This window comes from Micromonospora sp. NPDC000663 (genome assembly GCF_042898105.1).
In the GTDB taxonomy this organism is placed as follows: Bacteria; Actinomycetota; Actinomycetes; order Mycobacteriales; family Micromonosporaceae; genus Micromonospora.
The window spans coordinates 1,302,661-1,415,380 of sequence record NZ_JBIAYR010000001.1; the positions used below are offsets into that span (position 1 = coordinate 1,302,661).

At 69.6% G+C, this 112,720-nt stretch carries 105 protein-coding genes, 1 tRNA gene and 6 pseudogenes (2 of these 112 running past the window's edge); 67 read left to right on the top strand and 45 right to left on the bottom strand.

What is annotated here, in order from left to right:
* Positions 1-1,312: the 3' end of a TIM-barrel domain-containing protein gene (locus tag ACFY1S_RS06230; protein WP_387113336.1), read on the top strand. Its footprint begins 1,463 nt before the window's first position; 1,312 of the gene's 2,775 nt are visible here — the last part of the coding sequence; its start codon lies beyond the left edge, outside the window; the stop codon is at positions 1,310-1,312.
* Positions 1,313-1,386: 74 nt separating this feature from the next.
* On the opposite strand, the gene ACFY1S_RS06235 is transcribed toward ACFY1S_RS06230, so the two are convergent.
* From ACFY1S_RS06235 to ACFY1S_RS06245, 3 genes are read right to left on the bottom strand one after another with little or no spacing between them, the layout of a single operon-like run.
* The gene (locus ACFY1S_RS06235) at positions 1,387-1,533 is read right to left on the bottom strand and encodes a hypothetical protein (RefSeq protein WP_387113338.1); all 147 of its coding nucleotides are present in this window, start codon (positions 1,531-1,533) and stop codon (positions 1,387-1,389) included.
* The gene (locus tag ACFY1S_RS06240; protein ID WP_387113340.1) at positions 1,530-3,881 is read right to left on the bottom strand and encodes a family 20 glycosylhydrolase; all 2,352 of its coding nucleotides are present in this window, start codon (positions 3,879-3,881) and stop codon (positions 1,530-1,532) included. The genes ACFY1S_RS06235 and ACFY1S_RS06240 overlap by 4 nt, the downstream gene beginning before the upstream one ends.
* 20 nt (positions 3,882-3,901) lie before the next feature.
* Positions 3,902-4,882 carry a right-handed parallel beta-helix repeat-containing protein gene (locus tag ACFY1S_RS06245; RefSeq protein ID WP_387113342.1) on the bottom strand — a complete coding sequence of 327 codons (981 nt, stop codon included), beginning with the start codon at positions 4,880-4,882 and terminating at the stop codon, positions 3,902-3,904.
* 403 nt (positions 4,883-5,285) lie between these two features.
* Between ACFY1S_RS06245 and ACFY1S_RS06250 the strand changes: the two genes are divergently transcribed.
* The 3 genes from ACFY1S_RS06250 to ACFY1S_RS06260 are packed head-to-tail and all read left to right on the top strand — an operon-like array spanning position 5,286 to position 8,038.
* On the top strand, positions 5,286-6,314 hold the full coding sequence (locus ACFY1S_RS06250) for a 1-phosphofructokinase family hexose kinase (RefSeq protein ID WP_387113344.1): 1,029 nt from the start codon (positions 5,286-5,288) through the stop codon (positions 6,312-6,314).
* Positions 6,290-7,186, top strand: coding sequence for an SIS domain-containing protein (locus tag ACFY1S_RS06255; protein WP_387113346.1), 897 nt, complete (start codon positions 6,290-6,292; stop codon positions 7,184-7,186). Before ACFY1S_RS06250 ends, ACFY1S_RS06255 begins: the two co-directional genes overlap by 25 nt.
* 9 nt (positions 7,187-7,195) lie before the next feature.
* Positions 7,196-8,038: a ketose-bisphosphate aldolase gene (locus ACFY1S_RS06260; protein ID WP_387113348.1), complete on the top strand. Its 843-nt coding sequence runs from the start codon at positions 7,196-7,198 to the stop codon at positions 8,036-8,038.
* 95 nt (positions 8,039-8,133) lie between these two features.
* On the opposite strand, the gene ACFY1S_RS06265 is transcribed toward ACFY1S_RS06260, so the two are convergent.
* Positions 8,134-9,321: an ROK family protein gene (locus ACFY1S_RS06265; RefSeq protein ID WP_387113350.1), complete on the bottom strand. Its 1,188-nt coding sequence runs from the start codon at positions 9,319-9,321 to the stop codon at positions 8,134-8,136.
* 101 nt (positions 9,322-9,422) lie between these two features.
* Positions 9,423-11,840 (bottom strand): family 20 glycosylhydrolase, encoded by a 2,418-nt coding sequence (locus ACFY1S_RS06270; RefSeq protein WP_387113352.1) that lies wholly within the window; start codon positions 11,838-11,840, stop codon positions 9,423-9,425.
* Positions 11,841-12,172: 332 nt separating this feature from the next.
* Here ACFY1S_RS06270 and ACFY1S_RS06275 point away from each other — a divergent pair, with 332 nt between their 5' ends.
* Genes ACFY1S_RS06275 through ACFY1S_RS06300 form a run of 6 tightly spaced genes read left to right on the top strand, consistent with a single transcriptional unit; the run spans position 12,173 to position 16,923 of the window.
* Positions 12,173-12,988, top strand: a complete 816-nt coding sequence (locus tag ACFY1S_RS06275; RefSeq protein ID WP_387113354.1) for an ABC transporter permease — start codon at positions 12,173-12,175, stop codon at positions 12,986-12,988.
* The gene (locus ACFY1S_RS06280; protein ID WP_387113356.1) at positions 12,985-13,767 is read left to right on the top strand and encodes an ABC transporter ATP-binding protein; all 783 of its coding nucleotides are present in this window, start codon (positions 12,985-12,987) and stop codon (positions 13,765-13,767) included. Before ACFY1S_RS06275 ends, ACFY1S_RS06280 begins: the two co-directional genes overlap by 4 nt.
* Entirely contained in the window at positions 13,764-14,765 is a 1,002-nt protein-coding gene (locus ACFY1S_RS06285) for an aliphatic sulfonate ABC transporter substrate-binding protein (RefSeq protein ID WP_387113358.1), read from the top strand. Before ACFY1S_RS06280 ends, ACFY1S_RS06285 begins: the two co-directional genes overlap by 4 nt.
* 23 nt (positions 14,766-14,788) lie before the next feature.
* A complete protein-coding gene (locus ACFY1S_RS06290; protein WP_387113360.1) occupies positions 14,789-16,201 on the top strand; it encodes a sulfatase in 1,413 nt (470 codons plus the stop codon).
* Positions 16,171-16,566 (top strand): YidH family protein, encoded by a 396-nt coding sequence (locus ACFY1S_RS06295; RefSeq protein WP_387113362.1) that lies wholly within the window; start codon positions 16,171-16,173, stop codon positions 16,564-16,566. The genes ACFY1S_RS06290 and ACFY1S_RS06295 overlap by 31 nt, the downstream gene beginning before the upstream one ends.
* 33 nt (positions 16,567-16,599) lie before the next feature.
* Entirely contained in the window at positions 16,600-16,923 is a 324-nt protein-coding gene (locus ACFY1S_RS06300) for a DUF202 domain-containing protein (RefSeq protein WP_387113364.1), read from the top strand.
* A gap of 59 nt (positions 16,924-16,982) precedes the next feature.
* Here ACFY1S_RS06300 and ACFY1S_RS06305 read toward each other — a convergent pair whose 3' ends face one another.
* The 4 genes from ACFY1S_RS06305 to ACFY1S_RS06320 are packed head-to-tail and all read right to left on the bottom strand — an operon-like array spanning position 16,983 to position 27,622.
* The gene (locus ACFY1S_RS06305) at positions 16,983-19,673 is read right to left on the bottom strand and encodes a discoidin domain-containing protein (protein ID WP_387113366.1); all 2,691 of its coding nucleotides are present in this window, start codon (positions 19,671-19,673) and stop codon (positions 16,983-16,985) included.
* A gap of 18 nt (positions 19,674-19,691) precedes the next feature.
* Positions 19,692-21,965 carry a family 20 glycosylhydrolase gene (locus tag ACFY1S_RS06310; protein WP_387113368.1) on the bottom strand — a complete coding sequence of 758 codons (2,274 nt, stop codon included), beginning with the start codon at positions 21,963-21,965 and terminating at the stop codon, positions 19,692-19,694.
* A 30-nt stretch (positions 21,966-21,995) separates the two neighbouring features.
* Entirely contained in the window at positions 21,996-24,782 is a 2,787-nt protein-coding gene (locus tag ACFY1S_RS06315; RefSeq protein ID WP_387113370.1) for an alpha-L-fucosidase, read from the bottom strand.
* A gap of 56 nt (positions 24,783-24,838) precedes the next feature.
* Positions 24,839-27,622 carry a glycoside hydrolase N-terminal domain-containing protein gene (locus ACFY1S_RS06320; RefSeq protein WP_387113372.1) on the bottom strand — a complete coding sequence of 928 codons (2,784 nt, stop codon included), beginning with the start codon at positions 27,620-27,622 and terminating at the stop codon, positions 24,839-24,841.
* Positions 27,623-27,996: 374 nt separating this feature from the next.
* On the opposite strand from ACFY1S_RS06320, the gene ACFY1S_RS06325 reads away from it, so the two are divergent.
* Positions 27,997-28,149, top strand: a complete 153-nt coding sequence (locus ACFY1S_RS06325) for an amidohydrolase family protein (protein ID WP_387113374.1) — start codon at positions 27,997-27,999, stop codon at positions 28,147-28,149.
* Between the two features lie 140 nt (positions 28,150-28,289).
* Here the strand turns inward: ACFY1S_RS06325 and ACFY1S_RS06330 are convergent, their stop codons facing one another.
* Positions 28,290-29,021, bottom strand: coding sequence for a FadR/GntR family transcriptional regulator (locus tag ACFY1S_RS06330; protein WP_387113376.1), 732 nt, complete (start codon positions 29,019-29,021; stop codon positions 28,290-28,292).
* Between the two features lie 138 nt (positions 29,022-29,159).
* Here ACFY1S_RS06330 and ACFY1S_RS06335 point away from each other — a divergent pair, with 138 nt between their 5' ends.
* The 8 genes from ACFY1S_RS06335 (at position 29,160) to ACFY1S_RS06370 (ending at position 38,440) form a co-directional block, all read left to right on the top strand.
* Positions 29,160-30,788: an ABC transporter substrate-binding protein gene (locus tag ACFY1S_RS06335; protein WP_387113378.1), complete on the top strand. Its 1,629-nt coding sequence runs from the start codon at positions 29,160-29,162 to the stop codon at positions 30,786-30,788.
* Positions 30,789-30,891: 103 nt separating this feature from the next.
* Positions 30,892-31,848 (top strand): ABC transporter permease, encoded by a 957-nt coding sequence (locus ACFY1S_RS06340; protein WP_387113380.1) that lies wholly within the window; start codon positions 30,892-30,894, stop codon positions 31,846-31,848.
* Entirely contained in the window at positions 31,848-33,806 is a 1,959-nt protein-coding gene (locus ACFY1S_RS06345) for a dipeptide/oligopeptide/nickel ABC transporter permease/ATP-binding protein (protein WP_387113382.1), read from the top strand. Before ACFY1S_RS06340 ends, ACFY1S_RS06345 begins: the two co-directional genes overlap by 1 nt.
* Entirely contained in the window at positions 33,803-34,876 is a 1,074-nt protein-coding gene (locus ACFY1S_RS06350) for an oligopeptide/dipeptide ABC transporter ATP-binding protein (RefSeq protein WP_387113384.1), read from the top strand. Before ACFY1S_RS06345 ends, ACFY1S_RS06350 begins: the two co-directional genes overlap by 4 nt.
* Positions 34,873-35,811 (top strand): dihydrodipicolinate synthase family protein, encoded by a 939-nt coding sequence (locus ACFY1S_RS06355; protein ID WP_364374613.1) that lies wholly within the window; start codon positions 34,873-34,875, stop codon positions 35,809-35,811. Before ACFY1S_RS06350 ends, ACFY1S_RS06355 begins: the two co-directional genes overlap by 4 nt.
* 2 nt (positions 35,812-35,813) lie before the next feature.
* Entirely contained in the window at positions 35,814-36,749 is a 936-nt protein-coding gene (locus ACFY1S_RS06360) for an ROK family protein (protein WP_387113386.1), read from the top strand.
* Entirely contained in the window at positions 36,746-37,426 is a 681-nt protein-coding gene (locus ACFY1S_RS06365; RefSeq protein WP_387113388.1) for an N-acetylmannosamine-6-phosphate 2-epimerase, read from the top strand. Before ACFY1S_RS06360 ends, ACFY1S_RS06365 begins: the two co-directional genes overlap by 4 nt.
* A 48-nt stretch (positions 37,427-37,474) precedes the next feature.
* Positions 37,475-38,440 (top strand): acetylxylan esterase, encoded by a 966-nt coding sequence (locus ACFY1S_RS06370; RefSeq protein ID WP_387113390.1) that lies wholly within the window; start codon positions 37,475-37,477, stop codon positions 38,438-38,440.
* 15 nt (positions 38,441-38,455) lie between these two features.
* Here ACFY1S_RS06370 and ACFY1S_RS06375 read toward each other — a convergent pair whose 3' ends face one another.
* Positions 38,456-38,911, bottom strand: a complete 456-nt coding sequence (locus ACFY1S_RS06375; RefSeq protein ID WP_030333674.1) for an Rrf2 family transcriptional regulator — start codon at positions 38,909-38,911, stop codon at positions 38,456-38,458.
* A 7-nt stretch (positions 38,912-38,918) separates the two neighbouring features.
* Positions 38,919-39,911 carry a helix-turn-helix domain-containing protein gene (locus tag ACFY1S_RS06380; RefSeq protein WP_387114350.1) on the bottom strand — a complete coding sequence of 331 codons (993 nt, stop codon included), beginning with the start codon at positions 39,909-39,911 and terminating at the stop codon, positions 38,919-38,921.
* 200 nt (positions 39,912-40,111) lie between these two features.
* Between ACFY1S_RS06380 and ACFY1S_RS06385 the strand changes: the two genes are divergently transcribed.
* Complete coding sequence (locus ACFY1S_RS06385) at positions 40,112-40,888, top strand: glucose 1-dehydrogenase (protein WP_387113392.1); 777 nt, start codon at positions 40,112-40,114, stop codon at positions 40,886-40,888.
* Positions 40,889-41,003: 115 nt separating this feature from the next.
* Here ACFY1S_RS06385 and ACFY1S_RS06390 read toward each other — a convergent pair whose 3' ends face one another.
* Complete coding sequence (locus tag ACFY1S_RS06390) at positions 41,004-41,435, bottom strand: SsgA family sporulation/cell division regulator (protein ID WP_007457244.1); 432 nt, start codon at positions 41,433-41,435, stop codon at positions 41,004-41,006.
* Between the two features lie 294 nt (positions 41,436-41,729).
* Here ACFY1S_RS06390 and ACFY1S_RS06395 point away from each other — a divergent pair, with 294 nt between their 5' ends.
* The 5 genes from ACFY1S_RS06395 (at position 41,730) to ACFY1S_RS06415 (ending at position 45,489) form a co-directional block, all read left to right on the top strand.
* Complete coding sequence (locus tag ACFY1S_RS06395) at positions 41,730-42,287, top strand: TIGR02611 family protein (RefSeq protein ID WP_387113394.1); 558 nt, start codon at positions 41,730-41,732, stop codon at positions 42,285-42,287.
* A gap of 50 nt (positions 42,288-42,337) precedes the next feature.
* A tRNA-Val gene (locus ACFY1S_RS06400) sits at positions 42,338-42,409 on the top strand.
* 560 nt (positions 42,410-42,969) lie between these two features.
* A complete protein-coding gene (locus ACFY1S_RS06405) occupies positions 42,970-44,718 on the top strand; it encodes a hypothetical protein (RefSeq protein WP_387113396.1) in 1,749 nt (582 codons plus the stop codon).
* Positions 44,682-45,083: a VOC family protein gene (locus ACFY1S_RS06410; RefSeq protein WP_387113398.1), complete on the top strand. Its 402-nt coding sequence runs from the start codon at positions 44,682-44,684 to the stop codon at positions 45,081-45,083. The genes ACFY1S_RS06405 and ACFY1S_RS06410 overlap by 37 nt, the downstream gene beginning before the upstream one ends.
* Before the next feature lie 214 nt (positions 45,084-45,297).
* Entirely contained in the window at positions 45,298-45,489 is a 192-nt protein-coding gene (locus ACFY1S_RS06415; protein ID WP_387113400.1) for a hypothetical protein, read from the top strand.
* A 357-nt stretch (positions 45,490-45,846) separates the two neighbouring features.
* Here ACFY1S_RS06415 and hflX read toward each other — a convergent pair whose 3' ends face one another.
* Entirely contained in the window at positions 45,847-46,995 is a 1,149-nt protein-coding gene (gene hflX / locus ACFY1S_RS06420; RefSeq protein ID WP_387113402.1) for a GTPase HflX, read from the bottom strand.
* Between the two features lie 940 nt (positions 46,996-47,935).
* Here hflX and ACFY1S_RS06425 point away from each other — a divergent pair.
* The 5 genes and pseudogenes from ACFY1S_RS06425 to ACFY1S_RS06445 all read left to right on the top strand — a co-directional run bounded on the left by ACFY1S_RS06425 (position 47,936) and on the right by ACFY1S_RS06445 (position 50,969).
* On the top strand, positions 47,936-48,178 hold the full coding sequence (locus ACFY1S_RS06425; protein ID WP_387113404.1) for a hypothetical protein: 243 nt from the start codon (positions 47,936-47,938) through the stop codon (positions 48,176-48,178).
* 717 nt (positions 48,179-48,895) lie between these two features.
* Complete coding sequence (locus ACFY1S_RS06430) at positions 48,896-49,438, top strand: alpha-ketoglutarate-dependent dioxygenase AlkB (protein ID WP_387113406.1); 543 nt, start codon at positions 48,896-48,898, stop codon at positions 49,436-49,438.
* A 25-nt stretch (positions 49,439-49,463) separates the two neighbouring features.
* Positions 49,464-50,479 (top strand): annotated as a pseudogene (locus tag ACFY1S_RS06435) (hypothetical protein).
* Between the two features lie 108 nt (positions 50,480-50,587).
* A pseudogene (locus tag ACFY1S_RS06440) lies at positions 50,588-50,725 on the top strand (manganese catalase family protein); the annotation flags it as partial.
* A gap of 61 nt (positions 50,726-50,786) precedes the next feature.
* On the top strand, positions 50,787-50,969 hold the full coding sequence (locus ACFY1S_RS06445; protein WP_387114406.1) for a hypothetical protein: 183 nt from the start codon (positions 50,787-50,789) through the stop codon (positions 50,967-50,969).
* A gap of 379 nt (positions 50,970-51,348) precedes the next feature.
* On the opposite strand, the gene ACFY1S_RS06450 is transcribed toward ACFY1S_RS06445, so the two are convergent.
* On the bottom strand, positions 51,349-51,585 hold the full coding sequence (locus ACFY1S_RS06450) for a hypothetical protein (RefSeq protein WP_387114409.1): 237 nt from the start codon (positions 51,583-51,585) through the stop codon (positions 51,349-51,351).
* Between ACFY1S_RS06450 and ACFY1S_RS06455 the strand changes: the two genes are divergently transcribed.
* Together ACFY1S_RS06455 and ACFY1S_RS06460 are read left to right on the top strand one after the other, a co-directional pair.
* Positions 51,470-51,922 carry an FUSC family protein gene (locus ACFY1S_RS06455; protein ID WP_387114353.1) on the top strand — a complete coding sequence of 151 codons (453 nt, stop codon included), beginning with the start codon at positions 51,470-51,472 and terminating at the stop codon, positions 51,920-51,922. The genes ACFY1S_RS06450 and ACFY1S_RS06455 overlap by 116 nt on opposite strands.
* The gene (locus ACFY1S_RS06460) at positions 51,807-52,442 is read left to right on the top strand and encodes a hypothetical protein (protein ID WP_387113408.1); all 636 of its coding nucleotides are present in this window, start codon (positions 51,807-51,809) and stop codon (positions 52,440-52,442) included. The genes ACFY1S_RS06455 and ACFY1S_RS06460 overlap by 116 nt, the downstream gene beginning before the upstream one ends.
* 224 nt (positions 52,443-52,666) lie before the next feature.
* Here ACFY1S_RS06460 and ctaD read toward each other — a convergent pair whose 3' ends face one another.
* Positions 52,667-54,637, bottom strand: a complete 1,971-nt coding sequence (ctaD, locus tag ACFY1S_RS06465) for a cytochrome c oxidase subunit I (RefSeq protein ID WP_387113410.1) — start codon at positions 54,635-54,637, stop codon at positions 52,667-52,669.
* A 422-nt stretch (positions 54,638-55,059) separates the two neighbouring features.
* Here ctaD and ACFY1S_RS06470 point away from each other — a divergent pair, with 422 nt between their 5' ends.
* On the top strand, positions 55,060-56,148 hold the full coding sequence (locus ACFY1S_RS06470) for a glycosyltransferase family 4 protein (protein ID WP_387113412.1): 1,089 nt from the start codon (positions 55,060-55,062) through the stop codon (positions 56,146-56,148).
* Positions 56,149-56,777: 629 nt separating this feature from the next.
* Here the strand turns inward: ACFY1S_RS06470 and ACFY1S_RS06475 are convergent.
* From ACFY1S_RS06475 to ACFY1S_RS06500, 6 genes and pseudogenes are all read right to left on the bottom strand, one after another.
* Positions 56,778-56,906, bottom strand: a pseudogene (locus tag ACFY1S_RS06475) (DNA-binding protein); the annotation flags it as partial.
* A gap of 182 nt (positions 56,907-57,088) precedes the next feature.
* Positions 57,089-57,346, bottom strand: a complete 258-nt coding sequence (locus ACFY1S_RS06480; RefSeq protein WP_387113414.1) for a hypothetical protein — start codon at positions 57,344-57,346, stop codon at positions 57,089-57,091.
* Between the two features lie 22 nt (positions 57,347-57,368).
* Complete coding sequence (locus ACFY1S_RS06485) at positions 57,369-57,989, bottom strand: EndoU domain-containing protein (protein ID WP_387113416.1); 621 nt, start codon at positions 57,987-57,989, stop codon at positions 57,369-57,371.
* A 10-nt stretch (positions 57,990-57,999) separates the two neighbouring features.
* Positions 58,000-58,725 carry a WXG100 family type VII secretion target gene (locus ACFY1S_RS06490; protein WP_387113418.1) on the bottom strand — a complete coding sequence of 242 codons (726 nt, stop codon included), beginning with the start codon at positions 58,723-58,725 and terminating at the stop codon, positions 58,000-58,002.
* Positions 58,726-58,744: 19 nt separating this feature from the next.
* Complete coding sequence (locus tag ACFY1S_RS06495; RefSeq protein WP_387113420.1) at positions 58,745-59,059, bottom strand: hypothetical protein; 315 nt, start codon at positions 59,057-59,059, stop codon at positions 58,745-58,747.
* Positions 59,059-59,451 carry a YbaB/EbfC family nucleoid-associated protein gene (locus ACFY1S_RS06500; RefSeq protein WP_387113421.1) on the bottom strand — a complete coding sequence of 131 codons (393 nt, stop codon included), beginning with the start codon at positions 59,449-59,451 and terminating at the stop codon, positions 59,059-59,061. The genes ACFY1S_RS06495 and ACFY1S_RS06500 overlap by 1 nt, the downstream gene beginning before the upstream one ends.
* Positions 59,452-59,763: 312 nt before the next feature.
* Between ACFY1S_RS06500 and ACFY1S_RS06505 the strand changes: the two genes are divergently transcribed.
* A complete protein-coding gene (locus tag ACFY1S_RS06505) occupies positions 59,764-60,795 on the top strand; it encodes an aminoglycoside phosphotransferase (protein ID WP_387113423.1) in 1,032 nt (343 codons plus the stop codon).
* A 94-nt stretch (positions 60,796-60,889) separates the two neighbouring features.
* On the opposite strand, the gene ACFY1S_RS06510 is transcribed toward ACFY1S_RS06505, so the two are convergent.
* Positions 60,890-61,210: a hypothetical protein gene (locus ACFY1S_RS06510; protein WP_387113425.1), complete on the bottom strand. Its 321-nt coding sequence runs from the start codon at positions 61,208-61,210 to the stop codon at positions 60,890-60,892.
* 102 nt (positions 61,211-61,312) lie between these two features.
* Between ACFY1S_RS06510 and ACFY1S_RS06515 the strand changes: the two genes are divergently transcribed.
* The 4 genes from ACFY1S_RS06515 to mltG all read left to right on the top strand — a co-directional run bounded on the left by ACFY1S_RS06515 (position 61,313) and on the right by mltG (position 64,836).
* Entirely contained in the window at positions 61,313-62,278 is a 966-nt protein-coding gene (locus tag ACFY1S_RS06515; protein WP_387113427.1) for an SDR family NAD(P)-dependent oxidoreductase, read from the top strand.
* Positions 62,275-62,859 (top strand): TetR/AcrR family transcriptional regulator, encoded by a 585-nt coding sequence (locus ACFY1S_RS06520; RefSeq protein ID WP_387113429.1) that lies wholly within the window; start codon positions 62,275-62,277, stop codon positions 62,857-62,859. Before ACFY1S_RS06515 ends, ACFY1S_RS06520 begins: the two co-directional genes overlap by 4 nt.
* Before the next feature lie 132 nt (positions 62,860-62,991).
* Entirely contained in the window at positions 62,992-63,468 is a 477-nt protein-coding gene (locus tag ACFY1S_RS06525; protein ID WP_387113431.1) for a hypothetical protein, read from the top strand.
* A gap of 300 nt (positions 63,469-63,768) precedes the next feature.
* Positions 63,769-64,836 carry an endolytic transglycosylase MltG gene (mltG, locus tag ACFY1S_RS06530; RefSeq protein ID WP_387113433.1) on the top strand — a complete coding sequence of 356 codons (1,068 nt, stop codon included), beginning with the start codon at positions 63,769-63,771 and terminating at the stop codon, positions 64,834-64,836.
* A 480-nt stretch (positions 64,837-65,316) separates the two neighbouring features.
* Here the strand turns inward: mltG and ACFY1S_RS06535 are convergent.
* Both ACFY1S_RS06535 and ACFY1S_RS06540 read right to left on the bottom strand, forming a co-directional pair.
* Positions 65,317-65,409: pseudogene (locus ACFY1S_RS06535) on the bottom strand (hypothetical protein); the annotation flags it as partial.
* 15 nt (positions 65,410-65,424) lie between these two features.
* Complete coding sequence (locus ACFY1S_RS06540; protein WP_387113435.1) at positions 65,425-66,528, bottom strand: FUSC family protein; 1,104 nt, start codon at positions 66,526-66,528, stop codon at positions 65,425-65,427.
* Between the two features lie 615 nt (positions 66,529-67,143).
* Between ACFY1S_RS06540 and ACFY1S_RS06545 the strand changes: the two genes are divergently transcribed.
* From ACFY1S_RS06545 to ACFY1S_RS06560, 4 genes are all read left to right on the top strand, one after another.
* Entirely contained in the window at positions 67,144-67,752 is a 609-nt protein-coding gene (locus tag ACFY1S_RS06545) for a hypothetical protein (RefSeq protein WP_387113437.1), read from the top strand.
* Between the two features lie 378 nt (positions 67,753-68,130).
* Complete coding sequence (locus ACFY1S_RS06550) at positions 68,131-68,625, top strand: DinB family protein (RefSeq protein WP_387113439.1); 495 nt, start codon at positions 68,131-68,133, stop codon at positions 68,623-68,625.
* A gap of 439 nt (positions 68,626-69,064) precedes the next feature.
* The gene (locus ACFY1S_RS06555) at positions 69,065-69,637 is read left to right on the top strand and encodes an RNA polymerase sigma factor (RefSeq protein WP_387113441.1); all 573 of its coding nucleotides are present in this window, start codon (positions 69,065-69,067) and stop codon (positions 69,635-69,637) included.
* On the top strand, positions 69,634-70,779 hold the full coding sequence (locus ACFY1S_RS06560; protein ID WP_387113443.1) for a hypothetical protein: 1,146 nt from the start codon (positions 69,634-69,636) through the stop codon (positions 70,777-70,779). Before ACFY1S_RS06555 ends, ACFY1S_RS06560 begins: the two co-directional genes overlap by 4 nt.
* Positions 70,780-70,961: 182 nt before the next feature.
* Here the strand turns inward: ACFY1S_RS06560 and ACFY1S_RS06565 are convergent, their stop codons facing one another.
* Positions 70,962-71,669 carry a DUF899 family protein gene (locus ACFY1S_RS06565; RefSeq protein ID WP_387113445.1) on the bottom strand — a complete coding sequence of 236 codons (708 nt, stop codon included), beginning with the start codon at positions 71,667-71,669 and terminating at the stop codon, positions 70,962-70,964.
* Positions 71,670-71,805: 136 nt separating this feature from the next.
* Between ACFY1S_RS06565 and ACFY1S_RS06570 the strand changes: the two genes are divergently transcribed.
* The 3 genes and pseudogenes from ACFY1S_RS06570 (at position 71,806) to ACFY1S_RS06580 (ending at position 73,293) form a co-directional block, all read left to right on the top strand.
* Positions 71,806-72,726, top strand: a complete 921-nt coding sequence (locus tag ACFY1S_RS06570; protein ID WP_387113447.1) for an RNA polymerase subunit sigma-70 — start codon at positions 71,806-71,808, stop codon at positions 72,724-72,726.
* 156 nt (positions 72,727-72,882) lie between these two features.
* Entirely contained in the window at positions 72,883-73,062 is a 180-nt protein-coding gene (locus ACFY1S_RS06575; protein WP_387113449.1) for a hypothetical protein, read from the top strand.
* Positions 73,059-73,293: pseudogene (locus ACFY1S_RS06580) on the top strand (hypothetical protein). Before ACFY1S_RS06575 ends, ACFY1S_RS06580 begins: the two are co-directional and overlap by 4 nt.
* On the opposite strand, the gene ACFY1S_RS06585 reads toward ACFY1S_RS06580, so the two are convergent.
* Both ACFY1S_RS06585 and ACFY1S_RS06590 read right to left on the bottom strand, forming a co-directional pair.
* Positions 73,280-74,539, bottom strand: coding sequence for a glycoside hydrolase domain-containing protein (locus ACFY1S_RS06585; protein WP_387113451.1), 1,260 nt, complete (start codon positions 74,537-74,539; stop codon positions 73,280-73,282). The pseudogene ACFY1S_RS06580 and the gene ACFY1S_RS06585 overlap by 14 nt on opposite strands.
* Positions 74,540-74,760: 221 nt before the next feature.
* A complete protein-coding gene (locus ACFY1S_RS06590) occupies positions 74,761-74,889 on the bottom strand; it encodes a hypothetical protein (RefSeq protein WP_387113453.1) in 129 nt (42 codons plus the stop codon).
* A 72-nt stretch (positions 74,890-74,961) separates the two neighbouring features.
* Between ACFY1S_RS06590 and ACFY1S_RS06595 the strand changes: the two genes are divergently transcribed.
* Entirely contained in the window at positions 74,962-76,146 is a 1,185-nt protein-coding gene (locus tag ACFY1S_RS06595) for a peptidase M23 (RefSeq protein WP_387113455.1), read from the top strand.
* Between the two features lie 427 nt (positions 76,147-76,573).
* Here ACFY1S_RS06595 and ACFY1S_RS06600 read toward each other — a convergent pair whose 3' ends face one another.
* Positions 76,574-77,410 (bottom strand): SDR family NAD(P)-dependent oxidoreductase, encoded by an 837-nt coding sequence (locus tag ACFY1S_RS06600; RefSeq protein WP_387113457.1) that lies wholly within the window; start codon positions 77,408-77,410, stop codon positions 76,574-76,576.
* Positions 77,411-77,414: 4 nt separating this feature from the next.
* Here ACFY1S_RS06600 and ACFY1S_RS06605 point away from each other — a divergent pair, with 4 nt between their 5' ends.
* Positions 77,415-77,885 (top strand): winged helix-turn-helix transcriptional regulator, encoded by a 471-nt coding sequence (locus tag ACFY1S_RS06605; RefSeq protein WP_387113459.1) that lies wholly within the window; start codon positions 77,415-77,417, stop codon positions 77,883-77,885.
* A gap of 111 nt (positions 77,886-77,996) precedes the next feature.
* Here ACFY1S_RS06605 and ACFY1S_RS06610 read toward each other — a convergent pair whose 3' ends face one another.
* Entirely contained in the window at positions 77,997-79,085 is a 1,089-nt protein-coding gene (locus tag ACFY1S_RS06610; protein WP_387113461.1) for an epoxide hydrolase family protein, read from the bottom strand.
* Positions 79,086-79,279: 194 nt separating this feature from the next.
* On the opposite strand from ACFY1S_RS06610, the gene ACFY1S_RS06615 reads away from it, so the two are divergent.
* Entirely contained in the window at positions 79,280-79,864 is a 585-nt protein-coding gene (locus ACFY1S_RS06615; RefSeq protein WP_387113463.1) for a dihydrofolate reductase family protein, read from the top strand.
* Positions 79,865-80,029: 165 nt separating this feature from the next.
* On the opposite strand, the gene ACFY1S_RS06620 is transcribed toward ACFY1S_RS06615, so the two are convergent.
* The 3 genes from ACFY1S_RS06620 to ACFY1S_RS06630 form a co-directional block, all read right to left on the bottom strand.
* Positions 80,030-81,043, bottom strand: coding sequence for an RNA polymerase subunit sigma-70 (locus ACFY1S_RS06620; protein WP_387113465.1), 1,014 nt, complete (start codon positions 81,041-81,043; stop codon positions 80,030-80,032).
* A 186-nt stretch (positions 81,044-81,229) separates the two neighbouring features.
* Entirely contained in the window at positions 81,230-81,691 is a 462-nt protein-coding gene (locus ACFY1S_RS06625) for a nitroreductase/quinone reductase family protein (RefSeq protein ID WP_387113467.1), read from the bottom strand.
* Positions 81,688-82,467 carry an SDR family NAD(P)-dependent oxidoreductase gene (locus ACFY1S_RS06630; RefSeq protein ID WP_387113469.1) on the bottom strand — a complete coding sequence of 260 codons (780 nt, stop codon included), beginning with the start codon at positions 82,465-82,467 and terminating at the stop codon, positions 81,688-81,690. Before ACFY1S_RS06630 ends, ACFY1S_RS06625 begins: the two co-directional genes overlap by 4 nt.
* 125 nt (positions 82,468-82,592) lie before the next feature.
* On the opposite strand from ACFY1S_RS06630, the gene ACFY1S_RS06635 reads away from it, so the two are divergent.
* From ACFY1S_RS06635 to ACFY1S_RS06645, 3 genes are all read left to right on the top strand, one after another.
* Entirely contained in the window at positions 82,593-83,246 is a 654-nt protein-coding gene (locus tag ACFY1S_RS06635; protein ID WP_387113471.1) for a TetR/AcrR family transcriptional regulator, read from the top strand.
* 338 nt (positions 83,247-83,584) lie between these two features.
* On the top strand, positions 83,585-84,814 hold the full coding sequence (locus ACFY1S_RS06640) for a cytochrome P450 (protein WP_387113473.1): 1,230 nt from the start codon (positions 83,585-83,587) through the stop codon (positions 84,812-84,814).
* Entirely contained in the window at positions 84,811-85,038 is a 228-nt protein-coding gene (locus tag ACFY1S_RS06645) for a ferredoxin (protein WP_387113475.1), read from the top strand. Before ACFY1S_RS06640 ends, ACFY1S_RS06645 begins: the two co-directional genes overlap by 4 nt.
* Before the next feature lie 81 nt (positions 85,039-85,119).
* On the opposite strand, the gene ACFY1S_RS06650 is transcribed toward ACFY1S_RS06645, so the two are convergent.
* Together ACFY1S_RS06650 and ACFY1S_RS06655 are read right to left on the bottom strand one after the other, a co-directional pair.
* Positions 85,120-85,701: a dihydrofolate reductase family protein gene (locus ACFY1S_RS06650; protein ID WP_387113477.1), complete on the bottom strand. Its 582-nt coding sequence runs from the start codon at positions 85,699-85,701 to the stop codon at positions 85,120-85,122.
* A 32-nt stretch (positions 85,702-85,733) separates the two neighbouring features.
* Positions 85,734-86,600 (bottom strand): DUF6597 domain-containing transcriptional factor, encoded by an 867-nt coding sequence (locus tag ACFY1S_RS06655; RefSeq protein WP_387113479.1) that lies wholly within the window; start codon positions 86,598-86,600, stop codon positions 85,734-85,736.
* 234 nt (positions 86,601-86,834) lie between these two features.
* On the opposite strand from ACFY1S_RS06655, the gene ACFY1S_RS06660 reads away from it, so the two are divergent.
* Entirely contained in the window at positions 86,835-87,488 is a 654-nt protein-coding gene (locus tag ACFY1S_RS06660) for a Type 1 glutamine amidotransferase-like domain-containing protein (RefSeq protein WP_387113481.1), read from the top strand.
* 29 nt (positions 87,489-87,517) lie between these two features.
* Positions 87,518-87,763, top strand: a complete 246-nt coding sequence (locus tag ACFY1S_RS06665; protein WP_387113483.1) for a hypothetical protein — start codon at positions 87,518-87,520, stop codon at positions 87,761-87,763.
* Positions 87,764-87,954: 191 nt separating this feature from the next.
* Here ACFY1S_RS06665 and ACFY1S_RS06670 read toward each other — a convergent pair whose 3' ends face one another.
* The 5 genes from ACFY1S_RS06670 to ACFY1S_RS06690 form a co-directional block, all read right to left on the bottom strand.
* Positions 87,955-89,220 carry a prolyl oligopeptidase family serine peptidase gene (locus ACFY1S_RS06670; RefSeq protein WP_387113485.1) on the bottom strand — a complete coding sequence of 422 codons (1,266 nt, stop codon included), beginning with the start codon at positions 89,218-89,220 and terminating at the stop codon, positions 87,955-87,957.
* Positions 89,221-89,461: 241 nt separating this feature from the next.
* Positions 89,462-90,724 (bottom strand): Gfo/Idh/MocA family protein, encoded by a 1,263-nt coding sequence (locus ACFY1S_RS06675; RefSeq protein ID WP_387113487.1) that lies wholly within the window; start codon positions 90,722-90,724, stop codon positions 89,462-89,464.
* Positions 90,725-90,734: 10 nt separating this feature from the next.
* Positions 90,735-91,541 carry a carbohydrate ABC transporter permease gene (locus ACFY1S_RS06680; RefSeq protein ID WP_387113489.1) on the bottom strand — a complete coding sequence of 269 codons (807 nt, stop codon included), beginning with the start codon at positions 91,539-91,541 and terminating at the stop codon, positions 90,735-90,737.
* Positions 91,538-92,479, bottom strand: a complete 942-nt coding sequence (locus ACFY1S_RS06685) for a carbohydrate ABC transporter permease (RefSeq protein WP_387113491.1) — start codon at positions 92,477-92,479, stop codon at positions 91,538-91,540. The genes ACFY1S_RS06680 and ACFY1S_RS06685 overlap by 4 nt, the downstream gene beginning before the upstream one ends.
* Entirely contained in the window at positions 92,472-93,779 is a 1,308-nt protein-coding gene (locus ACFY1S_RS06690; protein ID WP_387113493.1) for an ABC transporter substrate-binding protein, read from the bottom strand. The genes ACFY1S_RS06685 and ACFY1S_RS06690 overlap by 8 nt, the downstream gene beginning before the upstream one ends.
* Before the next feature lie 95 nt (positions 93,780-93,874).
* On the opposite strand from ACFY1S_RS06690, the gene ACFY1S_RS06695 reads away from it, so the two are divergent.
* From ACFY1S_RS06695 to ACFY1S_RS06710, 4 genes and pseudogenes are all read left to right on the top strand, one after another.
* Positions 93,875-94,999, top strand: coding sequence for an ROK family protein (locus ACFY1S_RS06695; RefSeq protein ID WP_387113495.1), 1,125 nt, complete (start codon positions 93,875-93,877; stop codon positions 94,997-94,999).
* A gap of 61 nt (positions 95,000-95,060) precedes the next feature.
* Entirely contained in the window at positions 95,061-96,347 is a 1,287-nt protein-coding gene (locus tag ACFY1S_RS06700; protein ID WP_387113497.1) for a family 16 glycosylhydrolase, read from the top strand.
* A 148-nt stretch (positions 96,348-96,495) separates the two neighbouring features.
* Positions 96,496-97,647, top strand: a complete 1,152-nt coding sequence (locus tag ACFY1S_RS06705; RefSeq protein WP_387113499.1) for a cellulose binding domain-containing protein — start codon at positions 96,496-96,498, stop codon at positions 97,645-97,647.
* A gap of 49 nt (positions 97,648-97,696) precedes the next feature.
* Positions 97,697-97,982: pseudogene (locus ACFY1S_RS06710) on the top strand (glycosyl hydrolase 53 family protein); the annotation flags it as partial.
* Positions 97,983-98,140: 158 nt separating this feature from the next.
* On the opposite strand, the gene ACFY1S_RS06715 reads toward ACFY1S_RS06710, so the two are convergent.
* The 3 genes from ACFY1S_RS06715 to ACFY1S_RS06725 form a co-directional block, all read right to left on the bottom strand.
* A complete protein-coding gene (locus ACFY1S_RS06715) occupies positions 98,141-99,004 on the bottom strand; it encodes a TIGR03620 family F420-dependent LLM class oxidoreductase (RefSeq protein ID WP_387113501.1) in 864 nt (287 codons plus the stop codon).
* Positions 99,005-99,078: 74 nt separating this feature from the next.
* Positions 99,079-99,726 (bottom strand): response regulator, encoded by a 648-nt coding sequence (locus ACFY1S_RS06720; RefSeq protein ID WP_387113503.1) that lies wholly within the window; start codon positions 99,724-99,726, stop codon positions 99,079-99,081.
* Positions 99,723-100,892 carry a sensor histidine kinase gene (locus tag ACFY1S_RS06725; RefSeq protein WP_387113505.1) on the bottom strand — a complete coding sequence of 390 codons (1,170 nt, stop codon included), beginning with the start codon at positions 100,890-100,892 and terminating at the stop codon, positions 99,723-99,725. Before ACFY1S_RS06725 ends, ACFY1S_RS06720 begins: the two co-directional genes overlap by 4 nt.
* Before the next feature lie 75 nt (positions 100,893-100,967).
* Between ACFY1S_RS06725 and ACFY1S_RS06730 the strand changes: the two genes are divergently transcribed.
* From ACFY1S_RS06730 to ACFY1S_RS06745, 4 genes are all read left to right on the top strand, one after another.
* Complete coding sequence (locus ACFY1S_RS06730) at positions 100,968-101,561, top strand: CDP-alcohol phosphatidyltransferase family protein (protein WP_387113507.1); 594 nt, start codon at positions 100,968-100,970, stop codon at positions 101,559-101,561.
* Positions 101,558-102,028 carry a VTT domain-containing protein gene (locus tag ACFY1S_RS06735; protein ID WP_387113509.1) on the top strand — a complete coding sequence of 157 codons (471 nt, stop codon included), beginning with the start codon at positions 101,558-101,560 and terminating at the stop codon, positions 102,026-102,028. Before ACFY1S_RS06730 ends, ACFY1S_RS06735 begins: the two co-directional genes overlap by 4 nt.
* Before the next feature lie 69 nt (positions 102,029-102,097).
* On the top strand, positions 102,098-102,859 hold the full coding sequence (locus ACFY1S_RS06740) for a cyclase family protein (protein WP_387113511.1): 762 nt from the start codon (positions 102,098-102,100) through the stop codon (positions 102,857-102,859).
* Between the two features lie 13 nt (positions 102,860-102,872).
* Positions 102,873-104,504, top strand: a complete 1,632-nt coding sequence (locus tag ACFY1S_RS06745) for a thiamine pyrophosphate-binding protein (protein ID WP_387113513.1) — start codon at positions 102,873-102,875, stop codon at positions 104,502-104,504.
* An 18-nt stretch (positions 104,505-104,522) separates the two neighbouring features.
* On the opposite strand, the gene ACFY1S_RS06750 is transcribed toward ACFY1S_RS06745, so the two are convergent.
* On the bottom strand, positions 104,523-105,341 hold the full coding sequence (locus ACFY1S_RS06750) for a transglutaminase domain-containing protein (RefSeq protein WP_387113515.1): 819 nt from the start codon (positions 105,339-105,341) through the stop codon (positions 104,523-104,525).
* Between the two features lie 222 nt (positions 105,342-105,563).
* Between ACFY1S_RS06750 and ACFY1S_RS06755 the strand changes: the two genes are divergently transcribed.
* Both ACFY1S_RS06755 and ACFY1S_RS06760 read left to right on the top strand, forming a co-directional pair.
* The gene (locus ACFY1S_RS06755) at positions 105,564-107,003 is read left to right on the top strand and encodes a glycoside hydrolase family 43 protein (protein WP_387113517.1); all 1,440 of its coding nucleotides are present in this window, start codon (positions 105,564-105,566) and stop codon (positions 107,001-107,003) included.
* 29 nt (positions 107,004-107,032) lie between these two features.
* Positions 107,033-108,508, top strand: a complete 1,476-nt coding sequence (locus tag ACFY1S_RS06760; RefSeq protein WP_387113519.1) for an RICIN domain-containing protein — start codon at positions 107,033-107,035, stop codon at positions 108,506-108,508.
* Between the two features lie 55 nt (positions 108,509-108,563).
* Here the strand turns inward: ACFY1S_RS06760 and ACFY1S_RS06765 are convergent, their stop codons facing one another.
* On the bottom strand, positions 108,564-109,802 hold the full coding sequence (locus ACFY1S_RS06765; RefSeq protein WP_387113521.1) for an MFS transporter: 1,239 nt from the start codon (positions 109,800-109,802) through the stop codon (positions 108,564-108,566).
* Between the two features lie 153 nt (positions 109,803-109,955).
* Here ACFY1S_RS06765 and ACFY1S_RS06770 point away from each other — a divergent pair, with 153 nt between their 5' ends.
* From ACFY1S_RS06770 to ACFY1S_RS06785, 4 genes are all read left to right on the top strand, one after another.
* The gene (locus tag ACFY1S_RS06770) at positions 109,956-110,390 is read left to right on the top strand and encodes a glutaredoxin domain-containing protein (RefSeq protein ID WP_387113523.1); all 435 of its coding nucleotides are present in this window, start codon (positions 109,956-109,958) and stop codon (positions 110,388-110,390) included.
* A 295-nt stretch (positions 110,391-110,685) separates the two neighbouring features.
* Complete coding sequence (locus ACFY1S_RS06775; protein WP_387113525.1) at positions 110,686-111,897, top strand: cellulose-binding domain-containing protein; 1,212 nt, start codon at positions 110,686-110,688, stop codon at positions 111,895-111,897.
* Between the two features lie 32 nt (positions 111,898-111,929).
* On the top strand, positions 111,930-112,412 hold the full coding sequence (locus ACFY1S_RS06780; RefSeq protein ID WP_387113527.1) for a hypothetical protein: 483 nt from the start codon (positions 111,930-111,932) through the stop codon (positions 112,410-112,412).
* 167 nt (positions 112,413-112,579) lie between these two features.
* Positions 112,580-112,720 carry the 5' end (the start) of a YcxB family protein gene (locus ACFY1S_RS06785; protein ID WP_387113529.1) on the top strand. The gene runs 357 nt beyond the window's last position, so the window shows 141 of its 498 coding nt (coding positions 1-141); it begins with the start codon at positions 112,580-112,582; its stop codon lies beyond the right edge, outside the window.

Consider the following 112,720-nt stretch of genomic DNA (forward strand, 5'->3'; position numbering starts at 1 on the left):
CAAGCAGCCCTGGCGCTACGCCGAGCCGTACCTGTCGATCAACCGCCGGTACCTGCAACTCAAGATGCGACTGATGCCCTACCACTACACGATGAGCCGGGTGGCGAGCGTGACAGGCGTGCCGGCGACGCGGGCCCTCGTGCTGGAGTACCCGAACGACCCGGTCGCCCGGGGCAACGCCACGTCTGGTGAGTTCATGGCGGGCGACGCCTTCCTCGTGGCGCCTGTGGTCTCCGACACCGAGTTGCGCGACGGCATCTACCTGCCGGCCGGCACCTGGACCGACTACTGGACCGGGCGGGTGTACCAGGGACCGCTCACGCTGAACGGGTACGCGGCACCGCTCGACCGGCTGCCCCTGTTCGTCAAGGGCGGGTCGATCGTGCCGATGTGGCCGCAGATGAACTACACAGGTGAGAAGCCGGTCTCCACGCTCACCTACGACCTGTACCCGCGCGGCTCGTCGAGCTTCACGCTCTACGAGGACGACGGGATCACCCGCGCCTACCAGGGCGGGGCCTACGCCACCCAGCAGGTCCGGATGGCCGCGCCGACGGCCGGCACCGGAACGGTCACCGTCGACGTGGGTGCCTCCACCGGCACATACGCCGGCAAGCCGTCGACGCGCTCCTACGAGTTCACTGTGCACCTGGCGGCCGCGCCGCGCGCGGTCACCGTGGCCGGCCAGGCGCTGCCGGCCCTCGCCACGCGCGCCGCGTACGACTCGGCGGGCAGCGGCTGGTTCTACGCGGACGGAGTGCTGTCGGTAAAGGCCGGGTCGCGGAGCAGCGCGTTCCAGACCCGGATCGAAGGCGCGGTGCTGCCGGTCGCCGGCACCAGTACGACGCCGCCGCCGATCCCGCGCGACAACTGGCGGCTCGTGTCCGTCGACAGCGAGGAGACGAGCGCGGAGAACGGCAGGGCCACCAACGCGTTCGACGCAGACCCCGGCACTTTCTGGCACACCGCCTGGTCGTCCACGCCCGCGCCCCTGCCGCACGAGATCCAGATCGACCTGGGCGCCACGTACCAGGTCGACGGACTGCGGTATCTGCCACGGCAGGACGGGGGAGTGAACGGCCGGATCGGCCGCTACGAGGTGTACGTGTCGGACAGCCCGAGCGCCTGGGGCACGGCCGTGGCGTCCGGGACGTTCGCCGACACGGCGACCCAGCAGGTGGTGCCGTTCAGCGCCGCCCGCAGCGGCAGGTACCTGCGCCTGCGGGCCCTGAGCGAGGCCGGTGACCGGGGGCCGTGGACGACGGTGGCCGATCTGGCGCTCACCGGCCGGGCGGGGGCGTCGGGGAGCTGAGCCCGGACAGCGGCGGGCCGTCGGCCCGGGCGTCACCCCGGGCCGACGGACCACGAGCCGGATCCACGTGCCGACTAGGACAGCGACCACTGCTGGCGGGCTGCCGTGGCCTGCGCGGCGGATGCCGGCATCAGCAGGCTCAGCAGAAGCGTCAACGCGACTGCGGCGGCGGTTCCGGCCCGGGCCGCCAGGCCCGGACGAGCCCTCGAACTGTCCTTCATCGGGTGATGGTCCATTGCTGTTCGGTACCTCCGCGGTAGGTCGACTGGACGACGGCGGCACCGTCGTCGGTCGCGGCGTTCGCCACGGTGAGCGCCCTGCCGGAATTCCTGTTGATGATCTTGTAATGCGTTCCGACCGGAATAACGCTCCACAGCTGGTTCGCGCCGCCGTGGCTCGTCCACTGGACGATGCTCGCTCCGTCGGCGGTGGATGAGCCGGACACGTCCAGCACCTTGCCGCTGCTGCGGTTGACGATGCGGTGGTAGCCGCCGCCGGCCTCGACGAGAGTCCACCGTTGGTGCGCCGCACCGTTGCTCGACCACTGGATGGCGTTCGCGCCGTCTCCGCTGCCCGCCGGCACCTCGAGCACCTTGGTGCTGTTGCGGTTGACGACCCGGTACTCGGTCGACGGGTCGAACGCCGCGACCGGGGTCGCCGCCCGGGACACCTCGACCTTGTCCGCGGTGACCGCAGTGCCGGACGAACTGGCGTTCCTGCTGTTCAACACCCGCACCCGCAGGACGTGCGAGCCCTGCGCCAGCGGTCCACTGGTGAAGACCATCGCCTGGTCCACACGCGTGGGGGAGTACAGGTCGACCACCGTCTCCGGGCCGCCGTCGATCGAGACGCCGGCACGCCCGTGATTCGCCGCCCGGGCGGCGAAGAGCTTGATCTTGTTTCCGGTGAACCGGACCTGGTACGCGCTGTCGAGCGTGCTGCTGTAGTGGTCGTCGCCCTCGAACTGCTGACTGCCGCCGGTCCCGTAGGACCAGGTGCCCGAGTAGCTGAACTGGTTGTCTCCGCTCCCCGTGGTGTTGTCGTTGACTTGGACCACGCTCGGCACGCCCGGGGCGTCCCCGATCGCGTCCACCCGGGCGAAGAACGCCTCAACGGTGCCCGAACGCGGGCCACCCCACAGACGCTCCGCCACGACCTCGGTCGGCCGCTTGGCGTACTGGTCGAACCACCCGTCGCTCTGGTACTCCACAGCGTCCGACCAGCGGGCCATCTGGTAGCCATTGACCTTGGCGTTCTGGTCCGGCGTCCAGATCTCGTACACGTTCTTCGTGTTGACGTAGAGATTGAGCCCGGGAGTCACGTACAACGTGCTCTCCGGTACGCCGACCACCCTGTAGCCCAGGTTGTAGAAGTAGCTCAACGACCCGGTGTACGGCGTGAGGACGATGCTCGTCGACGGCTTGATGCTTGTCTGCTGACCGTTCGTCTCCCACCAGTTCCACAGCTGGGCCGTCTTGCCGAACGACCGCACCTTGTCGTTCATCAGGTTCATGAACTCGGTGAAGACGTCACCGGTGTACGGGAAACCCCGCGCCTGTGCGTAGCTGACCAGCTCGGGGCAGCTGTTCTTGGCGGCGTCGTTCTGGTACTCGTCGCCGCCGATGTGGAAATAGGGGCCGTCGAACAGCGGCACGAACTCCGACAGCAGGTTCATGGCGAACGTCCGGGCGGAGTCCTTCGTCAGGTTGAGCGTCCAGCCACCGTTCGAACCACCGGGCCAGGGCGCGTAGTCCATCGACGGGCAGGAGAACCTCATCGACGGGTCGTACGTCGTCATCGCGGTCGCGTGCCCGGGCAGGTCGATCTCGGGAACGATGGTGATGTGGTACCGCTTGGCGACGTCCTGCATCCGGCGCAGGTCGGCCTTGCTGTAGGACTGGGTGGAGGCCAGACCGGGGTACCTGTCGCTGCGCAGACGGAACCCGTTCCACTCGGTGAAGTGCATGCGCAGTGTGTTCAGACGCAGCCACGCCATGCGGCGCAGCAGGTGCTCCAGGTAGTCCATCTCGTAGAAGTGCCGGCCGACGTCGAGCATCACCCCGCGCTCGCGGTACTGCGGGTAGTCCCGGATGGTCCCCGCCGGCACCGTCGTCCTCGTCGCGCTCTGTTTGATCACTTGCAGCAGGGTCTGCGTGCCGTAGTAGGCGCCGGCCGCCGCGTTCGCGCGGACCACGACGGCCGATCCGGCGGTCAGCAGGTAACCCTGGTCGCCGATGCCGGGGTCGCCGGCGTTCAGGGTGAGCAGGATGTCGCCGGTTCCCGGTGTCGCCGACGAGACCACGGGTACGTCGCCGCCGCTTATCGCGCCGAGGTCGACGCGCAGCGACGTCGCTGCCGACGACAGTTGGCTGGCGTGCGCGGGGTCCACCAGGATGCGGGAGGTCGCGGCGAGCGTCCAGACGCCGGTGCCGCCGGTCCACTCCCGGACGCTCGGCGCGACCTGGGGCGTCGGGTTGGCCGCCTGGGCCGCCGACGGGACGCTGAGCCCCCCGCCGACCAGCAGGGAGGTGAGGACGAGAGGAAGGAGCCGCTTGCGGGACGAGAACACGGTCGTGTACCCCCGATCGATCAGAGCGGTAGGAGATCCTTGACGTTGCCCTGCAACAGGGGCGCGGTGCCGCTGTTGGACTGTGTGCCGACGAGGTGCACCGGGACGCTGCCGGCGCAGGTGACGGCGAGGTTGGAGAGCGTGCACCCGGAGAGCAGCCACCGGGTGCCCAGCAGGTTCGTGGCGCGGACGTCGCTGTACCAGAGGGTGTTGCCGGTGAAGGTCGGCGGCAGGACGCCGTCGACGACCACGCCGGGGCCCGGGTCGCGGACCGTCGCGCCGATCGGGAACGGCAGCGCGGTGCTCCACCGCACCGGGACGCCGCCGTTGGAGTGGTTGAGGGTGTTGCCGGTCAGGCTGCCGTGCCCCCAGTTGTCACTGGCGAGCGCGCCGTACGGGCTGGTCTGGGCGAACGAGTAGTACGCGCCGTAGCAGCCGACGACGAGGTTGTCGTTTACCGTCCAGTTCCCCGACGAGTTCCAGATCGCGAGTCGGCACGAGGTGAAGCTGTTCGCTGTCAACTGCGAGTACTCACTGCGGTCGGTAAGCGAGACACCGAAGTAGCAGCGGTGAAAGGCGTTGCCGCTGACCTTGAGCCGGTAGCCGAAGTAGTCGTCGGCCGCGGAGCCGGTGATCGCCACGCCGGCGCCGCGCCAGTTGGTGAAGTCGCAGTCCAGGATGCGGACGCCTGTGCTGCGGCTGATCCGGACGGCGACGTGCGCGAACTGTGGTGCGGTGCCGACCGGGCTGGCCTGGCGTCCGAGGAAATTGACGCCGCTGATGGTGACGCCGGTGCGGCCCACGATGGACAGTGCGCCGGTCTGGTCGGTGGCGACGGTGACTGTGGCGCCGTTTCCGACGATGAGGCAACGGTCGGGCAGGGCGACGGGGGCGGTGAGGGTGTAGGTGGCGCCGGGGACGAGCTGCACCTGAGGTGTACGGGCGAGGACGGCGTTCCAGTCGTCGGAAACGCCGAGCACCGGCAGGGACGTCGCGGTCACCGCTGCGTCGGCGCGCCCGGGAGGTACGACGGCGGCGAGGGCACCGGCGGCGCCCGCGAGGGCGCGAGCGGCGGGGGAGTCGTGTGGTCATGGGATCCTTCGGACAGAGGGGGGCGGTTGTCCTACGTCAGATGTCGGACGAATCTACGAGTCTTATCGACGGACGTCAAGGGATCGATTCAACGTCGCCGCTGGTGCAACATGCTGCAAGCTTCCGCAACACCGGATCGCCGTCCCGATCCCTTGACCGGACACCGATGACGTGCGTGAAGGCGTAGGGCCGACCTTGACGCCGCCGGGGAGCAGCTCCTAAGGTCTGCAATATCTTGATTGATTCCGTCGCGTGGATGTCACGAAAGATCATGCGTGCTCGTGTGGCTGGCATCTTCCGGGAGGGGCGGACATGAGACGAGACCGGAACGGCGATCCGCCGGAGTCCCGGGTCCGGGCCGACCTGATCATCTCGGTGGCGCTCAATCCGGCCGTGGACATCACCTACACCGTCCCCGACCTGGTACCGGACACCTCCCACCGGGTGACGGGCGTGGTGTCCCGTGCCGGCGGCAAGGGCTTGAACGTCGCCCGGGTACTCCGGCAGTTGGGTGCCGAGACGATGGTCCTCGGCCTGGCCGGCGGTGCGGCCGGCGACCAGATCGAGGCGGAACTGGCGGCCGCCGGCGTACCGGCGTGGTTCACCCGCCTCGACGCCGAGACCCGCCGCACCGTCACCATCCTCGGACGGGACACGGCGACAGTCCTCAACGAACCAGGCCCACCGGTCAGCGCCGACCAGTGGGAGTCGTTCCGGGACGTGTTCGCGCAGCGGGTCCGCGCAGCCCGGGTGGTGGTGCTGTCCGGCAGCCGGCCACCGGGCGTCCCCGAGACGGCGTACGCCGACCTCGTCACCATCGCACGGGCCGGTGGGACCGAGACCATCGTGGACACCAGCGGACCCGCGCTCCGTCACGCGCTGCGGGCAGCGCCGACACTTGGCAAACCCAACGCGCACGAGGCGGCGGACCTGCTCGGCCGCCCGGTACGCACCCGCGACGACGCCGTGGAGGTGGCGCACCGGCTGGTCCGGCTAGGCGCCGGCGCCGGTGTCGTGTCCCGTGGCGCGGACGGTTTCGTGGCTGTGACCGGCGGAGCCGCCTACAGTGCCCGCGCGCCCGAACGGGTGGCCGGCAACCCGACAGGAGCCGGCGACGCCCTCGCGGCCGTGCTCGCGTACGGGCTGCTCACCCGTGCGCCCTGGCGGGACGTCCTGGCCCGGGGCGCGGCCGTCTCGGCGGCGGCCGTCGCCTGCCCGTGGGCGGGCGGATACGACGACTCCGTGGCCTCCCGACTGCTACCCGGAACCACAGTGGAAGAACTCACCGAGCACCGCACCGACAGAGAGCAGGAACCGTGTCGCACGTCGCCTCCGAGATAGCCACCCAACCCGAGACGTGGCGTCGCGCCGCGGAACTGGTCACTCGACCCGAGGTGTTGCGGGCCCTGCCCAAGCCCGGCGAACGGGTAGCCGTCGTCGGCTGCGGAACGTCGTACTTCATGGCGCAGAGCTTCGCCGCGCTGCGGGAGTCGACCGGTCAGGGCGAGACCGACGCCTTCGCCGCGTCGGAGTTCCCCACCGGGCGACGGTACGACCGGATCGTCGCCATCACCCGTTCCGGCACCACCACCGAGGTGATCCGACTCCTCGAGCAGTTGCCGCCCGGCAGCCGCTCGACGGTGCTCACCACCGACGCCGACCGGCCGGTGACCCGGCTCGTGAGCGACTGTGTGGTCCTCGACTTCGCCGACGAGCAGTCGGTGGTGCAGACCCGCTTCGCCACGACCGCGCTCGCCCTCTGGCGTGCCGGTCTCGGCGAGGACCTGACCGAGGCCGTCGACCAGGCGCGGACCCACCTGGCCACGCCACTGGATCCGGCCGTCGTCGGTCGGGACCAGTTCACCTTCCTCGGCACCGGCTGGACGGTGGGCGTGGCGCACGAGGCGGCCCTCAAACTGCGCGAGGCGGCGCAGATGTGGGCCGAGTCGTACCCGGCGATGGAGTTCCGGCACGGTCCGATAAGCGTTGTGGACCACAGGTCGGTGGTCTGGATCTTCGGGCCGGTGGTGCCCGGCCTCCTCGACGACCTGGCCGCCACCGGGGCGATAGTGGTGCACGAGGACGTCGACGCTATGGCGCACCTCACGACCGCGCAGCGCCTCGCCGTCGAACTCGCCGTGCGTCGCGGCCTGCAGCCGGATCAGCCCCGGCTGCTCACCCGGTCCGTCGTCCTGACCGCGCCGGTCGCCTGAGGACCCACGATGACCCTCGTTCCCACCGCCGACCTGGTAGCGGCGGCCCGGGCGGCCGGTACCGGCGTGCTCGCGTTCAATGTGATCACTATCGAGTACGCCCAGGCCATCGCCGCCGCGGCGGAGCGTGCCGGCCGGCCGGCGATCCTGCAGATCAGTCAGAACGCCGCCCGCTACCACTCCGGCGTCTCGGCGATCGCGGCGGCGACGGCCGAGGTCGCCTGGCGGTCCAGCGCCACCCTGTCGCTGCATCTGGACCACGTCGATGACACCACACTGCTGGAACAGGCACCCGACGCCGGGTTCAGCTCGGTGATGGTCGACGCGTCCACGCTGCCGTACGCCGCGAACGTGGCCACCACCCGTAAGGCGACCGAGTGGGCGCACGACCACCGGCTGTGGGTGGAGGCAGAACTCGGCTACGTCGGCGGCAAACCGGACGCCCCGGCGAGCGCCCACACCGCCGGGGTCCGCACCGACCCGGCCGAGGCCGCCCGCTACGTGGCCGAGACGGGTGTCGACGCATTGGCGGTCGCGGTGGGCAGCTCCCACGCGATGGCCGACCGGACCGCCTCGCTGGATCTCGACCTGGTGGCCGCGATCCGCGACGCTGTACCCGTGCCCCTGGTCCTGCACGGCTCCTCCGGGGTGCCGCTGGAGCAGATCCGCGCCGCGGTCGCCGAGGGCATGGTGAAGATCAACGTCGGTACGGCGCTCAACGTGGCGTTCACCGACGCGGTCCGGGCCGCCGTGCCCCACTCCCGCGATCCACGCCGTTACCTCGCGGCCGGCCGGGACGCGGTGACCGATGGCGTCGAACGGCTGCTCACGCTCCTTCCCTCGGCGGCGTAGGCGCCGTTCCGGGGCGGGTGCCAAAGCCCCTGGACCGCGGCGGGCCCACCGCCTGGACTGCGCCTCGGCTCGACCGAGGGCTTTGCCACACGCCCCTAGGCGGGGAAGGCGGCTGCGGGCTCGGACAGGTTGAGCCGCAGGGCGGCCGCGACGGCGCCGAGTGCACCGCCCTCGTCGCCGAACTGGGCGGGCACGACGTCCGGGCGGCGGGTGTGACGGGGCATCGCCAGCCCGGCGATCGCCGCGCGGACCGGCCCGAGCACCACCTCGCCGGCGTGGGCCAGGGTGCCGCCGATGGCCACCGTGCCCGGGTCCACCTGCACCACCATGCCCGCCAGCACGCGACCGAGCAGCGTCGCGGCGTGCCGCACCACCTCCTCGACTGTCGGCTCGCCGGCGCGGGCCCGCGCCACCAGGTCGGCCGGGTCGCTGACTGTCACGCCCCGGGCCGCGCAGCGCTCGATGAGCGTCGACGGACGGATCAGCAGTTCCAGGCAGCCGCGACCACCGCACGGACACGGGTCCCCGTCGGGATCGACGCTGACGTGGCCGATCTCGCCAGCCGCGCCGTTGGCACCCCGGGCGAGCCGGCCGTCGACGATGAGGCCGCCACCGACGCCGTCGCTCCACCTGACGTAGATGGCGTCCCGCACGTCGCGGGCCGCTCCCCAGGTGCCCTCGGCGAGCGCGGCCAGCCGCGAGTTGTTGTCGGTGACGACGGCGACGCCGTAGCGGTCCTGGATCCGCGCGCGGACCTGCTTGGCGGCCGCCGAAGGGCTGGCAGCACCCGATGGACGACCCCGGCCATCCACCAGGCCGGGCAGGCCTAGGCCGATCGCCTCCAGCGCGCGCAGGTCGATGTCGTGCTCCTGCACGAGGTCGTCGATCAGTTTGATCGCGGCGTTGGCCCGCCGGGCCGGCCCGGCGGCAAGCGTGACGGGGCGGCTGCCCCGGGCCAAAATGTCGTGCCCCAGGGTGGCGACGATGACGGTTAGCGTCGCCCGGCCGAGGTCGATGCCGACGATGCGGCCGGCGGACGGGTTGAGGCTGACGGTCGTGGACGGCCGTCCCCGGCCCCGGTGGCCGGACAGCGAGGGTTCCCGCTCGACGACCACACCGCGGGCGATGAGGTCGCCGATGATGTCGAACAGGGTGGTGCGCGACAGCCCGGTCAGCCGGATGAGGTCGGCCCGACTGAGCGGGCCGGCGCTGCGGAGCTGGGCCAGCAGGGCCTCCGTGTGTGCCAGCCGCACGCGTTGCATGGCATCCGGGCGTTCGATCACGGCACCATCATGACCGACGCGTGCCCCCGTGTGTCGTCGCGGCAACGTACGGCGCGGTGGCCGGCGCCACCACGTGGCGAGGTGGTGGCGCCGGCCGGCGGTCAGCTGACGCGGACGGTGACGCTCAGCGCCGCCTGGACCGGGGTCAGCCCGGCCGAGCGCACGGACAACGTCCCGGTGTACGTCCCCGCCGCGTCGAACGTGCGCCGGGACACCAGTGTGAACGCACTGTTGATCTGCATCGCCGGGATACTCGGCTCGCGCGTCGCGGTGGGCGTCAACGCCTCCACCCGCCCGTCGCTCCAGGTGATCGTGGCGGCCAGGTCGGTGCTGCGGAGCCCGGGGGCGGTGACCGTCCAGGTGGCGCCAGCCGGTGCGCCGACGACGACGGCGGCGGGCCTGCCGATCGCCTGGTAGCGCCACGGCACGTCGGCGGTGGGGAAGAAGTTGACGCCCTCGACTGTCAACCGCCCCCCGGCCACCGACAGGCGTGTGGTGAAGTCGGCGTAGTCGCGCTGCGCCTGCGGCGTCCACCCCACCTCGGCGGTGGCGATGAGGCGCGGGAAGCTGTAGTACTGCGCCTGGCCGACGCGGCGGATGAACTCGCCCCACAGGGCCGATTCGACACCGAGCACGCTTGTCTCGGCGATGTTCGGGATGAAGGTGCCCGGGTCCCAGTTGTAGTGCCGGTCCAGCCCGCACGGCCCACCGCACGCCCAGGTGCCGCCGAGGGGCTGGCGGGAGTCCTGCTTCTGCGGCACGTACGTGTGTGCGGCGGGGGAGAGGACGACCCGGGCGCCGCGGCCGGTCACCGCGTTGGCCACCGCCGTGCGGTCGCCGTTCCAGTACTGCACCACGGCGTTGTTTTGGGGCAGCGTCGTGCCGGCGTACTCGTTCCAACCGACAACTGCCTTGCCGAGCGACGCGACAGTGGCGGTGAAGGCGTCGACCATCGTGGTGTAGTTCGCGTGGCTTGTCACGTGCGCCTCGTCGCCGCCGATGTGCAGGTAGGGCCCCGGCGTCATGGCGGCGATCTGGGTCAGGACCTGCGTGGCGAACTCGTACGTCGTCGCGCTGGCGGAGTCGAGCGTCGAGTAGCCGACGTTGCCGGTGCCGTTGGCCGGCGCGGTCTGCTGCCCGGGTGCCGGCTTGGGCTGGGCGCCTGCCGTGTTCAGCTGGGGGATGGCGTGCAGCGCCGCGTTGGTGTGCCCCGGCATGTCGATCTCCGGGATGACTGTCATGCCGTTCACGCCGGCGTAGCGCACGATCTCGGCGTAGTCGGCCCGGGTGTAGAAGCCCGTGACACCCAGCTCGGTGCCCATCAGTTGACCGCTGTCGTTGTAGGTCATAGCGGTGCGTCCGCTGACCGAGGTGAGCCGGCCGTAGTCGATGCCCGCCGGGTTGCTCGCCGGGTTGTCGATGGCGATCCGCCAGCCCTGGTCGTCGGTCAAGTGCAGGTGCAGACGATTGATCTTGTATTGCGCCGCGCTGTCGATGTACGCCTTGATCTCGTTCATCGGGTAGAAGCTGCGGGCGACGTCGAGCATCATCGCGCGGTGGGCGAAGCGCGGGTAGTCGGAGATGGTCACCGCCGGCACCGTCCACGCGGCGCTCACGACCGTGTCGGACTCCACCCACTGGGGGAGGAGTTGTCGCAGCGTCTGCACCCCGTTGAGCGCCCCGTTCGCCGTGTCGGCGCTGATCCGGACCGTGCCGCTGGTGACAACGAGCCGGTACCCCTCGGCGGCGTGGCCGGCCGGACCCTTGCCGGCCCCCACCTCCACGACGATGGGCGCGGGCGCGGTGCTCTGGGTGACCACCGGCAGGGCGTACCCGGTGGCGGGGCGGAGTAGGCCGGCGAGGTAGGTGGCGGGCGCTGTGGCAGGCGACCCGACCGCGACGATCGGGGTGTTCGGGCTCAGGGTGTACGGCGTGCCGCCGTTCTCCGCGAGCGACACCGGTTTGGGCAGCAGGCCCAGCGAGGGCGCCGGTGCCGGCGCGGTGCTGTCCCAGATCTCGAACTCGGAGATCGAGTAGCCGTAACCCGCCCACCGCCTGTGGCCCTGCATCCGTACGTAGGACACCGGCTGGGACGAGTTGACAGCTATGACGTCGGTGCGGGGGCAGGTGTCGCGCTGGAGGCGGGTCACAGTGGTCCACGCGACACCGTCGGTCGAGGTGAGCAGGCTGAAGTCACGGGCGCACGCGTTGGGCCAGGTCAGCGTCACGTGGTCGACCCGGGCGGCGCTCGCCAGCCGTACCTGAACCCAGTTGTCGTCCTGGTACTTCGACGACCAGCGGGTGCCGCGGTCGCCGTCGTTGACGTGTGCGGCGACGAAGTCGGCGCGGTCGAGTTCGACGCTCGACGCGGTGGCGGTGCCGGTACGGGCCAGGTTCACCGGCGCGGCAGTGGCCGGCGAGCCGGACGCGAGCGGCGCGAGCAGCGACGCGGCGACCACGACGGCGAGCGTCGCGCTGAGGCGGCGTCGGGATCCGGTGGTGTGGGGGGAGCGCGGCATCGACATGGGACTCCTTCGTCCGTCGCCCGGTTCGCCGGGGGACTGGTGGCTCGGGTAGCCGCAGTCTGGTCAAGCCGTTGAATTGTGTCAATGCCCCGGATAATAACCGGGTTGCCGGCCGGCTGCGGGTTGGGCGTTTGTCGCGCGGCGCGGCCAGCCCTAGGCTGCGGGGCCAGAGATCTGACATCTTATGAACCACTGCACCGCTCCCAGCTCGGGCTTTTTAGTCCGAAGGGTTGACAAGATTCGCCGGGTCGCCAAAGATTCGCTTACCTGCAATGCCGCCGACCGGAGAGGGGCCCCATGTCCGAGCTGGGCTACGGAGCACCACCGTGGCGATAGACGTACAACCGTCCCCACCCCGAGGGTCGGAAACCCCCACCGCGGCGCCGCGGCCGCACCGCGCCGTACCGCTGTTGGTGTGGAACGGGATCGCCGTCGTGCTGGGCATCGGCATCTGGACCGTGCTGGCACGGATCGGCGTCTCGGGCCTCCCCGGCCCGCAGGAGGTCGCCGTCCGCGCCGGTGAGCTGGCGATGGACGGCACCCTGCTCGACGACAGCCTCGCCAGCCTGCGTCGGGTGCTCATCGGTTTCGCGCTCGGCAGCGCCCTCGCGATCCCGGTCGGCTTCCTCATGGGCTGGTACGGGACGGCCCGCGGCCTGATCGAGCCCTACGTGCAGTTCTTCCGCACGATTCCGCCCCTGGCCGTCATCCCGCTGGCCATCCTGCTCATGGGCATCGGGGAGACCCCGAAGATCTTCGTCATCTTCCTCGCCGCGTTCCTGTCCTGCGTCGTGTCGACGTTCCAGGGCGTGGTGAACGTCGACAAGACCATGATCAACGCTGCTCGGGTGCTCGGCGCCAACGACGCCGTGGTGTTCCGCCGGGTGGTCGTCCCCGCGTCCACCCCGTTCATCCTGGTCGGCATGCGCGTCGGCCTGGGCGCGGCGTGGGCGACAGTGGTCGCCGCCGAGTTGATCGCCGCCCAGGAGGGTCTCGGCTACCGAATGCAGCAGGCGCAGATCTACTACGACCTGCCGAGCATCTTCGTCGGCCTGATCACCATCGGTGTGCTCGGCCTGGTCATGGATCGGCTCCTGCTCGCCGCCGAGAAGCGCCTCACCGGATGGCAGGAACGCCGATGACCGAGAAGATCTCCTTCCGCTCCACCAGCCGGACGTTCGAGGTGGGCGGCAAGCCGTTCCACGCGTTGCGCGACGTCGACCTGGACATCGCCGACCGGGAGTTCGTCACAGTGGTCGGGCCGTCCGGCTGCGGCAAGTCGACACTGATGAACATCGCCGCCGGCCTGGTCGAACCCACAGGTGGTGAGGTGCTCGTCGACGCACGACCGGTGCGGGGTCCCGGCCCGGAACGCGGCGTCATCTTCCAGCAGTACGCGCTGTTCCCCTGGCTGACCGTGCGCCAGAACGTCGAGTTCGGCCTCCAGATCGCCAAGGTCGGGCGGGCCGAACGGCGACGGAAGGCGCAGCACTTCATCGACCTGGTGGGCCTCACCGATTTCGCGGACGCGCTGCCTCGGATGCTGTCCGGCGGGATGCGGCAGCGGTGCGCCATCGCCCGCGCGTACGCCGTCGACCCCGGCGTCCTGCTCATGGACGAACCCTTCGGCGCCCTCGACGCCCTCACCCGGGTGCAGATGCAGGACCAGTTGCTCGACACCTGGGGCACCGAGCGGCGGACCGTCATGTTCATCACCCACGACGTCGACGAGGCCGTCTACCTCGCCAACCGGGTCGTCGTCATGGCGGCCAGGCCGGGCCGGGTGCACGAGATCATCGACGTCGATCTGCCCTACCCGCGGACCGAAGCGGTCCGCCTCTCCCCGGAATTCTCCCGGATCCGCAATCGGGTCTGGCGCGCTGTCTACCACCAGACCCCCCAGGAAGGTGCATCCCGATGAGCCCTCTCTCCCGTCGCGCCCTGCTGGCCGGCATCGCCGGCCTCGGCGCCACCGCGGCCCTCGCCGCCTGCGGCGACGACGACCAGTCCGGATCGGGCGGCTCCGCCACCGAACCGGTGAAGCTGGGCTACATCGCCGACTTCACCGGCGCGAGCCTCATGGCGATCGCCGACGACAAGAAGCTCTGGGCCCAGCACGGTCTGAAGCCGGACCTCAAGGTCTTCACCAACGGGCCGCTCCAGGTGCAGGCGCTCGGCGCGGGTGACCTCGACTTCGGCTACCTGGGCCCGGGCGCGATGTGGCTGCCGGCCTCCGGCAAGGCGCGGGTCGTCGCCATCAACTCGCTCGGCTTCGCCGACCGGGTCATCGCCCAGCCGGGCATCACCTCCATGGCCGCGCTCAAGGGCAAGAAGGTAGGCGTGCCCGAGGGCACCTCCGGCGACATGATCGTGCGGCTGGCCCTCAAGCGCGCGGGGCTCTCCATCGACGACGTCCAGAAGGTGACGATGGACCCGAGCACTGTCGTCACCGCGTTCGGGTCCGGCCAGATCGACGCCGCCGGCATCTGGTACCCGCTCATCGGCACCATCAAGAAGCGGGTCCCGAACCTCACCGAGCTGGCCAAGAACGAGGACTTCTACCCGGACGTCAGCTTCCCGTCCGCCTACGTCGGGCGCAACGACGTGGTGACCGGCAAGCCGGAACTGGTCAAGAAGGTGCTCGCGGTGCTGCGCGCCGCCAACGACGAGCGGGTCGCCAACGTGGACCGCGCCGTCGAGATCACCGCGAAGTTCCTCAAGTCGGCGCCGGTCGAGCAACTCCGCGCCGAGGCCACCAACGCCCGGTTCCTGCCGTCGGCGGAACTCGCCGCCAAGTCCACCGACGGCACCGTCGCCGGCTGGCTCACGGGCCTCAACGGCCTGTTCAAGGACCTCGGCAAACTGCCGGAGTCGGTCGACCCGAGCACCTACTACGACGCCGCCGCGTACGCGTCCTGAATCCGGTGAGAAGGGATAAACCCGTGCGGCCCAACATCGTCTTCATCATGGCCGACGACCACGCCGCGCACGCGGTGGGCGCCTACGGAAGCAAGATCAACGAGACGCCGCACATCGACCGCATCGCGGCCGGTGGCGCCCTGCTGGAGAACTGCTTCTGCACCAACTCGCTGTGCGCGCCCAGCCGGGCCACCATCCTCACCGGCACCTACAACCACGTCAACGGCGTGCAGACGCTGTCGACCGAGTTCGACAACCGGCAGATGGTCTTCCCGGAGCTGCTGCGCCGCGCCGGCTACCAGACGGCCCTGGTCGGCAAGTGGCATCTCGGGCACGGTCCGGAGCACGACCCCCGCGGGTTCGACTACTGGGAGGTCGTGCCCGGCCAGGGCCGCTACCGCGACCCGGTGTTCATCGGCATGGACGGCACCGAACAGGTCCGCGCCGGCTACTGCACGAACATCATCACCGACCTGGCCGTCGACTGGCTCGACAAGCGCGACCAGCAGCGCCCCTTCTGCCTGCTCGTGCACCACAAGGCCCCGCACCGCAACTGGGAACCCGACGAGAAGCACCGCGACATGTACGTCGAGGACGTGGCCGTACCGGGCTCGTTCGACGACGACCACTCGGGGCACGCCGCCGCCGCCCGAGCCGCCCGGATGCGGGTGGACCGGGACCTGACGGCCAACGACATCAAGGAGATGCTGCCGCCGCACCTGGACCCCGACGAGGCAGCGCTCTGGACCTACCAGCGCTACATCAAGGACTACCTGCGGTGCGTCGCCAGCGTCGACGACAACGTCGGCCGCCTGCTCGACTACCTCGACGAGCACGGCCTGACCGATGACACCATCGTCGTCTACACGTCCGACCAGGGCTTCTTCCTCGGCGACCACGGCTGGTACGACAAGCGGTTCATGTACGAGGAGTCGCTGCGGATGCCGTTCCTCATCCGCTACCCGGCGGAGATACCCGCCGGTTCCACCACGGGCGCGCTCGCCATGAACGTCGACTTCGCCCAGACGTTCCTCGACTACGCAGGCGTGCCGGCCGACAGCCGCATGCAGGGGCGCTCCCTGCGCCAGCTGCTGCGCGGCGAGGACGTCGACGACTGGCGGCAGTCGGTGTACTACCGCTACTGGGAGCACGACGACGACGAGCACCACGTGTGGGCCCACTACGGCGTACGCACCCACGACCACAAGCTCGTCTACTACTACGCCGACGGGCTGGGCCTGCCCGGCACCTCCGCCACGGCGCAGGAGCCGGAGTGGGAGCTGTTCGACCTGCGGGCCGACCCGTGGGAGATGCGCAGCGTCTACGACGACCCGGCGTACGCGCAGGTCCGGGCGGCACTCACCGACGAACTGGCCCGGGTCCAGCGGGAGTGTGGTGACGTCCCGTGGCAGCCGTCGGCACCGGTCACCGGGTGACGGAGGAGTCGACGGGACGATCCGACCGTCGCTGGCCACGCCGCGTCTACGGGGTGGGCACCGAGCCGGACCCACGGTTCTCCCTCGCCAACGAGCGCACCTTCCTCGCGTGGCTGCGGACCTCGCTGGGTCTCATGGTGGCCGCGGCGGCGGTGAAGGCCTTCGGCACGGAAGGCTCGCAGTGGGCGGCCGCCGTGCTGGCGGTGCTCGCCGTCGGGGTGGCCGTCGAGGCGTTCCCCAGGTGGAGCCGCAACGAACGGGCACTGCGGCTCCAGCTGCCGTTGCCGTCCACCCCCGTCGCGGTCGTGTCGGCGGCGGGGGTGGTCGTGGCCGGCCTGACCATCCTCGTCGTGGTGCTGGTCTGATGTGTGGTGCTGATCTGGCGTCGTGGTGCTGAGGTGACGGAGCCACCGCGCCTCGACGACCGGGGGGCGCAGGCCGAACGCACCCTGCTCGCGTGGCTGCGCACGGCGCTGGCGACGGCCGCCGTGCTGCTGGCCGTCGGGCGGGAGCTGGTGCCCCGTCATCCGATCGCCGCGGGGATCGTGCTGGCCTGCGCACCGTTCGCCGTCGTGGTGGCTGTGCTGGCTCGACGCCGGTATCGCACCGTGCGGCTGCCCACGCACCTGGGCCGCCCGGAGGGCGCCGGCCTGCTGGCCGTCGGCAACGTGCTGGTGGTGGCGGGGGGCGTGGCGGTCCTCGCCCATGTCCTCGCCAGGTGAGGTGGGGATGCGGCCGTCCCGGGGCGACGATAGGGGTGCCCCGGGACGGCCGGTACCGGTCAGGCCGTCGAGCCGTACAGGCTGATCTCGGCGGCGGAGGCGTACCCGGCGCCGTTCGCGGCGCGCGTGGTGCGCAGGCGGACGTGCCGGGCGGTGGTGGGCGTGAAGACCGCCGTCTTGAGGGTGCTGCCGGCGCCGAAGGTGCCGGCGGCGATCTGGGTCCAGGTGGTGCCGTCGGTACTGACCTGGACCTGGTAGTCGGCGATTGTGCCGTTGGTGCCGCCGTCCTGGCGGGGCAGGTAGTCGAGTCTGTCGATCCGGTAGCTGCCGCCGAGGTCGATGCTGAGCTGGTGCGGCATGGGAGCGACACCCCCTACGTAGCGGGTGTGCCAGATGGTGGCGGGGTTGCCGTCGATGGCGTTGGCGGCGGCGCCGTTCTCCCCGACGGTCTCCACGCTGTCCGCCGTCGCGGTCCAGCCGGTACGGGGCAGTTGGGGGCTGCTGCCGCCGCCGATCGGTTCGTCCGTAGGCGTGGCCTGGAAGATGGCGACCTCGAACGGTGCGAGGGTGATGCTCACCGGTGCGGCCGGACCGGACACGAAGCCGGCGCGCCGCCCGTCGCGTTCGGTGAACCGGTACCGCTGGTGCGTCCCGCCGGGCAGCTCGAAGACCGTCTGCGGGTTGACAGTGAAACTCTGCGCGGACGCCGACGGGTTGCGCAGCATCAGCATCCCCTTCGACGCGCCCGCCGAGGAGTTCCAGGCGGCAGTGCCGTAGACCGCGCCGACGGCCGGGTCACCGCCCACCCAGTGCACGTCGCTGAGCAACCCCTGGTTCACGCGCGCCCACCTGGCGTTGGCCGCCACGGTGTCCCAGAACCACGCCGCGCCCGGCCGACCCGCGTCGACGAGCGTGTTGCGGACGTACAGCTCCTGAAGGCTCAGCCCGAGCGCGAAGTAGGCGCGGATGTCCTGCGACACCTCGGCCTGGACACTGGGCTTGGTCAGGTCGTAGTCGGCCGTGAACTGGGGTGTGCGGTCGGAGAAGATGATCCCGTGGTTCATCAGGCTCGGGATCGGGAACAGCGGGTTCTGCCTGGTGTTGTTGCGGAACGTCTCCGAGTCGCGGTAGTTGACGTAGCGCTGCTGTGCGCTGCCGGCGCCGACCAGACCCGCGTCGTGCCCGTCGCGCCAGATGGAGTCGGTGTACCACAGCCAGTACGGCGACCCCCAGGTGCCGACCGTCGCGTTGACGAACACGTCCTTCTGGTGCGCGCGCAGGTCGCCGGTCAACCCGAGCAGGGCCTCGTAGTCGGCGATGTAGCTGGCGTTCGGGCCGGACTGGTAGAGCCCACCGCCGATGCCGTCCAGCTTGAACCCGCGTACCCCCTGGTTGTCCATCATGTCGAAGGCGACCGACCGGAACCGGTCGTGGTAGCGGGAGCCGCCGAGCTTGAACTGGCCGCCGCTGTGCGTCTCCAACCGCTGGTCAGTCGGTTTGCTCGCGTTGATGGCCTGGCGGGTGGCGGCGCTGGTGCCGTACCCGCCGAACGGTGACATCCAGACCGACATCGAGGCCCCGTACTGTGCGGCGGCGGCCTTCTGCGGTGCGAAGCCGGTGGGGAACTGGGTCGGGTCGAACGACCAGACGTGCAGGTTCGTCTCGTCGACCGGGGGTGTGCGCAGGTAGTCCCAGCCGTCGTCGACCCAGAAACTGTCGATGGTGGCACCACGGTTGCGCAACTGGGTGCCGAACAGGTTGATGGCCCGGGTCAGCTCCGTACTGTTGATGACCTCGCCCGGCGGCTTGAGGTCCAGCCAGCTCTGGTAGTGCAGGAACGTGCGCCGGTCGTGGGCCCGTTCGCGTTGCAGGTAGTACTGGAACGAGCGGCGGAGCTGCCCGGCGGGTGAGACACCGGTGGAGGCCGTGTAGACCCACGACGTGCCGGCGGTGAGGTCACCGGCGCGGGGCACCGCGATGTCGACGGCGGACCCGTTCACACTGGCCTTCGCCATCGGGTTCTCGACGCCGACGAACACCGTCTCGGCGCCCGCCGCGCCGTGCACCACCGGGCTGCCGTCGTCGGCACCGAGGACCCGCGCGTTCGTCAGGCCCAGTTCGACAAGGCGCAGCGAGGTCACGTCGAACGTTCCGGCCACCGAGCGCACGGTGAAGCTGTGCTGCACCGAGTTGGCCCCGCCGCGCAGCCGTACCTGCCACTGCACGTCGAGCGTGCGGGAACCGGCGCCGTACCGGAAGGTGGTGGTGACCGCCTTGCCGGCGAAGCGTTCCGCGAGCCGGGCCGACCCGGCGTTCGCCGGCAGGTCGCTGAGCACCGGCCCGGCCGAGACGCTCGTGTTCGCCGTCGTGATGGTGCTGCCGTCGGCGAGGGTGAGGGTGAAGAGCCTCCGCATGCTCATCGGCACCGAGGTGTTCGCGGCCCGGTTGTCGAACCGGGTCAGCGACACTGTGCTGCCGGCCACGCTCCAGGTGGCCGACAGCGCCGCGTTGGCAAGTGTGAAGCTGCCGCCGGAGAGCGACGCGGTAGCCGCGCCCGGCGCGACGCCGGGGAAGACCAGACCGGCGGCGTCGGCGTAGGTCGGGTCCGCCGGGACCGCCGCGCCGGCCGGGGCCGGATGGCTCCCGACCGTGGCGACGGCACCGGCGACCAGAGTCAGGACGATGGTGGGCACGACGAGCCGCCGTGGCCGTGGTCGGGATGCGGGTGGCAGTGGCGTGTCGTGCTGCATCGTGCCTCCATCGGTGGTTCAGAGGGTGGTGGGCGTGCTCCAGCGCTGGTTGGCGCCGTTCGTGCACGGCCAGAGGATGAGGCGGGTGCCATTCGCGGTCGCGCCGCCGTTGGCGTCCAGGCACTTGCCGCCGGTGCGGTAGCTGCTCGTGGCGGCGTCGTAGGTCCAGCGCTGGTACGCGGCTGTCGAACAGGTGCGGATCACGATCGAGGTGCCATCGGTGAGGCTTCCGTTCGCCGGCTCCAGGCACTTGCCCAGGGCGGTGAGGGTGCCGTCGTTGCGGTGGGTCCACGTCTGGTTGCCGCCGCCGTTGCAGTCCCAGAGGTTCACCGCGGTGCCGTCGGTGGTGTTGCTACCGGGAATGTCGATGCAACGCCCGCTGGAAACACCGGTGATGGCACCCCGCTTCGGCCCGTACACCTCGAACTCCTGCAGCGAGTAGCCGTAGGTGGTGGCCCGCTGGGTGCCCTGCACGCGCACGTACCTGGCGGTGGTGTTGAGGACGTGCTCGTCAGTGCCGCCGTCACCGGCGGTGACGGTCACCGCGGTGGTCCAGGTGGTGCCGTTGGTGGAGGTCTGGATCTGGTACGCCCTGGCGTACGCGGCCTCCCAGCGCAGTGCCACGCGTGACAACTCCTGGCTGCTGCCGAGGTCGACCTGGATCCAGCTCGGATCGGTGTAGGCCGACGACCAGCGGGTGCTCAGGTCGCCGTCCACGGCCGCCGACGCCGGGAAGGCCGCCGTCTCGGTGGACGACGCGGTCGCCGGACGGTTCAGCGCCAGGTTGCCTGTCGCCACGGCCGGGCCGCCGGGAGCCCGCCCGATGCGGTCGATGATGGTGCTGAAGGCGGTGTACGTGGCCGCCGGCTTCGGCGATCCCCAGGTCTGTTGGGCGACGACGCGCAGGATCGTCCGGATGCCGGCGGCGATCTGGTCCTCGGTCTCCGCGTCCGGGTAGTCGCACCAGACGTGCACCACGGTGCCCAGGTTGCGCGAGGGATCGTTCACCGTGTTGTTGCCCTGGAACCGTTCCGGGGTCCAGGTCTCGTAGGCCCACGTCACGCTCGGCTTGCTGATGGCGGGGACGTAGTAGGTGGGATCCCACGCCTGGTTGGAGATGGTGTGCCCCCGGTCCACCAGGGCCTGCGGGGTGATGCCGTAGTTGTACCAGACCTCGACGTGGATGTTCGAGGCCGGCCGGATGGTGCCGTCGGTGCCGATCCCGTCGTTCCACATGCGCGTCGTCTTGCCACCGGCGCGCACGATGTCGTTGGCCCAGTTGATGAAGCCGTAGTAGGCGTCCTTCGCGATGGCGTTCGGCCCGTACGTGGCGCGGGCGTACGTCAGCAGCTGCGGGTAGGCGGCGTAGTTGCCGACGTACTCGTCCGCGCCGATGTGCCAGTACCGGCCGGGGAAGAGCGGCAGGAACTCGGTGATGAGGTCCCGGGTGAGGGTGTACGCGCCCGGCTTGGACAGGTCGAGGTAGTAGGGGTTGCGGTTGCCGTTGGTGTCGGCGAGTTGGAGTTCCGGATGGTTGGCCAGGATGACGTTCATGTGGCCCGGCATGTCGATCTCGGGGATCACCTCGATGTGGTACCTGGCGGCGAGGGCGATCAGGTCGCGGATCTCCTGCTTGGTGTAGTACTGCTGCGACATCACCTCCGGGTGGGTGGTGCTCTCCAGCCGGAATCCGAACGTGTCGGACAGGTGCAGGTGCAACCGGTTCATCTTCAGGTAGGCGAGTTCCTTGACGTGCCGGCGGAGCCAGTCGACTGTGAAGTACTTGCGGCCCACGTCCACCATCAGACCGCGTTCGGACTTGGTGGGAGCGTCGGTGGTGGTGCCGGCGGGCACGCTCGTGGACTGCTTGAGCAGTTGCAGCACCGTCCTGGTCCCGTAGAAGGCGCCCGCGTCGGTGGAGCCCTGGATGGAGATGCTCGATCCGACAGTCATGGTGTAGCCCTCGGCGGGCTGGCTGCCACCCAGGGTCAACCGGATGTCGCCGGCAGCCGCGCTCCCGGTGGCGACCGGCACCGTGCGTCCGGTCAGGTCCCGCAGGTCGGCCGCGAAGGTGGCCGCGTCGTCGTTGAGCTGGGTGGTGTACGTGGGGTCGACGACGATGCGGGTCGCGGCACCGAACGTGTAGCTGCCGGTGCCCGCCGTCCACTGCCTGAGCGCCGGGATCACCTGTAGGTCACCCGGCACGGCAGAGGCCGGCGTGGCGGGCACGGTCAGCAGTGCGGCGGCAAGTGCTCCCACCGCTCCGGTGACGCTGATACCTCGAAGACGCATGAACCGTTCCTCTCGGGAAGGGGCTGGAGATCAGCAGGACGCCGGGTTGGCGGTGCTGTCGGTCGCGTACGCGGTGAGCGTCGCGACCTGCGGTACGCCGCGCGCGGCGGTGACCCGCAGCCGCAGCCGGTCGCTGGTCACGGCGGTGGAGAGCGGAACGATCCGCTTGTAGCCGACCGTCCCGGCGGAGGCGACCTGTTGCCAGCCGCCGTTGATCCAGGCGTCCACGGCGAACGCCTCGACGCGCTGGCCGTTGCCGACCGACTCCTGCACCAGGACCCGGTCGAACGTGCGGGCCCGGCAGGCGGTCAGCTCGACCGCGCCGGTGGTGGCCCCGTTCGCCGGCGACCAGTAGGTGCCCAGGGCCGCGTCGGTGAGGGCGGCGTGGGTGCCTGTCGCTCCCGCCTTGGCGAACAACTCCCGGCCGTACCTGGCGCGTTGCGCGGTGCCGAACCCGTCGAGGGCTGTGACGTCCGGCGCGTCGATCACGCCGGCGCGGTTGGGCGGCACGTTGAGCAGCAGGTTGGCGTTGCGGCCCACCGCGTTCTCGTAGAGCTGCATGAGCGCGGCCGGTTGTTTGACCGAGCCGTTCTGGCCGGAGTGCCAGAACCAGCCGGGCCGGATCGAGACGTCCGCCTCGGCCGGATACCACGACAGGTAGGTGATCGTCCCCAGGTTGCGGCCGATCAGCGCACCGGAACCCAGGTCGCCGGAACCGGCACCGGCGAGCATGTCGTCGTCGCGGTTCAGCGCGCCGGGATCGGTGCCCTTGAACGGCAGCGCGCTCCACTCGTCGGCCCGGAACGCCCCGGACTCCGAGCCGACCCAGCGCACGTCCGGTCCGTTGATCGCGATAGTGGCGTTCGGTTGCAGCGCCCGGATCAGCCGGTACCAGTCACCGACCTGGTACGGCTGCGGGTACGCGGTGTACGGGTTCGCGCCGTCGAACCACACCTCGGCCATCGGCCCGTACTCGGTGAGCAGTTCGTAGAGCTGGTTGAGGAAGTAGGCGTTGTAGTCGTCGGCCTGGTACGCGTACGTCTGGGTCGGGGTGCGGGTGTCACCGGCGACGAGCGTCGGGATGGTCACCGCCCGCTTGGCGCTGCCGTTGCCGAACCGGTCGCCTCCGCGCCGGCCGGGGATCTCCGCGCCGTCGGCGGGGGAGAGGTAGAAGCCGACGGCCAGGCCTGCGGCGCGGGCGGCGTCGACAGTGGCCCGCAGGATGTCGCCCTGGCTGGTCCGACCCCACCAGGGGCTGCTGCGGACCGAGTGGGTGCTGTAGCGCGACGGGTAGAGCAGGAACCCGTCGTGGTGCTTGACGGTGAGGATGACCTGCTTGAACCCGTTGCGCTTGAGGACGTCCATCCACTGCGCGGGGTTGACTGTCGTCGGGTTGAACAGGGCCGGATCCTCGTTCCCGCTGCCCCACTCGACGTCGGTGAAGGTGTTCATGCCGTAGTGCAGGAACGCCGTCAGCTCCCGCTGTTGCCAGGCGAGTTGGGCGGCTGACGGCACGACCTGCGCGGCCTTCTGCCGGATCCGGTCGACCGTGTCGCACCTGTCGACGGTGATGACGGTGGCCGGGGTGACCGGGCCGCTGGTGCCGGGGTTGCCCGCGCAGCCCGGCGGCGGTGGGGTGCCCCCGCAGACCGGCGCGTCGAGTTGGAAGTCGGCCGGACCGGCGGCGCCGGTCATCGTCGCCAGGGCGATGGCGTCCACAGTGCCGTGCCAGCCCCGGTTCCGGGTGCCGGCGTCGTTGCCGAAGGTCAGCAGACCCTGCGACGCGTTGGCCGCGGCGACGGGTGTGGTGACCGTGGTGCCCACCTGGCAGCCGTTGACGTACGCGACGAGCCGGGCCGCCGAGTCGCTCACGTATTCGTAGGCCAACGCCACGTGGGTGTCCTGCGTGGCGGGCAGGTCCGGTCCGCCCTGGCGGGTGTCGTGGTACGGCGCGTCCGGCCCGTACATGCCGAACTCGGTGGTGGTCTGCGAGCCGTTGGCGTAGCGGTAGTAGCCGCCGCCGGCGAGGCTGAGCACGGTGTCGAAGCTCAGGGTGGCGCCGCTCTGGCGGCGTACCACCGCCTCGGCCAGCAGGCTCCGGTTGACGTACTTGGTGCCTGTCACCGGGATCCGCGGGGTGAACCCGATGCCGGTGCCCCCGCCGGTGAGCGTGATCGATGTACCGCCGATCGTCTCGCTGCCGGCCAGCCGGGTGAGCTGCCCGTCCACCAGTTCGCCGGTAGACGGCGTGTAGCCGGTGGTGGAGGTGAAGGTGCCGCTGAAGCCGACGTCGAGCAGCGGTTGGTAGTCGGCGGCGGAGACCCGCCACTGCTGGTTGGTGGCGGTGGTGCAGGGCCAGAGGATGAGTGCGGTGTTGTTGGCGGTGCCGCCGCCGTTGGCGTCGAGGCAGGTGCCTGTTGCCTGGTTGCGCAGTGTTTTCGTGGTGGTGTCGTAGGTCCAGCGTTGGTTGGTGGCGGTGCCGCAGGTGGCGATGGTGGCGGCGGCGCCGTTGGCGGTGCTGGCGGCGGTGAGGCACTTGCCCCGGTTGCGGATGGTGGTGTCGGCCTCGCGGGTCCAGATCTGGTTGGCCGCTGCGGTGCAGTCCCAGAGGATCAGGGCGGTGCCGTCGGTGGTGGCACCGCCGGGCACGTCGACGCAGCGGCCACTGGCCACGCCAGTGATCGTGCCGTCCCCCGGTGCCGCGCTGGCCGGCGCTGCCGGTGGGGTGAGTTGGATCAGGCAGTTGGCGAGCAGGGCCAGGGCGGCCAGTGCGGCCCCGCTCGCGCGCGGGCGGGGGCGGCGCAGGGTGGGGGGCATGGGTGTCCTCTCCGAGAGCGGGGCAGGGAGGGGCGGTGCGGTGGCGTGAACGGGTGCTACATCAGCCACTGCTGGTTGGTGGCTGTGGTGCAGGGCCAGAGGATGAGTGCGGTGTTGTTGGCGGTGCCGCCGCCGTTGGCGTCGAGGCAGGTGCCTGTTGCCTGGTTGCGCAGTGTTTTCGCGGTGGTGTCGTAGGTCCAGCGTTGGTTGGTGGCGGTGCCGCAGGTGGCGATGGTGGCGGCGGCGCCGTTGGCGGTGCTGGCGGCGGTGAGGCACTTGCCCCGGTTGCGGATGGGGGTGTCGGCCTCGCGGGTCCAGATCTGGTTGGCCGCTGCGGTGCAGTCCCAGAGGATCAGGGCGGTGCCGTCGGCGGTGGCCGCCCCCGGTACGTCGACACAGCGCCCACTCGCGACTCCGGCGATCGTGCCTGTCGCGGCCGTGGAGACGGCCTGGTAGCGGTGCCCGGCCTCGGCCGTGAACGTCACCCGGTCACCAGTGCGCGTCACCGGCACGGTCTGGTTGGTGGTCAGGTCCACAAGCGACGCGGTGGCCAGCATCGGGTTCCGGACGGTGAGGGTGCCGCTGCTGCCGGCGGTGAGCGTGATCCGGCTGGCAAGCCGGTTGCGCCACTCGGCGTCCACTGTCACGTTGCCGCGTGCCCGCAGGCCGCTGACCGAGCCGGTGGGCCAGGCCGCCGGTACGGCGGGCAGGACGTCCACGACGCCGGTCTGGCTCTGCAACAGCATCTCCGCGACGCCGGCGGTGGCTCCGAAGTTGCCGTCGATCTGGAACGGCGGGTGGGTGTCGAACAGGTTGGCGAGGGTGCTGCTCTTGAGCTGCTCGGCGAGCATCTTGTGGGCGTGGTCGCCGTCGAGCAGCCGGGCCCAGAAATTGATCTTCCAGGCCTTGCTCCAGCCGGTGCCACCGTCGCCGCGTGCCGTGAGGGACACCTTGGCGGCGTCGGCGAGGGCAGGGGTGGTCGACGGTGCTATCTGCCGGCCCGGGTGCAGGGCGTACAGGTGCGAGACGTGCCGGTGGTCGTTCGTCGGGCTGTCCCAGTCCGCCTTCCACTCCTGCAACTGGCCCCAGGAGCCGACCCGCAGACCGGTGTCGAGTTTGCTCAGCGTGGTCTGCCACTGGGCGCGCAGGGTGGCGTCGACGCCGAGCGTGGTGCTCGCCTCGATGGTGCTGGTCAGCAGATCCCACACGATCTGCTCGCTCATCGACGCGCCGGCCGAGAAGTCACCCTGCTCGGGTGAGTAGCTGGGCGAGACGACCAGCTTGCCGTCGCGCGGGTCGACGTGCAGGTTGGCCCGCCAGAACTCGGCGGCCTCCTTCATCGCCGGGTACGCCTGGTCGCGCAGGAACGTCGTGTCACGGGTGAAGCGGTAGTGCTCGTAGAGGTGCTGGCACAGCCAGGCGGCCGCCTCCGGGAACCAGAAGGCGGTGGCCCAGTCCTGGACGCCGGTGAAGCCGTACGGGTTGGTGCTGAGGTGGGTGACCCAGCCGGTCGTACCGTAGATGCTCTGCGCGGTGGCCCGGCCGGGCGCCCGCAGGGCCTCGATGAAGTCGAACAGCGGCGTGGCCGTCTCGGACAGGTTCGTGATCTCCGCCGGCCAGTAGTTCATCTGGACGTTGACGTTCGTGTGGTAGTCGGCCTGCCAGGGCGGGCTGTTGGAGTTGTTCCAGACGCCCTGGAGGTTGGCCGGCAGCGACCCGCCGCGTGACGACGCGATGAGCAGGTACCTGCCGAAGGAGAAGTACAGCGACTCCAGCGCGCGGTCCTGGGCCCGTCCGGCGGCGCCGGTGTAGGCCGACCGCAGGTCGTCGGTGGGGATGTTCGGCATCTGCCCGCCCACGTCGAGCCGGACGCGGTCGAAGAGCTTCTGGTAGTCGGCCAGGTGTGCCGCCCGCAGGGCCGCCCACGTCTTGGTCGCCGCGCCGTCGACCGCCTGGGTCACCCGGGCGTGGGGGTCGGCGCCGCGATAGGTGGGGTAGGTGTCGGCGTACGACGTCGCGGCGGACAGCACGACGAGAGCCGAGTCGGCGCCGGCGACGGTGATCCGGTCGGTGCCGTCGGTCCGGGTGCCACCGGTGGTCACCACCCGGTACTGGGTCTCGTGGATCAGCCCGTTGCCGGGCAGCGTGCCCCGTACGGTGATCCGGCCGTTCGCCACGGTGACGGTGCTGCCGGGCTGGGCCGGGACGGCGCGCAGGACGAAGGAGATCTTCCCGGTCTGGCTTGCCGACAGCCGGGCGACGATCACGTTGCCGGGGTGGCTGGCGACGTACTCGCGCTGGTAGGTCACCCCGCCGTGGGCGTACCCGACGCGGGCGGTGGCCTCGGCGAGGTCCAGTTCACGTCGGTAGCCGCTCACCGTGGCGGGTGTGCCGGACATGTCGAGGTACATGTCGGCCAGGTTCTGGTACGAGCCGAATCCGGTCGCCGGCTGGCCGAGCGCGGTGGCGACCGCGCCGGGTGCCATCCGGGTGTCCCGGTCGATCTGCGCCCGCACCCCGGCGAGGGCTCCGGGCCGTGGCGCTGTCCAGTTGCCGTGGTGGTATCCGGTCGTGCCGGGCCCGCCCGTCCACAGCGTCTTCTCGTTGAGCTGGAGGTGTTCGGTCTGGATGCCACCGAAGACCATGGCGCCGAGCGCGCCGTTGCCCAGCGGCAGCGCGTTGCTCTCCCAGTTGGCGGCCGGTTCGTCGTACCAGAGCGCGAGTTTCGGGTCGGCGGCGGCTGCGGCTGGGCTGGTGGACACGGGTGTCAGGGACGCGGCCACCAGAAGGGCCACTGTCGCGGTGCGCAGGATCGTCCGGATACCGCCGGTGACAGACATAGGGCCTCCTCTATGCCACGGCAGTTAACGTGGGATGTATATTTTTGTCAATGGCGCGAACCTAAGTTCCTGCTCGCGCTGCCTGTCGGCAAGATCGTCACGTACGGCGATGGAACAACAGGTCATCCGGCCTATTGTTTTGGGCATCGACACATGTTAGACATCTGATGTCAGAGCTATGGTCTCCAAAAACATATGATGTATACGGAGCTATGGTGCGGCCTCTACGTGGGAGCCGCCCGCTGACCGTCGATGCGCGCCGTCGTGTCGTCGCGACGGCCGGGCTGGCCTTCGATCTGGTCGTTCGGGTGGACCAGTTGCCCCGCCGCGGCCCGGGCCGCGGCAGTGATCGTCCGATTCGGGCGGAGCGTTTGATGTTCAGCTCCGACTGGCTGGTGTGCCTGCTCGCGGGTAGCTACGGCCGGATCCGGGCCGCGCTGCACCAGGCGTTGCCGCCGCTGTCCGAGGCGGCCAGCCAGGCGATCTTCGGAGGCACCGCCGCGCGCGTCTATCAGCTGTTGGTGTGAGTGATGACAGCGTGCCGGGCGTCGGTCGCCCAGCCGATGGGTGCCGGGTGGTGACCGGCCGTGGCCGCTGGCCGGCATCGCCGTCCGACTCTCGGAGCAGCTCAACCGTCAGCGGCACGGTGGGTGGTGATCGCGGCGGGTCAGGCCTGTACGACGCGGGCGATGCTCGCCCGGATGGGCGCGTAGTGCTCGGCGATGGCGGCCTGCAGGCCCTCCACGTTGCCGGCCGCGACCGCGTCCACAATCGCCCGATGCCGCTGGGCGGTGATCAACCGGTCCTCCTGCTCGGTGCGCAGCGTGGGAGCGACGATGGCCTGTACCTGCCAGAACGCCTCGGTCAGCTGGAGGATCAGGTCGTTGCCGAGGGGCTCCAGCAGCTTCACGTGGAAGGCCCTGTCGACGTCGAGGAAGTCCATGCCCTGGGAGGCCAGGTTCTCCATCTCGTCGGCGAGAGCGGTGAGGGCGGTCCGGTGCTCGCTGTCGAGGACGGCGATGACCTGAGCGGCCAGCCCCTGTTCGAGGGTCTGCCGGACGTCGACGACCTGGCCCAGGACGTGGTGGTCCTTCTCGCCGCTGAGCAGGCCGCGGAAGGCCAGGCTCTCCACGAGCGCGGCGAGGGACATGCGGCCGACGAAGGTGCCGTGACCGTGCCGCACCTCGACGATGTCAAGGGCGGAGAGGATCTTGACGGCCTCGCGGATGCTCGAGCGGCTCGCGCCGACCGCCTCGCACAGCTCCGCCTCGGTGGGCAGGATGTCTCCGGGCTTGAGGCGATTACGAAGAATGTACTCCTTGATCTTGGTCGCCACCTCCTGCCGGCGGGGACCCGGGCGCTCCGCACCGCGTAGCGGGGACGCGTCAATGGTCGTCATCTGCCACTTGCCCTTCGTTCACGGATCTGACACGCTCACCATATCGGCATCAGATGTCTGACGTCAGACCCCATTACCTTCGAATCCCTCGGCGCGAGCGGTGACGCAAGCGCATGAAGAGCCTATGGAGGCAGCTACGTGAGCACCACCGTTGAGCCACAGGAGAGTCGGCGCTTCCCCCCGCGCCGGTTCCGCTCGTTGGCCGTCGCATCCACCGCGGCAACCCTCGCACTCGGGCTTGTCGCGTGCAGTGGCGGCCCCGCCTCGACAAACGCCGTCGAGGGCGGTAACGGGGGTGCGACCTCGATCGAGACCACTCTGGCGTTCACCCTCTCCAGCGGTTTCGACCCCGCGAACGCCTCGTCGGCGGTCGCGACGGCGGTCAACCAGCACATCTTCGAAGGTCTCGTCGATCTGGACCCGGTCACCCGGGAACCCTACCGGGCCCTGGCCAAGGAAGACCCGGTAGCCAGCGCCGACGGGCTCAGCTACACCGTGGGCGTGCGGGACGGCGCGAAGTTCTCCGACGGCACCCCCGTCACCGCCGAGGACGTCGCCTGGTCCTTCGAGCGCGTGCTGAAGCCGGCGGACCCCAAGGCCCCGCCGCTGATGCGTGGATTCGTGTCGTTCATCGACTCGGTGACCGTGAAGGACGCGACGACAGTCGAGTTCAAGCTGAAGTACCCGTTCGCCCTGTTCTCCGAGCGGATCTCCGTGATCAAGATCCTGCCGAAGGCGAAGACCGCGGACGTGGCCGCGTCGAAGACGTTCGACACGGCGCCGATCGGCTCCGGTCCGTTCAAGTTGGACAGCGCGTCCAAGGAGTCGGGCGTCAAGCTCAGCAAGAACCCGAACTACAACGGCTCGCGTGCGGCCAAGGTCGAGACGATGACCTGGAACACCACCTCGGAGGCTTCGGCCCGGGTGTCCGACCTTCAGGGCGGCCGTGTCCAGGCCATCGAGTCGGTGCCGTACCTGAACGTCGACTCGCTCAAGGGCAAGTACACAGTCGAGGCGAAGCAGGCCTTCAACCAGGTCTTCCTCATGTTCAACTCGTCCGCGGCGCCGTTCAACGACAAGCGCGTACGCCAGGCTCTGCACTACGCGATCGACAAGGACTCGGTCATCAAGACCGCGCTCAACGGCTACGGCACGCCGGCGACGAGCTACCTGGACGAGGGCAACAAGGACTACCAGAAGGCCGCCACCGTCTACGACTACAACCTGGACAAGGCCAAGGCACTGCTCCAGGAGGCCGGCGTCACCAATCTGACGTTCCAGCTCGACACCACCGACAACTCGGTCGTCAAGGATGTCGCCCCGCTGGTCATCGAGCAGTGGAAGAAGATCGGCGTCAACGCCAGCCTCAACACGGTGCCCTCGTCGGCCATCTACGGCGACGTCGTTCCGAAGAACACCTTCCGGGTGCTGATGGCCACCGGCGACCCGAGCGTCTTCGGCGTCGACACCGACCTGCTGATGCGCTGGTTCTACTACGGCGAGACCTGGCCGGGCCAGCGGTACCGCTGGAACGCCGCGGACCGCAAGGCCATGGCTGACCTGCTGGACAAGGCGGCGCAGACCTCCGACGAGGCGGCCCGCAAGGCGCTGTGGAAGCAGGCCCTGGACAAGGTTGCCGACGAGGCCCCCCTGTACCCGATCCTGCACACCAAGGTCGTCACCGCGTACGACCCGTCGAAGCTCGACGGCTTCTCGGGCGCGGCGACCACAGGCCTGTACTTCCTGGGCACCAGCCGAAAGGGCTGAGCCCGCCTCGGGGGCCCCACCCTGGCCCCTGCGCGTCCCGCCCAGCCCCTGTCCCTCGGGCTGGGCGGGACGCCCCGGCGGCCCTCGACGAGAGAAAGACACCATGCTGAGCGTTCTGAGTCTGGTCGCGCGACGACTCCTGACACTGATACCCCTGGTGCTGGGCATCACGATCTTCGTGTTCGTGATCATGCAGTTCTCCCCGATCGATCCCGCGCTGTCCGTCCTCGGCGATCAGGCGACCCCCGCGCAGGTGGCCGCGTTCAAGGCCGCCAACGGCCTGGACGACCCCCTGCCCCTGCGGTACCTGCACTTCCTTGGTGACCTGCTCCGGGGCGATCTCGGCGTGACCTTCCCGCCGTCCGTCCCGGTCGCCGACAAGATCGCCACCGCGCTGCCGCTGACGATCCAGCTGACGGCCCTCGGGATCGTCGGTGCGTTGGTCATCGCACTGGGCCTCGGCATCCCCGCCGCGCTGTACCGCGACCGCTGGCCCGACCAAATCATCCGGTTCGTCTCGATGGCCGGTATCGCCATGCCGTCGTTCTGGCTGGCCCTGCTGCTGATCCAGGAGCTGTCGGTCCGCCGCCCCGTCTTCCCGACCGGCGGATACGTCAACCCCGGTGACTCGTTCTCCCTCTGGCTCCAGTCCCTCGCCATGCCCGCGCTTGCTCTCGCCGTGCCGGTCGGCTGCTCACTTGCCAGAATCGTTCGGACGTCGATGGTCGAGGAACTCGACAAGGACTACGTGCGCACGGCGATCGGCGCTGGACTGCCACCCCGTGTGGTGGTCGGACGCAACGTGCTGCGCAACGCGCTTGTCAACCCGCTCACCGTGCTGGGCCTGCGGATCGGCTACCTGCTGGGCGGCACCGTCGTCATCGAGGCCATCTTCTCGCTGCCCGGCATGGGCACCCAGATCATGAGCGCGGTGCAGCAGAACGACACCGCGCTCGCGCAGGGGACCGTGCTGACGATCGCCATCTGCTTCGTCTTCGTGAACCTGGTGGTCGACATCCTCTACCTCTTCGCCAACCCCCGACTGCGCGGAGCCCACTGATGCGTCGAACACTCACCGCCCGGCTGTCGGCTCCCGGCATCGCCTTCAAACGGCTCGGCCTCACGGCCCGGATCGCACTGAGCTTCGTCCTGCTCATCGTCGTGGTGGGCATCTTCGCGCCGCTGCTCCTGCGGCACGACCCCGCGCAGGCCGGGCTCGGCCCCGCGCTGACCGGCCCGAACGGCGACTACTGGTTCGGCCTGGACAAGCTCGGCCGCGACGTGTTCTCGCGGCTGGTCGCCGGCACCCGACGCTCGTTGATCGTGGGCTTCGGCGCCGCCGGCATCGCCCTGGTGGTCGGCGCGATCCTGGGCGCGCTTGCCGGAACCAGTCGGCCGGCGGTCGACGAGGTGGTGATGCGGTGCCTCGACGTCGTCATGGCATTCCCCGCCATCGTCCTCTCCGCCCTGCTGATCATCTCGTTCGGCAAGAACAGCCTTCTCGTTCTCGTCGTCGCTATCGGTTTCGTCTTCGTTCCCCAGATCGCCCGTATCGTGCGCGCCAACGTGCTGTCGCAGTATCGGGAGGACTACGTCGCCGCCGAAAGGATCATCGGCGCCCGACGACCGCACATCCTCTGGCGGCACATCCTGCGCAACTGCGCCGCCCCGATCCTCGTGTTCACCACCGTCATGGTGGCCGACTCGATCGTGTTCGAGGCGTCCCTCTCCTTCATCGGCGGCGGGCTGGCGCCCCAGGAGGCAGCCTCCTCGTGGGGTTCGGTCATCGCCTTCGGCAAGGAGATGGTCCAGATCGGTGGCTGGTGGGCCACGTTCTTCCCCGGCCTGCTGATCCTGTTGACGGTGCTCGCCCTGAACGTGCTCTCCGAGGGCATGTCCGACGCCTGGGCCGCCCCGGCGGCGCGGCGGGCCACCACCACGAAGGCCGGCGACGCGCAGGAGGAGGCGCAGCCCGGCTCCGGTGAGGTGGTGCAGCTGCCCGGCCTGCCCGAGGCGGCGCAGCGACTGCGCGAGCGGGCCCGTCCGCTCCCGCAGGGTGAGCCCGTCCTGGAGGTCCGGAACCTGTCGATCGGGTTCGAGGGACGTCACCGGGGCGTCGACATCGTCGACGACCTGACCTTCGACGTCCGCCCCGGCGAGGTCCTGGGCCTGGTGGGGGAGTCCGGCTCCGGCAAGTCCCTGACGTCGCTCGCCGTGATGGGTCTGCTCCCGAAGGGCGCCCGGGTACGCGGCGAGGTCCGCTTCGCGGGCAGCGACCTGCTCACGATGAGCACGAAGCGGCGCCGTGCGCTGATGGGGCGCGAGATCGCGATGATCTACCAGGACGCCCTGTCGGCCCTGAACCCCTCACTGCGCATCGGTCCCCAGCTCGCCCAGATGATCAGCCGTGGCGGCACCCGGTCCGCCGAGGAGCTGATGGAACTCGTGGGCCTGGACGCGCAGCGCACCCTGTCCGCGTACCCGCACGAGCTCTCCGGTGGGCAGCGGCAGCGCGTGGTGATCGCGATGGCCCTGTCCCGGGACCCGCGCCTGATCATCGCCGACGAGCCGACCACCGCGCTCGACGTCACGGTCCAGGCGCAGGTCATGGAGTTGCTGCTGCGGCTGCGCGGCCAGCTGGGCTTCGCGCTGATCCTGGTCAGTCACGACCTGGCGCTGGTCAGCGACGTCGCGGACCGCGTCGTGGTGATGTACGGCGGGCAGATCGTCGAGAGCGGTGTCACCGCCGACGTGGTCGGGGCGCCGGCGCACCACTACGCCCGTGGCCTCCTCGGTTCCGTGCTCTCCCTCGAGGCCGGCGCGGAGCGGCTCACCCAGATCCGCGGAGTGGTGCCGTCGCCCGCCGACTTCCCGGCGGGCTGCCGGTTCGCCGACCGCTGCCCCATGGCCACCGAGGTCTGCCGGGAGGAGACGCCCCGCCTGGAGGGCGTCGCCGCCCACCGGTACGCCTGCCACCACCCGGCCGTCACCGTCAGGGAAGAGGAGCTGGCCCGATGAGCGCGTCAGTCCCACACCAGTCGATCGTCGAGCTGCGCGACGTGCACGTGGTCCACCGCACCCGCGGGGGCGGCCTGTTCAGCCGCGAGCGGGTGTACGCCCTGACCGGCGCGGACCTGACCGTTCGCGCCGGCGAGACAATCGGTGTCGTCGGCGAGTCCGGCTGCGGCAAGTCCACGATGGCCAAGGTGCTCGTGGGTCTGCAGCGGCCGACGAGCGGCACCGTCGCCTTCGCCGGCAAGGACGTCTGGTCGATGAACGCGGCGGAACGCCGGCTGCACATCGGTGCCGGCGTCGGCATGATCTTCCAGGATCCGGCCACCTCGCTGAACCGGCGCATGCCGGTCCGGGACATCCTGCGCGACCCGCTCGACGTGCACCGTCGCGGCACCCGCAGGGAGCGTGAGGAGCGGGTGTCCGAGCTCATGAACCTGGTGGGCCTGCCCCGGTCGGTCGCCGACGTTCTGCCGAGCCAGCTCTCCGGCGGTCAACGCCAGCGGGTGTCGATCGCGCGTGCCCTGGCCCTGGAGCCGGGGCTGGTCATCGCCGACGAGCCCACGAGCGCCCTGGACGTGTCGGTACGGGCGCAGATCCTCAACCTGCTCCTGGACCTCAAGGAGCGCCTCGGACTGGCCATGGTCTTCGTGTCGCACGACATCCAGACGGTCAAGCGGATCAGTGACCGGGTGGTCACCATGTACCTGGGCCGGATCGTGGAGCAGACACCGGCCGCCGGCCTCCCCGAGGTCGCGCAGCACCCGTACACCCGGGCGCTCTTCTCCGCCACGCCGGGTCTGCTCTCACCGCTGGACCCCATCCCGCTCGTCGGCCCCGTCCCGCTGGCGACTCGGCCGCCCACCGGCTGCCCGTTCCGCACCCGCTGCTGGAAGGCCACCGACGGTTGCGCCATCGAGATGCCACCACCCACGCCGGGCGGCGGCGGTGCCGGCTTCCACGAGTTCCGGTGCTACCACCCCGTACCCGCTGGATCCAGCAACGCGGAGCTGGTCGAGCTCGCCAGAGCGTCGACCGGCCGTACCACCCCCCTACATGTCGAGGAGACAGCGTGACCACCCCTGCCCCGCGGTTCGCCGGAGTCGTGCCGCCGGTCGTCACCCCCCTGACCGAGGAGGGTGCGGTCGACGTCGCCTCCCTGGAGCGGCTCGTCGAGCGGATGCTCGCCGCAGGCGTCGACGGCATCTTCGCCCTCGGCAGCTCCGGTGAGACCGTGTTCCTCACCGACAGCCAGCGGGACCAGGCCCTGGAGACCGTGGTGAAGACCGTCGGTGGCGCCGTACCGGTCATCGCCGGCTGCATCGAGCCGACCACCCGCCGCGTCCTCGACCGGGCCGAGGCGTCGACGCGTCTGGGCGCGGACGGCCTGGTGGCCACCGCTCCCTTCTACGCCATCGTCGGCCCGCACGAGGTCGAGCGGCACTTCAGGTCGCTCGCCGCGTCGGTCGAGCTGCCCCTGCTCGCGTACGACATCCCGGTCTGCGTGCACACCAAGCTCTCCCCGGATCTGCTGAGCCGGCTCGCCGCGGACGGCGTCCTCGCCGGCGTGAAGGACTCCAGCGGCGACGACGTCTCCTTCCGCCAGTTGGTGCTGGCGATCGCGGACCGTGCGCCGGACTCCGGCTTCAGCCTGTTGACCGGCCACGAGGTGGTGGTCGACGGGATGATGCTCGCCGGCGCCTCCGGTTCGGTCCCCGGATTGGGCAACGTGGACCCGGAGGGTTATGTGCGCCTGCACCGGGCCTGCGTCGGCGGCGACTGGAATGCCGCCCGCGCGGAGCAGGACCGCCTGACCCGGCTGTTCCGGATCGTCGACGCGGCCGATCCGGCGACGGCGGCCGGGGCCACCCGGGGCGTGGGCGCGTTCAAGACGGCCCTGACCCTGCTCGGTGTCATCGACAGCAACGCCGTGTCGCTGCCCCTGCGACCGCTCGACGCCGACGAGACGGCGCGGGTGCGGGGCCACCTGGAACTGGCGGGGCTCGTCTAGCCATGCCCACGGTACGCACGCCCCCGGTCGTCGCCGCGCTCGACATCGGGGGCACCAAGACGGCTGCCGCCATCGTGACGCGCGACGGCGAGGTCGTCGACAGGCTCACCGCCGCGACCCCCGGCCGCGCCGGGGCGACCGCCATCCTCGACACCGCCGCGGATCTCGTCGATCGTCTGCGGGCGAGGGTGACGGGGGCACCCGTCGGCGCCCTCGGCGTCGGCAGCGCCGGCGTGATCGACCATCTGACGGGTCGGGTGCTCTCGGCCACCGACGCCCTCACCGGTTGGGGCGGCACGGACCTCAGTGGACGACTGCGGGAGCAGTTGGGCGTACCCGTGTCGGTCATCAACGACGTGCACGCGCACGCCCTCGGTGAGGCGCGGCACGGCGTCGCGGCCGGCTACGGGACGACGCTCTTCATCGCGGTCGGCACCGGCATCGGCGCCTCGTTCGTCATCGACGGCGCCGTGCTCACCGGCGCCCACTCGACGGCCGGCCACGCCGGCCACCAACCCTCGCCGTACGCCGGGCAGTTGCCCTGCACCTGCGGCGGGCAGGGTCACCTGGAGGCGATCGCCTCCGGGCCCGGCCTCACCGAGGAGTACGTGCGGCGTACCGGCCGGCGGGTCGACGACCTGCGGTCGGTGGCCGCCCGGGCGGCGGACGGCGACGACACGGCCCGGGAGGTGATCCTGCTGGGCGGGGCCGCCGTCGGCTCGGCGGTCGGCGGACTTGTCAACATGCTCGACCCCGGCGCCGTCGTGATCGGCGGCGGGGTCGCCGGCCTCGGCGACCTCTGGTGGCAGGCGCTGCGGGACGCCGTGCGCCGGGAGACACTGCCCAGCCTGGACGACGTGCCCGTGCTGGCCTCCACTCTCGGCTCGGACGCCCCACTTCTCGGCGCCGCCACACTCGCCTGGAAGGGCATCTCATGAACCCGTTGATCGAAGGGCTCCGCCACCGTCTGGTCGTCTCCTGCCAGGCGTACCCGGGTGAGCCGATGCGCACCCCGGACACGATGCGCCGGGTGGCTCTCGCCGCCGCCAAGGGCGGAGCCGCAGGCATCCGCGCCCAGGGTCTGGCGGACATCGCGGCCATCCGGGAGGCGGTCGACCTGCCGCTGATCGGGCTGTGGAAGGACGGGGACGACGACGTCTTCATCACCCCCACGCTTGAGCACGCGCTGTCGGTGGCCCGGGCCGGTGCGCACGTCGTCGCGCTCGACGCCACCGCGCGGCCCCGGCCGGACGGTCGAAGCCTGCGCGAGACAATCGACGCCGTCCACCAACTGACCGGGGCGCTGGTGATGGCGGACTGCTCCACCCTCGCCGAGGGGATCGCCGCCGCCGCGGCGGGCGCCGACCTGGTCGGCACCACCCTGGCCGGCTACACCGCGTACACCACCAAGCAGCCCGGACCCGACCTGGACCTGGTCGCCCGCCTCGCCGCCACCGTCGACGTGCCGGTGATCGCGGAGGGCCGGATCCACACCCCGGTCCAGGCGGCGCAGGCGCTGCGGGCCGGGGCGTGGTCGGTGGTCGTGGGTACGGCGATCACCCACCCCACCACCATCACCGGCTGGTTCGCCTCGGCGATGGCCAACGCCCGGTAGGGCACCCCCCACACCAACCGACAACCCTGCTGTCACGGAGGCCGTGCTGTGGCTCTGAGCGATCTCACCCTCGCCGAGTGCTGGGCGTACCGACCCGAACTGGCTGTTCCGGAGGACCTGGACGCCTTCTGGGGGCGGACGCTGCGCGCCGACGAACCCGTGGCGGCGACGTACGAGCCCGTCGAGACGGGCCTGACCCAGATCCGCACCCACGCGGTCACCGTCGCCGGCTACGGTGGCGAGCCCGTGCACGGTTGGCTGCACCTGCCGGCGGACGCCACCGGACCGTTGCCGTGCGTCGTCGAGTACCTCGGGTACGGCCGGGGCCGTGGCCTGCCCCACGAGAAGCTGTTCTGGGCCGCGGCGGGGTTCGCTCACCTGATCATGGATACCCGGGGTCAGGGCTGGAGCGCCGCGCCCGGTGCCACCGCCGACCCGGACCGGTATCCGGCGGGAACCGTCCCGGGCTTCCTGACCCGGGGCGTCGCCAGCCCTGACGACTTCTACTACCGCAGGCTGATCACCGACGCGGTCCGGTTCGCCCAGGCCGCCGGTGACCATCCCGCCATCGACGCCGACCGGGTCGCCGTCACCGGCATCAGTCAGGGCGGCGGCCTCTCGCTGGCGGTGGCAGCGCTGGCTCCCGGCGTGGCGGCGGCCATGCCCGACGTGCCCTTCCTCTGCGACTTCCGGCGCGGCGTCCAGGTCGCCGGGGCGGGCCCGTACGGCGAGATCACCGAATACCTCGCCCTGTACCGCGACCGGGCTGGCCAGGTGTTCCGCACCCTGTCGTACGTCGACGCCGCGGTGCTCGCGCCCCGCGCCACCGCGCCCGCGCTGTTCTCCATCGCCATGATGGACCGGACCTGCCCGCCCTCGACCTGCTTCGCCGCCTACCACAGGTACGGCGGTGACAAGGAGGTGCGCGTGTACGAGTTCAACGACCACGAGGGCGGTACGGCGCACCAGCAGGTCGAACAGCTCACCTGGCTGGGCAGGCTCTTCGGCCGCTGAGGACGGCCGCTGGAGTCAGCGCGGTTCCCAGGCGTCGGGCAGGGCGGTGAGCTTGCGCACGTGGGCGGGCAGCCGGCCGCTGACGATCTCGGCGAGGCTCACCTCGTCGACCACCCGCCTTACGGCGGCGCGCACCGCCACCCACAGGCCTGGCAGGTTCTCCGCCGACCCCTCGTACCGGGTCTCCTCGGGGCGCAGCCCGCGTACTCCCGCGAGGGGGCCCTCGACGGCGCGCAGCACCGCGCCGACGGTCACCTCGCGCGGCGGACGCGCGAGGGTGTAGCCGCCCTCGGCGCCGCGCTGGGCGCGCACGATGCCGGCGCGGCGCAGGTCCGCCAGGACGGCCTCCAGGAACTTGCGGGGCATGTCCTGCTCGGCGGCGATGGCCTGGGTGGACAGCAGTGAGGGGTACGCGGTGGCGAGGCTCAGCGCCGCCCGTACCGCGTAGTCGCCGCGCGCGGAGATCTGCACCCTGCCATCATGCCCGGCCGGTGCCGCCACCCGGGCCGGCGGGCGACCCGGTTCGGGTGCCGTGGCCGCCATTGGCCGGTTCGCCGGTGCCACCGAGGCGGAAACGTCCCGCGTTGACGCCGGCGCCCTCGGCCGGCGGTCGGGGGCGGACCACCCGGCCGGTGGGCGGGTGGTCCCGCGCGGCACGGAACGCGCCGGGGCTGATCCCCACCTCCCGGGTGAAGAAGCGACCGAAGTTGGTGGGCTCGGAGAACCCGAGTTGCCTGCCGATCTGGGCGATCGGCTCGTCCGTCGCGGCGAGCAGGCGGGCGGCCTGCAACGCGACGCGTTCGTCGATGACCTGCTTGGCGCTGTTGCCGGTGACGGCCAGGCAGGCCCGGGTGAGGGTCCGAACCGAGCAGCCGAGCGCGGCGGAATAGTCCTCCACCCGCCGGGTGAGCTGGTAGCTGTGCTCCACCTCGCGGCGGAACCTGCGGAACGTCTCCACCTCGGGCCGGGGCGGCGCGTGGTCGGCGTCGGGCAGGGTCAGCCGCAGTAGCAGCACGGCGAGCTGGTGGCGCAGCAGGGCCCGGCCGGCCGGACTGTCGCCGTGCCGTTGACAGTCCACCGCCAACTGGCTGACCTCGGTGATCACCGCGTCCTCGTCCTCGCCGGCCAGCTGCCGCCACGCCGCCGGGGCGTCCGGGTCGACGTCGAACCCGCGTAACGCCCCGGAGGCCCAGCCGACCACCGTGCCGTCGAACTGCGGGCCGGGACAGCGCAGCACCTGACCGGCGCGGACCCGCAGCAGCGTGCCCGGTCGGCACGGCAGCAGGTGGAAATCCAGCTCGGCGTCGCCGTGCCCGCGGGTGGTGAGGATCAGCAACTCCCGTTCGACAAGCACCGGCCGACGCCAGACCCGGTCGCGGGCCAGGTCGGCCAACGCGAACGTGGCGATCTCGTCGGGGACGGGTGACGCCGTTCCGATCGATGGCGCGGGGGAGGGATCGGTGGGGACCATCGCCTGCGACGGTAGCCCGAACCGCAGGTCACCGCATCCCATCTCGGGCGAGATGGTCGTCATGGGAACCGCGGGCTTGTTCCGGTCCGGGCGGCCGGGCTACGTTACCCGGCGGTAGCGCCGTCCGGTCCGCGGTCCGCCCGGCGCCCCGCCGGCCGCCCACACCGCCGGTGGACCCGCCGACTCGCGATGGGATGGGCATGACGCAGCTGTTCTCGGTCGAAGGTAAGACGGTTCTGGTCACCGGCGGCTCGCGGGGGATCGGTCTGATGATCGCCCAGGGCTTCGTCCGGGCCGGCGCCCACGTGATCATCTCGTCCCGCAAGGCGGACGTCTGCGAGGCGGTCGCCAAGGACCTCTCCGCCGAGGGCCGCTGCGAGGCCATCCCGGCCGACCTGAGCGACGACGCCGGTGCCGAGGCGCTGGCCGCCGCCGTACGGGACCGCTTCGGACGACTCGACGTGCTCGTCAACAACGCCGGCGCGACGTGGGGCGCACCGCTTGAGGAGTACCCGGAGTCCGCGTTCGACAAGCTCTGGGCGGTGAACGTCAAGGCTGTCTTCCGGCTCACCACGTCGCTGCTGCCGGCGCTGCGCGCCGCCGCCAGCGCCGACGACCCGGCCCGCGTGATCAACATCGGGTCGATCGACGGCATCCGCGTGCCGTGGATGGAGGTGTACGCGTACTCGGCCACCAAGGCGGCCGTGCACATGCTCACCCGTGGCCTCGCCCACCAGTTGGCCGGCGAGCAGATCACCGTCAACGCCATCGCGCCCGGCCCGTTCGAGAGCAAGATGATGGCGTTCGCGCTCAACGACCCGGCGAGCCGCGCCAGCATCGAACAGCAGGTGCCGCTGGGCCGCATCGGTCGCCCCGAGGACATGGCCGGAACCGCCATCTACCTCTCGTCGCGGGCCGGCGCCTACCTCACCGGGGCGGTCATCCCCGTCGACGGCGGCATCACCACGCGCGGCTGAACGCCGGCCGACCCGGAGCGGGCTGTCCGCGTACCCCCTGGGTGTGCCGGGGCCGCGCGGACTCGGCAGATCCGCGCGGCCCCGGTGTGGCCGGTGTTTCCCTTTCCGGCGGTGCTCAGCGACCGGCGAGCAGCCGGTTCACCGCCGTGTCGACGTCCAGGTGCTCGGCCTCGCGGCCGCGCGGGACGACGACGTACGTCCGTCGAAGGAATCGCACCAGGACGCTGCGCGGCACCTCGAAGAGGGCGTTGCCGTCCGGTGACGACAGGGCCAGCGCGACGAAGTCGCCGCGCGGGGTGGCCCAGGGCCAGACCCGCACATCCCCGATGCCGGCCGGCTCGTCCAGACCGGTGACCAGCAGTTCGCGTGCGAACGACCAACTCACCGCCTCGCCCCCCGCCGATTCGGCATGGAACAGGACATGGACCGCATACGGGTCAGCAGGGTCGTAGCGCAGACTGGCACGCACCGGCAAGGCGGTGGCGTCAGGTGCGACGAGCCTTAGCGACGTCTCGACCTCTACGGTCGTCGGTCGAATGACACTCATGGACGTTCTCCCCCCGGCACCGCTGCGGAACGCGCGTGTCCCGCTTTTCCCATACTCAGGTGCTACTCCTGGCTACGCTCCGCCATACGCTGACTTCACCCAGTGGTGGGAAGGGGGACGGAAAGGCCGCGTGAATGTGAGGATTCATGTAGGATTTCCGGTTCTGCCCAGTGCGTGATCCCGCCCGGCATCGGGTGGTTCAGTCGTCGACTTACTCCGGTAACGTCCAGTCGGGCGTTGCAGTGACGGGCCCGGGCGACACTGGGGGGTGAAATGGTCGCGAAACGATCCTCAGTGGATGAGCCAGCGGCGTCCGGCCCGCCGAACGTCGCGGTCCAAGCAGCCGAAAAGCGGGGGTACGCAGTGCCGAAGGAGCAGCCAGGGCAACCCGGACGGACGACGTCCGGCGACAGCCGTTCCGGTGGCGTCCTCGTCGCCGGGAAGCCGCCGCAGCGCCCCCACTGGCGGCAGCGGATCTCGACCACCCTCGACCTCATCCGGGCCAACCCCACCGGCCGAATCACCCTCAAAATCTTCATCGCGATCGCCGGGGCGCTCGTCGTGACCATCGGCATCGCCCTCATCCCGCTACCCGGGCCGGGCTGGCTGCTGGTCATCGCCGGGCTCGGCATCTGGGCAGTCGAATTCCACTGGGCCCGCCGCCTGCTCGGCTTCACCCGCCGACACGTCCACGCATGGACGCGATGGGTGACCCGACAGTCGCTGCCGGTGCGAGCCGTGCTCGGCGCCGTCGGGCTGATCTTCGTGGGCACCGTCGTCTGGCTGTCCCTCAAGTACAGCCTCGGCATCGACGTCGTCGCCGAAGCCATGCACTACATCGCGACGCACTGACCCCGGATTTCCGGTCCGGATCCACGATCGGGTAGAGTCAACGGTGCTGAGGGCGATTAGCTCAGTGGGAGAGCGCTTCGTTCACACCGAAGAGGTCGCTGGTTCGATACCAGCATCGCCCACTCTCAGTTTGTGCAGGTCAGAAGCCCGTTACCGAATGAGTCGGTAACGGGCTTCGCCGTATGTGCCGCTTACATTGGGAGCAGATTGGGAGCAGCGGCACGTAGCCCGGTTGTGCTGCGGTCGCCGCGATGATCGGGCAGGCGTGACGCTGGCTCTCCTCGGGCTGGTGAGTCAGGCCGGCGGCCTCTGGGGTTACCCGCAGCGGGTCGTCTTGGGGTGGGCGGATGGTGGCGCTGCAACGTTGCTGCTGATTCCCTGGCGAGGCCGCGATGGCGTATAGGGCCCGCCCGAGTGGAACGCCCGGACGTTGGCCAGCGGTCCGCCTATGGAGGCGAAGAGCCGACAGCTACTTGCGCGTGTCCTTCCCAGTATCCCGAGCTTCGCCGCTACACCGCTTGTTGAGTCCGTCGTCGCCGTCGGCGCTCTGTGACTCTCCAGGCGGCCGAATTGTGGGGCGTCGTCGCTTGCCCGCTTGAGGGTGACGCGGTTGGGCCTGGCCACTGTTGCGGGAGGTGGGGGAGCCGTCGTCCTTTCTGTCGACGGTTGGCCTGCGGATCGCATGCTCAGGGAACTGGATGGAACGGCGCGGGTGGTTGGAGCAGTTGCGACCGCGTTGCTCGGGCTGGCCGGCAATGTGGTCACCAACCGGGTCGATGTGCCCGGTGGGCGGTGGCTGCTCGTGGTGCTGGGCGTCTTCCTGTTACTGCTTGTGGTGGTGGCGATTGTGGAAGCGCGTTCTCGCCGCGCTGGGTCGGCCGCAGTTCCAATGACGATCGCTGAAGTCTCCGCAGGGCGCCGGTCCGATGGCTGTACTTGTGATGTGCCACATCAAGAGCTCCATGGGCGTACCGCGCCTCACCAGTCTGGCCCGTGGCCGTTGCGGACGCTGGCTGAGTTGGAAAGCAAGCGGCACTCGATATCAGACAGCCGCGTGAGGGAGGTCTTTCACGCAGCCGGCTGGGAAGGAACACTGCGGAGGCTGTACCCGGAAACCCCGTTGGTGTCGCTGGGCGGCGTCACCTTCCCGATCTGGGCCGAGATCGCGGCGCCCAAGCTCAGAGGCGACCTCGACTCGGCGATTGGCAACATCACCGATCACTGCCGGCCTGATAGGCGTCGATATGATGCGGAAGGTCGTGGGTTCGACGACCGCGGCAGGGCGGAGTTCCGCCGGACCTACTGGCGGCGCGACGAAGTTCGGCGGTTCAACGCGGAGACGTTCGCGCTCGACAAGATCGAGCGCCACGGGCCGGGCAGGGTCCGCATTCATGCTCGCTACGGCACCTACTTTCAGTCGGTGGCCACCTCGGAAATGCTCGAGCGCGAGTTCATCAACGTCGTAAGTCGCCGACCGGATGCCGTGTGGTCGTTGAGCGACTTCCCGCGACGTGCCTGGCTGCGAGAACAGGCTGGCGGAAGCGAGCTCTTCAACGGTGCCCACCGGGCGGCCGCCTTGTCGGTGGCGGCAGTGATGATCGTGAAGGAGAAGCAGGGGTACAGCGCGCTGTTGGGCCGGAGATCCGGGGACGTCAAGACGCATCCGGGCTTCCAGCATGTCTTTCCCTCCGGAATTCTCGCGCCGACCAGCTCCCGGTACGGCAGTGAGCGCTCGGAGTACTCCGTGGAACGAGCCTTCCTTCGCGAGTTCGCCGAGGAGCTGTTCGGGTACGACGAGTTGGCCTATGACAGCCGGGACCTTCGCGATGCACTGGGCGGCATCTGGCCGATTCAGCATCTGCTTAACGCCACTCAGCCCGGGCCTTTGGGGGAACGACCGCCGGTCGAGATCAGGTATACCGGCATCTCGGTGCCGCTACTCACCCTCCGCCCTGAGGTGTACGTGCTCGTGCTGGTTTGTCAGCCCGGCTGGTTCGATGAGCTGGTGAGCGGAGCGGAGCTCAAGTGCCGTCGGCACGGATTCAACCTGAACTGGGAGTTTGAAGACGACCGCGACGCCATCGACGGTAAGAGGCTGAACTCGATCCGCGTTGAACTTGACGATCAGTTCGCGCTCACCGGCAGGCACCGGCTCACTCCGCTCAATACCGTTCCTCATGCCGCCGCGGCGCTGTGGCTCGGCGCGCAGGTCGCTCGCGACCTGGTGAAGCGGGCATTCTCGCGCCGGTACCGCGACCAGCGCATCCTCTGTGGTGACCTCTTTGGCGGATCCGAAGGCGTCAGCGTGGCACCCACAGGCAGTAGGGCGGCGTCCGCTCATGCCGAGTTGTGGATGCTGGCGTCCGTTCACCCGCGCACACGTAAGGTCCGGGCATGGCTAACGCGAAGATCAGGCTCGACCATTGCGTGATCGCGGTCAGCAACTGGGAACGCTCGACGACCTTCTATCGGGACGTCCTGGGTGCCGACGTGGTCGACCATCCCGACGGTCGTGTGGCCTACCGGTTCGGCGATCAACAGCTCAACGTCCACGGGCCGGGCCTAGATGTCGGCAAGCTGGTGGCACGGCCGCCCGTGCCGCCTGGCGGCAGCGACCTGTGCTTCGTTTGGCCCGGCACCACCGAGGACGCGATCGCTCATCTTCAACACCATCGTGTCGAGGTAGAGGCAGGGCCGGTTATCCGCAGCGGTGGAGGTGGGCGTGGCGTGAGTGTCTACTTCCGGGATCCGGACGGTTCCCTGCTGGAGCTGATCACCTACAGCGAACCCTCGTAGCCCTGACTGGCTCCGAAGATGATCAGACCCTTGGCGGCTGTCAGCGAGCATCCGCACATGCCGCCGTCCGTGCGCGCCGGCTCACCACCACGTGGCACCTGGTGAAGGCAGACAGGCGGGCTGAGCGTCCGCCCGTAGCCGAGAGTGTGTCGCGCAACGACACACCTCGGTCCGTACGCGGGAGGGGTTGGTGTGACGTGGTTCGATAACGTCCATGACCCCGCAGCGCGTTGCCGCCATCGTCCTGTTTCTGGTCGCGTTTCTGGCCTTGGGCGTCTCGCACGCCTTCCCGTTCCGGGAGGACATTTCCGGCGTGATGGAGACGGCCATCGTTCTCGCCGGTGTGACCTGCGCCTTGGGCGGCGTCCGTCTGTGGTTGCACAAGACGATCGATCCGGAGGCCTAGGCGGTCGGCGCACTGATCTAGCTGCTATCCGCGCCGACTACCAAGCTGCATTTGGCCTGCGAGCAGGCCGGGAAACCGCTGTCGATGCTACTCACCGCGGGACACCGCGACAGCCCGCAGTTCGCCGCCGCGCCCCGCCGTCGAGTGCGGCATCAACCGCCTCAATCGAGAACGAGGGCTGGCCAAGCGATACGAAAGCGGGCCGTCCGCCCGATTCGTCATCTGAGACATCAATCCCGCGGCAACGCCGTGACCAGGCCCTTCAGACTGGGACCTCTTCATCAGTCGCGTGGCTGCGCAACAAAAGAGATCTTGGTCAGGGAGACGGTCAGTAGTTGGAACCGAGGGCGGGCCGGGTCAGTGCAGGCGTACCCGTCGGGCGAGCTCGGCGCGGAGGTAGTCGATGCCGGCGCCGGTGCGGGCGGAGACCGCGATGGCGTCCGGGTGGACCCGGCAGAGCGCGTCCACCCACTCCGGCGGCGCCACGTCGATCTTGTTGAGGACCAGGAGCTCGGGAACGTCGCGCGCGCCGATCTCGTGCAGCACGCCGTGCACGGTGGTGATCTGGTCCAGCGCGTCGGGGGCGGACGCGTCGACCACGTGCAGTGCGAGGTCGCTGCGGGTGACCTCCTCCAGTGTCGAGCGGAACGCGTCGACGAGTTGGTGGGGCAGGTGTCGGACGAAACCCACTGTGTCGGTGACGGTGTAGGTCACATCGTCGGTGCTGATCCGGCGGACTGTCGGGTCCAGGGTCGCGAACAGCACGTCCTGGACCTGGGCGTCGGCGCCGGTCAGCCGGTTGAGCAGAGCCGATTTGCCGGCGTTGGTGTAGCCGGTGATCGACACCGAGGGCACCTGGTTACGGGCGCGGCGGCTGCGGGTGCGCTCGCGCCGTCGGGCGAGTTCGGAGGCGTTGCGGCGTAGTCGGGTTGCGCGCTGGCGCAGGGTGCGGCGCTGGGTTTCCAGCCGCATCTCACCGGGACCCCGGACACCCATGCCGGCGCCGCCGGCCGTGCGGCCGCCGCCGACGCGGGACATGGAGCGGCCCCCGCCGCGCAGACGGGGCAACTGGTAGGCGATCTGCGCCAGTTCCACCTGTACGCGACCCTCGCTGGTCCGGGCGTGCTCGGCGAAGATGTCGAGGATCAGGGCAGTGCGGTCGACCACCCGTACGCCGACGCGTTCCTCCAGGTTGCGTACCTGACCGGGGGTCAGCTCGCCGTCGGCGATCACCAGGTCGGCGTGTGCGCTCTCGGCGCGCGCGGCCAGTTCGTCGACCTTGCCGGAGCCGACGTAGGTCGCCGGGTCAGGGTTTGGCCGGCTCTGCACCACCTCGTCGGCGACGGTCAGGCCGTCGGTGACGGCGAGCCGGCGCAGCTCGGTCAGCGAGGTCTGCGAGCCCGGGCCGCTATCCGCCGCACCGTCGTCGCGTACCGCCACCAGCACCGCTGTCGGACGCTCGCCCTGGCCACCGGTGTCCGGCCCCAGCAACCACGATCCGGCCATGGTCCCCCTCACCTCGTCTCGGGTGCGTGTCACCTACCCCCGGCGGAAGCGACCATGCCAGCCACCCGCTCCCAGCCCGGCTGGTCGGCTGCCCCGCGATGGCTACGGAAGCCCTTGGTGGCGCCGGGCACCAGGTCCCCGGCGGTCCTCGGAGAGCCGTGCCCGACGGAGCTATATGCTCCCAGCCCTTGTGGCCGACGGTTCGATGACGTCGGCGGTACGGCGTCAAGAGTCGGCGCGGTTCGTGGGCTCTCTGGGCCCTGCAGCGATCCGCATGCCCGGACGCCTTCTGGTGTCCTGTCCCGGTGGCCGGTCTCGCCACCCAGACCGTTCCAGGTGCTGACCAGGTCTCCGTCACCCTGGTCGGGGCCGGCGGCGGCCACACTGCGGGGTTCACCGGCGCCCTCACCCTCACCCTCGACGAAACGCAGTACGCACAGGGCGACGGACCCCGCCGCCTGGCCGCGCGACCACCGTCACCGTGCATGTGCTCGACATGGCGGCGGAGAGTCGCTTGCCGATCTGGGTTTGTCAGACGTGACCGCCGGCGTGCGTTTCTCCCTGTCGATCGTGCCCATGCACGAGTACGTCACAGGAGCGCTCAACATCTACGCCACCCGACCCGAGGCCTTCCGCGACAAGGCGGTGACCCTCGCCGAGACCTTCGCCGAGTACGCGGCCGTCGCCATGACCAACGCCCACCTGTACGAGACCCAGGTGACTCTGGCGCAGCACATGAAGGCCGCGACGAGGAGCCGCGCGGTGACAAGGGCAAGGGCTCAGCGAGCGCCGCCTTCAGCAGACCCTGGGGCCGTCATGACTGCGGGTGTTGGAGTGCGCCCCAGCCATGTCATGAGGTTTTCGGGAGTGCACCACTTCCGCGTGGGTAGGACTAGCGGACGACGCGTGCGTACGCGGCCCGTGATTGGAAGGAGAGCACATGGCTACCGGAGAAACCGGCTTCGACGACGTTACGTTCGACCTCATCTCCGTGCAGTACCACTCACTCAAAGCGGGACACGACTACGGGCAATACGTCCGCGACGCCAAGAACGCCGGCCAAGACGAGATCGCGTCGTTCTTCGAGCAGGTCATGGCGGAGGACTCCGCGCGTGCCCACAAGTGCCACGAGTTCCTGGCCCGCCTCGGCGGCACGGACAACACCAGCCCGCAAAACAGCTGAACCGCCGGCGTCTCCGCAGGCTCAGATAGCGACGGGATTGCGGAGACGCCGCTCACGCGGACCGAGTCGCCACCCGCTCAATACGTGGTCTTCTACCTTGCTCAGGCTCCGTCCGGCATACCCCTGCTGGACAAGCCTCTCGCCGAACGGCGCGCCCTGCTGACATCACTGCTCGCCAACGTCGCAGCACAGCTCACCCTGTCACCGCAGAGCACCGACGTTGGACAGGCCACGGAGTGGGTACACACCGGCACCGCCGCCGGGTATCGAAGGGTTGATGATCAAACGGCTCGACAATCGCTACGAGGCCAGCCAACGCGGCTGGCACTGTCAGCGATCAGGACCAGCAGGATCGCGTGCCGCAGGTAACGCTCCCACCCGGCCGGTCCGGGCGGCAGCGCGTAGTGCAGCGCCCCGACGTGTTCGATGACCTGACCGACTCCGTGATCGACCCCGCGTTCCTCTTGGTGGCCTGGGATCGGGTGCGGAACAACGGCGATCAGGCCGCCCGCCCGATCGTCGCCAGGTGCCGACCCAATGGGTCGAATCCCGCCTGTCCGGTCGTGCGGATTGCGACGATGGGAACGGCCAGCAGTCGCAATCATGCAGGCACATCACCGGGGGGCGCGGCCGATGGGACGGATGCGGGGTATCCATGAGCGACCCGCCGGTCTGACCTATCAGCCGGACGTGGTCAGCAGCGACGAGGAACGGTCGTTGCTGGCCACGGTGGCGGCGCTCGACTTCCGCGAGATCCGGATGCACGGCCAGACCGCCCGCCGCACGGTGCGGTCCTTCGGCGTCGACTACGACTTCGGATCGTTCCAGCTCACCGAAGCCGAACCGATGCCAGTCGCACTGCAGGAGGTGCGGCGGCGGTGCGCCGACCTTGCCGGGGTGGCAGAGACGAGCTTCGTCGAGGCCCTGGTCACCCGCTATCCACCCGGCTCGGTCATCGGTTGGCACCGGGACGCGCCGGTTTTCGGGCCGACCGTGGTCGGCCTGTCGCTGGGCTCCGCCTGTGTGATGCGCTTTCAACGCGGCACGGCCGAGAAACGCCGAGTGTACGAGATAAGGCTGACGCCACGGTCGGCGTACGTGCTGTCCGGGGCCGCCCGCTCCAGCTGGCAGCACAGTATCCCGCCGGTGCCGGAGCTGCGGTACTCGGTCACCTTCCGGCAAGTTCGCCGGGGGGCAGGCAGAGGCAGTGGTGCCGAGGCCGGCGGCCTTCCCAAGTCCGGCGGAACCGGCCCGGGGTGACGGACAGCCCCGCTAGCGTCAGGCCATGCCCGCCCGTCCGTCCCGCTGGTCGAGGCCGCTCCGGATGCTGGAGGCGCCGTCGTACCTGCAGGCGTTCGTCCTCTCCGGCGTGCTCACGGTGCTGGTCATCCGCGCCTTTCTCCAGGCGGCCAACTATCCGCGACTCGGCGGCGGTGGGCTGCACCTCGCGCACGTGCTCTGGGGTGGTGTCCTGATGACCGCCGGCCTGGGGGCCGCGCTGGTCTTCCTCGGTAGCACGGCGCGGAGCCTGGGCGAGGTTCTGGGCGGGATCGGGTTCGGGCTGTTCATCGACGAGGTGGGCAAGTTCGTCACCGCCGGGACCGACTACTTCTACGCGCCGGCCGCCAGCATCATCTATGACGCCTTCGCCCTGCTGGTGGTGATCACCCCGGCTCTCTCGGCGGCGGGCCCGGCTCTCCGGCCCAGAGCGTACGGCGAACGCCCTGTACGGGGTGGTTGGTGGGATCCGCCGGTCTCACCGAGGATCGTCGCGCCGCCTCGCCCGGCTGGTCGGTGGGGTGCGGTCCGGGCGTCGAGGAGGGGGTGGCCCGGCTGCTCGACGTGGTGCCTCGGCGCGAGCAACCCGGCTCCCGGTTCTGGCAGCCGTGGCTCAGGTGGGCCCGCCAGGCCGTGGTCTGGGTGACAACCCACCGGTGGGTGGTGGCGCTGCTGGTGCTCTATCTGGTCGGCGAGCCGTTCGCGGTCGTGGGGGACGCCTTTCTGGACGCGGTCACCGGCCAGCTCGACGACCAGCGGGAATGGCGTGCGGTGCTGAGGATCTCGGCCTGGGCGCTGATCACCGTGGTGCTCAGCATCCGGGGGCGTCGATGCCTCGCGACCGGGTGCGGGCCTTCCGGCTTTTCAAGCTCGCGCTGGTGAACCTGCTGTTCGGGCAGATCCAGTTTCACCGTCAACCAGTTCGGGGCGCTCTCCGCGCTCGCGGTGGACCTCTTCCTGCTCGCCGTGGTGACCGCCGAGTACCGCCGGCTGTGCCGGCAGGCTCCGTCGCCCGGCCGATGACGTCCGCTGACCATGGCGTCGGCGTGTGAGGATTGGTTCACGCGTGCAGTGATCTTGGACGAGTTCGGTGCCCGACCCGGCGGGCAGTTCGGGGAGATGACCGTGATGATGCAGTACCTGTGGCAGGGGTGGACCTGCCGGGTGCCTGGCAAGTACAAGGACATGATCATGGACATCGGGACCGAGGAGATCGATCACGTCGAGATGCTCGCCCGCCTGCTCGAAGGCGCCCCCGCAGAGACGACCGAGAAGGCCGTGGCTGTCAACCCCGTGCTCGCCGCAGTCATCGGCGGCATGAACCCGCAACTTGGACTGCCTGCCCGAGCCGGTCGCGCTGACCGACGACATCCCCCTGCCTCCGCCGCCGGACCCGAAGCTGTTCGTCACCTACGACGGCTCGCAAGGACCGGGCCTGCCCGGAGACGCCGGCGGCGCCCACGCCCAAGGGGTCACCAACGTCGTCCGCAAGATAAAGGACGCCCTTGACTGATAGCGGTCGCCGGAGCGCGGCCGCACTCGACATCCCAGGTCAGGCGACAGATACCAGACGACGGGGCTTACGGCCGGGCACGGAAGCCGCCGTGCAAGGCCGGAGAGGAAAGGAAGCGGCCGCCGTTGCTCGACCTCCCCACGCCCGTGGGGGTGGGCCGGTGATGCGGTTCGGCGGCGTCGCCGTCGTGGCGTGCTCCCTGCCCGCCTCCACGTGCTGCCCAACCGCAGATGTTGACCGCACCTCACCCGTGGCTGATTTGTTGGTCGCTGCTTTGGGTAGTCACCCGCATGGATGCTGCTCAGGAACGTGCGCCTGATTCGTCCTCCGATGTTGACGCCGTGGCGGCCCGGGTGCGGCGGGTAGCGGAGCGGGTTCGTCAGAGTGGGCGTCGGGAGTGGCGGGTGCGGCTGCGCCTGACGCACGTCATCCTGGTGATCTCGGTGCAGGCGGCGCTGGCGGCGGCGTTGTCCTGGTTCATCGGGCACGACGTGTTGGGCATCCCCGCGCCGGTTTTCGCTCCGTCCGCGGCGGTCGGGACGATCGTCGCGGCAATCGGCCAGCGGGTCCGACGAACCGCCCAGACGCTGATCGGCGTGGTGATCGGAATCCTCATCGGGGATGCTCTGCTCTATACCGTCGGTCCGGGGCCGGTGCAGGTTGGTTTGGCGGTGGGTGTCGCGATCGCGTTCGCGTTGATCCTTTCCGGTGGCAGCGGCGCGGTCGTGGCACATGCGGGTGCTTCGGCGGTGGTGATGCGCGACGCTGTCGCCGGTGGATCCCGACCTCGAGTGGCCCAGGATCCTGGATGCCCTCATCGGTGGGGTGGTGGGGCTGGTGGTGGTCACGCTCCTGTTCCCGGTCAACCCGATGCGCGTTCTGAACCGGGCGGCCACGCCGGTCGTCCAGTTGACCAGCGCGGAACTACGCACCATCGCGACCGCGCTGGATGAGGGTGACGCTGAGCAGGCGACCACGTCCCTGCAGCGTCTGCAGGAAGCGGGACCCGACCTCGCCCGATTGTCGCAGGCGCTCGACGGAGCGAAGGAGGTGGTGAGTCTGGCACCGGCGAGATGGCTCAGGCGACAGGACGTGGAACAGTTCGCCCACTTCGCTGAGCATGCCCCACGGTTGATCGGCGACGCACAGGATCTGGCGCGGACCTCCGCGACCGCCTTGCAGTACGACGAAGCTGTTCCGTCTGAGCTGAGCACGACACTCCGGCAACTCGCCGACGCCAACGAGCAGCTCCGGGCGGAACGCGTGTCCGGTCGCGATCCGCAGCGGGCGCGGGCGACAGCCCTTGCGGCCATGCACGGCGCCCGCATGGCCGGCGACGTTGCCAGCGGCCGGTTCAGTCAAGCACTGGTCACCCAGACGCGGGTTACGGCGAGTGACCTGCTCCGCGCCAGCGGTCTCGATCCGGAAACGGCCAATCGGCAGACTCGGGAACGTTACGGCGAGAGCGCCTGAGATCGCAGAGGTGACGATGCCACTAGCGGCACAGGTGGTGGCTGTGCCCTGCTGCTCGACAGGGAGCGGCCTCTCCGCGGAATGCCGCTGCACAGCATCCTTTTCGTATGCCGATGCCTGACCGGGGCCGCTCGTGAGGAAACGACGTTCGATGCGCTGCAACGCGACATGGCGGACGGGATGCTGGTCGATGGGGAGCCGGCGGCCAGCGCCGACCGACCCCCTCACCTATTCTCGTCGTCCTCCTGTCCGGGATGGCGCCACTGCGGCGGGGCTTCCTCTCCCCGTTGGGAGTCCAGTGGGTTTTCGTCGGCTTCGGTGGTCCGCTCGAAGCTTGGGCGACGGGTCTGTTCCGGCTCGGGTACCTCGATGGGCCGGGCGCCGGATTGTGGAGTCTGTTGGGCACCCGCAACACCCGGGGACGGCGGTACGTTTTTCTCGCGGTGCAGCTCCTCGCCGATGCTCTGTGGGGGTTTGGCGGCGCGTTGCGGCAGGTCGCGGCCGAGGTCGGCGACCAGGGTGCCGTACTTGGCGTCGAAGGCGGGGCGTTCGGAGCGGATCCGGGGCATGCGGTCGAAGTTGCGTAGCGGCGGCGGGCAGGTTGTCGCCCATTCCAAGGAGTTTCCGTACCCCCAGGGATCGTCGACGGAGACGGCGGCGCCAAAACGCCAGGATTTCCAGACGTTGTAGATGAAGAACAGGGTGGACGCACCGAGCACGAAGGATCCGATGGTGGAGATGGTGTGCAGGGTGGTGAAGCCGTCCTGTGGGAGGTAGTCGGCGTAGCGGCGGGGCATTCCGCGGTTGCCCAGCCAGTGGTGGACCAGGAAGGTGGTGTGGAACCCGACGAACATGGTCCAGAAGTGGACCTTGCCGATTCGTTCGTCGAGCAGTCGGCCAGTCATCTTCGGGAACCAGAAGTACACGCCGGAGAACGCGGCGAAGACGATGGTGCCAAACAGGACGTAGTGGAAGTGCCCGACGACGAAGTAGCTGTCGTGCACGTGGAAGTCGACAGGTGGGCTGGCCAGCAGTACGCCGGTCAGGCCGCCGAAGAGGAAGGTGACGAGGAACCCGATGGCGAACAGCATCGGGGTCTCGAAAGTCAGTTGTCCCTTCCACATGGTGCCGATCCAGTTGAAGAATTTCACCCCGGTGGGGACGGCGATGATGAAGGTGGTCGCCGAGAAGAAGGGCAGGAGGACCTGGCCGGTGGCGAACATGTGGTGGGCCCACACGTTCAGCGAGTAGAAGAAGATCACCCACAGTGCGAGGACCATGCCCTTGTAGCCGAACAGTGGCTTTCGCGCAAAGACCGGCAGCACCTCGCTGATGATGCCGAAGAACGGCAGCGCCACGATGTAGACCTCGGGATGGCCGAAGTACCAGAACAGGTGTTGGTAGAGCAGCGGACCACCGTTGGCGGCGTCGTAGACGTGGCTGTCGAGCACGCGGTCGGACAGCAGGGCGAGTAGCGTTGCCGACAGCAACGGGAATACCACGATGGCCATCAGTGCGGTGATGAACATGGCCCAGGTGAACAGCGGCATTCGCCACATCGTCATTCCGGGGGCGCGCAGGGTCAGGGTGGTGGTGATCAGGTTGACTGACCCGAGGATGGTGCCGACGCCCGAGAGCACCAAACCGATGACCCAGAGGTTGCCGCCCACCCCCGGTGTGTGTTCCACCTGACTCAGCGGCGGATAGGCCGTCCATCCGAAGTCTGCGGCGCCTGCCGGGCTGATGAAGGAGCCGAGCACCATCAGGCCGCCGAACAGGTACAGCCAGTAGGCCAACGCGTTCAGCCTGGGGAAGGCGACGTCAGGTGCGCCGATCTGCAGGGGCACGAGGTAGTTCCCGAATGCGAAGGCGAGCGGTGTGGCGAACAGGAACATCATGATCGTGCCGTGCGAGGTGAACAGCTGGTTGTACTGCTCCTGGGAGAGGAACTGCATCCCCGGGCGGGCCAACTCGCCGCGCATGAGCAGCGCCTCGATGCCTGCGGCGATGAAAAAGAAGAACGACGAGACCAGGTAGAGCAGGCCGATCTGCTTGGCGTCGGTCGTGGCGAGCAGCCTGAGCAGCGTGTTGCCGGGCACCGCCCGTCTGACCGGCCCGGGGTAGCCCCCGAACGTCGCCGGAGCCAGGATCGCTGCCTGACGATGGCCAGGCTCGGTGCTCGCTGACTTCGGCATGGCTCACTCCAAGACCTGGATCCGTAGGACGCTCAGCGATCGTAAACGGGCCGAAGCGCACCGAAAGGCGCTTATCTCGTAATTGCACCTGCTCGGAACCACGCGCGGCCGGGGCGCGTAGCGATCGGATTCAGGCGTCGAACGGCACCCCGTCTTAAATCCCCGCTCAGTCATCGACCTCAAGCGCGAGACCGGTGATCGCTCAGTGCCGGGCGGGCGCCGAGGCCGCCCAGGCGCAGGTAGATCAGCTTGGATCTGAGGGCTGCGGAAGGTGCGAATCGCACGTCGCTTGGTAGCGCTGTGGCCCAACAGCCAAGCACAGCTATGAGGCATTGATCGGTCACGGGGACGGCCGGTTAGCGGTGCTGTCTGTCGGGAAGGCAGGCGGCGACCGCGGGTACCGGTAACCAATCGGAGGACTCATGGATGTTCACCAAGCAGCCGCCCTCACCTGTGATCGTCCCCTACGCATCGCGATGGTCCTCCCGCCCTGGTTGCCGGTGCCGCCGCCGGGCTACGGCGGGGTGGAGCAGGTCGTCGCCGGGTTGGTGGACGCCGTCGTGCTGCACGGTCACGCGGTGACCCTGTTCGGCACGGGCGACCGGCACGGCACCGCGGCCCCCAGGTTCGTCTCCACCGCACCCGACCTGCAGTTCGCACGGCTCGGCGAGTCGCTGCCGGAGCTGGCTCATCTGGCCCGGGTGAATCACCTGATCAGGGCGACGGACTTCGATCTCATTCACGATCACACCGTGGTCGGTCCTCTGGTCGCAGGGCGCCGGGCCGTGCCGACGGTGGCCACTGTGCACGGCAACCCGGTGGGCGAGCACGGCGACGTACTTAGCGACACCGACCGGGGGGTCGGCCTGGTTGCCATCTCGCACGGCCAGCGTCGGCTGAACCCGGGGCTGCCGTGGGCCGCGACGGTGCACAACGCGTTGGACCCCCGGCTTATCCCGTACAAGGCCGAACCCGGCGCCGGACCGGTGTTGTGGTTGGCCCGGTTCAGTCCTGACAAGGGCCCGGACATGGCGATTCGCGCCTGTCGGGCTGCCGGGTTGCCGCTGCTGCTCGCGGGCAAGTGCAACGAGCCGGCCGAACGCCAGTACTACCACGAGGTCATTGAGCCGATGCTCGGCGAGGACGTTGACGTCGTTCTCAACGCCGACCGGGAGGCCACCCTGCGGATGCTGGTGGAGGCCCGGTGCCTGATCATGCCCATTCGGTGGGATGAGCCGTTCGGCATGGTCATGGTGGAGGCGATGGCAACGGGTACGCCGGTGGTCGCGCTCGCCCGAGGCGCGGTGCCGGAGTTGGTCCGGTCCGGGGTGACCGGGCTGGTCTGCGAACGCTTCGAGGAGCTGCCGGACGCGCTGCGCGCCGTGGAGCGGCTCGATCCGGCGGACTGTGTGGCGCACGTGGCGGAGAACTTCTCGACCACCCGGATGGCATACAGCTACGAGGAGGTCTACCGGCGGTTCCTCGCGAACGCCGCGCCGGGTCGGACATAAGCGAGCCAGTCCGGATCAGCGTCGGTCGAGGGTGTGTAACGGCGCATGGGTGTAGCGGGCATGGTCTTCGTGGTGACCGTGGGGGATCCGGCTCGGTAACGACCTCGGTGACGCGGCGGCAGACGTTACGTCCAAATGCTGGATGCCATCGCCGAGAAGACGGGACAGAGGCGGGCTTCTCTATTGGCGCCCGATACCGCAGCCCGGCTTGAGCGCTCCGTTGACAAGCCCTGTGCCGAGGCGATCCGAGGAGGACCTGCCCGGCGCAGTGGGATCGGTTAGCCGCGACTGAGGAGGGTACGTGACAAGGAGGAACATAGATGCGAGATTGGATCGCATCCGCCAAGGGACGGCATGGCGCTGGCGGCGGATAGCCGCTAAGGCGGGGGTACTCGCGGCGCTTCTGATCATCCCCACCACAGGCCCGCTCGGGAGATCAGCGACAACGACGGCTACGAGTAGACCCAGCAACCCATGCCCAACGGTGAGATACGCAGCATCACCGCAGGCCTCGACTACAAGAAGCCCGCATCAGAACTTACCTTTTGCACGCCAACTTCTGGTCGGTTGGGCGACGCTATCGCGGGCATTTTCTCGTGGACCCGCCAGGGCCGCCGCCCGCCGGTGCCGCGCAGCTCGCCGGTAGCGATCTTCATCTTGACCTTGGCGATGTCGAAGCCGAGCAGGACGGCGACCTCGGCGGGAGAGTACCAGCGGGGGCGGAGGTCGTGGTTCGTGCGGCGGCCCCGGTGAGCCAGGCTTCGTGGGCGAGTTCTTCCCGACCGTTGCGTCTGCTCTCGCGTCGCTGACTTGCGGCGGTGTCGGTGCCCGTGGGCCGTCCGAGGTGCCAGCAGGCGTCGATGAGGCGCGCGAGGTGGTCTGGGACGCCCGCCGGTCGCCACGACACAGGGTTCGAGGGGCCTGATCTACGCTTCGGCCGTCAGGCCGAGGTTCGGATCTGCTCCAGGTACGTCAGAGGTTCCCGGCGGAACTCCATGAGCTCCCGCAGCGCGTCCTTCTCCGCCGTGGTGATCACAACGTCCTCCTCCGACAGGGCGCCGACGAGCGTAGGGATCGCCAGGTCCCAGGCCCCGGCGCCTCCGGCGGTCAGGACGATCGACCGGTAATTCGGGCTGATCCTGGGTGCGAGCTGGTCGGTGATCCGGCGGCTGAGCCGGTAGAAATCGATGACTTCCATGGGTCTCCCGTGGGTTCGGTTGCTAGGCCGGCGGGTTGGTGGTGACGCCCTCGCCGCTGACGGGGAAGCCGCCGGCGATGCTACCGTCCTTGTCCAGGGTAACGACGCAGGTGACGCCGTCGCGGGTGCCGCTGACGACCCAGCCGTCGCCGTGGGGACGCGCCTGCGGGCGGCTGTCGGGGTTGGCGGCAATGCTCTTGAACCAGCCCTCGACCTGCTCCTTGGTGGTGCCGGGCGGGAAGAGCGTCTTGCCGGGCTCGGTGGACGAGGGCTTGTGGTTGCCACTGCCCATGCCGTCGCCGTCCCAGATCTTGTCCAGCGCCCCGTCGCCCATCTCACCGAAGCGGTGCATGTCGTACCTGGCGTCGGCGAAGTCGGGGTCGTCCCAGGGGTTGGTCCTCTTGGGTGCCTCGGGCTCGGATGTGTCGGCGTCCTTCGGGTGGCCCTCCTGGGCGCGCTTGATGCCGTGCTGCTGGGCTGGTCCCACGCGCTTGGGCATCATTCCGGGGTTGAACTTGGGACGCTTGGAGCCGTCACCGCCGTGCGGCGGGGTGGGGCCTGAGGGGTGCTTGTGGAGGCCCGCCACAGCGAACAGGACCACCAGGACGGCGGTGGTCCGCAGAGCCGCCATGAGTTGTCGCATCGAGGGCCGCCTAGACGTCGAGGAGTGCGCGGAGGGCGGAGAGGCTGGTGATCAGGCCCATCAGCCAGCCGAAGATGCGGCCGGTCCAGCGGACGACGGCGATTGCGAGCTGGGAGGCGACCAGCGGTGTGGCGAAGCCGAGAGAGAAGACCACCTCGGCCAGCCACACCACGACCTTGGCGATGCAGTCGGCGACGAAGGCACGCACGACCTCCCGCACCGTCTGCACCAGGATTCCCGCGCCACGGGTCGCGGCACCCATGCCGGCGGCCGTGCCCGCGAAGATCCCGGCGACGTCGATGTTGATGGTCAGGATGTCGCGGTAGGCGTCGGCGGCGGCGCCCTGCCATCCGTCGAGGTCGCCGACCAGCCGCGCCTTGAGGTCCTCGGCGATGGAGAACAGCTCATTGGCCATGTTGTCCCAGGTCATGGCGTGCGTCTCGATGGTCTCGGGATCACCGGCGAGCCAGTCGAGGGCCTGCTTCAGTGGCTCGACCTGCTCGATGGCCCACTCGATGCCCATCGACAGGAGCGTGCTGAACGGGTCGATGGCGATGGCCGCCCCGTCGAGAGCGGCGCCCAAGCCGGCGATTGAGCCGTCGATCCAGCTGCCGGAGTCGATGGCGTCCTTGATGCCCATGTAGTCGTCGGCGAGCGGCAGGCCGGTCCAGCCGTCGCGGTGCGCGGCGCTGGTCGAAGGGATGTCGGAGGTCGTGGCGACCAGTGGGTTGCTCATGAGAGGACGCCGGGCCGGCTCAGGTCGCGGAGTGGAAGGAGTTGAAGCCGTCGGTGGTCGACTCCTCGGCCCGCTGGTAGGCGTCGGCGGTTTTCTTGATTCCCGCGGCGAGCAGCTCGATGTTCTCGGCGAGCATCCCCACGCCCTTGTCCTGGTCCCGGTGGCGTCCCTCCAGGATGGGCGGTAAGAACTGGCAGAGCTGCCCGTAGGCATCGTCGGCCTGGAAGATGGTGGCGCTCGCTGCCTTGACGGCGGCGAAGCGATCGTGAATGGCCAACATGGCCGTGGCGTGGGCGCGCAGGGCCTCGACGTCGACCTCGAACCCTCCGTACATCAGTAACGCCCCTCTTCGTCCTCGCTGTCGGCGGTCCGGAATCCGGCCAGCAGGGCCCGGCCGGTCGCCGAGTCGGCGCCGACCGTCTCTCGCACGACCTCGGCGGCGGCCTCGGCGAGCTTGACCCGCGCGTTGCGATAGGCGCCCATGATCGCCTGCTGCGTCTGCTCCAGGCTCACGCGCTGCACCCGCGCGGAGAGCCGAACGTCGGCCATCGCCCCCGTGGAGTCGACGGTGACCTCGACGATTCCGTGGGCGTCGCTGGCCGAGACCCGCAGTGCGCCCAAGCCGGCAGCGGCGGCCTGCGTGTCGGCGGCCCGGCGCACGGCATTGGCCTGCCAAGCCACCAGGCGTTTCCGCGCATCCTCGGCGTCCAACAGCGGATTAGCCATCGCGCCTCCGTTTCCGTTGCCGAGCAGGGGCATTAGAGGCGTCAGTGTAGCCACGGCCCGCCACACCAGGTTGCCGAGCGAATGCGGCGTGATCCGATCAATCTGGATCTCGGCGACGTGGATGTTGATGATCGTCTTCTTTGGAACTGCTCGACCTGGCGGCGGTCAAGGAGTCGGGTCGACGGTTCGTGCCGGGCGGGTTCTATGCGTACCTGGACCTCATACGGCCGACCGATCGACACGCGCCTGCCTCGCGAAGTTCGCGGGCTGGCGGCTCTGTATCTTGCGGTGGTGGTCTCGTAGGTTCAGATCATGACGCTTCCGATCGATCTCGCCGAAGACGGGTGGGTCGCTGAAGAACTGGAGTACGGTTCGGCGAACGAGACCACCGGCGGAGTGTGGCGGGTGTGCCGCGACGACGGTCCGGCGGTTCTGAAAGTCGCGACGCCACGACGGGACGGCGCGGTCGCGCACATGGCGGCGAGCCCGGATCCCGGGCACTTCAATTACTGGCGGCGGGAGCCCTGCGCCTACGAGGCCGGTGTTCCTGCCTCGCTGTTCGCCGAGGGCGACTTGTTCGCGCCGGATTGCCTGGCGGTGCAGGAGCGAGCGGACGGTTCGGTGGTCATGTGGCTGGAGGACGTGCGCGGGACGTCGGGCGCGTCGTTCGGGCCGGCCGAACTGGGTGATATCGCCTACCGACTAGGCGTCGCCCAGGCCGCATGGGTGGACCGCGCGCCGCTGGGCGCGGCCTGGCTGCCCCGGGACTTCCTCGCCGACGCCACCCTGGCGCAGCCAGTCCCGGACGACGTCGACTGGGACCATCCGGTGGTGGCCTCGGCCTGGTCGCGGCGGCTGCGGGCCGGGCTGCGGCGGCTGTGGGACCGGCGTTTCGAGGTGCTCGCGGCGGCGCGGGCACTGCCGCAGACGATGTGTCACCACGACCTGTGGGCGATGAACCTGATCGGTGCCGAGCGCGGCCCGGTGCTGCTGGACTGGACGTTCGTCGGTCCTGGGGCGATCGGCGGAGACGTGGCGAACATGGCGCTGGACTCGTTCTTCGAGGGGTTGATGGACGGAAAACTGCTGGACGAGGTGCTCGAGACGGTGACGGAATCGTACGTACTCGGAATGCGTGGGGTTGTCGAACCCGACGTGGTGCGCCGTGCGATCCGGGTGACCGGCGCGGCGAGGTTCTTCTGGCTCGCGCCGCGGATGATCGCCTCGGCGGGCCAGGCGGCCAACAACAACGGCTACAGCTATGACAGTCGAGACGTGGCGGAGCGGTTCGCCGGACGGGCACCCATTTTCGAGAAGGTCGCTCAATGGGCCGAAAGCGCTTGAGGTGAGGTCGTACCCATGTTGGGGGTGCCCTTCAAGCAGCGTCAGGAACGCCGTCGCGATCGTCATGGCGCGGTAGATATCTAGCTTGGTCGTGTCACGTCATTAGGGAGACCGCGATGACGGCAACTGCCAGCAGAGTGCTGACGCCGAGCACCGGCAGAGCGGTGGCCAGGCATCGCCGATGCCGCCCGAGGATCACTGCCAGCGCACCGGCGAGGAGCGCGTTGAGCGCCAGGACGAGGACCAGTACGAGGATGATGTCGCCGACGCTGCCCGGCCCGCGGTTACGCAGCGGCTCCAGTGCCTGGCTCTTTCCGATCAGGACAGCCGCCCACAGGACGGCGACCTGACTGCCGAGTCCCGCCAGCAGTCTGGCGAGGATGTACCAGAGACGGCGCACGGCCTGCTGTCGCACCCCTTGGACCCCCTGCTCGTGTTCACGAGAGTAACCCGACACAGGTTGACGGCGTCAACCTGTGGGCGTAGGTTGACATTGTCAACCTGAAGGGATGTGACCATGTCTACGGTTTTGATCACGGGTGGGCACTCAGGAATCGGTCTTGCCGCTGCTCAGGCGCTCGCCGGCAAGAAAATTGATCTGGTTCTGGCCGGGCGTAGCCCGGACCGGATGGGCCAGGTCGCCGGCGAGTTGCGTGCCGAGTATGGGGTGGGGGTGACCTCGCTGGCGCTTGACCTGTCCTCCCTGGCGTCGGTTCGGGCGGCCGCTGTGCGGCTGCGCGACATGCTCGGCTCAGGTGAGGTCGCCTCGCTCGACGCGATCGCCTGCAATGCGGGAGGCCGCTTCGACGGCGAGGTCTCCCCTAGCTCCGACGGGTACGAGAGGACTTTCGCGACGAACTGCCTCGGGCACTTCCTACTCGTGCAGCTTGCGCTGCCGTACCTGTCCGAGCACGGCCGGGTGGTGTACACCTCCAGCAGCACCCATGATCCGGATTCCACGGACGGGCGACTGGTTGGCGCCGTCGTCGAGCCGGACGCCGTCGCGCTGGCCGGTAACGGCAAGGGCGGCCTGCAGGCGCTCTCGGCGGGAAAGCGCTACTCAACCTCGAAGCTGTGCACGGTGATGTACGCCTACGAGCTGGACCGCCGGCTGCGTACGGCCGGCAGCTCCATATCCTCGATCGCCTTCGACCCGGGATCCGTCCCCGAAACCGGATTCCTACGCGGCATGCCCAAGCCGGTCCGGTGGATCTCCGCCAGCGCCGCCATGAAGTGGGTCATGAAGCGCATCGGCGCCGTCACCTCCGACGCCGAATTCTCGGGTGCCTCGCTGGCGGCGCTGCTCACGAGCCCGGATTACGCCGACGTATCCGGCAAGTATTTCCAGGCCAACGACGGGAAGTTGTCGGCGGTGCGATCGGCGCAGCTCTCCTACGACGAGCGGCGCGCGGCGAAGCTGTGGGATGACACCAAGCACCTCGTCGGGCTGGCCGCCGACGAGGAGCCGATACTTCTGCGATGAACACCGCCGAACGACTTGTCGCGGCCGCGGCCGAACTGCTCGACGAGGGTGGGGACGCCGCCGTCACCCTCCGCGGGGTCGGCGCCGCGACTGGTGTGTCCCACAATGCCCCCTACAAACACTTCGCCAGCCGCGATGACCTGCTGGCGGCGGTCGCGACCATGGATTTCAGGTCGCTGGCCGAGGCTTGGCGGCGCATCCGGACGTCCGAACAGGAGCCAAACGAGCGTCTGCTCGGCGCGCTCGACGCTGTGATCCGCTTCGGCCAGGACCATCCCGCGCGTTATCGGCTGCTGTTCAACAGTCCCGCGATCGCCGCGCGCGGCGGCGCGCTGACAACCGCTGCGGACGAGGCACTTGGTGTCTTCGCCGCCATCGTCGAGGACAGTCAGGCGGCCGGTGCTCTGCCCGCCGCACCCAGCGACAACCTCGCCATTCTCATCTTCGCGACCGCACACGGGCTGATGGGCGCCGATGCCAGCGGCCGGCTGCGGTCCCGGACCGGCTGGACGGAGGTCGGCACGGGCATGCAGATCCTGGTCCGTCTGCTGGCGAACAGCCGACACAGCTCGAAGGAGTGACTGAGCATATGGCTGCCACCGAGGTGCCGGTGTTCTCGATGGCGGACACCCGGGCGCGGACTGTCCGGGCCGCTACGTTCACGTGCTCGTTCGTACGGTGACGAAACGCCGATCCGCTCCGAAGGGAATCACGTGGATATCTCCATTGCGATACTCATCGCTCTGGCGGCCGCGTACGCGGGAACAGTTGTCTGGCTGGCACCACCACGACCGCTCAACCGGGCCCGCGCGGCGCGGGCTGCTCTGGGCACGGCCGCCAGCATCGTCGGCGCTTTTGCCGTGATGATCCTACTCGCCGGCATCTCGCTTCTGGCTACGAACGTCGTGGCCGCGCTCGGCGCCGCCGTGATGGCGTACCTGGTCCTCTCCCATGACCTCGGTGCCACCCGTGCCAGGATCGCGGCGACTGTTGCCGGGCTCCTCATCGGCCTGAGCTTCGTCTTCCTCTCGTACCTGGCGGTGATGGCGCTGATCGGCGCCGCGGGGGTGTATCTGATCCTGCGTAAGTGGACGGGGACCCGGCCGGCGCTGCTGGTCATGGGCGGTGCGCTGGGCTGTCTCCTCCTTGCCTCGGCCGGCGCCTTCGCACTCGCGTTGTCCAGCATGTGACGGCAGGGCGGGGGACGATGCTCCGCCGAACGACTTCGTCCGTCCTTGATGGATGATCATTCAACTGTGCCGGGGACCGCGTAGCGCGACTGCGCCGATCAGCCACGCGTCCCGCCGGCTCGAAGGGATCCAGGATAGGTTCGGCGAGCTATGCCCCGCGTGCTGACGGCTGCCCGCCGGCACACCGCCGGGTCCGGGAAGCGCAAAGGAGTTCGGCCTTGCCAGTTTCGGAGGTGGCCCGTGGGTGACCGATACCGATCCGTTCACCGCAAGAGTGGCGAACGTTCCCGCGCAGCCCTGATGAGCACCCTCCTAGCCGTCGTGCTGGTGATGGTCCTAGGCGTTGGCGGGTACTTCGCGTGGGACCGGTTCAGCGCGCCGGACTACGACGGTGCCGGCACGGGTAGCGTCCGGGTCGACATCGCGGTGGGCTCCACGCTGACCGAGATCGGTGCGGCGCTGGCTGAGGCGGGCGTGGTCAGGAGTTCCGAGGCGTTCACCCGGGCCGCCCAGCGGAACCCACAGGGCCACAGCATCCAGGCGGGCTCGTTCAACCTGCGCGAAAAGATGTCGGGGGAGGCGGCGGTGATGCTGTTGCTGGATCCGGCCGCCCGGGCCCGCGACGGCGTCACGATCGAGGAGGGCAAGACCGCCAACCAGGTGTACGCGACGCTTGCGAAGGCCACCACGGTGCCCGAGGGCGACTTCGCCGCCGCATCGAAGGATCCCGTGGCCCTCGGCGTGCCGGAGTCCTGGTTCCAACGCGACGACGGGCAGAAGGTGACCCGCTCGATCGAGGGCTTCCTGTTCCCGGACACGTACGAGTTCAAGAAGGGCGCCACCGCCAGGGAGATGCTGTCCGAGATGGTCGAGCACTTCCTCGCGGTGGACCGGGAACTGAGCTTCAGTCGGCGGGTACGCGCCGAGCGCGAGATCAGCCCGTACGAAGCACTGACCATCGCCTCGCTCGCCGAGGCGGAGGCCGGTGTCCCCGAGGACATCGGCAAGATCGCGCGTGTGGCCTACAACCGGCTGTACGGCGACTTCCCGTGCGGGTGCCTCGAGTTCGACGTCGGGATCAACTACTACTACCAGCTCACCGGGCGCCCCACGAAGCCGTCGGGGAAGATGAGCCGCGAGGAGCAGCGCGATCCGAAGAACCCGTACCGGCTGCACGGCAAGCCCGGCCTGACCCCGACGCCGATCAACAACCCCGGCAGGGCCGCGCTGCGGGGTGCGATGGACCCGCCGGAGGGCGACTGGCTGTTCTTCGTCGCCATCGACGACAAGGGCCACTCGGCGTTCGCGACGACCGATGCCGAGCACGAGCTGAACAAGAAGAAGGCCCGCAAGGCCGGGAAGATCTAAGAGCGCGTTTCACATTGCTGTCAGTCGGATGTGTTGAAGGTGCGGCGGTGTTCCGCTCGACGGCGGCGATAGTGCCGGTGAGGCGGATCGGGCGCGAGCAGCCGCCGGCCCCCACCCGTGGAGGTGTGCGAATCCGGGCCATCGAGGACGTTAGGAAAGGCCGTGGTGGGCTCGGCGGATTCGGGAGCCGGCATGGCGGCCGGTGACAGCGCCGCCCGGAGCGCTGTGTCGGTCGGCTTGACGCTGACGACCAGCGAGGAGGGTATTGATGTGGAGCGTCGCGGGTGAGCTTTTTCGGAGTCCGCCGCACTTCCGTCATTCGAGACACCGACCCCACGTGCAGTGCTCTGACTTGGCCCTTCAGGCTGGAGATCTTTTCGGCGTGCTCAAGGCGGTCAGCGCTGGCGCCGCGCGGAGGCGGTCGGGCGGCATCCGCTCATGTCGGAGTTTGTGCGTCGGCGCCGCGGCGGTGAGGCGGGGTTAGCCGATATCAAAGAAGGCGAGGTGAGTTCCGCAGCGCAGGCATTGGAACAGGTAGGCGGTGGGCTCACCATTGCCGTCGATCCGGTGGAGGAACTCTTCGGTTTCCTACGCCCGGCTCAGCCCGAGCGCCTCGTCCACCCGGTCCAGCACCGTCACGTCGTCGTGGCCGACGCCGCGTAGCAGGTCGATCGCGGTCGCCCGGATCTGCCCGACGATCATGGTGACCGGCAGCGGCGGATCGGTCCGTAGCAGACCCGCGGCGATCCGGACCGCCTCCAGGGCTGCCGCGTCGGCCCGCTGCGCGTGCCGGTCGGCGTCGGTGCCGCTGAGGTCGCGGGCCAGAGCCTCCCCGGCCGACCGTACGGCGGCGCTCAGCGCGCCGATCGCGGCGGCCAGCTCCGGCGGCGTGGCCGTGTGCCGGCGGGTCAGGGTCACGCCGGCCCGGGCCAGCACCCGGATGTTGCGGGCGGCGTAGTCGAGCTGCCGCAGCGTCGCCTCCACCTCGACGAGCTTGCCCAGGTGCCGGCGGCGCAGTCCCAGCCGCAGCGTCTCACCGGTGGCGAGCACGGCGGCCTGCAGTTGGGCGACGCAGTCGTCCACCTGCCGGGCCTGGTCCAGCGCGGCGCGGGCGGCATCCTCGTCGCAGCCTTGCAACCCTACGTTCACCTTGTCGAGCAGGTCGGCCAGGTCGGTGTAGCTGCGCCGGGCCTGCGCCACCAGCGGCGCCAGCGGATCGCGGGCGGCCATCAGCTGGCTGGCGACCAGCGCCACCGCGCCGCCGACGAGCGCGTCGACGAAGCGGAACGGCATAAGCGTCCCGCTCGGCGCGGCGACCACGACCAGGTACATGGCCGAGACGGTGGCCTGCACGACCAGGGCACGGCGGGCCCCGATCACCACGAGCGTCGTGGTGGTCAGCAAAAGCACCAGCAGGACGGTGCCGGTGCCCGGGCCCAGCGCGTACACCATCAGCTCCGCGACGAGCACGGCGGCGGCCACGGCGAGCAGGATCTCGACGGTCTGCCGCACCCGTCGCCCGCGGGACTCGCCGAGCACGACGAGCGCGGCGGTTGGGGCGAAGAACGGGTCCGGGTGACGGATCACCACCGCCGCCACGAACCAGGCGGCCACCGCGGCGGTGGTCAGCTCGACCACGGTCATCCCGTCGCCCCGCAACCGCGCCACCGCGTCGCGCCCCCACGTCCGCACCGGTGATACTCCCTCTCGCCGGACGGACCAGGACCGACCGCCGATTGATCTTCTGCGAGGAGGACCACTACCCGGCCCCTGAACTGCTCAATCGCTCGGGTGACGGGCGGCACCCGGGGGGCGGGTGGCCGCAGGCAGCAGCGGGGTTATCTGCGCTGAGATCACCTCACCGGCCGTGCGCCTTGGCGCCTCGGCGTCCCGGTCGCGTTGGCCAAACGTCGGCCTCGCACTGCTCGGCGAAGACGTGCCGAAGCGGAGACCTGAGGCGCCTGGGCGACGGGAGGGTCACGGGCCCGGGATTGGGGGAGCAGGGTGGGAGCAGCCGGGTGTCCTGAACGGCGTTGAACTGCATCCAATAGCGCACAACGGCGCTCAACTGCACTCGCCTCCACCTGCGGCTTCTCGGTTCTGCAGGTCAGAGTGCGGGCAGCATCCTGTTTCACACCGAAGAGGTCGCTGGTTCGATACCAGCATCGCCCACGCAGGTCAAAGGCCACTTCCCGGCTTCGGGAGGTGGCCTTTCTGCTGTCGTGCAGCACCTTTGTGAAGCAACGGCCACCGGAGGGGTGGCGACAAGGCGATGAGATGTCCGGCTGGGCTGTTACCTTGCCGGCCGTGACTGATCAGCTGACGTGGATCGACCGGATCATCGACGTGACCGGATGGCGCCAGGAGCCTGAGGATGGTGTCGGCTGGGGGCAGGTGGAAGCCCAGCTGGGCGTCGCGCTGCCGACGGACTTCAAGGAACTGTGCCGCCGGTTCGTTCCCGGGGCGTTCTACGCCTACCTGGACCTCTTCCGCCCGACCGACGATCATGCACAACCGCTGTTTCGGGCGTGGGCTTATTCTCGGCAGTGGCCGAGTGAGCCTGACTTCGCTCGGTTGTGGGCCCCCTACGAGATGTATGAGCTCGACAAGGGGACGGGGCTGATCCAATGGGGCAGCGATCAGACCGAAGGGGAGTACTACTGGTTGGCGGACCGCTCTGTGGAGCCCGACCGGTGGCCGGTGGTCGCGCGGTGGGACGGCATCGAGCCGTGGCACCAACTCGACATGTCGACGGCCGAGTTCGTCTACCGGGTGATCGCGGATCCGGAGTTCAAGCCGTTCACGGTGGCCGACCCGCCTCGGCGACCGTTCTACCTGCCGCACTGGGGGCCGTTCCCGATGAGCGCTGACGACTGGGATGCTCTCACCGACCCGAACCGCAAAGGGCGAGGGTGACCTCCACGCCAGGTTCCTGGTGATGAGGTCTTCGGCCTGGGCGTGAGTGAGGGCGGCCCGCAGCGCGGCCCGGATGCCGCTCACCGTGCGCGTAGACGGGACGGCCTGACAGCAGGCACGTCCCGCGACTGGAGCCGGTCCAGCCCGTTTGCCGCCGAGGCCGGGGGAGATGTAGCGGCGGGCGAACGTCTCGTAGGTGGCGTAGGCCTTGTGAGCCGCCAACTGATCCGCTACGCATCTCTGCCAGGTGATGCGCGGCAGGGTCTAGGGCCCAGCTGCGGGTCGGCGGAGCGTGAGCGCACGGATCTGCCGATGCCCGGATGCCGCCGGTGCCATAAGGAGTGCCGCCCGGGCACGAATCACCGTAGGTTCGTGCCCATGCTTGAGTCACAGCGCGAACCCGTGCCATTCAACGACGACAACGAGATGGATACGGCACTGGCGTTTCTGTCCTTCAGCCGGTCCTGCGTCCTGAAGAAGCTGGACGGACTGGACGAGGAGCAGTTGCGCCGCAACCTTGTCGTGTCCGATACGACGCTGCTGGGATTGGTTCAGCACCTGACCGGCGCCGAGCGGTACTGGTTCGGATATACCGTGGCCGGCGACTCTCGGTACGCCGACGCCGGCATGGGCATGACGGTCGCTGAGGACGAGCCTGCCGAACAGGTCATTGCCGGCTACCGGGCTGCCATCGCCGACAGCGATGCGCACGTTCGTGCGGTTGGCAATCTCGATGTCCGTACCGCGCGACCCGTCAATGAGGAGTCGCGCACGCTTCGCTGGGTGTTGGCTCACATGACCGGTGAAACGGCCCGGCATGCCGGGCACGCCGACATCCTTCGTGAACTTGTCGACGGCGTCACCGGTCGCTGATCCAGCGGCTGTGGGTGGCGAGAGCCGCCGAGTGGGTCAAGGCGGTGCGGACCGATCGGATCTTGCCTCCGCGCATCCGCATGCTGGATCGCATCGCGCGTGCGCTCAAGGTCCTTTGCAGCGTCCTGCTTCCCGCGGAGTGCTCCGCGGTTCTGTGATGCATTCGACAGTCCTCTATGCCGCCTGGTAGGGGAGTGTGCGCAGGTCAAGGCGGTAGGGAGCCATTGGTTGCGCCGGCCTTGCTGCTGGGAGCAGATTGGGTGCAGGTTGGCGAAGATGCCTCCGCGTCCGAAGTGCTCACCGACGGGACGAGGGGCCTTGGCCTGCGGTGGTGGAGATCAAGGGTGCGGCGTGACCTCCCGTCGGACCTCGGCACCTGAACACTTCTCCGCCTGATCGGCAATGTCAGGGTGAAGCGCGGACTTTGCCGAGGAGGGCCATGGCTTCGGATGCAGATTTGATAGGCCGGTCGCTGGATGGCGATGTCGACGCCTTCGTAGAGGTGGTCGAGCGTCATGAGGCCGCCGTCGGTTCGTACCTCGCTCGCCGGGCTGGGCGGGATGCCGCTGAGGACCTCCTGGGCGAGGTGTGGGTTGCGGCGTTCGAGTCGCGGCGATCGTACGACCGGTCCTACAACGATGCGCGGCCGTGGCTGTACGGGGTGGCATTGAATCGCTTGCGGCGCTACTGGCGGTCCCGGCCGGCCGAGGACCTGGTCGCGGACGTGCCGGACGTGGCTACTGGATGGGATCCGTGGTCGGCGGTGGACCTCGGCGTGGACGCCCGGGCGGTGCTCCGGTCGGCCCTGACGCGGCTCAAACCCGAAGAGCGGGAGGTCCTGAGGCTCGTCGCCTGGGAGGACCTGACCGCGGCCGACGCCGCGCGGGCACTCGGCATACCGGCCGGCACCGCGCGGCGGCTGCTGAGCCAGGCCAGGACGGCATTGCGCGACGCCCCGGGGGTGTCCGCGCTTCTGAAGGACCGCAACAGCGCGAAGGAGAGACACCGATGACCGACGAGCTCGATCTGGTCGGTGCCTTGGGCAGCGCAGAACCACTACGCCCGGAGGCGTACCAGCGGGCGCGGGCGGTGCTGCGGGCGGCTATGGCCGACCCCGGAACCGTGCGGCTGCTGGGCGCGATATCAGCGGAGGACGCGACTATGGAGGCGACGTCAACCATGGAAACGACGACAACCACGCGGGACCACGAATCCTGCCCCGCGCTTCAGCGCCGCCGCAGGATCGGTATCGCGGGTCGATTGGGCATCGGCGCCGGGGTGGGGGTTGCCGCCGCGGCGGCAGTCGTCGCTGTGGTGCTCAACTCGTCGGCGACCGGGGGCATGGAGGCCAGCAAGGATGCGCCAGCCGCCACGTCGGGCTCGACCACCGTCGACGGGTCGGCCGAGCGCGCGCCGCTGATGACCCTGGCCGGGTCCATCAAGGCGGTCACCCCGCCGGCGGGCGACGCGTGGCTGGTGAAGGCGACGCAGGTCCACGGCACCAAGACCATGCAGGTCGTCTACACGCTGTACACCGACGGTCACGCGATCTATTCGGGCAACAGCGTGAAGGACATCAAGCGTGCGATCGCCCGTCACCAGGACCAGATGACGGACGGCGGCTACGCTCCGCTCCTCAAGGCAGCCGTCGCCGCGGCGGACAGCAGCCCGGCCGACGGCCGGACCCAGATGCTCAAGGCAGCCAAGGACCCGCTGGTGGGCCTCGACCCCGCAGCGCAGAAGGCGGTGTGGGACAAGCAGCAGGCGGACGTCCAGGTGATCATCAAGCAGAAGGGCGGCAACGCCAAGCCGAAGCCGTACAGCCCTCAGGCCGTTCAGCGGCACTTCGACAACGCCCTGTGGACGTACAGCACGCAGGCGCTGTCCGCTGGCGACGGCAACACGCAGGTCCGGGCCGGTGTGCTGCGTCTGCTGTCCACCATCTCCGCGGTCAGCGTCGAGAACTCGACCACCCACGGCAAGGCCACGTTGACGATCACGGCTGGCCCCGAGGTGTTCGGCGGCGAGGGCAGCGAGGTGCTGACCATCGACGCCACGACCGGCATGCTGGTCAAGGACGTTTCCACCGTGCCGGGCCTCCCCCCGGCCTCCACGACGTACGAGTCCTCCCGCGTGACGAAGGCCCACCTGTAGGCGGGAACTCCCACCCACCAGCGTTCCGGCAGACGGGCGTAACGCGCCCGGCGTTCGATAACGGTGCGGGCCGCCTCTGGGCGGCCCGCACCGTCGTTCTGTTGTTCGCACGGCCGCCCGCCCGCGGCACGACGCAGCAGCATGCTGACACCGCGGCCGACCCGAGCATGATCACCTCGACGTCATCGCGGTGCGACGCCGGGGCGTGACCATTGCGCGGTGGGGCGGCCGTTGAGACGCCACGGGTGGCCGGTGACCCGTGGCCAGCCTTCAGGCGAGTTTTCCCAGTTCTCCTGCCGGCCGTACACCGTGAGGTCCAGGGCGTGGTAGGTGGTCATCAACGCCTCCACGCCCCGCCCGGTGGTCCAGTAGGTCTCGTAGACCTCGTCGCCGTCGCGCAGGTAGCACGAGATGAACCCGAAGTCACGACCGTCGGCCAGAGCCGGGTCGGAGTCTTTCGCCGAATACCAGGGGAACCGGTAGCCCATAAACTCCGCGAACGGGGCACTGTCGTCGTAGGGCCCCTGGCAGAACACGGCGTAGGTGACGTCCCGGGCGTGCAGGTAGTCCAGCATCTGCATGTGACAGGTCGAGAAGGTGCACCCCTCACACTGATGCTCGTACGGTTTGCCGTCGTGCCACATGTGGAAGTAGGCGATGAGCATCCGGCGGCCCTCGAACACCTCCACCAGCGGGGTGTCCCCGCCAGGGCCCCGCACCGTCACCGTCGGCATCAAGGTCATCGGCAGCTGACGACGAGCGGCTGCGATCGCGTCTCCTTCGCGGGTATGGGCCTTCTCCCGGACCAGCAGCTCGTCGCGCTCGCGCAGCCAGGTCTCCCGGTCGACGACCGGGGGTGCGGCGGCGCTGGACGCGGGGGTTGCCGTCATGACTATCTCCTTCGTGGATTGGGGATCGGTCACAGGTACAGACGACCGAGTCGGCGATCGTCATCGGTGACCGATGACGGATGGGTCCGCGGTCGTCAGTACGGTTGTGAGAACCACTCAGCCCCGGGGAAATCACATGTCCGACTCGCCCGATGAGCAGGCGGTCTGGCTGCAGCGCGCCTTCGACGAGCACCGGCGTGAGCTACACGTCCACTGCTACCGCCTCGCCGGGAACGTCACCGACGCGGACGACCTGGTGCAGGAGACCTTCCTGCGTGCCTGGCGGGCTCGCGACCGCTTCGAGGGTCGGGCGTCGGCGCGCACCTGGTTCTACCGGATCGCCACGAACGTCTTCCTCGACAGCCGCAAGGCGGCCGGTCACCGGACGGTACCGTACGGTGATCCGCTGGAGTGGTCCACCGAGCTCGGTCCCTATCCCGACGCCCTGCTGGCCGACGATCCGCAGACCGGCCTCGCCGCCCGGGAGACCGTTGAGCTGGCCGTGATCGCAGCGCTCATGTACCTGCCGCCGCGGCAGCGGGCGGCCTTCGTGCTGCGCGACGTCCACGGCTGGACGCCGCAGGAGATCGCCGCCGCGCTCGACACCGCCGTAGCGGCCGTCAACAGCCTCCTCCAGCGGGCCCGCCACACCCTCCGGCGACGCGCTCCGTCGGACCCGAAGGACTGGCGCCGCCCGCAGCTCACCAGTGAGGACGAAGAGATCCTGCGCCGCTACGCCAACGCGAAGGACCCGGGGACGATCCGGGCACTGCTCGCCGAGGACATACGGATCACGATGCCGCCCGAGCCGCCGGTCGTCGGGATCGACGCGGCCGCGGAGTTCCTCGGCCGACCGCTCGACTGGCGTACGTTCCCCACCTCGGCCAACGGGCGCCCGGCACTGATCAACTATCTCCGCCGGCCCGGCAGCCCACACTACGAGGCGCTGGTCGTCGACGTACTCCGGATCGAGAACGGGAAGATCGTAGAGAGCAACGCCTTCATCGGTGCCCGCCACGTCGTCGCCTTCAGCATGCCCGCCACGCTCGAGCCCTAGACGTGCGTCGGCGGCTCGTCTGGTCGGACGCCGTCGCGATGACCCTGGCACGGCGACACCGACCGGCTTGGTCGTGGCGGAAGTGGCGCTGGATCTGCCGATGCGGGGCGGAGCTGCCCTGTCGCAGCCAGGACACTGGCCCGCCCAGGAGGAGCAGTGATCAACGAAGCCGAGCGGCAAATCCTGGTCGTGCATCTGCACGGGAAAGACGGCCTTTGTACTGGCTGTCGAGTGTGGTGGTCGCGGCTCACGCCGTACCCGTGCTGGCAGGTCGAATGGGCGACCAGCCGGCAGGCGCGGTCGACGACGGCGGCGCTGCTCGGAGGCCGCGCATGACCACGCACGGCCCGGTGCTGCCGATTTGGAGCTGCGGCGGCTGTGATGCGCCCTGGCCCTGCCGCATGCGGCAGCGCGAGCTACGCGCCGAGTTCGACGACGCTCCGATTTCCCTGGGCTCTACCAGCAGTACAGCAGGGAAGTACAGCGACCGTGCCAGCCGAACCCGGCCGAGACGAGCCTCACCAGGCCCTATGGCCAGGTGCAGCGGGCGAGCTCAGACCCGGGTGATTCGCACCGCGTCGGCGACCACGAGTCCGGTGCCACTGGTCCAGCGACTCACGCCGACCTTGTTGCCCGTGCCCGCTGCCAGGGTGAACACGCCGATCGAGACCCACCTACCGCCGTTTACCCGCTGATTGACGGAGACGGACCTGCTGCCTGTCGTGGTCTCCACAAGGTATGGCGTCTGGTTGTTGTAGCCCGCGTCGGCGGGGTACCAAACTGAGATCTCGTAGGCTCCGGTCGCCGGAATGGTCGACCGGAACCATGCGACGTCGCTGGACGACACCGGGCTGGTAAACCGGTAGTCGGTGCCGAACCGTTGGCTGGAGTAGGCCGACGTGCCCCATTCAGCGCTCGCGGTGAACCCGCCCGAGGCGCTGTTGTCGATGGTCGTGGTCCACTGCTGCGGTGGGGTCTGCGTAACCCTCACGTCGAGGTAGTTGCGGTCGATCTTCATCGTGACCCCACCCCACGTCTCGGTTACCTCCCCGGCGTACTGGTGTAGGCGCTGCTGGTTCGCGTAGTAGGCATCGGCGCAGTAACTTCCGGCGTCCGTGTCAGCCACCCCGTTCCACCAGGCGATCCAAATCTGGTCGAGTCGCGTGTAGCTCGGGTTGTCGTATGCGTCGCAGACGTCCTTGATGCCTGACGAACCGCTGGAGTACATGCCGGCGAGGTAGCCCCGTACGTGCAACTGCTCGGTCCAACCGGACAGGAACGACAGCACGGCGGCCCGGCACGACGCGTTCGACGGGTACTGCTCGATGTCGTTGTAGATGGTGCTCGCAGTGCCGATGCCCAGTGCCTGGGCGGCATTCGCGGCGCTGTTGGCCGCAGAGACGCCCTGCGACCGGGCGGTCGTGGGATCGGCGGACATCTTCGGCGTACGCGTGCCGCACGGTGCCTGGTAACCCAGTTCGATCGGGATCAGCCGCCATCCGTTGCTGGTCTGGTTGGCCACCCAACTTGCCGTGAGGTTGGGCTGGGAACAGGAGCGGCTCGCCCCGCTGATGTAGATGCCGACCGCGCCGTAGGGGGAACTGGTCCGCCACGCGTTCATCGTGGCCTGTGACGGAGCGGCACAGGTGTCGAATCCCCGGCCGGTGAAGGTGCCGGGTTGCGGGCCGGTGGCCAGCGGCGTCACTGCGGTTGATGCTTGTGTGGGTGTCGCGGCCACAGCCATCGACTCGGCGGGCGCCACGATCACCGCGGCAACGATAAGACTCGCCAGCCACCCGGCAGTGACTCTCACGTCGCCTCCATTTGAAGAAATTATTGCCTCGGAACGGGCAGTGCGAAAGATTTCTACCATGAATCGACGAGCGGCAATAGAGGCCCGCCGTCGACCCGGCGCCGAGGTCAGCTGAGGGGCAGGCCCACGTAGTCTCGGCCAGGCTGGTGGCGTACGCGCCGCCCCTGCTCGTCCCAGCCCGTCTCACCTCGGGGCGGGCGGGACCTCCTGCCGGTCGCGCGTCAGCCCGCGTTGAACCGCCACCGCGTCGCGGTCAGTCCGTCGGCGCCGTAGCCGAAGGCCTGCACGTCCGGCTGCGGCGCGATACGGACCTCGCTCGGGCTGGTCGCGACAGGCCGACAGCTTTTCATATACGTACGTCTATCTCTCGTATATGGTCCTCCAGGTATGTGTCAGCCTCTCAACCCCCTTCTGGAGAGGACATGATGACTACTCGCCCCTGGCTCGGTACCGCCCTGGCGGTCCTGCTCGTTGCCACCACGACCGGCACCGTGCCGAGCAGCGCCCACGCCGCGCCGGCCAACGACGTCACCACCGCCGTACAGCAGAAGCTGCTCGCGGAGGCCGCAGTCGCGGCGGACCAGGCGTTGCGGACCGCCGATGTTGCGGACACCCGGGTGACCGTCACCCGCAAGGACGGCCGGGCCTGGGCCTTCGGCACCGCCGTGCTCGTCGCACCGCAGGGCGAGGATCTCCACCCGTCCGGGTGGCTCTTCGTCGCCCGGCAGCAGCGCGGCGGCTGGCAGGTCGCCTTCGAGGGCGAAGCCACCTTCGCCGAACTGACCGCGGCCGCGCCCGCCTCCGTCGTCGCTGAGCAGGAGAGGGACACCTTCACCGCTCCGAAGACGATGGCCGCCAACGGGGACTTTCGCACCGGCATGCGCCTGCCGTTCACCGTTGGCCAGTCCTGGATCCTCCGGGGCGGCCCGCACGGCTGGTCCGGCTCCCCGCGACCGTTCAGTTCCATCGACCTCTACGGCGGTGACGAGCGGGTGCTGGCCGTGCGTGCCGGCACCGCGTACACGATGTGCAAGGGCTGGATCCGGGTGGTCCACGACCGTGGGTACGCCACGGACTACTACCACCTCTGGAACAACATCAACGTCGACGGTGCCTCCGTCTCGGCGGGCACCTTCCTCGGCAACACCGGCACCGACATCACCTGCGGCGGGAGCGCCAGCAGCCGGCACGTGCACCTGGGGCTGCGGCAGAACAGCGCGTACGTCGCGGTCGCCACCCACAACCTCGGCAAGTGGGTGCCGCGAGAGGGCAGCGCGGCCTACGAGGGCTACGCGCTGCACGGCTCGAAGCGCGTGAACGTCAAGGGCACGCTCTACAACTACGGCGCGCTCGGCTTCACCGAGGGCATCGTCGACAGCAACGGCGGCACGTCGGTCAGCCGGCGGTCCGGGCCAGGCACCGGGTACAGCGTCGTCGGCTCGATCGCGGACGGCGCCACGGCGGCGGTGGCCTGCTCGGCGAACGGCACCTCCCAGAGCGGCCGCTGGGGCACCACCACCCTGTGGAATCAGCTCACCGACGGCACCTGGATCCCTGACGCGTACCACTACACCGGAGCGGCCAACCCGGTCAACGGCTGGTGCTGACGCCCTTCAAGGGGTACGTCCGCCAGATGACCCCGGACCTGGTCGACGGCCCGCTCCCCGGCAGGGCTGGCTGACGGCAGAAGGGATGGCACAGGTTCAGCGACGTCAGGCGGAAAGGACACCGACCCGGTGCCGCAAGCGTGCCGCGGTCAACTCCACGGTTCCACTCTGTGGTGCCGCTGATGCGGGGGGTCTCGCCTCTTGCGGAGGTTCGGCTACGGCGTCTCGGCGATCTGTTCCGCAGGCACCGCACAGCAGCGTGACGAGCACTGCTGCGGTGATACGCACAACCATGCGCGAGCTGTTCAGCACGGCCGGAGCCTGCCACGATGTTCAAGCGCCCGCTGCCCCTCGCCGCATCCTGGACGCGACCTCCGATGCGGACCTACAGGCGTTTGAAGCCGCGATGGCGGGAGTCACCATCTTCCTATGGGCAGGGGGACGCCTCATTCAGAAGCTTCTCCGTGAGGTCCATCAACCGCTCGGCGTCGCGAGGGTCGAGGGTCGGAAAACTGGGTGGAAGTAGCTTCCCCCGGTCTATGGCGGTCACCGGCACGGCCGGCGGCGCATCCAGGAACTGGTGAATGGGCGCCACTGCGTCTGCGACAGGTCGGGCCGCCACCGCTGCCACCGCCAGCAGCCCTCGGGCCACCAGCGGGAGTGGGCTCCGGTCGCCGCTCCTGGTGAATCCGGGATGGTAGAGCACGTACCGGGCGCGGCTGCCGGACCGCTGGCCGAAGCCCACGCCGAGCAGGTCGATTGCTCGACCGGCCTGCAGCTGTGCGGCGATGGCCGAGTAGCCCGAGGCCAGCTGCAGGTCGGCCCAGTGCAGCCGGCCCTTGGTGACCCCGACACCAGCGACGTTCACGATCACCGGCGCGGTAGCCCGATCCAGGGCCGGACGCAGGCCGAAGCTGAGCAGATATCGACTGAGGTAGTAGAGCGCGAACGTGCGCTCCAGCCCTTCGGCCGTCACGATGCGTCGCGGCGCCACAGCATTGGCGAACAGCGCCAGCGCGTCCACGACCTCGTACTCGGTAAGGATGTGCTCGATGACCTGCCGCGTCTCGGCCATGCTGGACAGGTCGACGCGAAGGAAAGCAATCGAGCCCCCGGCCAGGGCCTCGCCACGTTCACGGCTGCGGCCGAGCACCAGGACGCGATCGCCGCGCTCGGCGCGCCCCAGGGCCAACGCACGTCCCATCCCGTTCGTGCCGCCGCTGACAATCACGACGCCCATCTCGTCCCCCTTATCGTTGCTCATCGGCGTGCTCATTCTGGGCAGCCCGCCGACGGAGGCGAAAGAAGGCATTTTCATGTCCATAAGTAACACCGGTGTGAGTGCCTCACTGCACGACCATCGCCTGCCGATGCCCGTTCCGGTCGGCGAGTACGAGCGTTGTCCGGTCACCGACGTGCTGCGCCGGGTGAGCGACAAATGGACCCTGTTGCTGGTCACGATGCTCGGCCGGCAACCGTACCGGTTCAACGAGTTGCATCGGGCCGTGGAGGGCATCAGCCCGCGCATGCTCACCCGAACCTTGCGGACGCTGGAGAGTGACGGCCTCGTCGAACGTGAAGTGTTTCCGACGTTGCCGCCGAGCGTCGAGTACCGGCTGACGCCGCTCGGCGTCAGCCTTCTAGAACCGCTCTCCGCGTTGGCCGACTGGGCGGTCGTCCACCACGCCGAGATCGCTGCGGTACGTCAGCGGGCGGAACGCTCGGTCGCGCGTACCTGATTACGGGCAGGTCTTCGGCGCTGTGGACGCTGCCGATCAGGCATCGGACGAGCAACGGGAGTTCGACCGGTCCGCCACCCGCGCGGAACTGCCGCCGGTTGAGTTCCGCGATCATCGCAGCGCGCTGAAGAAGGCGCGCAGGTCGGCAGCGAGCAGGTCGGGCTCCTCCTGGGCGAAGAAGTGTCCGCCGACCGTGGGCTCGCGCCAGTGGGTGAGGTTGGCGTAGGTGCGTTCGGCGAACGACCGGGGCAGGCCGGCGTCCTCCACGCTGACCGTGATACCGGCGGGTACGTCGACCATTGGCAGATGTGGGGCCAGACGGTCGTCACGGTAGGGCCTGAAGGACGTGCCGATGCAGTTGGTGACCCAGTACAGCATCACGGTGGTCAGCAGTTCGTCGAAGTCGAACCGGCGGGATATGTCGCCGCCACAGTCGCTCCAGCGCTGGTACTTCTCGATGATCCATGCGGCCAGTCCGGACGGCGAGTCGCTCAGCGCGGCCGCAAGGGTGTCGGGCCGTGTTTCCTGGAGGATTCCGTAGCCCCAGTCATCTTGGGCCTTCGCGTCGAGCATGGCGATGAACGCCTCCTCGGCTGGGCTGAGGTCGCCCCTGCGGTCCGCTGGCGGGAACTTGATGTGCTGCGAGAAGACCCCGATGACCCGATCTGCGTGGCGGGCGCCGAGCCACGTCGACACGCCGGACCCGATATCGCCACCGTAGGCGCCGAAGCGGTCGTAGCCCAGACGGGTCATCAGCTCAGCCCACACGTCCGCGACAGCCGCCTCGGTCGTCGGGCCCTCGGCGAGTGGTCCGGAGAAGACAAAGCCGGGCAGGCTCGGTATGACGAGGTCGAAGTCTGCGAGCCGGGACACCAGGGGCAGCATCTCCGTGTACGCGCTGGGCCAGCCATGGGTCAGGGCCAGCGCCGTGGCGTCGGGCGATGCCGAGCGGACATGAACGAAGTGGACAGGCGTGCCTCGGATCGTGGTGACGAACTGAGGGTACCGATTGAGGGCGCGCTCGACCGCACGCCAGTCGAATCCATCGAGCCAGTACCGGACCAGACCAGCCAGGTACCCAGGGTCGGTGCCGGCGGCCCACGGCTCTCCTGGGGCGGCTGGCGCGAGCCTTGTCCGCGAAAGCCGAGCCCGTAGGTCGTCCAGGACGGCTTCGGGCACATCGATGTGGAAGGGCGTCACCCGATCATGATTCCATCGCGAGGAGTCACTCGGCAGCCGCCCGAATGGGCAGAGGCCCGGACGACGCCACGGCCGCGCCCGGGACTGGGGGAGCAGCAGTGTGAGCCGCGATTGCCCGCTTGAATGCGGGACTCCGATTAGGTTCCCGCGCCGCGCCCGTCTGTACCTGTGAGATCGACCTACGGGAGGCTGGCATGACGCGGAAACTGACCTTTGGCATGAATGTGACCCTGGACGGCTACATCGCCGCGCCCGGCGGCCACCTTGGCTGGAGTGGGGGTGAGGGGCCGGACTCGTCGTCGGGCGACGAGCTGTTCCAGTGGTGGTCCGACCGGGTGGGGGCGACGGACCTGGCGCTGTACGGGCGCAAGCTGTGGGAGGCGATGAGTTCCCACTGGCCGACCGCCGACGAGCAGCCCGGCGCCACGCAGGCACAGATCGAGTTCGCCCGCCGCTGGCGGGACATGCCGAAGGTGGTGTTCTCCTCGACGATCAGCACGGTCGACTGGAACACCCGCCTGGTCACCGGCGACGCGGTCGCCGAGATCACTCGGCTCAAGGCCGAGGACGGCGGCCCGATGGACATCGTCGGCGCGACGCTCGCCGGGGCGGCCATACGGGCCGGGCTGATCGACGAGTACGTGCTGGTCACCTACCCGGTTCTGGTGGGCGGCGGCACGCCGTTCTTCACCGCGCTGGACAGCTGGGTGCACCTGAACCTCCTGGAGACGCGGGCATTTCCAGGCGGTGTCCTGCTGACCCGATACGAGACGAGGTGATGAGCACGCGTCAGATGCTCGATTTGTGGGGCCAGATCGGAATCCCTCCTGACGAGGGACGACTGCGTCGTCGATGGTGACGATGTTCTTCGGGAGTGACGGCGCCCCGCCGGCAACGCCGGCGGGGCGGTGGCCTTCGTCTTGTCGACGAGGGGACCTGTGTGATCACAGTGTCGGGGGCAGGTCCAGCCACGGTTTGTCGCTGGCCTCGAATCCGGTGAGCTCGGCGATCTTCCCGTCGACGATGCGCAGGACCGCGATGGCGAACAGCCGGTGCTCCGGGTCGTTGGGGGCGCGGAGGTAGAGCACGGCGGCAGGCGTGCGGTTGACCGTCGTCGTGATACCGCGCCAGTCGTCGTAGCCGGGCTGGAAAAGCCCATTGGCGACCCAGCCGTCCACCGCGTCCTTGGCCGTGATGACCGAGGTGCCCGCCTCGGGAAGCATCGCGAAGCGCAGGTCGTCGCGGAGTAGGGACATCAGCCCGTCGAGGTCGTTGCGCTCATGGGCCTCGATATATGACTTCACCGCGGCGCGCTCGTCGTTCGACAGCTCGTGCGTGGCGGGGCTCCGCCAGTCGAGGCGGCGGTCGGGCAGCTGCTCGCGCATCGTCACGCGCGCACGCTGCAGGGCGCTGGTCACCGATGCGACGGTCAGATCGAGGGCTTCAGCGGCCTTCGACGCCGGCCAGCCCTGGACGTCGCGCAGGATGAACACCGCCCGCTGCCGCGGCGGCAGGTGCTGGACGGCGACGATGAACGCCAGCTCGACCGTCTCCCGCGCCACCGCCGATTCCTGCGGGTCCTCCGGGAGCATCCGGTCCGGGTAGGGCTGGAGGTATCGCACTTCCGAGCCCGCGCCCGGCCGCTCGGCAGTCACGGGTGTGCGGTCGTTGCGCTTCGCCAGGAAGTCGAGGCAGGCGTTCGTCGCGATCCGGTACAGCCAGGTCCGCAGGGCCGCGTGGCCCTTGAACGACTCTCGCTTGTTCCACGCCCGCAGGAACGTCTCCTGCGTCATGTCCTGGGCGTCCTCGTAGTTCGCGAGTATCCGGTAGCAGTGCACCTGCAGCTCACGCCGGTGCCGCTCCGTGATTCGTGCGAACCGCGCCGTGTCGCCCGAGCGGACCGCCGCGATGAACGTGGCCTCGTTGGCGCCCAGCGGTCTAACGTCGGTCATGGTCATCAATCCTTCCAGTGGTGCGAGAGAGCTACCAGAACTGACGACGTGGCGGACGATTTCTGATCGGTGCTACGAGACGCGACCCGGGTCCGAGAGGTGGCTTTCTGAACACCAGGTCGATCTCGTGCCATGCGGTGGCTCCAGCATCTGTTCCGTTCGTTCCGTGGACAGTGCAGCATGCGGGGCGGCTCAGTCGAAGTCGATTCGCATCAGCCTGCTCGCGGCCCAGTCCTCCAATCGGGTCGGCCTGATGGTGCCAGGGTCGTGGGGCTGGTTGAGGTCGTCGACGATGGCCGCGATGACTGTGGCCCGTTCGGTGGGATCGGTGACCGTTGTCGCGTGCGCCGGCAGGTCTGCTCTGACGCCGTTCTTGAGGTGGAAGGTGAAAGCGGGGTTCGCTCGTAGGTTCGCGTACCAACCGGTCGCGCCTCCGCCCGCTCCGCTGCACAGATAGGTCGCGCCGTTGGCGCGATAGAAGAAGATTTCGATACGGCGGGGTCGTCCGGTACGCCGGCCGGTGGTGGTGATGTCCACGATTCGTTCGCGGGTTCCGGCCGCGGGTGTGATCTCGATGGCGCGCCTGACCTCTTGCGGCAGGTGCGCAAGTGGATCGGGTGCGCCGCTCTCACCACGCTGGTCTGCGAGGTTCATGCGGTCTCCTTCTGCAGAGCGGGGCCGAGGAGCAGTCCGCCGTCGATGACATACTCGGCGCCGGTGACGAAGGCCGCGTGCGGTGAGATGAGGAACAACAGCAGCGCAGTGATGTCCGCGGGCTGCCCCAGTCGCGGGACGGCGAACGGTTCGGGCGAGTAGAAGTCGGCGATCGGGGCGGTGCTGCCGGCCGCCGGCTCGGTGATGAACGGGGTGGCGACAACGCCGGGGTGGATGGCGTTGACGCGGATGTTGTCGCGGCCCAACTCAAGGGCGGCGGTCTGCGTGAGCCCTCGGACCGCCCACTTGCTCGCCACATAGGGCGCGTAGAAGGCGGTACCGCCCATGCCCATGGTGGAGGCGATGTTGACGATTGCTCCTCCCCCCGCGCGACGAAGCGCCGGTGCGGCCGCCTTGATGCCGAGGAAGGTGCCGGTGAGATTGATGTCGAGGATGCGATCCCACGTAGACCGTCCGGTGGCCTCGATGAGGGCCGGGGGGTTCTGCACCCCGGCGTTGTTGACCACTGCAGTGAGCGCACCGAAGGCCTTCTCGGTCTCCGCGATGGCGGCGGCCCACGACTCCTCCTGGGAGACGTCGAGGCGGACGAAACGCGCCAGGTCTCCCAGTTCGGCGGCGAGGTCGGCGCCGCGCTCGGCATCGATGTCGCCGATGACGACGTTGGCGCCTTCGGCGTGCAGGGCGCGAATGTGGCTGGCTCCCTGCCCACCGGTGCCGCCGGTCACGAGAACTGTCTGGTTGGCGAAGCGGGACATCTGATCCTCCGAAGTACGAGGGGCGGCAACCCGTGGAACCGGGTGGTGAGTCGCACGACTCACCACACCGAAGCTACGCCGCGGGGAGTGGTGAGTCAACCCACTCACCTCGCTATGATGGGCCCATGACCCCAACACCGTCGGCCTATCACCAGCGCGTGGCGGAGGAGAAGCGCGCGCTCATCGTGCAGGCCGCCACCGAGCTCTTCCTCGAGTTGGGCTACGACCGGGCATCACTGGCGCGTGTTGCCGACAGTGCTGGGGTGTCAAAGGCAACGCTGTTCAAGCAGTTTCCGACAAAGGCGGCGTTGTTCGACGCCATCGTCATCGACTCCTGGGCCGAGAACGACATCGCCGATGTGCCGCCCGCCGGGGACCTGACGGCCGGCCTGGCGGTTCTGGGACGGCGGTACGCGACCCTGGTGAGCCAGCCGGAGATGAGGGACCTGTTCCGCATCGTCATCGCCGAACTGCCACGCTTTCCCGAACTGGCCAAGGCGCATTTCTCGCAGGGCAAACTGCCGTACTTCGAGTCTGTCCGGATCTACCTCCTGGCCGAGCGCGACGCGGGAGTGGCGGACATCGCCAACCCGGAGCTGGCCGCTACGCAGTTCCTCGGGATGATCTCCAACTATCTGTTCTGGCCGAGCCTTCTGCTCCCGGACTGGACGGTGAGCCCTGAGCGCACGACCACGGTTGTGGAAGAGGCCGTCCGAACCATGGTCGCCCGATATGGCGTCGATGCTCACCACCGGGACCGCGAGGCGCAGGGCCGCTGAGAGGTTCTGGCCGCGGAGCTCAGGCATTGGCGCAGGGCTCGGGCGTGACGGTGACGCCGCGCCGGTGCGGAGTAGGCGGGGTAGGGCCGCCAGAAGGCCGCACTGGCGTGCTCGGCGAACGCCGGAGAGGACGCGGTCCGCCCACGAGAACGCTCTCGCGTACGGACGCGGACCGGTCGCCATGGCGATCATCGACGTCTATCGCTACGATCCGATATCGAAGCATCACTGAGCGTTGATGTGCGCTGCCTACGAGCCCCGGACGCTGCCAATCCGGCCCTGCCACGCCACATGGTGCCGCCATCGAGGATCACGCCGTCTCGACGAAGGGAACCCGGATGACGGAGAGCCCGCAGACCACCGAGAGTCGAACAGTTCCGCCCGCGCGGCCGTACCCGTTCAGTGTGCCCGACCGCCTCGTCGTCGATCCGACCTATGGCGACCTGCGCGAGAACGAGCCGATGACCCGGGTGAAGCTCCCCTACGGCGAGGAGGCGTGGCTCGCCACCCGATACGACGACGTCCGTACGGTCCTCGGCGACGTGCGGTTCGGCCGCGCCCCGGCCGTCCAGCGCGACGAGCCCAGGCTCACCCCGCGCCAGCAGTACAGCGGCATGCTGACCATGGACCCGCCCGATCACACGCGGCTGCGCCGGCTGGTGGCGAAGGCGTTCACGGCACGTCGGGTAGAGGCGCTGCGCCCGCGAACCCAGGAGATCGCCGACGCGCTGGTCGACGACATGGTCCGGCTCGGTCCTCCGGCCGACCTGGTGGAGCACGTCGCCACACCGCTGCCGATCCAGGTGATCTGCGAGCTGCTCGGGGTCCCGTACGCCGACCGCGACCGTTTCCACATCTGGTCCGAGGCGATCGTCTCGACCACCTCCCTGCCCCTGGAGACGATCCAGGAGTACCTGAACAATCTCTGGGGCTACATCGGTGATCTGGTCGCCGAGCGCCGCCGCGAGCCGGGGATCGACGACCTGCTCGGGGCGTTGGTGCGGGCCCGCGACGAGAATCAGGATCGACTCACCGAGACCGAGCTGGTGGAGCTGGCCGGAGGACTGCTCGCGGCCGGCCACGAGACCACGGTGACCCAGATCCCCAACTTCGTCTACGTCCTGCTGCACAACCCGGACCAGCTGGCTCGGCTGCGGGCCGAGCCGTCGCTGGTGCCGGCTGCGGTCGAGGAACTGCTGCGGTACGTGCCGCTCGGCGTCGGCTCCTCCTTCGCCAGGTACGCCAAGGAGGACGTCGAGGTCGGCGGGGTGCTGGTCCGGGCAGGTGAGCCGGTTCTCGGCTCACTGTCGTCGGCGAATCGGGACGGTACGGTCTTCGCCGACCCGGACCGGCTGGATTTCGACCGCGAGCAGAACCCGCACCTGGGCTTCGGGCACGGCGTACACCACTGCGTCGGCGCGCAGCTGGCCCGCATGGAGTTGCAGGTCGCCGTCGCCACCATCGTGACCCGCCTGCCCGGACTGCGGCTCGCCGTACCGGAAGACGAGCTGGAGTGGAAGCGCGGCATGTTGGTGCGGGGCCTTCTCGGCATGCCGGTGGCCTGGTGAGTACCGCGTGGCGGATCGGGGTGGACACGCACCGCTGCATCGGCACGAGCATCTGCGCCGGTACCGCGCCCGAGCACTTCCGCCTGGTCGACGGCCTGTCCACGCCGCTGGCCGACGTCGTCGCCCCGGACGACGTCATCCTCGACGCCGCCGACTCGTGCCCGGTGGAGGCGATCACGGTCCGCGACACCACCGATGACAGGCTGATCGCGCCCCAGGACTGACCGAAGACCGAGCGCTGCCGTCTGACTGGACGCCGATACCGTTCGCGGTGCCCGCCAGCGGCTCCGAAGGCACCATGAGGGTCAGCGGCGCACCCGGTAGCGCAGGTGGAGCACCCGGTTGCCCTGGATCGCCACGTCCGGATCCTCCAGCAGGTGCTGCGCGTCGACCGACCCGAAGTAGCGCTTGCCGGACCCGAACACGACGGGTACGACGTCCATGCGTACCTCGTCGACCAGGCCCGCGGCGAGCACCTGGCCACCGACGTCACCGGCGGCGACCTCGACCACGCGGTCACCCGCGAGGTCCTGCGCTGTGGCCACTGCCGCCTCGACGCCGTCGACGAAGTGGAATGGCGCCTCGGGGTCCCAGCCCTCGGGCGCCGGCCGGTGCGTCACGACGACCACGTGGTCGATGCCGCTCGGAGGCTTCCCGTCCCAGCCGTCGGTCAGGTCGAAGACGTGGCGGCCCACGACTGTCACCCCGATCTGGTCCCAGTACGGCCGGGTGTAGTCGAAGGACCTCTGCGACACCTTCAGCGCGCCGCTGGAGTCCAACGGGACATCGCCGCTGGACAACCAGTCGAACAGCGGCCCGGGCTGGTCATGCTCGTCTGCCACGAAGCCGTCCACCGACACCGAGCTGTACATGACCACCGTGCCCACGATGCTCTCCTCTGCGTCGGGATGCCCACAAATTAGCGTGTCGTGAGCTGCCGCTCTTGTAGGAAATCAATCCAACGGCAGCGGCCAGCCGTCCAGCGCATTGCCGGGATGTTCGCGCAGGAACCGCCGCCGGACGTCGAGGTACCGGGTCGGCGTGAGCCCGGTGAACGCCCGGAACTCGTGGCCGAAGTGGGCCTGGTCGAAGTAGCCCGCGCCACAGGCGAGATCGCCCCAGTCGATCGGTCCGGCCGGGTATCGATCGTCAACACGGTGGCGGCGAAGCGCCAGGTACGGGCCAGCCGCTTCGGCGTGACACCGATGATCTCCTTGAACCGCTGCGCCAGATGGGTGTTGCTGACACCGGCTGCCATCCTCAGGTCGCCGATCGCCACCGCACCGCCTGTCGCTTCGATGACGCTGCTCGTATGGCGGACCAGCCCCAGGCCGGCGGTCTCGCGCAGCCGCCGCATCAGCTCCTCCTCGAGCAGCGTCAGCATCTCGTGCGGTCTGCCCGCCGTGGCCAGCCGGTCCCGCAGTTCGGCAACGGCGGCCCGGCCCCAGACCTGCTCCACCGTCACCGGCCGGTCACACAGCTCAGCCGCGGGCATCGGCAGGAACGGCGCCAACCCCCACGGCTTGAAGTGCACGCCGACGGACCGGGTCCGGCGTGGGTAGCCGAACTCCAACGCGCGGGTGGGCGTGGTGACCACGCAGCCGTCGGCGTACTCGGCCGTCTCGATGTCGGTGCCGGCGCGGATGCGGAACGGCGCCCCGAGGTTGACGATGAGCAGTGCCCCCGGCATCGGTGGCAGCATCAGCCGGGCGTACGGCGGCGCGCCCTCCAGGTAGTAGATGTCGTCGATCAGCCCGTCAAGCGGCGGTCGCGACACTCTGGACACGTACTCCACGACAACAGCATCGCCGACGCCCCGCCTGCATCGCGCGCCGAGACGTCCAAACCTGACCGCGTTTCCACTGACTTCTGGTGGACAGGAAGGTCGACAACCGAGTCACTGGTCCCACCCGCGAAGCGGCGACCGACTCATCCTCTGTGGTGTCCGATCTGTGCTCCCGGCACCCGATCTCCCTATTCTCGGGGGAGCGCCATGACCGCTCGGCCACAGGAGGTAAGCGTGAAACTTCTTCTCACGTCCGCAGGCGTCATGAACCCGAGCATCCGCGATGCGCTTGTCGACCTGCTGGGCAAGCCGATCGCCGACTCCAGCGCCCTCTGCATCCCTACGGCTGCCCACCCGATGGGCGGGCCGGCCTCGGCCTGGCGCTTCATCACCGGGCAGACACCGTTGCCCATGTGCGACCTGGGCTGGAAGTCGCTTGGCGTCCTCGAGCTGACAGCGCTCCCCAGCATCGGCGAGGAGCGGTGGGTCCCCTGGGTCCGGGAGGCTGACGTCATGCTCGTGGCCGGCGGCGATACGACGTACCTGTGCCACTGGATGCGGCAGTCCGGGCTCGCGGATCTCCTGCCGTCTCTGCGGGACACCGTCTGGGTGGGGTTGAGTGCCGGGAGCATGGTGCTGACCCCCCGGATCGGCGCGGACTTCGTCGAGTGGCAGTCCGCGCCCGACGACCGCACGCTCGGCGTCGTCGACTTCTCGATCTTCCCGCACCTGGGTCTCGAGCCGGACAACACCATGGCTTGTGCCGAGAAGTGGGCGGCCGAGATCGCCGGTCCGGCGTACGCGATCGACGACCAGACGGCCATCAAGGTGATCGACGGCACCGTCGAGGTCGTTTCCGAGGGGCACTGGAGACTGTTCCCCGCGTAGCCGCGACCAACAGTGATCGGCGTGGCGAGATGGCCGCCGTCATCGGCGACGTGCTCGGCCGTCCCGTCCGCTACCAGCAGGTTCCCGGCGAGGCCTTCAAGGAGGACATGCTGCGGACCGGCGTCTCCGAGGGCATCGCACAGGGCAGGCTGGACATGGCCGTGGCCAAGAACGAGGGCCTGGACAACGGCGTCGCCCGCACCCCCGAATGGAGCACACCCACCACCTTCCGCCGATGGTGCCTCGACGTGCTCAAGCCCGCCGCCGACGCATGAGATGACGTCATCCGGCTGCCTGACATCAGGCAGCCGGATGGCTGCGTGCAGGGCTCGGACACCGTTCGCTAGCGGTTGCCTCGGCGCGCGGTGCCGCCATACAGATGGACACGGTTGTCGACAACGCGGTCCGGCTCGCCGCGCAGAAACCTGTCGCGTGCGCCGTTGCCGTTGCTGACGTGGACCACCGATCAGCGGCGACGGCGGGCCATCCACTGCCAGATGTGTGTGCCGTTGTGACTCGGGTCGTTGCGGGCCACGTAGATCCAGGACCAGTGGCCGGGGAACTGGTAGCCGTTCCAGACGACATGGTCGTACAGGGTGATCAGTGACCCCGGGATGAGGTCGTGGGCGTGGATCGTGTTGGTCTCCGGTGGCACGGTGTCGTCGTCACGCGAGGTGACCAGCCACGTCGGGGTCTGGATGCTCGCCAGCTCCGCGTCGGTGATCAGCGGCGGGCCCTCCCCGCTGAGCGGCTCGACGACGCCGCAGATCGGCACCGACGCGGCGAACAGGTCGGGATAGGCGACTGTCATCTCCAGCGACATGTAGCCGCCGTTGCTGCAACCGACCACGTAGATCCGGTCGGGGTCGACACGCTTGCGGCGTACGAGGTCCTGGACGATCTCGCGGATCAGCGGGGCGAACCGGGGGCCGTCCTCCATCCAGTAGGAGGTGCTCTGCGGAGCGACGACGTACGCGCCGGAGAAGATTCGTTGAGCCTCCGGGGTGGCGAAGCCCAGTGCCCCGCGGTTGGCGCGCAGCGTGGTCTCGTTGTCGTAGTAGTCGTCGGGCAGTGAGGCGCCCTCGCCGCCGCCGTGCAGCCAGAGGATCAACGGTCGCCGACCGTGCCGGGGCGATGGCTTGGGGGAGTACAACCGGTACTTCAGGCCCGAGCCCGAGACGTGGTGGCTGAAGGCGTCCACCTCGGGGTTCGACAGCCGCCCCTGCACGAAGCGCGTGATGGTGAGCGGCTGGCCGTGTCGGCGGACGAGCGGGGTGTTCTGCGTGATGGTGTAGACGAGGTCCAGCCGGACGTTGCGGCCCCTGCTCACGATGTAGCCGAGGGTGCCACCGCCGAGTTGACCTTCGGCGGAGCTGAGCTCCAGGACGATGTTTCCGTGCCGGTCGAGCCGGGCCGCGGTCACCGTGCGGTCAAGGTCGTACTCGCTGAAGATCAGGTCGCCGGGAGCGATCGGGATCGGGCTGGTGGCCCTGGCATGCACGGTGAACGTGCCGGGGGTGAGCCCGGCCGGGTCGATCGGACCGAGCCGGCTGGTGTCGAGGGTGACCGAGGTGACCTGTTCACCGCCGTCGAGCGTCCTCGCGTCGAGGGTGAAGCTCACGCTGGTGCTGTGGTGGCCACCGGCCTGGACGGCGGTGCCGGGCAGCGCCAGGCCCATGGCGGCACCGGCGCCACCGGCCAGGACGGCGCGGCGAGTGACAGACGCGGACATGCAGGCCCCCGATGTTTGCGATGTAGACGCTCGTCGATCAGTTCCAAGCTAGTGCCGCAGAGATCCGCTGGCAACCGGTGCCGGCACGGGGCGATCGGAGCGCCCTGGTGGCTGAACCTGACGCTGTCGAGAGGCGCTAGGGCGGCGTCAGCTCATGCCCCCTGACTCGACAGTCCCTCCCGCCCGGGGCGATCACCTGCCGATCGCCCCGGGTTCCGTTCGGCGGTCGGCCCGCCCGTGCCTACATCGCCGTGGCGGGACTGAGCTCGACGACGCTGCCCGTGGCGCGGGACTGCTCGGCCGCCCAGACGACCCGGTGTGAGGAGATGCTCTCCTCGGGCCCGGAGGTGACCAGTGAGCGGTCCCCGGTGGAGACCGCCGCGATGAACGCCTCGATGAGTGCCCCGTCGGCGCCGCCGTGTCCGTCGGCGGCCGAGGCGTCGCCGTCGGGATCCAGGTCGATGGTTTCGACGGTGTCGGTGAGGAAGTCGTGGACGCGCAGGCTGCGGCCGTCGCCCTCGATGCTGCCGAGCGTGCCGAAGATCCGGGTCTTGCGGAAGTCGAGCGCCGTGAAGGCCGTCATGGTGAACGCGACGGTGGTGCCGCCCTCATATTCGAGGTTGACCACCTGGTGGTCGACGACGTCGTTGCGGCCCGCGTAGACGCAGACGCCGTACGGGCCGTCCTCCAGGGCTTTTCGGACGCCGTCCGCGCTGACATCGTCGGTGAGCACGCCCAGCGGCCACGCCTCGTGGACGGGGTCACCGAGGAAACGTTCGTAGATCCGGACCGCGGAGTAGGCACACGATCGTTCGACCGGGCAGTCGACGCAGCGTCCGGCCGCTCCGGCCGGACGGTTCTCCGGCCGGAAGTGGGCGAGGCCACCGAAGGAGGAGACCCGCCGGACCGGTCGGCCGATGAGATGGCCGAGCCAGTCGATGTCGTGACACGACTTGGCCAGCAGCATCGAGGAGGACTCGGCCTCCACCGCCCAGTTGCCACGTACGTAGCTGTGGGCGTGGTGCCACCAGCCGACGGGCTCCAGGTGGTCGATGCTGACGATGGTGCCGATCCGTCCGGTGTCGAGCAGCCCCTTGAGGATCCGCGAGTAGGGCGTGTAGCGGAGCACGTGGCAGACGGCGAGGAGAGCGTCGTTGTCGACTGCCGCATTGACGATCCGCTCCGCCTCGTCGGGCAGCGGCGCCATCGGCTTCTCCAGCAGGATCGCGTAGCCGAGTTCGGCGAAGGCCACCACCGGCTCGACATGCGCGCGATCGGGGGTCGCGACGATCACCGCGTCGGCGAGCCGGGGGTGTGCGGCGAAGTCTTCCCACGAGGCGAACCGGTGCTCCGCGGGTACGTCGAACTCGTCGGCCAGGGTGGTGCGGCGGGCAGGGTCGGGATCGGCGACAGCTGCGATCGTGGCGTTGCTGGTGGCGGCGGCGAGGCGTGCGTACGCAGCGCCTCGCGCTCCGGCACCGACGATCGCCAGAGTGATGGACATCAGGTGTCTCCTATTTGATGGCGCCGGAAAGGATGCCTTTGACGAAGTGGCGCTGGAAGAAGAGGTAGAGGATGACCACGGGCACGATGACGATGATCGTTCCGGCACTGAGCAGCGGGATGTTGCGGCCGTAGGCCTGGATGAACTTGCCGAGCCCGGACGGTGCCGTGCGCATCGCCGGGTCCTGGATGAGGATCAGCGCGAGCAGGAACTGGTTCCACGCCCACATGAAGTAGAGAAGGCCGAGAGTGGTGAGCGCCGGCCGTGCGGTGGGCAGCAGGATTCGGCGCAGGATCTGCCCGCCGGACGCGCCGTCCATCTCGGCGGCCTCGGTGAGTTCCGGTGGCAGCGACTCGAAGTGGCTGCGCATCCAGAACACCCCGAACGGCATGAATGCCCCGATGAGCGGCAGGATGACCGCCCAGTAGGTGTTGAGCAGACCTATCGACTTCAGGTCGTAGTAGAGCGGGATGACTATCGACTCGTACGGCAGGGCCAAACCCAGCATGAGCAGCGCGAAGATCGGCCCCCGGACAGCGAGCCGCATCGTCGCCAGCCCGTATCCGGCGAGTGTCGCGAGCACCACCGCGAGAGGTACGACGCCGAGCGCGATGATCAGACTGGACCGCATGAGGTCGGCGAATCCGCCGGTCGACCAGGCGTCGACGTAGTTGTGCCACTGCGGATCCGACGGCCACGCGAGCCCCGGGCTGAGATTGTCCTGTGGTTGCAGTGATGCGGCGAGGATCGCGTAGAAGGGGACGAGCACCGAGGCCGCGGCGGCCAGCAGCGACAACCGGGTCAGCGACCGGATCATGGCTTCTCCCGGGTGAGGCGGTTCAGGGCGAACATGATCGCGCAGGTCAGCAGGGACAGGACGACGGCGAGCGCGCAGGCGGTGCCGACCTGCCCGGCGGTGAAGGTCAGCCGGTAGATGGCGACGCCGGGCACCATCGTCGACTCGCCGGGGCCGCCGGCGGTCATCACGTAGACGACGTCGAAGCTGGCCAGGGCGGCGATCACGGTGACGGTCGCCGCCACAGACAGTTCCCGGCGCAGCCCTGGCACGGTGACGTGCCAGAACTCGTGGATCGCGCCGGCGCCGTCGAGCCGGGCGGCTTCGTACAGAGACGGGTCGATCTTGCCGATGCCGGAGTACAGCAGCAGGAAACAGAGCCCGGTCGAGACCCAGGTGCCGACGACCCCGACCGCCGGATAGGCCCAGGTGAAGTCGCCCAGCCAGGCCCGGGTCAGGTCGGACAGGCCGACCGCGCTCAGCAGCGCGTTGAACGGTCCCTCGTCGTCGAAGAACAGCTTCCACACGCTGCCGACCGCGACGAGCGGAAGGATCTGCGGCAGGAAGATCACGGTCCGGATGAAGGGCATGCCCCTCCAGGGAACGTTCGCGACGAGCGACGCCAGCACCAGGCCGAGACCGATCGGGATGACCGAGTAGAAGATGATCAGCCCGAAGGCGTGGATCAGGGAGAGTCGCAGCGCCGGGTCGGCGAGGATCTCCCGGTAGTTGTCGAGCCCGGCCCAGGTGGCGACGCCGATTCCGTTCCAGTCCCAGAACGAGATCCACAGGCTGTGCGCCCAGGGTGCGATCACGAAGGCCGCGTAGAAGAGCAGCGCGGGCGCGGTGTAGAGCAGCGGTACGAGTCGTGCCCGCGACCGCCGGGCCCGCACCGGCGTCGCGGGTGCGACGACGGTACGGTCCCGGACGGTCACGCTGTTCGCGAGGCTGTCAGCCATGCGTCTTGGCCCAGTCCGCCTGGACGGCCCGGACGAATGCGGCAGGGTCGCTCTTGCCGGCGATCAGCTTCTGGGTTTCGGCGACCAGGGTGTCGTTCATGGTCGCGGTGGCGTTGTTGTTGAACCCGATGAGCCCGTCATCGGCGTTGACCTTGTTCCACGCGGCGACCAGTTCGGCGGAGATCGTGCCCGGCTCGGCGGTCACGGTCGAGGCGTCCGAGGGCAGGAAGCCCTGGGCGAAGGAGGCCTTGGCGGCCTCCGGGCCGCGCAGGAAGTCCAGGAAGGCGGCAGCGGCCTGCGCGTTCTTCGACTTGCGCGAGATCCCGTACGCGACCGAGGTGCCGATCGCGGTGGCCTTCGGGCCGGGGAAGGGCACGAAGCCGGCGTCGCCCTTCAGTGCGTCGCCGATCTTCTTGGAGTCCCAGGATCCGTCGACGAAGAAGACGCCGTCGCCCTTGGTGAACTTGTCCACCGCGCCCTGGAGGTCGATGCCGTTGGCGTCCTTGGAGTAGTAGCCCTTCGTACCCCAGTCGGTGATGCTCTGGGCGCCCTTGGCGTTCCCGGCGGTGTCGAAGGTGGCTCCGCCCTCGCCGAAGACCCACTTGGCGTACGCGGCCGGGCCGTCCGTGGACTGGCCGATGAGCTGGATCGGGAAGGCGGCGTGGCCCTCCTTGTTGCCGAGCTGGAGCGGAGTCTCGCCGCCGGCCTTGGCCTTGGCCAGGGCGGCCTCCAGATCCTCGAGCGTGGCCGGAGCCGCGGCGATGCCGAGCTTCTTCAACTTGGCCTTGTTGTAGTAGAGCCCCACCTGGGAGAAGGACGCCGGTGCCGCGTACAGGTCGCCGGAGCCGAGGGTGGTGCCGTCCTTGGCGACCCGCCACTGGTTGAGCTGTCCGGCCGGGTACGCCGACTCCCAGCCGTACGCCTTGGCATAGGGCTGGAGGTTGAGGATCAGCTGGTCCTTGACCGTGGTGCCGACCGCGTTGAGCAGCACGATGTCGGGCGAGGTGTCGCTGGACAGCGCGAGGTTGAGCGACTTGTTGTAGTCGTCGTACGTGGTGTCGACGTAATTGATCTTGACGTTGGGGTGCTTCGTCTGGAACGCCGGGATGATCTCCTTCATGGCGGCCCCCGACTCGGGGGTGGCGATCAGGTTGAGTTCCACGGGTCCGCTCGGAACGCCGGTCTGCACGGGCGCGTTCGGGTCGGCGGCCGGTTCGTCGCCGGAGGAACTGCCGGGGGCGCACGCGCCGAGCGCGAGGAGCACGGCTGCCGCGCTGAGCGCACTCTTCACTGATGTCATGGATTTCATAAGGTCTCCCAGGGCAGGAGTAGTTTCGAAAGAAACTTGCGTTCGCTATAGTGAGCCGTCTACGAACGCACGTCAAGGGGCAGCGAATGACCGTAGGTGATGCTCTTCCGGGCGGGGACCAGAGCGCCCTACGGCACCTGAACACGCGTCGTGTGCTGCGGCTTCTCTACGAGGGACCCTCGCTGACCATCAGCGGTGTCGCCCGGGAGACCGGGCTGTCCCGCCCCACCGTGCAGGGCATCCTGACCTCACTTGTCGAGTCTCGACTCCTGGCCCTGGACGGATTCGACAACGCCCCGACCGGAGGGCGGCCCGCGCAGCGGTACCGCTTCGCCGCGGACGCGGGCATCCTGGCCGGCCTCGACATCGGGGCGCACGCGGTGTCGGTGCGCATAACCGACCTTGCCGGCGCGCAGGTGGCGGCCGCTCGGGCCGCCATCGACCCGGATCTGGACCCGGCCGGTCGCATCGATGCCGCGGTCAATCTGCTGCGACGCACGATGCCGGCCGACTCGCCGCGGTTGTGGGCGGCCTGTGCCGGTTCCCCGGGCATCATCGCCGACGGCGTCGTGCGACTGAGCGTTGCCATCCCGGGCTGGACCGGCACGGCACTGGCCAAGGAGCTCACCGCCCGCCTGGACTGTCCGGTGAGCGCCGTCAAGGACGCCAACCTCGCGGTCCTCGCGGAGCACCGGGTCGGTGCCGCGCAGGGCGTCGACCACGTCCTGTACGTGCATGCCGGGCACCGCCTCGGCGTCGGTGTCCTGGTGGACGGCAGGCCGTTCGGCGGTGGGCGAGGAGCTGCCGGCGAGATCGGTCGGCACCCGGGTCTGGGCTGGGAGGCGGCACCCCGAAAGCTGCTCTCCGAGGCCGGGGTCGCTCCCGGCATGAATTCCCGCGAGTGGGTCTTCGCGCAGGCCAGGCAGGGGGACAGGCGCGCGGTCGAGGCCGTCGACCACTATGCCCGGGCGCTCGCCGAAGGAGTTGGCGCCATGGTTCTCGCCATGGATCCGCGGTTGGTCGTGGTGGGAGGTGGCATCGCCCGCGCCGGCGAGACGGTCATGGAGCCGGTGCGGCGCCACCTCGCCGAGATCCTGTACGAGTTGCCAGGCCTGGCGATCTCCGCGCTCGGCGAAGACGCGGTGGCGATCGGGGCGGTCGAGACCGCCCGGGACGCGGTCCGCGCGGAGCTCTTCACGGACGGCTCTTGACGGCCGCGAGGCTCACCCGCATATTCGAAAGAACCTTTCTTTCGATATCGAGGAGTGCCGCGTGGACCATCGCCTTCGAAGAGTTCTTGCCGCAGCCAGCTCGATGATCCTCGGTGTCACCCTCGCCGGGGTCGTCACCGCCCCGTCGGCCCAGGCGGCAGACACCCCGCCCAGCCCGCTCGCCAAGCCGGGCTACACGCTCGACTTCTCCGAAGAGTTCGACGTCAGCACCCTCGACACGAACCGCTGGCTGCCCTACTACCTGCCGCACTGGACCTCCCCGGCCAACCGGGAGTTGGGTGCCAAGGCGCGCTACACCATCGCCGACGGCGTGCTCACCCAACGGCTCGACGCCGACACCCCGGCGTGGAATCCGCAATACGACGGCACGGTCAAGATCTCCTCGATCCAGACCTACAACAAGGACTACTGGCACAGGTTCAACGGCTCGATGCCGTTGAACCACCACGAGCCCGACTTCAACGGCTACACGTTCCAGTACGGCTACGTCGAACTGCGCGCCAAGAAGTCGAATGTCGGCGGAGGTGGCCACCAGGCACTCTGGCTGGTCGGCACCGGGGACACGTCAAGCGCCTCGCGTAACCCCGAGATCGACATGGTCGAGACGTTTTTCTCCGAGCCGAACAACTGGCGGATCGCCGCCCACGGCTGGGGCGACCCGAACTTCCTGTCCAGCTCGTACGCGTCGATCGCCCCGGTTCCCAGCGGGTCGCCGACCACCGAGTTCCACACGTACGGCATGGAGTGGACGCCCACCGACCTCAAGTTCTACTACGACGGTCAGCTCTACCGGACCATCAACGATGCCCCGAACATGCCGATGGGGCTGATCATGGGCATCTACACCGACGCAGGCTCCGGTCAGCACAACAACGTCTGGCCCAAGACCTGGAGCGTCGACTACCTGCGCGTCTACAAGAAGGACGGCGGCTACCCGGTGTCCTACCAGCGGCTGAAGAACCGGCAGACCGGCCAGTACGCCAAGGACGACGGCAGCGGCACCGCCAGGTATGTCGCCGCTTCCGCCACCGATCAGGCCGCCCAGTGGGCAGTCGAAAACGTCGACGGCTATGTCCGGCTCAAGAACCGCGCCACAGGCAACTACCTGCACGTGGAGAACCAGACAGGCAACGTGCAGACCGGTGCGGTGCCCGGCACCTACTGGTCGGCGCAGTGGGCCCAGGAGTCCGTCGACGGTCGCCTACGCCTGAAGAACCGCTGGAAGGGCACCTACGCCCATACCGAGAACATGACAGGCGGCATCCAGTGCGGCGCCGCGCCCGCCAACTGGTGGACCAGCCAGTGGTCGTTCGAGCCGGTCTCCTGACCGGCCGCGAGAAGCCTGATCGGTAAGCGGAGCGAGGCGGTCCCCGCCGCTGTTGTCCAACGGCGGGTACCGCGTCGCTCCGCCACGCTGATGACCGACTGCTGGGACACGTTGGCGATCATCGATGTCTAGCCGCATTGTCGTACGTATGACAGGTGTCTCCTCGTCCCCGCTGATCCGCCTCATGGTGGCCGCCGTCGCCCTGTCGACGGTGGCGCTCGGCACCGCTCTGAGCGCCGCACCGGCGGCCGACGCCGGCACCGGGACGCCCGCCGCGTACCCCGGGGTCGCCCCGGCGGCCGGGGTGGCCGCGGAGCCGGCCACGGCCGCGCGGGCGACGCCGATCACTGCGGCCAGCACACCGAACACCTCGCCGCCGGGGGCGCCCACGAACCTGACCGCCGCCGAGGTGCGGACCACGTCGGTAACCCTCACCTGGACGGCCGCCACGCCCGGCTGCTGCGCCATCGCCGGCTACGACATCTCGTACTCCCAGGAGTTCGGCGACCTGGGCTTCAGCGCCAGCGTCGGGGACGTCACCACCACCACGATCACCAACTACGTCGGGCCGGGCCAGCAGTACATGTTCCGGGTGTCCGCCCGGGACAGCCTCGGAAACCGGTCGAACGTCAGCAACGCGTTGGTAGTGGTCACTCCGGTGACGGACACCGGCCCGGACACCACCCCGCCGAGCGCGCCGCGGAACCTGACCCTCGGCGAGGTGACCGCCTCGACCGCCACGCTGTCCTGGTCCCCGTCGACGGACAACGCCGGCGTGCTGGGGTACAACATCTACGAGTTCGACGGCTGGTTCACGTCGAGGCTTGCGGCCACCGTGCCGGAGACGACGTACACGGTGTCGCTACCCCTGTCGAATCCGCTGCGGAACCGGTTCTACGTCCGCGCCAAGGACGCCGCAGGCAATGTGTCCATCGCGTCCAACACGGTCACCCTGCCCACGACGCCCACCCCGCCGCCCTCGACCTGCCGGGTGACCTACCGCAACCAGTCCGAGTGGCCTGGCGGTTTCGTGGCCGCCGTGACCGTTCAGAACACCGGAACGGCACCTGTCGACGGCTGGACCGTCACCTTCGGCTTCCCCGGAGACCAGCAGGTCACCTCGGGATGGAACGCCACGGTCGGCCAGACCGGCGCCGCCGTGACCGCCCGCAACGTCGACTGGAACAGGGTCCTCGCGCCGGACGGCTCCGCGACCTTCGGCATCCAGGGCCGGTGGAGCGCCAGCGACACGCCGCCCACCGGCTTCTCGCTCAACGGCGCCGCATGCACCGTGGGCTGAGCATGGCCCGTCAGCCGTGAAAGGAGGACCCGTGAGCGCCAAGGCACTGATCGGGGCTGTCGCGGCAGGCGTGCTCGCCGTCTCCACCACACTCGTGGGAACGCCGGCGCCCGCGTCGGCCGCGAACACTCTCACCATGCGGGGCGCGGACGTCTCCTCGTTGCAGCGCAGCCTGGACCTGGGCGCGAGGTACCACGACGCGAGCGGTGTCGCCCGCGACCCTCTGGACATCCTGAAATCCGTAGGTGTCAACTACGTCCGACTGCGCGTCTTCAACAACCCGGCCAGCGGCTACAACAACAAGGACAGAGTGTTGACCCAGGCCAGGGCGGCCAGCGGCATCAGCGCGACCTGGTCCGGGCAGGCCCAGGAGTTCGACTGGGTCCAGAACACCGCCCGCAACGCGGGGGCCGTCGGTGTCTTCTACTGGTCCGGGCGGGTGAACCCGGGCGTGCGCTGGACACCCTGACGCTTCGTCGGTCCTGGCAGGGGGTCAGATCAGAGCTGCGGCGAGAGCGCGGAACGCGTCGGCGGGGAACGTCGTGGCGTCGCCGCCGTTCAGTACCTGGATCGCCACCTCGTCCGCGCCGGCCTGGTAATGCTTCTCCAGCCCGGCCGCGACCTGCTCCACTGTGCCCCACGGGATCAGGGCGTCGACGAGGCGGTCGCTGCCGCCGTCGGCGAAGTCGTCGTCGGTCCAGCCGAATCGCCGCAGGTTGTTCGTGTAGTTCGGCAGTGCGAGGTAACCGCTCGTGTACTGCCGCGCGGTGGCGCGGGCGGTGGTGGCGTCCGCGTCGAGGACCACCGCGACCTCGGGAGCGAGCAGCCGGTCCGGCCCGATCGCCGTCCGGGCCTCGGCGGTGTGCTCGGCGGGGACGAAGTACGGGTGTGCCCCGGCCGAACGGTCGCGGGAGAGTCCGAGCATCCGGGGGCCGAGGGCGGCCAGGACGCGCCGCTCGGCAGGGAGCCCGGCGGCGTCCAGGCCGTCGAGGTACTCCACCATTCTCGAGTACGGCCTGCGGTAGTCGGTGCCGCCGCCCTCCACCACCACCGCGTGGCTGGCGCCGAAGCCGAGCAGGAACCGGCCGGGATGTGCCCGCTCCGCGTCCTGGGCGAACGCCGCCACCTCAGGGGGCGACGAGTGCCAGATGCTCACGATCCCCGACGCGACCCCGATGCGCGCGGTCCCGTCGAGGAGCTCACGGAAGCGTGGGGCGACGTTCTCTCCGAAACCGCCGGAGAACCAGATCCGTGCGTAGCCGAGATCCTCCAACTCGGTCGCGGCATCGATGGCCGCGCCCTGACTCTCGCAGGCCAGGAAGAACGGTTGCCACACGCTGACGAGTCGTTGTGCCATACCGGAACACTACGACCCGCCAGCCTCCGTGCAGCGCACCGCCCGGCAGAATCACACAGGCAGTTCCTCAGCTGTCAGGGTGCAAGGCCGGCCTGGATCGCCAGGATGGCGGCTGCCACGCGGTCGCGGCTGCCGGTCTTGGCCAGCACGTTTGTGACGTGGGTCTTCACGGTGCTCACGGACAGGTAGAGGCGCTCCGCGATCTCGCTGTTGTTCTGCCCGGCACCGATCAAGGCGAGCACGTCGGTCTCCCGAGGGGTCAGCCGGCAGGCCGACAGGTCCACGTGGGTGGTCGGTCCGGTCGCGCGTACCCGGTCGAGGACGGCGCCGGTGACCTCGACGGAGAGGATCGCCTCGCCGGCGGCGACGGTGCGGACCGCGGCGATCAGGTCGGCCGCGCTGCACCGCTTGAGCAGGAACCCGCGTGCGCCGGCGGCGACGGCGTCCAGGACGTAGACGTCGTCGTCGAAGGTGGTGACGACGATCACGGCCGGCGCGTGCGGGATCGCGGCCAGCTCACGGGTGGCTTGTAGGCCGTCGAGGACCGGCATGCGGATGTCGACGAGTGCGACGTCGATGCGGGGGTCGCGACGCACGGCGTCGAGGAACTGCCGTCCGTCGGCTGCCTCGGCTGCGACGTGGATGTCGGCTTGGGACCGCAGGATCAGGCTGAAGCCGTCGCGGACCAACTGCTGGTCGTCGACGACCGCGACCCGGATCACGGGTTCGCCACCGGCAGGTCGGCCTGCACGACGGTGCCGCCGCCGGGACGCTGCCGCAGTTCCCAACTGCCACCGCGTGCCCGCACGCGCTCCTCGATGCCGAGCAGGCCTGACCCCCTGGTGGAGGTGCGGGGCAGCCCGACACCGTCGTCGCTGACCCGCAGGCGGGCGTGGTCGTCGACGCGGTCCAGTTCGACCCAGGCGGCGGTGGCCTTCGCGTGGCGGGCGATGTTGGTGAGGGTTTCCTGGACGATGCGGTAGGCGGTCAGGACGCCGATCTCGTCCAGGCCGGGCTCGGGGTCCAGACGTACCCGTACCGTCACGCCCTGCCGGCGCAGGGGCTGCGCGAGCAACTCGTCGATGTCGGACAGGCGGGGCGGCGCGGTCACCGCGACTGCCGCGTCCGGATCGCGCAGGTGCACCACGAGTGTGTCGAGTTCGTTCAGTGCGGTACGGCCGCTGTCGGCGATGGCGCGCAGCGCGGCTCCCGGGTCGGCGCTGAGCTGGCCCGCCTCGGCCTGCACCACCATGGCGGTGACGTGGTGGCCGACGATGTCATGCAGCTCGCGAGCCAGGTTCGTGCGCTGTTCGAGCCAGGCCGCCTGGCCGCGCAGGTCGTCCGCCTCACGACTGAGCGTGTGGCCGCGCGACCACGACCGCAACAGGATCGCCAGGACATAGCCGGCGGTCACGAAGACGAACGGCTGCTCGTACAGCCCCCGTCCGTTGAGCAGCGCGGTAGCGAGGGCACCGCCCGCGCCGATCACACCAGCCAGCCATCCCAGCCACGGGCGTCGGGCCGGATCTTCGCAGGTCGAGACGAACACGAGGCAGGCGGCCGCGAGACCCAGCTGCACCGATTCCCCGGTGCTCACGATCGCCACGAACCAGGCGCAGACCGCGAAGACCAGGGCCCGGTAGCGGGGCCGCAGCACCGCCGCCCCGAGGCCGACTGGCAGCACGAGCCAGGCCCAGCCCGCCGGCACGGACAGGCCGCCCTCGGCGGTCGTGACCACGAGGGCGACGATCAGGCCCGCCAGCGCGTACGCCAGCCGGCGCACCCGCCCGGGGTCCCGCACCCGTACCCGGATTCCGGTCATCACCTGCACAGTCTCCGCGACCGGACCGGAGACCGGCCAGTACTCCGGTACCGGATCGGGCGGCACCGTGGTGCTGTCCCTGCGAGCGGATCGGCACCACGGCACGTTCCGCCGGAACGCTCATCGCACGACGCTTCAGAGGTGACTCTCGTCGACTCCCGCGCCGCCATCTCCATCGGCCCTTTTCGTACGGTTCCCAACTACATCACCGCCGTCCGTACGGTAGCCGCTGTCACAGTCGGCATCGCAGCCCTGGTTGCCGGATCCGTGCTATTGATGGCGTTGTCGTACGGTCTCTACTGGTTCGGCGACGTCCTCGACGGCTGGATCGCCCGCCGGCTGGGTCAGGAGACCCGGGCGGGCGCCGTCCTCGACATCGTGAGCGACCGAGCGTGCACCGCCGTACTAGGCGCGGGCCTGGTCTCCCTGGTGCCCGACGTCGCGGTCGTGGCCGTGGTCTTCCTGCTCTCGTTCCTGGTTCTGGACACCATGCTGTCGCTGGCGTTCCTGTGCTGGCCCGTGCTCAGCCCCAACTACTTCCACCTGGTCGACCGGCGGGTATGGGTCCTGAACTGGTCGCCGCTGGCCAAGGTCGTCAACACCGCCGGTGTCGTCGGCGCCATCGCGTTCGGGGAGTACCAGCTCGCGCTGGCCGTCGCCGTCGCCGTCGTCGCGGTCAAGCTGTGGTCGGTCGCGGCAGTGGCCCGGCTGCTCGACCGGAAGGACCGCGCGTGAGCGGCCTCGCCGAGGCGGCGCTGGGGCTCGGCTACGGCCTCGCCTCGGCCCTCGTCCCGGTCATCAACGCCGAGGCGTACGCCGTTGTGGCCGGGCACCGTGGCGACCACGCTCTCGTCGCCGTGCTCGCCCTGTCGCTCGGGCAGACCGCAGGCAAACTGATCCTGTTCGAATCGGCCCGTCGCGGCTCGGGGCGACTGGCGCGGAAGCTGGGGAAACAGAGCAGGCCAGGTCGTACGGCGGCCCGGGCCGCCCGCTGGACCGGGCCGATCCGTCGCTGGCTCTCCCACCGCCGCACCGCCCTGCCGACCGTCCTTGTCTCCGCCGCGGTCGGGGTCCCACCGCTGGCCCTGGTCAGCTTCGCCGCCGGTACCGCTGGCCTTCGGCACTGGGAGTTCGCCGTCGCGTGCCTTCTCGGGCGGGTGATCCGTTTCGCCGCCCTCGTCCTGCCGGCGACGGTGACCTGACGTCCAGTCGCCCACATACCCTCCGTTCGACGGTCCGGCGTGGATCACGACGCGGTGTACCGTCGCCGCATGACGGTGCTGCAGGAGTTTGTCGCCGCTCTTTCCAGCGGCCGGATCCAGGTCGTCGACCTCACCGCTCCGCTGTCGGACCAGACCCCGATCCTGGGTCTGCCCGAGCAGTTCGGCCAGACGTGGCCGTTCCAGCTCAGCGAGATCAGCAGGTACGACGACCGTGGTCCCGCCTGGTACTGGAACAACTTCTCCACGGGCGAGCACACCGGCACCCACTTCGATGCCCCGGTGCACTGGGTCAGCGGCCAGCAGGGCGCGGACGTGTCGCAGGTCCCGGTGAGCCAGTTGATCGCCCCGGCGGTGGTGATCGACCACACCGCGGACGCCGCCGACAACCCCGACTTCCTGCTCGAGGTCGAGCACGTCAAGGCGTGGGAGGCGGAAAACGGCGCCCTGCCCGCCGGCGGCTGGCTGCTCTACCGCACCGGCTGGGACGCGTACGGCGACGACCCGGAGCGGTACGCCAACGCCGGTCGTACCCCGGGCATATCTGTGGAGTGCGCCCGCTGGCTGGCCGAGGAGTCCCCGATCCAGGGTGTCGGGGTGGAGACGGTCGGCACCGACGCGGGCGCCGCGCATTCGTTCGACCCGCCGTTCCCGTGCCACTCGTTCCTGCTCGGCCAGGAGAAGTACGGCCTGACCCAGCTCCGTAACCTGGCGCAGTTGCCGCCGACCGGCGCGGTGGTGATCGCCGGGCCGCTGCCGATCGTCTCCGGGTCCGGCAGCCCGTGCCGCGTTCTCGCGCTTGTCGAACGGTAGGACCTGACCGCAGATGCTGGTAGCCGAGGTGGTCGGACGGGTGCTGCACGGACACGGCGTACGGCACGTCTTCGGTGTGGTCGGCAGCGGCAACTTCCACGTCACGAACGCTCTCGTGGCGGCCGGCGCCCGGTTCGTGGCGGCGGCCCACGAGGGTGGCGCCGCGAGCATGGCCGACGGTTACGCACGCACCTCCGGGACGGTGGGAGTGCTGTCGGTGCACCAGGGTCCGGGTGTCACCAACGCGCTGACCGGCCTCACCGAGGCCGCGAAGAGCCGTACCCCGATGGTGGTCCTGGCTCCGGAGGCGACCGCGCCGCGCTCGAACTTCTTCATCGACCTGCCGGCGCTCGCCGCCGCGGTCGGGGCCGACTTCCATCGGGTACGCGCGACGCACGCGGCCGAGGACGCGGCGGCGGCCTACCGGGCGGCTGCCCGGGGCGCGACCGTGGTGCTGGGCCTGCCGTTGGAGGTGCAGCACAGCGTGACCGAGCCGTGGTCCGGCCCGGTGCCCGCGATCGCGCCGACCCCGGCCACCGTCCCGCCTGTCGAGCCGTTGCTGGCCGCGCTCCGCGCCGCACGGCGACCTGTCTTCATCGCGGGGCGGGGCGCGCGGGGCTCACGGGAACCACTGACCCGACTCGCGAACGCGTGCGGCGCGCTGCTCGCGGTCTCGGCCGCGGCGAAGGGGCTGTTCGCCGGGGATCCGTGGAACCTCGACGTGGCAGGCGGTTTCGCCACTCCGCTCGCCGCCGAGCTGATCGGCACGGCGGACCTGGTCGTCGCGTGGGGGAGCACGCTGACCATGTGGACCACCCGGCACGGCGAACTGATCCCGCCCTCGGCCGTCGTCGTGCAGGTGGACCACGACCCGACCGCGTTCGGGGTGAACCGCCAGGTCGACCTGACAGTGGCCGGCGAGGTGGCGGCGGTCGCCGAGGCGGTGCTCGGTCGGCTGGGCTCCACCGGGCCGGTGGACGGCGGCTGGCGTACGCCGGAGCTGGCCCGACGGATCCGCGACCACGGCCGGTGGCGGACGGTTCCGTACCAGGACGAGGGCGGTGGCGCACCGGCGACCATCGACCCGCGGACACTCTCGGCGGCCCTGGACGACCTGCTGCCTCCCGAGCGGACGGTGGTCGTCGACTCCGGCAACTTCATGGGCTACCCGTCGATGTGGCTCGACGTGCCGGACGTGGCCGGCTTCTGTTTCACCCAGGCGTTCCAGTCGATCGGGCTCGGCCTGGCCAGCGCGCTCGGCGCGGCGGTCGCCCGACCGGACCGGCTCACCGTCGCGACGGTCGGCGACGGTGGCTTCGTCATGTCCGCGACCGAACTGGTCACCGCCGTCCGGCTGGCGCTGCCCCTCCTCGTGGTGATCTACGACGATTCGGCGTACGGCGCCGAGGTGCACCACTTCGGCCCGGACGGGCACCCGCTGGACACTGTCACGTTCCCGGAGACGGACCTGGCCGCGATCGCCAGTGGTTACGGCTGCGACGGAGTGGTCGTCCGGACCGTCGACGATCTCGGGCCGGTACGCCGATGGCTCGCCGGTCGCCGTACCCGGCCGTTGGTGGTCGACGCCAAGGTCAGCGCGGCGCGCGGATCCTGGTGGCTGGAGGAGGCGTTCCGTGGCCACTGAGCCACCGCCGCCCGTTTGTCACCTCAGGAGCGTGGTGGGCACCGCGAGGTCCGCCGAGGCGTAGAGGTCCGCGACGGGGCCGGCTTCGTCGGTGGCGCAGGTGGCGGCGATCGCGTCGACGAGGTCGTCGTAGTCGGGGCCGGTCCTGCCCTGGTAGGAGGCCTCCATGCGGCCCCACTCGTCCCACGGCAGCGTCTCGACCCGATTCAGCGCGGCGAGATCCCTGATGGCGTTTCCCCGGATCTCCGCAGGCCCCCAGTTGTCGGTGCCGTGCACGCCGAAGCGCGCGGCATCGATCCGGCCGGTACGGAAGGCCGTCCACGCCTCCCCACCGGTGAGGAACTCGCCAGCGGCGAGGTTCTCGGGTGTCGCCACGACGGAGAGGCCCAGGATCTCGGAGTCGATCCGCACCCACCGGCCGTCGTGCCGGTACTCGGTGATCCAGTGGTCCACGCCGTACCCGGGTTGGAAGTACGTGGCGAATCCGCAGCGGGCTCGGGCCGCGATCCCGCGGTGGCGCAGCAGGGCGCAGCTGAGCACGGCGAAGTGGCGGCAGGTGCCGATGAGTCGCCGGTCGGGGTCGCGTGGCACGGTCAGCGGGGCCGGGTCGAGGGCGAGGAGGGCGTCGATCATGCCGTCGACCGGACGGAGCTGGTTCTCGGCGAACCGCTCGTCGGCGATGCCGAGGCCGGTGGCGTCTCGGGGCTGGATGACGAGGCCGCGCACGAGGCGGCAGATCTCGACGGGCCCGCTCGGGAGGTTCGCCAGCGCCGGCTCGTGGGCCGGGTCGATCCTCGTCAAGGGACCCGCCGTGGCGTAGTCGATCGTCCCCGTCATGCCGGGCAGAGTAGGCGTCGCGACCCGGAGCCGCTGTCCCGGACCTGGAGGACACGCGTGGTCCAATGACTATGGTCGATCTCTTGACACTCCTGATGCGGTCGCTAACACTTGTCCGCAACACGAATGTAACGAGATGGTTCGATGTCCCTGAGCCGTGCGAGGCTCCCACGCTGTTAGCGCTAACGCCGACGTGCGTGCGCGCGAGAAGGAGACAGGCCAGTGCGGAAATCTCTCGCCCGGATCTGCGCGGTGGCGGTCGCGGCGTGCCTGCTGTTCACCACCTGGTCGGCGGCGACGCCGAAGCAGGCGGCCGCACTCGACCCGACAGTCGGCTACCTGATGGCGCACTTCACCGGCGAGTCGTCGACCGACCAGCAGATCTACCTCGCGCACAGCACCGACGGCCTCCGCTGGACGGACCTGAACAACGGTGGGCTCGTCCTGCGGTCCACGGTCGGCACCCGCGGCGTCCGCGACCCCGCCCTGGTCCGTTCGCCCGGTGGCGACAGGTACTGGATCATCGCCACCGACCTGTGCATCGGCTGCGGCCAGGACTGGTCGGCCGCGATCAACAACGGCAGCCGCAACCTCGTCGTGTGGGAGTCCACCGACCTGGTCACCTGGTCGGCGCCGTGGCTCCTCAACGTCGCCGGCGCGATCCCGGACGGCCGCAACGCCTGGGCTCCGGAGGCGATCTGGAACCCGCCGACAGGCGACTACGTCCTCTACTGGGCGACGAACGTCCCGCTCAACGGGGCGACCAAGCACCGCATCTACCAGGCGCGCACCGCGAACTTCCGCAGCATCACCACACCCCAGGTGTACGTCGACAGGCCCGGCAGCCAGGAGATCATCGACACGCAGATCGTCGAGGTGCCCGCCGGCGTCGGTGCCTACCGCTACGTCCGGGCCTCCCGCGACGGCCAGATCACCCTCGAGGGCAGCAACTCCCTCCTGGGCACCTGGACCACGATCGGGAACCTGTCCGGCATCGGGCTGACCGGTTCCCAGGTCGAAGGCCCGATGTGGATGCGGTTCAACGCCCGCAACGAGTGGGTCCTCTACCTCGACCAGTACGCGAGCGGGCGCGGCTACCTGCCCGTCCTGACCACCGACCCGTCGAACCCGGGCAGCTACCGGCTGCCGTCGTCCGGCTCGTACGCCATGGGTGGCACCAGGAAGCGGCACGGCTCGATCCTCAACCTGACCGCCGCCGAGCAGAGCCGTGTCCTCGCCCGCTGGCCCGCCACCGCCGTCAACCGGATCCAGTCGTACAACTTCCCGGACCGGTACGTGCGGCACTACGACTACGACGTCCGCATCGACCCGAACGTGAGCCCCGCCCAGGACGGCCAGTGGCGGCTGGTGCCCGGGCTGGCCGGCTCCGGCACGGTGTCCATCCAGTCGGTCAACTTCCCGGGTCGCTACCTGCGCCACTACGGGTTCGACTTCCGGCTGGAAGCCAACGACGGCACCGCCACGTTCGCCGCCGACGCCACCTTCCGGCAGGTCGCCGGCCTCGCCAGCTCCTCGTGGACGTCGTTCCAGTCCTACAGCCATCCGGACCGCTACATCAGGCACTACAACTACCTGCTGCGGCTCGACCCGGTCACCGACGCGCAGAGCCGTGCCGACGCCACCTTCCGCGTGACCAGCTGACGCTGGCCCCTGTTCAAGGAGTTCCGACTGTGGCACCACATCGACGGGCGTTGTCCGCCCTGGTGGCCGTGCTGACCGTGCTGGTTGGCGTCGTCGCCGCCGTGGCGTCGCCGGCCGCAGCCGCGACCAGCGGATTCCGGGGCATGAACTGGGCGGTGCTCGGCGACAACTTCAGCACCGGCCCGCTCGTCGTGCAGGGCCTGAGCGCCTCCGACAGCAACGCGACGGTGCGCGCCAAGGCGAACGCCCTCTACGACGACATGGCCGCCACCATGGGCGTCAACACCGTCCGGCTGCCCATCAACACCCACACGGTGGGAACTGCCTGGTGGGACGCCTACCGGGGCGCCATCGACGCCGCCACCGCCCGCGGCTTCAAGGTCATCCTGGCGTACTGGGAGGACGGCGCGGCCTCGGGCGGCAGGATCACGAACCTCGCCGCGTGGAACGCGATGTGGTCCACGGTGACCAACACGTACGGGGCGAACCCCAACGTCTACTTCGAGCCGATGAACGAACCGCACGGCTACAGCTCGGCAGAGTGGCGCGACGTCGCGGCGAACTGGCTCAGCTACCACTACTCGGCGGTGCCCGGCCGGGTGCTCATCGGCGGCACCGGTTTCAGCCAGGACCTGCGGGACGTCTGCAACGACAGCCGCTTCGCCTCGACGCTGCTGTCCTTCCACCACTACGCCTTCTTCTACGGGGCGATGACCTACGACGCCTTCCGCAGCCACATCCAAACCCGCCTCGGCACCTGCGCGTCCCGGGCGGTAGCTACCGAGTTCGGCGCTCCCATGAACGACGGCCGTAACTACGCCGACGCGGGCAGCACCGACAACTTCGTCCGCCACATCCGCGCCATGGCCCAGGTCATGCGCGACAACCAGATGGGCGGCACCTACTGGCCCGCCCTCGGTGGCAAGCCCGGCACCATCGGGTACGACTGGTACTCGATGTTCTCCCTCAGCGGCGGCGGCACCGACCTGAACCTGACCGTCCGCAACACCTCCGGGGCCGACCAGATCCGGTACGCGTGGGGCGACACGATCGGGGGAGGCCCCACGACGCCCCCGCCGTCGACGGGGTCGTTCTACCGGATCACCGTGCGGCACAGCGGCAAGGCCATGGACGTCCAGCAGCCGAACACCGACAACGGCGCGCGCGTCGGGCAGTACACGTACGGCGGCAACGCCTGGCAGCAGTGGCAGTTCCAGGACGCGGGCAGCGGCTACTGGCGCATCGTCAGCCGGCACAGCGGAAAGTGCCTCGACGTGGTGGGCGCCTCGACCGCCGACAGCGCGGACCTCATCCAGTACACCTGTGGCACCGGCGGCAACCAGCAGTTCCAGATGGTCGCCAACGGCAGCTACTTCCAGCTCCGGGCACGGCACAGCGGCAAGTGCGTGGACGTGCCGGCCTCGTCGACCGCGGACGGCGTGGTCCTCAAGCAGTACACGTGCAACACGGGCGCGAACCAGCAGTGGTCGCGGACGGCGGTCTGACGGCGCGCGGGCCGGCCGGGAGCGTCCTGCGCCGGCTGGCGTACGGGCGTCGGACCTAGGACGGCGTGATCGTCCGGGCGGGTGGGCTCTGGCCCGCGGAACTCGTGGGGCCGGTGGCCGCCGGCGGACGTCCGGTGGCCCTGGCCCGCCGGGCGTCCACGGCGAGCAGCAGGAGGGCGACAAGCGTCAGCAGCCCGCCCACAAGTGCCAGTGGGCGTGCCCCCAAGCTGGGCAGGAGGGCGCCGCCGAGCAGCGATCCGCCGGCGATACCCACGTTGAAGGCGGTGCTGACCCCTGCCGACGCGATGTCCGTGCTGCCCGGCGCCAGTTGCAGCATGCGACTCTGCACGGCGGAGCCGAACGCCGCGTAGGCGAGGCCGAACCCGGCGAGCAGCGCCACCACGCCGGGCCGCAGCGCGCCGAGCGCGTACAGGCCGAACAGCGAGGCCGTACCGATGGCCAGCGGCGTCACCAGGGACGTGACCGGCCGGGAGTCCAGCGTCCGGGCAGCGGCCAGGGTGCCGACGACACCGGCGGCCCCGGAGACGAACAGCAGCGGCGCCAGCACCGCGTCGGCGAAGCCGCTGACGTCGAGCAGGAACGGTGTGACGTACGTCTGCAGAGTCATGAAGCCGCCGATGCCGAAGGCGGTCGCGATCAGCAGCAGGGCGAACCGGTGCCCGTCCGGTGCGGTGCCCCGGGCGGCGCCACCGGCGGCCGGGGGATAGGAGGGAAGAAGGACGAGCACCGCGGCGGCGATCACCAGACCGACCCCGGCCAGCACCGCGAACGCCGACCGCCAGCCGGCCTGCTGCCCGAGCCAGGTCCCGAGGGGTACGCCGAGCACCGGGGCGAGCGTCGCCCCGGTCGCGAACAGCGCCACCACCCGGCCGCGCACCGCGACCGGGAAGTGCCCGGTCACTGTCGCCGTGGCGATGGACCAGAACAGCGCCTGGGCGAGGGCTGTCACGAGGCGGGAGCCGGCCAGCACGGCGTACGTCGACGCGAACGCGGCGACGGCGTTCGCGGCGGCGAACAGGACCATCGTGATGCCGAGCAGCTGACGCCTGGGGATCCGCTGGGTCAGCCGGGTCAGCGGCACGGACGCCAGCACGACCACGATGGCGTACCCACTGACCAGTAGGCCCACCTGCGAGCGGGACCTGTCGAGATCGGGTGCGATCCGGGTCAGCAGGCCGACGGGCAGCAGCTCGGTCGTGATGAACGCGAACGCGGCGAGGGAGAGCGCGACGAGCACCGCCCATGCCCTTCGCGGCGACAGCTCCGGCGCCATGTCCCACCCCCTCGTTTTGATCACCGTAGCGAAGGGTCCTCCAGCCCATGCCGCTGACGCCAGCAGGAGTGACGACCCCCATTCGACAGGTCGGCGCTGCCAGGGGCGGCCGGCGGCGTCGAGCGGGCCCGCGTCCGGGAGTAGGGTCCCCACGTGCTGCGACGGTGGGGCCTGACGATCGTGGTGGCGGTGTGCGGCGTGCTGGTGGGGGTGCGGCAACTGTCCGCCGGTCTGCCGGTCGTCGGCGGCGTCGAGCTGCTGATCTTCCTGGCGCTCGCGCTGCTGCTGTCGCCGTGGGCGTTCCCCCGCTCGGTGTCCGTGGTCGACGCGCAGCGGGCCAGCGGGGCGGACGGCCGGCCCGTCGTGTACTGGCGCCCCGGCTGTCGCTACTGCCTCCAGCTCCGCTTCTCCCTCGGCCGGCTCGCCCGGCGGGCGCACTGGGTCGACATCTGGCACGACCCGGCGGGCGCCGCCGCCGTGCGGGCGGTGGCGGGCGGCAACGAGACGCTGCCCACAGTCGTGCTCGGTGGTCAGGCCTTGGTGAATCCCGACAGGTCCTGGCTCCGCGAGCAGCTCCGCTCGTCCTGAGCCGGTCGGCGTCGCATGCGCCGGGTCGGCCGGGCGGCCGGCCAGCAGCCGCGCCGCGCTTGATTCGATCGGAATTCGTCAATAGGTTGGGTGTGGGCGCCGCCGAGGTCCCGGGGACCGGGCAATCGGCGGCTGACAGGTCCACCCCGAGCCGGGCACGTCGGTGGTACGCACCGACCAGTCGCTGTTGCGCACCGCCGCACCGCATCCAGGGCGCGTTGTCGCGCCGCGTCCGTCCGGGACGCGCGCCGCCATCCCGCCTCCGTCCCGCTCGTTCTTGGCAGAAGGACCATTCATGACCATTCTCCGTGCCCGCCCCGCCCTGACCCTGGCGGTCGCCGCCGGGCTGGCCGCAGCCGTGACCGCGACCGGAACGGCCCTGCTCACCGGCCCGGCGACGGCCGCACAGGGCTGCCGGGTCGACTACACACCCAACCAGTGGCCCGGCGGGTTCACCGCCACCGTCAAGATTTCCCCCGGTGACACGGCAGTGTCCGGTTGGACCGTCACCTGGACGTACGCCGGGGACGAGCGCGTCACGAACGGCTGGAACGCCACGGTCAGCCAGTCCGGCTCGGCGGTGACCGCCCGAAGCCTGTCGTACAACGGCAGTATCCCGGCCGGTGGCTCCGCCGAGTTCGGTGTGCAGGGCACGTTCGGTTCCAGCGGTGGCGCGCCGACCGGGTTCAGCCTGAACGGCGTACCGTGCAACGGCGCCGGACCGACCACGCCTCCGCCGACCACGCCTCCGCCGCCCACCACGCCTCCGCCCACCACGCCTCCGCCCACCACGCCTCCGCCCACGACGCCTCCGCCGGCTGGCTGCGCCGGAGCGCTGCTCTGCGACGATTTCGAGAGCCAGACCGGCTCGACGCCGTCAGGTGACTGGGCAGTGGTGAGCCCGGACTGTTCCGGCGCCGGCACGGCCACCGTCGACACGACCACCACGCACAGCGGGAGCCGGGCGATCCGGATCAACGGTGCGGCGGGCTACTGCAACCACGTCTTCATCCGGTCCACGAAGAACCTCGGCAGTGTGGGCAGTGTCCGCTACGCGCGGATCTGGGTACGGCACACCACCGCCCAGCCCACCGGTCACACCACGATGGTGACGATGGCCGACGCCGCCGACGGCAACAAGGACCTGCGGCTGGGCGGCCAGAACGGCGCCCTGCAGTGGAACCGCGCCTCCGACGACGCGACGCTGCCCGAGCAGAGTCCGGCCGGGGTGGCGCAGAGCCTGCCGCTGCCCACCAACAGATGGGCCTGCGTGGAGTTCATGGTGGACGGTCCGGCCGGTCAGCTCCGTACCTGGCTGGACGGCACCGCCGTCACCGGACTGACGGCGGACGGCGTCCCGACGCACGATATCGACGGTCAGTGGTACAACCGCACCTGGCGTCCGCAGCTCACCGACCTGAAGCTGGGCTGGGAGAGCTACGGAGGCGGAGCCGACACCCTCTGGTACGACGATGTCGCGGTGGGGTCCAGCCGGATCGGTTGCTGAACCTTCGGGGGTGGGATGGCTACGGTGCCAGCATGGACAATCACACGATCGTGTCCGTGGGTACGGCGTTTCTCGCCGACCGTCCTGCCGACGGCGTCGACCTCAGCCTGTTCGGGCAGTTCGTCGGGTCGTGGGTCCTGGACTGCACGGAGTACGAGCCGGACGGCTCGTCGACAGTCAGGCGGGGCGAATGGCACTTCGGGTACGCGTTGGGCGGGCGGGCGACGACCGACGTCTGGATCCTGCCCGGGGTCGAACACGGCGTCAGCGTCCGGTTTCCCGATCCCTCGGCGGGTGCCGGCGTCTGGCGTTCGACGTGGGTCGGGCCGGGTCGCCATCGCGTGCACACGTTCCTGGCCTCCCGCGTCGGCGCGGACATCGTGCTCGACGGTGACGACAGGCGCTGGACCTTCTTCGACATCGAGCCGGACGCCTTCCGCTGGCGCAACGAGGCGCGTCAGCCCGACGGGGCGTGGGGTCTGGTGCAGTCGTTCCAGGTGTGGCGCCAGAGGTGACCTCGCGCCGCCGACCCGGTAGGTGACCGAAAGATCGTCGTCGGGTGGCGGAGCCCTCGGCGGGCCGGTGTGCAGGCACCGGCCCGCCGAGGGGCGGTGGAGTGGTCGGGGGCCGGCGGGATCGCGATGAGCCGACCGCTGCACCCCGGTGGCACTATCGTTCTGACGTGCACATCCGTTTTGGCGTACCGGCAGATCCCGCCTACCCCGGTCGGGTGGCCGCCGCGCTCGGCGGTGTCCGGCTGCGCAGGTACGGCTATGTCGGCGGGGTGCTCGCCGTGGTCGGGGCGATCGGTCTGGTCGTCTCG

What these genes read in the sequence shown, in the direction of transcription:
- ACFY1S_RS06425 (WP_387113404.1), top strand. Translation starts at nt 47,936, where the DNA reads ATGGCTACCGGAGAAACCGGCTTCGACGACGTTACGTTCGACCTCATC.
- ACFY1S_RS06740 (WP_387113511.1), top strand. Translation starts at nt 102,098, where the DNA reads ATGACGGTGCTGCAGGAGTTTGTCGCCGCTCTTTCCAGCGGCCGGATC.
- ACFY1S_RS06620 (WP_387113465.1), bottom strand. Translation starts at nt 81,043, where the DNA reads ATGACCATGACCGACGTTAGACCGCTGGGCGCCAACGAGGCCACGTTC.
- hflX (WP_387113402.1), bottom strand. Translation starts at nt 46,995, where the DNA reads ATGGCCGGATCGTGGTTGCTGGGGCCGGACACCGGTGGCCAGGGCGAG.
- ACFY1S_RS06320 (WP_387113372.1), bottom strand. Translation starts at nt 27,622, where the DNA reads ATGTCTGTCACCGGCGGTATCCGGACGATCCTGCGCACCGCGACAGTG.
- ACFY1S_RS06360 (WP_387113386.1), top strand. Translation starts at nt 35,814, where the DNA reads ATGCCCACGGTACGCACGCCCCCGGTCGTCGCCGCGCTCGACATCGGG.
- ACFY1S_RS06515 (WP_387113427.1), top strand. Translation starts at nt 61,313, where the DNA reads ATGTCTACGGTTTTGATCACGGGTGGGCACTCAGGAATCGGTCTTGCC.
- ACFY1S_RS06590 (WP_387113453.1), bottom strand. Translation starts at nt 74,889, where the DNA reads ATGAAAAGCTGTCGGCCTGTCGCGACCAGCCCGAGCGAGGTCCGTATC.
- ACFY1S_RS06330 (WP_387113376.1), bottom strand. Translation starts at nt 29,021, where the DNA reads ATGACGACCATTGACGCGTCCCCGCTACGCGGTGCGGAGCGCCCGGGT.
- ACFY1S_RS06315 (WP_387113370.1), bottom strand. Translation starts at nt 24,782, where the DNA reads ATGCCCCCCACCCTGCGCCGCCCCCGCCCGCGCGCGAGCGGGGCCGCA.
- ACFY1S_RS06640 (WP_387113473.1), top strand. Translation starts at nt 83,585, where the DNA reads ATGACGGAGAGCCCGCAGACCACCGAGAGTCGAACAGTTCCGCCCGCG.
- ACFY1S_RS06560 (WP_387113443.1), top strand. Translation starts at nt 69,634, where the DNA reads ATGACCGACGAGCTCGATCTGGTCGGTGCCTTGGGCAGCGCAGAACCA.
- ACFY1S_RS06485 (WP_387113416.1), bottom strand. Translation starts at nt 57,989, where the DNA reads ATGCGACAACTCATGGCGGCTCTGCGGACCACCGCCGTCCTGGTGGTC.
- ACFY1S_RS06305 (WP_387113366.1), bottom strand. Translation starts at nt 19,673, where the DNA reads ATGCAGCACGACACGCCACTGCCACCCGCATCCCGACCACGGCCACGG.
- ACFY1S_RS06500 (WP_387113421.1), bottom strand. Translation starts at nt 59,451, where the DNA reads ATGGCTAATCCGCTGTTGGACGCCGAGGATGCGCGGAAACGCCTGGTG.
- ACFY1S_RS06495 (WP_387113420.1), bottom strand. Translation starts at nt 59,059, where the DNA reads ATGTACGGAGGGTTCGAGGTCGACGTCGAGGCCCTGCGCGCCCACGCC.
- ACFY1S_RS06780 (WP_387113527.1), top strand. Translation starts at nt 111,930, where the DNA reads ATGGACAATCACACGATCGTGTCCGTGGGTACGGCGTTTCTCGCCGAC.
- mltG (WP_387113433.1), top strand. Translation starts at nt 63,769, where the DNA reads ATGAGCACCCTCCTAGCCGTCGTGCTGGTGATGGTCCTAGGCGTTGGC.
- ACFY1S_RS06750 (WP_387113515.1), bottom strand. Translation starts at nt 105,341, where the DNA reads ATGACGGGGACGATCGACTACGCCACGGCGGGTCCCTTGACGAGGATC.
- ACFY1S_RS06715 (WP_387113501.1), bottom strand. Translation starts at nt 99,004, where the DNA reads ATGGCACAACGACTCGTCAGCGTGTGGCAACCGTTCTTCCTGGCCTGC.
- ACFY1S_RS06385 (WP_387113392.1), top strand. Translation starts at nt 40,112, where the DNA reads ATGACGCAGCTGTTCTCGGTCGAAGGTAAGACGGTTCTGGTCACCGGC.
- ACFY1S_RS06690 (WP_387113493.1), bottom strand. Translation starts at nt 93,779, where the DNA reads ATGACATCAGTGAAGAGTGCGCTCAGCGCGGCAGCCGTGCTCCTCGCG.
- ACFY1S_RS06595 (WP_387113455.1), top strand. Translation starts at nt 74,962, where the DNA reads ATGATGACTACTCGCCCCTGGCTCGGTACCGCCCTGGCGGTCCTGCTC.
- ACFY1S_RS06380 (WP_387114350.1), bottom strand. Translation starts at nt 39,911, where the DNA reads ATGGTCCCCACCGATCCCTCCCCCGCGCCATCGATCGGAACGGCGTCA.
- ACFY1S_RS06415 (WP_387113400.1), top strand. Translation starts at nt 45,298, where the DNA reads ATGACCCCGCAGCGCGTTGCCGCCATCGTCCTGTTTCTGGTCGCGTTT.
- ACFY1S_RS06260 (WP_387113348.1), top strand. Translation starts at nt 7,196, where the DNA reads ATGACCCTCGTTCCCACCGCCGACCTGGTAGCGGCGGCCCGGGCGGCC.
- ACFY1S_RS06235 (WP_387113338.1), bottom strand. Translation starts at nt 1,533, where the DNA reads ATGAAGGACAGTTCGAGGGCTCGTCCGGGCCTGGCGGCCCGGGCCGGA.
- ACFY1S_RS06775 (WP_387113525.1), top strand. Translation starts at nt 110,686, where the DNA reads ATGACCATTCTCCGTGCCCGCCCCGCCCTGACCCTGGCGGTCGCCGCC.
- ACFY1S_RS06490 (WP_387113418.1), bottom strand. Translation starts at nt 58,725, where the DNA reads ATGAGCAACCCACTGGTCGCCACGACCTCCGACATCCCTTCGACCAGC.
- ACFY1S_RS06665 (WP_387113483.1), top strand. Translation starts at nt 87,518, where the DNA reads ATGGCCGCCGTCATCGGCGACGTGCTCGGCCGTCCCGTCCGCTACCAG.
- ACFY1S_RS06270 (WP_387113352.1), bottom strand. Translation starts at nt 11,840, where the DNA reads ATGCCGCGCTCCCCCCACACCACCGGATCCCGACGCCGCCTCAGCGCG.
- ACFY1S_RS06505 (WP_387113423.1), top strand. Translation starts at nt 59,764, where the DNA reads ATGACGCTTCCGATCGATCTCGCCGAAGACGGGTGGGTCGCTGAAGAA.
- ACFY1S_RS06765 (WP_387113521.1), bottom strand. Translation starts at nt 109,802, where the DNA reads ATGGCGCCGGAGCTGTCGCCGCGAAGGGCATGGGCGGTGCTCGTCGCG.
- ACFY1S_RS06285 (WP_387113358.1), top strand. Translation starts at nt 13,764, where the DNA reads ATGAGCCCTCTCTCCCGTCGCGCCCTGCTGGCCGGCATCGCCGGCCTC.
- ACFY1S_RS06520 (WP_387113429.1), top strand. Translation starts at nt 62,275, where the DNA reads ATGAACACCGCCGAACGACTTGTCGCGGCCGCGGCCGAACTGCTCGAC.
- ACFY1S_RS06280 (WP_387113356.1), top strand. Translation starts at nt 12,985, where the DNA reads ATGACCGAGAAGATCTCCTTCCGCTCCACCAGCCGGACGTTCGAGGTG.
- ACFY1S_RS06310 (WP_387113368.1), bottom strand. Translation starts at nt 21,965, where the DNA reads ATGCGTCTTCGAGGTATCAGCGTCACCGGAGCGGTGGGAGCACTTGCC.
- ACFY1S_RS06350 (WP_387113384.1), top strand. Translation starts at nt 33,803, where the DNA reads ATGAGCGCGTCAGTCCCACACCAGTCGATCGTCGAGCTGCGCGACGTG.
- ctaD (WP_387113410.1), bottom strand. Translation starts at nt 54,637, where the DNA reads ATGCCGAAGTCAGCGAGCACCGAGCCTGGCCATCGTCAGGCAGCGATC.
- ACFY1S_RS06340 (WP_387113380.1), top strand. Translation starts at nt 30,892, where the DNA reads ATGCTGAGCGTTCTGAGTCTGGTCGCGCGACGACTCCTGACACTGATA.
- ACFY1S_RS06345 (WP_387113382.1), top strand. Translation starts at nt 31,848, where the DNA reads ATGCGTCGAACACTCACCGCCCGGCTGTCGGCTCCCGGCATCGCCTTC.
- ACFY1S_RS06470 (WP_387113412.1), top strand. Translation starts at nt 55,060, where the DNA reads ATGGATGTTCACCAAGCAGCCGCCCTCACCTGTGATCGTCCCCTACGC.
- ACFY1S_RS06555 (WP_387113441.1), top strand. Translation starts at nt 69,065, where the DNA reads ATGGCTTCGGATGCAGATTTGATAGGCCGGTCGCTGGATGGCGATGTC.
- ACFY1S_RS06390 (WP_007457244.1), bottom strand. Translation starts at nt 41,435, where the DNA reads ATGAGTGTCATTCGACCGACGACCGTAGAGGTCGAGACGTCGCTAAGG.
- ACFY1S_RS06565 (WP_387113445.1), bottom strand. Translation starts at nt 71,669, where the DNA reads ATGACGGCAACCCCCGCGTCCAGCGCCGCCGCACCCCCGGTCGTCGAC.
- ACFY1S_RS06680 (WP_387113489.1), bottom strand. Translation starts at nt 91,541, where the DNA reads ATGATCCGGTCGCTGACCCGGTTGTCGCTGCTGGCCGCCGCGGCCTCG.
- ACFY1S_RS06405 (WP_387113396.1), top strand. Translation starts at nt 42,970, where the DNA reads ATGCTCAGGGAACTGGATGGAACGGCGCGGGTGGTTGGAGCAGTTGCG.
- ACFY1S_RS06670 (WP_387113485.1), bottom strand. Translation starts at nt 89,220, where the DNA reads ATGTCCGCGTCTGTCACTCGCCGCGCCGTCCTGGCCGGTGGCGCCGGT.
- ACFY1S_RS06615 (WP_387113463.1), top strand. Translation starts at nt 79,280, where the DNA reads ATGACGCGGAAACTGACCTTTGGCATGAATGTGACCCTGGACGGCTAC.
- ACFY1S_RS06630 (WP_387113469.1), bottom strand. Translation starts at nt 82,467, where the DNA reads ATGTCCCGCTTCGCCAACCAGACAGTTCTCGTGACCGGCGGCACCGGT.
- ACFY1S_RS06550 (WP_387113439.1), top strand. Translation starts at nt 68,131, where the DNA reads ATGCTTGAGTCACAGCGCGAACCCGTGCCATTCAACGACGACAACGAG.
- ACFY1S_RS06250 (WP_387113344.1), top strand. Translation starts at nt 5,286, where the DNA reads ATGAGACGAGACCGGAACGGCGATCCGCCGGAGTCCCGGGTCCGGGCC.
- ACFY1S_RS06695 (WP_387113495.1), top strand. Translation starts at nt 93,875, where the DNA reads ATGACCGTAGGTGATGCTCTTCCGGGCGGGGACCAGAGCGCCCTACGG.
- ACFY1S_RS06325 (WP_387113374.1), top strand. Translation starts at nt 27,997, where the DNA reads ATGTTCAGCTCCGACTGGCTGGTGTGCCTGCTCGCGGGTAGCTACGGC.
- ACFY1S_RS06410 (WP_387113398.1), top strand. Translation starts at nt 44,682, where the DNA reads ATGGCTAACGCGAAGATCAGGCTCGACCATTGCGTGATCGCGGTCAGC.
- ACFY1S_RS06685 (WP_387113491.1), bottom strand. Translation starts at nt 92,479, where the DNA reads ATGGCTGACAGCCTCGCGAACAGCGTGACCGTCCGGGACCGTACCGTC.
- ACFY1S_RS06600 (WP_387113457.1), bottom strand. Translation starts at nt 77,410, where the DNA reads ATGAGCAACGATAAGGGGGACGAGATGGGCGTCGTGATTGTCAGCGGC.
- ACFY1S_RS06365 (WP_387113388.1), top strand. Translation starts at nt 36,746, where the DNA reads ATGAACCCGTTGATCGAAGGGCTCCGCCACCGTCTGGTCGTCTCCTGC.
- ACFY1S_RS06570 (WP_387113447.1), top strand. Translation starts at nt 71,806, where the DNA reads ATGTCCGACTCGCCCGATGAGCAGGCGGTCTGGCTGCAGCGCGCCTTC.
- ACFY1S_RS06480 (WP_387113414.1), bottom strand. Translation starts at nt 57,346, where the DNA reads ATGGAAGTCATCGATTTCTACCGGCTCAGCCGCCGGATCACCGACCAG.
- ACFY1S_RS06705 (WP_387113499.1), top strand. Translation starts at nt 96,496, where the DNA reads ATGACAGGTGTCTCCTCGTCCCCGCTGATCCGCCTCATGGTGGCCGCC.
- ACFY1S_RS06675 (WP_387113487.1), bottom strand. Translation starts at nt 90,724, where the DNA reads ATGTCCATCACTCTGGCGATCGTCGGTGCCGGAGCGCGAGGCGCTGCG.
- ACFY1S_RS06635 (WP_387113471.1), top strand. Translation starts at nt 82,593, where the DNA reads ATGACCCCAACACCGTCGGCCTATCACCAGCGCGTGGCGGAGGAGAAG.
- ACFY1S_RS06745 (WP_387113513.1), top strand. Translation starts at nt 102,873, where the DNA reads ATGCTGGTAGCCGAGGTGGTCGGACGGGTGCTGCACGGACACGGCGTA.
- ACFY1S_RS06625 (WP_387113467.1), bottom strand. Translation starts at nt 81,691, where the DNA reads ATGAACCTCGCAGACCAGCGTGGTGAGAGCGGCGCACCCGATCCACTT.
- ACFY1S_RS06450 (WP_387114409.1), bottom strand. Translation starts at nt 51,585, where the DNA reads ATGAGGATTCCGATCACCACGCCGATCAGCGTCTGGGCGGTTCGTCGG.